The following is a 104,064-nucleotide window of genomic DNA, read 5'->3' on the forward strand; positions in this document are numbered from 1 at the left end:
ACGTGAACATGCCGCGCATGGACGGGCTGACCTTCATCGAGGAGGTGCGCGCCGATCGCTCCAAGCGGGCGATCCCGATCCTGGTGCTGACCACCGAGAGCGATGCCGAGAAAAAGGCCCGCGCACGTCGCGCCGGCGCAACGGGATGGATCGTCAAGCCCTTCGATCCCGTCAAACTCGTCACCGCCATCAACCGCGTCGCAGCCTGAGCGACGCAAAGCCGAGCCTGTAGGCCCTGTACGGCTCCGGACAAGGCTGGAATGCGATAGGGCTATCTCTGACTGCGAGCGCGTATCGAAGGCAGCAGAGGGGGACTGAGGGAAAAGACCATGGACGCAATGGAAGAGATCCGCGCGACGTTCTTCGAGGAATGCACCGAACAGTTGGGCGAACTCGAGGCCGGCTTGCTCGCGATGGAAAACGACGAGGCCGATGCGGATACCATCAACGCGGTGTTCCGTGCCGTCCATTCCATCAAGGGCGGCGCCGGGGCCTTCAACCTCGATGAACTGGTCCACTTCGCGCACATCTTCGAGACCACGCTGGACGAGGTGCGCTCGGACAATTTGGCGCCGACGCTCGACGTGGTGCGGGTGCTTCTGCGTGCGAGCGACGTGCTGGCGGATCTGGTCACGGTATCGCGCGACGGCGGCGTCGCCGATGCCGAACGCATCAGCGCCCTGGTCGGCGAGCTGAAGGCCCTCGTGGCTCAGGCGAGGGGCGAAAGCCCCGACGAGGCCGGCGGCGAGGACGACGAAGAAAACAAGATCGTTTCCGCCGATGCCTATGACGACGGTATGGACGGCCTGGATTTCACGCCCGTATCCGTCGATCTCGACGATCTGATGGGCGACGGCAACCGCTATCGCATCACCTACAAGCCGCGAGCCGATCTCTACGGCAAGGGCAACGACTCGACGCGGCTGCTGCGCGAATGCCTGGCGCTGGGCGAGGGCACCGTCACCTGCGACAGCAGCGAGTTGCCGCCGCTTGCCGAGCTCGAGGCCGAAGGCAGCTATCTGTCGTGGACCATCGATCTCGTCACGGAAGCCGACGAGGACGCGATCCGCGAGATTTTCGACTTCGCCGAATTCGACTGCGATCTGACCATCGAGCGCGTCGAAAGCGAAGGCGGCGAAGAGGAGATCGAGGCCGAGGATCCGGAGATCGCGGCACTCCTGGCCCGCATGCAGTCGAGCGAGCCGGAGGCCGAGGCCGAGACCGAAGCCGCCCCGGCGGCGGCCCCGGAAGCCACTTCCGCCAAGGCCGAGAAGCCCGAGCCTGCAAAGGTCGAGGCCAAGAAATCGGAACCGAAGAAGGCGGCCCCCAAGGCTGCTGAACCCGCCGAAAAGGCCGCTGGCCAGTCCTCGCCGACGGCCACCATTCGCGTCGACCTCGAGCGCGTCGACCGCATGATCGATCTCGTGGGCGAGCTGGTGATCCATCAGGTGATGCTGTCGCAGCGCGTCATGCAGGCGGGCCTCGCGCGCGCCTCGGAAGTCGCCGTCGGCCTCGACGAGCTCGAGCAGCTGACGCGCGAGATCCAGGACAGCGTCATGGCGATCCGCGCGCAGCCGGTGAAGTCGGTGTTCCAGAAGCTGCCGCGTCTGGTGCGCGAAGTCGCCGACGTGACCGGAAAATCGGTGAAGCTGGTCACCGAAGGTGAGTGGACCGAGGTCGACAAGACGGTCATCGAACGCCTGTCGGATCCGCTCACCCACATGATCCGCAATGCCATCGACCACGGCATCGAAAGCCCGGAAAAGCGGGCCGCCGCCGGCAAGTCCGAGGAAGGCACGGTCCACGTCGCGGCCATGCATCGTTCGGGCCGCATCGTCATCGAGATCAGCGACGACGGCGCCGGCATCAATCGTCCGGTGGTGCGCAATATCGCGATCAACAAGGGTCTCATCCCGGCCGAGGCCAATCTCAGCGACGACGAGATCGACAACCTGATCTTCATGCCGGGCTTCTCGACCAAGGAGGAGGTTTCCGAGCTCTCCGGCCGCGGCGTCGGCATGGACGTGGTCAAGCGCTCGATCCAGGCTCTCGGTGGTCGTGTCTCGATCACCTCCAAGCCCGGCGAAGGCTCGATCTTCACCATGAGCCTGCCGCTGACGCTCGCGGTGCTCGACGGCATGATCGTCACGGCCGGCGACCAGACCCTGGTGGTGCCTCTGACGGCGATCATCGAGACCTTGCAGCCCAAGGACAGCGAGGTGAAAGGCTTCGGCAACGACCAGCGCCTGATCGAAGTCCGCGACAGCTTCCTCCCTCTCATCGACGTCGCCCGCCAGCTCGGCTACCGCAGCGATCCGACCGATGCCCTGTCGGGCGTCGCGATCCTCGTCGAGGCCGAAAACGGCACGCGTTCTGCCCTTCTGGTGGACGGTATCCAGGGGCAGCGGCAGGTCGTCATCAAGAGCTTGGAAGCGAACTACGGCCGGGTGCCGGGCGTCGCCGCAGCGACGGTGCTGGGCGACGGCCGGGTCGCTCTGATCCTCGATGTCGACGTGGTCGCCGCCACTTCGCGCTTCGAGCAGAACTATTTCGGCCTGGCCGCGGAGTGACTGGATGAGTGACGAGATCAAATCGGAGAGTGTCGGCGCGCAGGAACTGATCGCCTTCTGCATCGGCGAGCAGGAGTTTTGCGTCGACATCCAGTCCGTGCGTGAAATCCGCGGCTACGCGGCCGCCACCCCGCTGCCGCACGCGCCGCACTACGTGACCGGCGTGATCAATCTGCGCGGCACGGTGCTGCCGATCGTCGATCTCGCGGCCCGCCTCGGCTTCGGCGCCATCGATCCGACGGCGCGTTCGGTCATCATCGTGGTGCGCGTCGGACAGCAGATGGTCGGCCTCCTGGTCGATGCCGTGTCCGACATTCTGAGCGTGACCGAGGATATCCTGCAGCCGACGCCGGACCTGGCATCGGATCTGGCACGCACCTTCGTGCGCGGCGTCATGGCTGTCGAGGGGCGGATGATCTCTCTGATCGCCGTTGACAACATCCTGCCCCAGAAGGTGGACCTTGCCGCTTGAGCGGATAGTGGCGCCGGCGCCTTGCCGCCGGGCGATCGTCTGCGGGCATCGATCCGCAAGTCTTCAGCAATTGGTCGCGACGAAAACACTTTCGGCGTCGCGTTGAGTTCGGTGTATCGAAGGCACGTCTATGGCAAATCCGATGCGTGAGGCTCAAAATTCGGAAATTCAGGGCGGTTCGGGCGAATTCGTCATGACCGAGGCCGATTTCTCGGCCATCGCCCGGCTTCTCTATGAGGACGCGGGCATCGCGCTGTCTCCATCGAAGACGACGCTCGTCTACTCGCGTCTGGCCAAACGGCTGCGCGCGCTGGGCCTGTCCAGCTTCAAGGACTATTGCAGCTACGTCGCCGGTGCCGAGGGCGCCAGCGAGCGGATGACCATGCTGGCGGCGCTGACCACCAACGTCACCCACTTCTTCCGCGAAAATCATCACTTCGAGCATCTGAAGACCCAGTTGCTGCCGCCGCTTCTCGCCGACGTCAAGCGAGGCGGGCGCGTGCGGATCTGGTCGGCGGGCTGCTCCAACGGCCACGAGCCCTATTCCATCGCGCTCACCATCCTGTCGCTGATGCCCGACGCGCCGGCCTACGACGTTCGCGTGCTGGCCTCCGACATAGATCCCAACGTCGTCGCTTTCGGCCGCGCCGGCATCTACGACGCGCAGACGCTGGAGGCGGTGCCCCAAGACCTGCGGCGCCGCTGGTTCTCGCCCGTGCGCGATCCCGATACCAACGCCATGTCGTTCCAGGTCGCCGATGAGATGCGCGAGCTTATCTCCTTCCGAGAACTGAATCTGATCGGCAATTGGCCGATGAAGGGCAAGTTCAACGCGATCTTCTGCCGCAACGTCACTATCTATTTCGACCAACCCACGCGCGAACGCATCTGGGAACGCTTCTGCAACTACCTGCAGCCCGGCGGCTGGTTCTACATGGGCCACTCGGAACGCCTGACCGGTCCCGCGACGACGCATCTCAGCTATGCCGGCACCACGGCCTACCGGAAAGGCGGTGCGGGAGACGGCAAATGACAGCCGTGCGGGTGCTCGTCGTCGATGATTCCGCGACCATGCGAGCTCTTCTGAAGCACTCCCTGGCGGCCTTTTCGGATATCGAGGTCATCGGCGAGGCCTCCGACCCCTATGATGCCCGTCAGAAGATGAAGGCGCTCGACCCCGACGTCGTGACGCTTGACGTCGAAATGCCGAACATGAGCGGGCTGGAGTTTCTCGAGAAGATCATGCGTCTTCGGCCGACGCCGGTGATCATGGTGTCCAACCAGACGGCGCCCGGCGCGGCGGCCACCCTGGAGGCGCTGGAGATCGGCGCCTTCGACTGCATTGCCAAGCCGAGCGGCCTGCAAGGCAACACGTTCGGCGCGCTTCCGGCCCTCATCAAGGAGGCGGCGAAGGCCAAGCCGATGATGGTGGCGCGGCGCAAGCCACCGCAAGTGCAGGCGCCTGCGGGAGGCGCGGCACCGCACGATCGTCACGCGGGCTGGCCCGAACTCATCGGCATCGGCTCGTCGACGGGGGGCGTCGAGGCTTTGATCGCCGTCCTGGCGGACTTTCCGGAAGACTGTCCGCCGACCCTGATCGTCCAGCATTTGCCGGCGGCCTTCACCGGCTCGTTTTCGCAGCGCCTCGATCGGATCTGCCGGGCCCGGGTCAAGGAGGCGGAAAACGGCGATATCATCCGGAAGGGCCACATCTATCTGGCGCCCGGCGGCATGCATCTGACGATCCGCAAGGCTGGCGGCCTGCGCTGCGTCCTGTCCGACGATGCCCTGGTGCAGGGACATCGACCGTCGGTCGACGTGCTGTTTTCCTCCATCGCCCGCAATTTCGACGGTCGGGCCATGGGCGTAATTCTGACCGGCATGGGGCGCGACGGCGCGACGGGGCTGTTGGAGATGCGCGAGAGCGGCGCTCGGACCTTGGCACAGGACGAAGCGACCTCGCTGGTCTATGGCATGCCGCGCGTGGCCTTCGAAATCGGTGCCGCCGAGCGGCGCGTGCCGCTCGATCGGATCGCCAAGGCGGTGTTCGAATGAATCACCGAACAGAATAAATGCCGAAAACTTGTATGTAAGCCGAATTGTTTTGTCCTCTAATCACATGAGAATATTTGAAAATACCTGGCAGGAGAGCGGTTCGTTAACCCGGTTGGTGCAAATAGGAAGAACAAGACATGCGGTGGTCACGGCGACACGGAGGGATAGCGAACGCGTGAGTTTGCGATCGATGGAGAAGGGATCGATCGAGCCAGCGTCGGCAAAACTTGGGCAAGCCACCCGGGCGGGGGAGCTTCCTGAGGTTCGAAAAGGACGAGGACAATGAGCTTCAAGCAACAACTGAAAGTGATGATCGTGGACGATCAGCGCACCAGCCGGATGCTCATCCGCGACGCGCTGCAGCAGGTCGGCATCGAGAACGTGGTCTTCGCCGTCGACGGTGAGGAGGCGCTAAAGACGATGATGACGGCGCCCTGCCACGTCATCATTTCGGACTTCAACATGCCGAAGCTCGACGGGCTGCAGCTTCTGAAGGCGATCCGCTCCTACGGACCGACCAAGAAGGTGCCGTTCATCATTCTGACGGGCAAGGGCGACAGGACGCTGGTGCAGAAGGCGGCGGCGCTCGGGGTCAACAACTTCCTGGTCAAGCCGATCAGCGTGCCCGTCCTCCAGAAGACCATGGAAGCCGTGGTCGGAAAGCTTCAGTAATGAATGCACAAGCTTCGCGTCGCCGCATCACCGTGATCCAGGGAGAGTGGAAGGTGGAGAAGGGCGAGGACGTCGTCCTGACCACGCTGCTCGGCTCGTGCGTGGCCGCTTGCATCCGCGATCCGGATGCGGGGGTCGGAGGCATGAACCACTTCCTGCTGCCCGGTTCGGGAGACGGCGGCGGCAATGGTCGGGCGCAGAGCTACGGCCTCTATCTCATGGAGCTTCTGATCAACGGTCTGCTCAAGCGCGGCGCCCGTCGCCATGCGCTCGAGGCCAAGCTGTTCGGCGGCGCGCGCACCGTCGACGGCCTGTCCGACGTCGGCGCGAAGAACGCTGCGTTCGCGCGGGAGTTTCTCGAGAACGAAGGGATTCCGGTGGTCGGTGGCGATCTGGGCGGCGATCGCGGACGCCGCATCGAATATTGGCCGGCGAGCGGTCGCGCGCGTCAGATCCTGCTCGACCGCACGGCGATGCCGAAGACGCTGCCGGTCGCCAAGAAGCCGGTCGTCCAGGACACCAGCGGCGATCTCGAACTCTTCTAGGCGATGAAGCCGGCAGGATGTCGCACCGCTGCCCGATTGGTCCGTTCGCGGCTAATCTTGAGATTTGGGTAAGGCGTTCGGGAGTATTTTTACAATCGGCCTAAGGCCTTCGACGGAACTGGCAGGAAAGACCTATGACCATCACGCCGCTTTCTGACCTGGTCAAGACACTCGCGGATGAACTCAAGGTCCTGTCGAAGGTCACCGACGACATGCATCACATCGTGTGCGACGACTGCGCCCGGGAAAATCTGCACGACGAGAATTTCGTCAAGGCCGTCCAGAGCATCGACCACACCACGCAGATTCTGGAAAATCTGTCCCAGTTCCTCGCGCTTCTGGCTCATGAGACGCCGGAGGACTGGCATCTCGACGTCGGCAGGCCGCTGGATTCGGTCCGGCTCGGCGCGTTGAAGCACCGGCTCGTGCACAATCATGCGCTGGTCCTCTACGACCCCGGCAGCGCCGGCGAAGTCGATCTGTTCTAGAATTTTCCTTTCGCGCGACCTTAAAAAACGCGGCATCGTGTTCCCGGCGGCATGGCCGTCGTCCGGTCGGATATTGACCGGAGCGCCGACGCTCACCACTTCGTGAGCATCCGGTTCACACGAAAGGTCGAGTCCCATGCGCCGCTCCTTGTCCGCTCTTGCCGGTCTTCTGCTCGTCTCGGCTCTCGCCGTGCCTGCTGCTGCCGAGGAGGTGGGCGAGGTTTCCACCGACTGGCTCGGCAACGACATCAAGATCGATGCCATCCGCGATCCCGACGTCGAGGGCGTCACCTGCCACGTCACCTATTTCGAACGCGGCATCATCGACCGCCTGCAGCAGGGCAATTGGTTCGAGGATCCGTCGAACTCGTCCATCGCCTGTCGCCAGACCGGGCCGATCACCATCGGCGACATCGATCTCGACAAGGATGGCGAGGAGATCTTCAAGGAACGGCGCTCGCTGATCTTCAAGGCGTTGGTGGTCAATCGCATCTACGACAAGGAAAACGACACGCTGATCTATCTCGCGCATTCGCGGGAAGTGCAGCAGGGCAGTGCCAAGATGTCGATTTCTACGGTGCCCTTGTTCAATGCCAATCCAACCTGGACCGAGGGGCGCCCGGAATAAGATCAGTTCGGCCGGAACCATCGGACCCGCGAGTTTCTAAGGCCTTTCGCGACCAGGCATAGGCAATCTTTACGAGTCCAAAACTTTCATCCGCCATCATCATTTCATGCGAGTCATTCCGCAAAGCAGGTGAGGCGCATGTCGATTGCGGAACAGCCGAAGCAGAAGGGCAGGGCGGAAACCATATCCGGCCTGCGCGATATCATGCCCGGCTCTTCGGCCTGCATCGAACGAGCCCTGGAGACGGTGCGCGCGCATCTCGGCATGGACGTCGCCTTCGTCTCCGAGTTCATCGGCGAGGATCGCATCTTCCGCTATGTCGACAGCAAGACGGGTCGCTCGCCGATCAAGGTCGGCGATGTGCTGTCGCTGCAGGACGGCTACTGCCGCAAGGTCGTTGACGGAGAGCTTCCGGCGTTGATCTCCGACACCGCCGTCGTGCCCGGCGCGCTGGCCATCCCGGCGACGCACGCGATTCCCATCGGCGCCCATGTCAGCGTGCCGCTGCGCCTCGCCGACGGGCGGCTCTACGGCACCTTCTGCTGCTTCAGCTTCGAGCCCGACCACTCGCTCAACGAGCGTGATCTGCGGTTTTTCCGGATCTTTGCCGACATCGTCGCCTACCAGCTCGAAGAGAGCCTGCTGGCCGTTCAATCCACTTCCGAAAGGGCGAGCCGGATCCATCGCGCGCTCGAGGCCGGCGAACCGGCCATGCTGTTCCAGCCGGTCGTCATCTGCCCGGACATGGAGATCGCCGCCGCGGAGGCATTGGCCCGCTTTGGCGGCGAGCCCCGGCGCCCGCCCGACCAGTGGTTCGCGGAGGCCGGCGAGGTCCATCTGCGGGTGGAGCTCGAACGCCAGGCGATCCGCAACGCCCTGCGTGCCTTCCGCCCGATATGGGCGCGTCATCCCCTCTATCTCAGCCTGAACAGTTCGCCCGAGACGATCATCCGTGGCGACCTCGCCGCGCTGTTTGCCGATTATCCGACCGAGCGCATCGTGCTCGAAATCACTGAGCATGACTATGTGGAGGATTATGACGGGCTGCGGGCTGCGTTGGCGCCCCTGCGCGCGAGCGGCGTCGGCATCGCGATCGACGATGCCGGATCCGGCTATGCCAGCATGCGCCACATCCTCAACATCGCGCCCGATTATATCAAGCTGGACATCAGCCTGACACGCTCGATCGATACCGATCCGATGCGCCGGGCGCTGGCCAGCGCGCTGATCACGTTTGCTTCGCAGACCGACAGCAAGATCGCTGCCGAGGGCGTCGAGACGGCGGCTGAACTCGAGACTCTGAGGGGCCTCGGCGTCGCCGTGGCCCAGGGCTATCACCTTCACCGGCCGATGCCCGCCGATCGCTTGCTCGACCTGCTGCCGTGAGCCCGCCCTGGCGCGCGTCAGTCCTCTATCGGCCGAGCGCGCCTTCCGCCAGGGCGATCCAGTACGAAGCGCCGAACGCGATCGCCTCGTCGTTGAAGTCGTAGCGCGGATGATGCAGGCCGGCCGAGTCGCCGTTGCCGACGAAGATGAAGGCGCCGGGCCGCTCCTCCAGCATGTAGGCGAAGTCCTCGCCGCCCATCAGGGGAGGCGCGTCGACATCGACATTGTCCGCTCCGGCCACCGCCGCGGCCACCTCGGTGCAGAACGACGTCGCCTGTGGCTCGTTGCGGGTCACCGGATAGTTCCGGTCGTAGTCGACCAAGGCGCGGGCGCCGTGCGCGGCTGCCGTGGACTCGGCGATCTGGCGGATGCGCGCCTCGGCGAGTTCGCGCATTGGCTCGGTCAGCGCTCTGACCGTACCCGACAGCACCGCCTTTTCGGGAATCACGTTGTGGACGAAGCCGGCGTGGAACTGCGTGACCGACACGACGAGCGAGTCGAGCGGATTGGCGCTGCGCGAGACGATCATCTGCAAGCTCTGCACCATGGCCGCGCCGATGGCGATCGGGTCCATCGTCGTATGGGGCATGGCGGCATGGCCGCCGCGACCCTCGATGGTGATGGAGAACTCGTCGGTCGAGGCCATGATCGGTCCCGGACGGATCGCGAACCGGCCGACGGCGAGCCCCGGCAGGTTATGCATCCCATAGAGCTCGGTCATAGGAAAGCGATCGAGCAGGCCGTCGTCGATCATCGCCTTGGCGCCGGCGCCTCCCTCTTCGGCCGGCTGGAATACGACCGCCACGGTGCCGGCGAAGCGCCGCGTCTCGGCCAGCACCCGCGCCGCACCCAGCAACATCGCCATATGGCCGTCATGGCCGCAGGCGTGCATCTTTCCCGCCTGCGTCGAGGCGTAGGACAGGCCGGTCTCCTCCTCGATCGGCAGCGCGTCCATGTCGGCCCGGAGCCCCACCGTGCGACCTTCGCCGCCCTCACGACCATGGATCAGCCCGACGACCCCCGTTCCGCCAATGCCCGTCGCGACAGTGTCGCAGCCGAAGCTCGCCAGTTTGTCGGCGACGAAGGCTGCCGTCTCCGGCACGTCGTAGAGCAATTCCGGGTGTGTATGGAGATGGCGCCGCCAGGCAGCGATCTCCGCTTGGCTCGCGGTGATGTGATCGTTGATCGCCATGTCGACTCCTTTGCTTGGCGGAGACCGCATATTAGGCAGTACCTTTCAAATCGAAAGAGGCGATCTTGCCTGTTCCGCCGGAAGGTCCAATTAGGAGCCTGGCGCTCAGCTTCCTCTGATTCTTGGGATGGAACATTGACGATCAACGCTCTGCGACGGTCAGGCTTGCTGTCGATTCTGGCTCTGCTGCTGGTGCTTCCCGCCACCGCAGCCGCCCGCGCCGAGGTCTCCATCGCGGTGGACGTGGCGACCGGCAAGGTGCTGGAGCAGAAGGACGCGACCGCCCATTGGTATCCGGCTTCAACCACGAAGCTGATGACCGCCTACCTGGCGCTGAAGGCGCTGCGCGACGACCCTGGCGTAGCGCTCGATTCCCCGGTGATCATGACGCGCCGTGCGGCGGCCGAGGCGCCCAGCAAGATGGGGTTCGAGCCGGGCTCCGTGATGCGTCTGGACAACGCGATGCGCATGATGCTGGTGAAGTCCGCCAACGACATCGCCTACGCCATCGGACAGATGCTGGCCGACGGCTCGATGGAAGCCTTCGTCGTGCGGATGAACGATGAGGCGCGGCGGCTGGGCATGAAGGACACCCGTTTCGTCAATCCGAACGGTTTGCCCCAGCCGGGACAATATTCCAGCGCCCGGGATCTGGCTCTCCTGGCAATGGCGATCCGCCGCGACTTTCCCGCCTTTCTGGACTATTTCGGCACCGAGGCGATCTCGCTCAACGGCAAGATCTTCAAGAACGGAAACGGCCTGCTCGGTCGCTTTCCGGGCGCCGACGGCATGAAGACGGGTTATATCTGCGCCTCCGGCTTCAATCTGGTCTCGTCGGCCACGCGCGACGGCCGCACCGTGGTCGCGGTCGTGCTCGGCGCCGTGGGGTCGATCGGTCGCGAGCGCATGAGCGCCGAAATCCTGCACAAGGCCTTCGAGACCGATCCGGCGACCGTCGACGTCACGATCGACCAGCTCCAGGCTTCCACTGGGGAGCCGGTCGATATCAGCAAGGAAGTCTGCTCGGCCGCGGGCCGCACCGCCCGCGCCAACGAGCGCAAGGCGGAAGCAAACCGGAAGGAGCCCTTCGGCTCGCCCTATACCGCGGAAATGGATCGTCCGCCGGTAGCGGTTCAGGTGGCGCTGGGCGGCGCGGCGGGCAATGCGCTGGCCGAGCCGGGCATCACGTTGATCGCCGCCTACGGCATCCCGACGCCGACAGCACGGCCGTTCCGGCCCGAAGACATCATCAACTCGCCGCCGGTCATCGTCGCCGGGACGCCGGAGGACGAACCCGTGGCCGTCGCGAGCGCCATCGCTGAAAAAACGCTGAATGCCGCTGACGCAGCCGGTCCCGTGGCGACGACGGTCAACACCGCGGACAAGTCTGCCCGGCACGGCGAGGTGCCGATCCCGCAATTCGCCGAACGGGCGACCAATTGACGTGACCGAGGATCGTCCCGGACCGGCGTCGCGCAGACCGCCCATTCGTTTGACCGTGCTCACGGGTTTTCTGGGGGCGGGCAAGACGACGCTGCTCAACCGCCTGCTGGCCGATCCGGCGGTGACGGACACGGCCGTCATCGTCAACGAATTCGGTGCTGTCGCCATCGACCATCTGCTGGTGGAGGCGTCGAGTGACGGCGTTATCGAGCTTGCCGACGGATGTCTCTGCTGCACGGTGCGCGGCGAACTGGTCGAGACGCTGCTGGCCCTGGCCGAACGGAACAGGACGGCGGCGGCACCGCTGCGCCGTGTGGTCGTGGAGACGACCGGTCTCGCCGACCCGATCCCTATTCTTGCTGCGGTGATGACCCATCCGGCCCTGCTGCAAGCCTATGCTCTCGACGGCGTCGTGACCGTCGTCGACGCGCTCGACGGGGCGCGCCATCTCCAGGCGCACGACGAGGCCCAGCGCCAGGTGGCCGTCGCCGATCGCATCGTTCTGACCAAGGCCGATCTCGTCGGTCGCGACGTCGTCGCGGCGGCACGACGCGCCATCGGCGCCATCGGCCCTCATGGCCCGGTGCTGCTGGCGGGCACCGACGAAGCCGCACCGGACAAGCTTCTTGGCGAAGGCGCCGGCTCGCTCGCGGCCGCCGCCGACCTCGGGCGCTGGCTGCCGGAGACGGAGCATGATCGGCTGCACCCCGCCCACCATCATGGCCATCACCATGACGAAGCGCACTCTCACCACGGGACGATCCGCTCGTTTTCGCTGACCGAGGCCCGTCCGCTTCCGGAAAGCGCGGTTGCCGCCTTCCTCGACCTCCTGCAGACGACACAAGGCGAACGGCTGCTGCGCATGAAGGCGATCGTGCACACGTCCGAAAGCCCGGAGCGTCCGTTGGTCTTGCATGGCGTGCGCTCCTTCCTGCATCCGCCGGTGCGGTTGCCGGCCTGGCCGGCGGGTGTCGAGCGCGGATCGCGGATGGTGTTGATCGGTGACGGCCTCGACGAGCGCTACGTGCGCGATCTCTTCGCCGCCTTCACCGGCGGGCTGCGCACCGATGCGCCCGACGCCGCTGCGCTGACCGACAATCCGTTGGCGATTCCCGGCGTTACATTCTGATCGGCGAGAGGGGGCGAGATCCGATGACGGGCGCAGCCGAAACCGATGGAAACAGCGCGCTGGTTCTGTTCTCGGGCGGTCAGGATTCGACCACGTGTCTCGCCTGGGCGCTGGAGCGTTTCGAGCGTGTCGAGACGATCGGCTTCGACTACGGCCAACGGCACCGCATCGAGATGGACATCCGGCCGCGCGTCCTCGACAGCCTGCGCAACGCCTTTCCGGCCTGGGCCGAGCGGCTGGGCGACGACCATCGCATCGACATGACGGTGCTCGGCCAGTTGAGCGAGACGGCGCTGACCCAGGACGTCGAGATCGCGATGCAGTCGAGCGGCCTGCCGAACACCTTCGTGCCGGGCCGCAACCTCCTGTTCCTGACCTTCGCCGCGACGGTCGCCTATCGGCGCGGCGTCAAGCATCTGGTCGCCGGTGTCTGCGAGACCGACTATTCCGGCTATCCCGACTGCCGCGACGATACGATCAAGGCGATGCAACTCGCCCTCAATCTCGGCATGGAACAGCGCTTCGTGATCCATACGCCGCTGATGTGGATCGATAAGGCCGAGACCTGGCAGCTTGCCGACGACCTCGGCGGTGAGGCGCTCGTCGACATTATTCGCGACGAAACGCACACCTGCTATCAGGGCGATCGCGAGCACCGCCACCCTTGGGGCTACGGCTGCGGCGAATGTCCGGCCTGCCGATTGCGGGCGCAGGGATGGGAGCGTTTCAGCGAAGACTCGTCCGTCGACCCTGCCGCCGTCATCGGTTTCTGGCGCGAGGCCGGGCCGGATCGCTGGTTCAAGAAGGACGAAGCCTTCGATCGAGCGATCCGGGAGCGCTTCTCAGCGACCTACGGTCGCGCCGCGAAGGGACGGCTCGACGACTGGGCCGGTTCGGCCGACGGAGCGCTCGCCCTCGTCATCCTGCTCGACCAGTTTCCGCGCAACATGTTTCGAGGCGATGCGCGCTCGTTCGCCACGGACCCCAAGGCGCTCGCCATTGCCAAACAGGCGCTCGCGCGTGGCGACGCATCCACCGTCGCGCCGGATCTCGCACCGTTTCTGGCCATGCCGCTGATGCACTCGGAAGACCTCGCCGATCAGCAGGCCTGTGTCGACTGGATGCGCCGGATCGGCCCGAACAATGTTCGCTATGCCGAGGAGCATCGCGATATCATCGCCCGGTTCGGCCGCTTCCCGCACCGCAATCCGATGCTCGGGCGTCAGACCAGCGAGGACGAGCGCCGCTTCCTGGAAGAGGGCGGTTTCGCGGGATAGCAGCCGTCCCGTTTCATCTACGATCGATGGTTCGCGGCGGACGCCGCCGGACATCCAACAGCGTTGACCGTTCGGCGCGCCGCCTCGCGAAGCCGGCAGCCGAGCCGGGTCGCTTCGCGGGCGTCCTCCAGGCCGAGAGGCGAGGGCCCGCCGGAGCGGACCGCTTCGACGAAGGCGTGGGCTTCGAGCAGGAAGGCATCGTTGAATCGGGCGAAGAAATCGGCCTGGCCGTCGATCGCCGTGCGCCCGTCCTGCCGAGCGATCAGCGACCGCCGTGTCTGGCCGGCGCCGACCAAAAGGCTGGCGCGCGTGCCGACGAGGTTCATCGTCGCCTCGTAGCCGTGATGGGAGGTGCGCGAGACGTGGAACGTGGCGACGATGCCGCCGGCGAAGGTGACGGTGGCAAAGCCGTTGTCGACGTCGTCGCACTCGGCGAGCGCCGGATACATGATGTGCGAGCCGGTCGCCGTCAGGTCGACCGCTTCGGTGCCGTCGAGCATCCATCGCACGAGGTCGATGTCGTGGATGCAGCAGTCGAGGAAGATGCCTCCCGACGTCGGCGCGAACTTGACGAAGAACCCGTCCGGATCGACCGGGTCCTGCGAAACGCATCCGATATGAAACAGCGTCCCCAACCGGCCGTCGGCGAGTTGCCGTTTGGCCTCCGCGTAGGCGGGGTCGAACCGCCGCATGAAGCCGACCATGGCCAGCTGTTGCGGACAGGCCTTGGCGACGGCGATGACCCGATCGCAGTCCTCGACGGTCAGAGCCAACGGCTTTTCGCAGAAGACGTGCTTGCCGGCCTTCAGCACGTCGATGGTCTGGTCGGCGTGCAGCGAGGTCGGCGTGACCAGCCAGACCGCGTCCAGACGCTGATGGTCGAGCAGCGGCCCCAACCCGTCATAGGTCCTGACGCCGGGGAGAGCCCCAGCTGCCCAATCGCGCTCCTCGGCGATCGGGCTGGCGGCGGCGACCAGAGCCGCACCGGGAACGTTCAGCGCCAGATTGCGGGCATGGCGTTTGCCGAGGCGGCCAAGGCCGACAATTCCCACCTGTAACGTCTCGCTCATCGCGCACCCACTCTCCCGGCGCCCATCCGGCACCGGTTTTGAGTGGCCGAGACGCCGGCCCGTTCGCAAAGCGGTCGATCGGCGACCGGATTCGCCCACGGGTACGGCACCTTGCGGCCGTCTGCTGTTTGAAAGGTCGCCCCGCCGTGTCCGGCGGGGTCGGCTCTCGCTCGCGGTCCGCCCGGTCACCGTCCCTGACGACGGTTGGCCGCCATCCCTTTATTGGGACATCTTGGCGCGGTCATCGAGCAGCTTCTGCGCGTTGTCCTTCGTGATCATCGTGGCGCCGGAATCGATCCGTTTGTCGATGGTGCCGCCACCGATGACTTCGAGCGCCTTTTCGATGCCCATGTAGCCCATGTCGTAATTGCCCTGGGCGACGGAGCCGTAGAGATCGCCGGCCAGGATCGCCTTCAGGTTCTCTTCGTTCGCATCGACGCCGATGACCGGAACGTCCTCCTTGCCTCTCTGCTGCAACGCGCGCATCGCACCCAGAGCCTCCTCGTCGTTGCCGGCGAAGACGCCGGCGATGTCCGGATCGGACTGCAGGATGTTCTGCATGGCGGTGTAGGCCTTCTCGCGATCGCTGTAGGCGGGCTGCCGTGCCGCGATCACCATTCCGGCCTCCTTCAGAACCTCCGCGGCGCCGTCGCAACGCTCCGTCATCGTCGGATTTCCCGGCGCTCCGTCGAGCAGAACGATCCTGTCGCCCGCTTTGAGCTTCTCGGCCAAGGCCTGACCGCCGGCTTTCCCGGCCGCGAAATTGTCGGTGCCGATATAGGTCTCGTAGTTGGTGTAGCCTTCCGGCATGCCGGTATCGATGAGGAGGACGGGCACCTCCTGCCGCGCGGCGTCGTCCAGAACACCCATCGCGGTGGCCGGCTGTGACGGGCTGAAGACGAGGGCGTCGGGCTCCTGTGCCAGGGCGTCCTGGACCATGTTGATCTGCTGCTCGACCGCGTCTTCGGTCGGCGGGCCGAGCAGGATCAGCTCGACGTCGTGCTTCTTGGCCGCATCCTGCGCGCCCGCCGCGACGATCTTCCAGTATTGGCTGCTGAGCGTCTTCAGGATGACCGCGATCTTGGCATCGGCCGCCTGGGCGCCGGAACACGCCACGCCCATCGAAAGGGCGGTCGCCATCATGGCGATACCGAGTTTCTTGATGATCATGTCTCTCTCCCTGGTTTTCCTTGTTGCCGCGAGCGTCCGTGCGGCTCTCGCGGGCTCCTCCCTTGTCCCCGCCACGCCTTGAGGGCCTGGCCGGCCTTCCATCGTGACGGCGACTATCGCGACGTCATGAAGCGTTGCCGCGCGACGTCGATGGCGACGGCGACGATGATGACGGCCCCGATCGCGAACGTCTGGTAGGCGGAATCGACGTTGAGCAGGTTGAGGCCGTTGCGCAGAACGGCGATCAGCAGAACGCCGATGATCGTGTTGCCGATCGAGCCGATGCCGCCGAAGAAGCTGGCCCCGCCGATGATCACGGCGGCGATGGCGTCGGTCTCGTAGTCGAGCCCGGCCAGCGGATAGACGGCGTTGACGCGGCCGGTCAGAACGAGCCCGGCCAGGGCGGCCATGAAGCCGCTGATCGTGTAGACGAGATTGAGAATGCCGTTGACCCGGATACCGCTGAGACGGCTCGCTTCCTTGTTGCCGCCGACGGCATAGATGTAGCGGCCCGTGGTGGTGCGGGTCAGGAACAGGTACATCAGGATGTAGAGAACCGCCACCAGAATGAAGCTCACGGGTATGCCGAGGGCCTCGGCGCTGCCGAGATATTGGACCGGTGCCGGAAACATGCTGATTGGCGCCGCGCCGGTGATGACCAGGGCGATGCCGCGTGCCATCTTCTGCATGCCCAACGTCGAAATGAAAGGATGCGGCAGCCGCAGCTGGGTCAGCATCAGCCCGTTGCAGAATCCCAGGAGCGAGCCGGTGCCGAGGCAGACGAGGATGGACAGGAAGGGGTTGAGGCCCCAATTGACGCACGCCACGCCCATGACCATGGTCGACAGCGCCAGGATGGCTCCGACCGAAAGGTCGATTCCGGCGGTGAGGATCGCCAGGAACATGCCGATCGAGACGATGGCGCTGACCGCCGCCTGAGAGGCGACGTTCATCAAATTGTACATGGTCAGGAAGCGATCCGACAGCAGGCTCATCACCGCGCACAAGAGCAGCAGGCTCAGAAGCACGCCGAGACTGTAGAGCCTCTGCGCCATCGATGTGCGCCGCAGGATCGTCGGCCGGGCCGATAGGCCCACCGCGGGATTGCTGTCTGCCATCAAGTCCTCCCTCTCACGGCATGCAAACTATGTCTTCGATCGCCCGCCGTGCCTAAGCGGGGCCGTCCCGGCGAGCCCGGATGCCTCCCATCCGCCAACTCGCATGGCCGTCAGATCCTCCCGGAAAGGCACGAACCATCGTTTCGAGCCTCCGCTCAGGCGTATTGAAGGTCGGGCGCGGCCTGGACGTCGGACGCTGCGAACATGATGTTTTCCTGGGTCGCCTCGTCCCGCGTCATTTCGGCCGTGATCCGTCCTTCATGCATGACGATGATGCGATCGCTCATGCCCAGCACTTCATCCATTTCTGAGCAGATGATGATGACGCCGGCGCCGCCGGCGACGAGTTCGTTGATCAGCTTGTAAACCTCGACCTTGGCGCCAACGTCGATGCCGCGCGTCGGCTCGTCGAAGATGAAGATCCGCGCCTTCGACAGCAGCCACTTCGCGATGACGACCTTCTGCTGGTTGCCGCCGGAAAGTTGTCCGACCGGCATGTCGATACTGGCGGCGCGAAGCCGAAGCCCGGTCGCGAGGTCCTGGGTGATCTTGCGCAATGTCTGGAGGTTGAGGACGCCCAGCTTGGCGTAGCGCTCCATCTTGACCATGGTGGAATTGAATTCCACGCTCTGGATCAGGATCAGGCCCTGTTCCTTGCGGTTCTCGGTCAGGAAGGCGATCCCGGCCTCGATCGAATCGCGCGGCTGGCGAATGCGCACCTCCTGGCCGAAGACCTTGATCTGACCGGAGTCCATGGGGTCGGCGCCAGTGATCGCCCGGGCCGTCTCTGTGCGGCCGGAGCCGACCAGCCCGGCGAAGCCCAGCACCTCGCCGGCGCGCAGCGAAAACGAAATATCGTGGAGCACGCCCTTCCGGTTCAGCCCTTCGACGCTGAGCACGACGTCCTTGGGTTCCGCCTTGACCTTCGGATACTTGTTGGCGATGTCGCGCCCGACCATCAACTTGATGATCTCGTCGACCGAGGTCGCTGCCATGTCCACGCAGGCGACGCTCTTGCCGTCGCGCAGCACGGTCACCCGATCGCAGTTCTGCTTCAATTCGTCGAGCCGATGCGAGATGAACAGGACCGCCACGCCGCGCGCCTTCAATTGCGCGATGATGTGGAACAGCTCCTCCGCTTCCTTGTTGCTGAGGCTGGATGTCGGCTCGTCCATGATGATGAGCTTGGCGTCGGCCTGCACGGCGCGGCTGATCTCGATCATCTGCTGCTGGCCCACGCCCAGGGAGCCGAGCCGGGCGTCCGGATCGATGTTCAGCCCCAAGTCCCGGAGCAGCGACGAGACGTTGTTCCGCATCGTCTGGCGATCCAGAATGCCGAGGCGATCGACCCGCTTGATCTCACGGCCGAGATAGATATTTTCGGTCACCGTCAGATGCGGGATGAGGTTCAGTTCCTGATAGATGCAGGCGATGCCGACGTGCATGGCGCGACGGGGATCGAGATGGGCAAGTTCCCGGCCGTTGAAGACGATCGTACCGGCATCGGGCACATGCGCTCCGGTCAGAACCTTGATGAGCGTCGATTTTCCGGCGCCGTTTTCGCCAGCGATGCCGTGAACTTCTCCGACATTGGCTTCCAGGTTGACGCCGTCCAGAGCCACCACCCCGGAGAATCCTTTCGTGATCCCCTGAGCTTTCAGCAGAAGTGTGTCGGTCTCGATGGCAGCCATACGCAATATCCCGATCGTCGGGGATGGATGAGCCTGCCGGCTTCGCCACGCACATTCCGCCACTGGCACTGCGTGGCGTATCGGCCGTAGTCGGCGACCAATTGGATGAACGGTCTTCCAGCCGTCGCTCCGCCAGCCGGGTCTCGGCGGCGGGCGGCGTAGTGCTCCTCCCCGCATTGCATAGGTTCGTCCGCCACCAGAGCGGCCGACGAAGACTACACATGCTCATTCTATCGCCGACGTCTTTCGGCTGGGCGATAATGAAACATGGCTTCTGTAGGTCGTCAATATGGAATTTTTAATCTTCTCTCGGGGGGGGGGGGAGGCAGCCCTGGATCCGCCGCTTCCGGACAGACGGCGACCACGGACACCGTTCGGCCAAACCTCCCGTCCCGTCTTCGCAAATGAGCGCTTGAAGGCTCCCCGCCAGGGCAGTGCCACCATCGCCGGAGATCGGCAATGGTGGGGGCAGATCATCCGATTTCGGCGACCTTGACGGCGCGTCCGGTGCGCTGGCTTTCGGTGGCGGCATCGGCCAGGCGACCGGCTTCATAGCCGTCGAGGCCGGACGGGGAGGGCGCCTTGCCGTTCTCGATGGCGGAGATGAAATGCTCGATCTCCCGGCGATAGGCTTCCGCATAACGCTCCAGGAAGAAGTTCTGCACCGGATCGGCGGCGAAGCCGGACCCGTTGGCGAGCACCACTGTCGTCTCGTAGAGATTGTCCGCCTTCAGGAGTCCCTTGGAGCCGTGCACTTCGATCCGCTGGTCGTAGCCGTAGGTGGCGCGCCGCGAATTCGAGATCTGGCAGATCTTGCCGGAAATCGTCTTGAGCAGAACGGCGGCAGTGTCGACGTCGCCGGCTTCGCCGATGCCCGGATCGACGAGGCAGGACCCGACCGCATGCACCTCCTCGATGGTTTCACCGAGCAGGAAGCGGGCCATGTCGAAGTCGTGGATCATCATGTCTCGGAACAGCCCGCCCGACGACTTGATGTAGGAGACGGGCGGCGCGCCCGGATCGCGCGAGATGATCGAGACCAATTCGACCTCGCCGATCCTGCCCTCGTCGCAGCGCGACTTGAGCGCCGCGAAGTTGGGATCGAAACGCCGGTTGAAGGCGATCATCAGCGGCACCGGGGCCATGCGGTCGAGGACGGCACGGATGCGGGCGCTCGACAGGTCCACCGGCTTTTCGCAGAACACCGCCTTGCCGGCCGCGGCCGCCCGCTCGATCAACTCGGCATGAGTGTCGGTCGGCGTGCAGATCGCGATGGCGTCGATATCGTCCGCGCCGATGATCTCATCGGCCGACCGGACGACAGCCCCGGTCGCGTCGGCCAGTGCCTGCGCCGCAGCGGGCATGGCGTCGGTCAGGGCGACGAGTCGCGCGCGCGGGTGCGACGCGATGTTACGGCCGTGGATCTGGCCGATCCGGCCAGCGCCGAGCAGACCAAAGGACAGCATGGGATTTCCCCTCCAAGATCAAAGCGGGATCAGTGTTAGCGCCATCGGATGGAATATTCAATCCGCATTGACAGTAATTGGAAATTCATATTTCATTTGCTGCGCGAGAGCGATCGCTGTGTGTCGGTCTCGACGCAGACGATGGGAATGGGTTTTATGGTCGCAACCACAGCGAAGGCAGAGCCGCTCGATGTCATCACGATCGGCCGCTCGTCCGTCGACCTTTATGGCCAGCAGATCGGGTCCCGGCTGGAAGACATCACGTCGATGGCGAAGTCCGTCGGCGGCTGCCCGACCAACATCGCCATCGGCACCGCCAGGCTGGGATTGAAGAGCGCGGTCTTGACTCGGGTCGGCGACGAGCAGATGGGGCGTTTCATCCGCGAGCAGTTGGCTCGCGAGGGCGTCGACACCGGCGCGGTGGTCACCGATCCGGAGCGGCTCACGGCGCTGGTCCTGCTCGCGGTCGAGGCCGAGAACCGCTCGCCGATGATCTTCTACCGCGAGAATTGCGCCGACATGGCGCTCACCGAAGAGGATGTCGACGAGGCCTTCTTCGCCCGTGCCCGCGCCATCGTCGTTTCGGGAACGCATTTTTCCAAGCCGAACACCGAAGCCGCTCAGCGCAAGGCCATGGCGATCGCCAAGGCGAACGGCGCCCGAATCTGCTTCGACGTGGATTATCGCCCGAACCTGTGGGGCCTGGCGGGCCACGCCGCCGGCTTCAGCCGTTATGTCGCTTCCGGCGCGGTGACGGAAAAATTGCGGACCGTTCTGCCCGACTGCGATCTGATCGTCGGCACCGAAGAAGAGATCATGATCGCCGGCGGCTCCGACGACGTGCTGTCGGCGCTGAAGGCCATTCGTGGGTTGAGCCCGGCGACGATCGTCCTCAAGCGTGGCCCCATGGGCTGCATCGTCTACGACGGCCCGATCTCCGACGATCTGCAGGCCGGCATTGTCGGTCGGGGTTTTCCGATCGAGGTCTATAATGTACTCGGCGCCGGCGACGCCTTCATGTCAGGTTTCCTGCGCGGCTATCTCGGCGGCGAGGATCTCGCCACCGCCGCGACCTGGGCCAACGCCTGCGGCGCCTTTGCGGTGTCGCGCCTGCTCTGCTCTCCCGAGAGCCCGACCTTTCCGGAGCTCGAGCATTTCCTGGCGCATGGTTCGCCGCATCGGGCGTTGCGCAAGGACGAGACGCTTAATCATATTCATTGGGTGACGACGCGGCGCCGGGAGTGGCCGCGGCTGGCGGCGCTGGCGATCGACCATCGCTCGCAGTTGGAAGATCTGGCGCGCGAGACCGGCGCCGATCCTTCGCGCATTGCCGCCTTCAAGGAACTCGCTGTCGAGGCGGCGGCTCGGGTCGCCGATGGTCGGCCGGGCTTCGGCGTCCTCCTGGACGAGACCTATGGCCGGGATGCGTTCGGGCGTGCTGCCGAGGCGGGGTTCTGGATCGCCCGGCCGATCGAGGCGCCCGGATCGCGTCCCTTGCGCTTCGAGCATGGCCGCGACATCGGGTCGCTGCTGGTCGAATGGCCGGTCGACCACGTCATCAAGTGCCTGTGCTTCTATCATCCCGACGATCCGCAGGCGCTTCAGGACGCGCAGACGGAAACGCTTCTGAGAGCCTATGAGGCGGCACACAGGATCGGCCGCGAGCTGTTGGTCGAGATCATCGCCGGCAAGAACGGACCGCTGTCGGACGATACGGTTGCCACCGTTCTCGACCGGCTTTATCGCGCCGGCGTCAAGCCCGACTGGTGGAAGCTCGAGCCGCAGGCCTCGCCCGAGGCGTGGAATGCGGTGGCCGCTGTCATCGCCCGCCACGATCCATGGTGCCGGGGCATCGTGCTGCTGGGGCTGGAAGCGCCGCAGCCGGAGTTGGAAGCCGCGTTCGCCGCGACCGCCGACACGGCGCTGGTCAAGGGCTTCGCCGTCGGCCGCACGATCTTCGCCGACCCGGCGCGGCGCTGGCTTGCCGGCGCGATCGACGATGAAACGGCGGTGCGGGAGATGGCGGATCGGTTCCGCGATCTCGTCGCCGCCTGGACCCATGCAAGAGAGCCAGTGACCGCCTGACGGGGAAGCCGCAGCAAGACGGTCCTGATTATTCTGGAGGAAACGACGATGATCCGCATCGGTGCCAATCCGATCTGCTGGTCGAATGACGACATGATCGAGATCGGCGGCAACATTCCGCTGGAGCAGTGCTTGTCCGAGGCCGCCGAGATTGGCCTGGAGGGTATGGAGCTCGGCAACAAGTTTCCCAGGACCGGGCCGGATCTGAAGGCGAAGCTGGCCGATTACGGCATGGTGTTCGTCTCGGGCTGGCTGTCGACCTTCCTCCTGGAGCGCGATGCGGAGGCCGAGCTGGAGGCCAATCGAAGCGAGTTGACCTTCCGCCGCGACGCCGGCGCGCAGGTCGTGGTGACCTGTGAATGCACCCGCACCGTCCATGGCAGCAAGGACGTTCCGCTCTCCAGGCGCCCGATCCTCACCGACGAGGAATGGGACCGCTTCCTGCCGCGCATGACGCGCTATGCCGAGCTGGTGAAGCAGGAATACGGGCTGACGGTGGTCTATCACCATCATATGGGCACGGTGGTGCAGACCGAAGCCGATATCGACCGCTTTATGGCTGGCACCGGCGAGGCGGTGAAGCTTCTGCTCGACACCGGCCATGCCCTATGGGGCGGCTCCGATCCGGTGGCGCTCGCCCGGCGTTATCGCGACCGCATTGCCCACGTCCATACCAAGGACGTTCGGCTCGACGTCGCCCAAAAGTCTGGCGAAGAGGACTGGTCGTTCCTCGATTCGGTGCTGGAGGGGGTCTATACCGTGCCCGGTGACGGCACGATCGACTATGTCGCGGTGTTCAAGGAACTGCCGGGCTATTCCGGCTGGGTCGTGATCGAAGCGGAGCAGGACCCGGAGAAGGCCAACCCCAAGACCTACGTGACCATGGGCTACAAGAATCTCGTCGGCTTCCTCGACGAGGCCGGGTTGCGCAAGGCGGCCTGAACCAAGCCTGCGAGCTCTCGGGAGACACCATCTGGACCGGATGCCCGTCCAACTCGACCGAGGCCGCGACGCGGGAAGACGATCCGCGCCTCGGCGGCCGACGGAGCAACGAAGGAAAGGGAGCGTGATGCCCAATCTGCGAGTACGATCCGCGAAGACGAGCGGCCGGTTGATCGACGTGACGCCGGAGAGCGCCGGCTGGACCTATGTGGGGTTTTCCCTGGTCAAGCTCGCCGCCGGCGAGAGCGTCAGCGATGAGACCGGCGACCGCGAGGTCTGTCTAGTGCTGGTCTCCGGCAAGGCGGCGATCTCGGCGGCCGGCGAGAGCTTCGGCACCATCGGCGAACGCTCCGATCCGTTTTCCGGCAAGCCGTGGTCGGTCTATGTCCCGGCCGGTGCCGGCTATACGGTCGAGGCGGCGACCGACGTCGAACTCGCCGTCTGCTCCGCGCCCGGCAAGCCCGGCGCCCATCCGGCCCGCCTGATCGCGCCGGACGGTCTGAGCCAGGAAACGCGCGGCCACGGCACGAACACACGCTACGTCACCAACATCCTGCCCGAGACCGATCCGGGCGCCGATTCGCTGCTGGTGGTGGAGGTGATCACGCCGGGCGGCCACACCTCGTCCTACCCGCCGCATAAGCACGACACCGACGATCTGCCGGCGGAATCCTACCTGGAGGAGACCTACTACCACCGCTTCAACCCGCCGCAGGGCTTCGGCTTTCAGCGCGTCTACACCGACGCCGGGCCGGACGGCCGCCGCGAGTTGGACGAGGCCATGGTGATCGAGGACGGCGACGTGACGATGGTGCCGAAGGGTTATCATCCCTGCGCCGCCACCCACGGCTATGATCTTTACTATCTGAACGTCATGGCCGGGCCGAAGCGCACCTGGAAATTCCACAACGAACCGCAGCACGAATGGCTGCTGAAACAGCCGGGCTGAGCCGCCAGGATGCAGAGGGCCAGCGCGGGCCAAGAACGGGAGCCATGGGGATGAAGACGGTCAGATTGACGGCGGCGCAGGCTCTGGTGCGCTATTTGGCTGCGCAGAAGAACGAAGAGGGCGAGCCGCTCGTCCCGGGCGTCTGGGCGATCTTCGGCCACGGCAACGTGGCGGGTCTCGGCGAGGCGCTGGCGGCGGCAGAGGACGTGCTGCCCACCTGGCGCGGCCACAACGAACAAGCCATGGCGCATGCCGCGATCGCCTATGCCAAGGCCAGGAACCGGCGCCAGGCGATGGCCGTGACCACCTCGATCGGCCCCGGAGCGACCAACATGGTCACCGCCTGCGCCACCGCCCACGTCAACAGGCTGCCGCTGCTGCTCATTCCCGGCGACGTCTTCGCCAGCCGCGAACCGGATCCCGTGCTCCAGCAGATTGAGGATTTCGACGACGCCACCGTCTCGGCCAACGACTGCTTTCGCCCGGTCGCCCGCTATTTCGACCGCATCACCCGGCCGCAGCATCTGCTGACGGCGCTGCCCCGCGCGATGCGCGTGCTCACCGACCCGGCCGACTGCGGTCCGGTCGTTCTCGCCTTCTGCCAGGACGTCCAGGCGGAGGCTTATGACTGGCCCGAGATCTTCTTTGACGAGCGGGTCTGGCGGCGGCGGCGGCCGGAGCCCGATCCGCGCGAACTGGCCGATGCGGTGGCGATGATCCGCGCCGCCAAGGCGCCGCTGATCGTCGCCGGCGGCGGCGTCCTCTATTCCGATGCCTGCGACGAGCTGCGCCGCTTCGCCGAGACCTACGACATCCCGGTCTGCGAGACCCATGCGGGCCGCTCGGCGCTGTCGTGGGAGCATCCGCTCAACTTCGGCGCGCCGGGGGTGTCGGGCAGCGCCGCCGCCAATGCGATTGCCGCCAAGGCTGATCTGGTGATCGGCGTCGGCACCCGCTTCCAGGACTTTACAACCGGCTCCTGGGCGGTGTTCAAGAATCCCGGGCGCAGGATGCTGGCCATCAACGTCTGCTCCTACGACGCGATCAAGCACGATGCCTTGCCGCTGATCGCCGACGCCAAGGCGGCGCTCGCCAAACTCGATGAAGCGCTGGCGGGCCATCGCGCTCCGGCGCCTGATCTCGTATTGCGAGAAGAGTGGCTCGGCGCCGTTGACGCCGCCACCGCCGCGCCCCAGGGGAACGCGTTGCCGACCGACGCCCATGTGATCGGTGCCGTACAACGCAGCCTCGACGAGAACGGGGTGGTCTTCTGCGCGGCCGGCGGCCTGCCCGGCGAGTTGCAGAAGCTGTGGAAGGCGTCGAAGCCCAACGGCTATCACATGGAATACGGCTATTCCTGCATGGGCTACGAGATCGCCGGCGCCGTCGGCGCCAAGATGGCGCTGCCCGATCGCGAGATCTGCGTCATGGTCGGCGACGGCTCCTACATGATGATGAACTCCGAGCTCGCCACCTCCGTGATGCTCGGCATCAAGATCATCGTCGTGCTCCTCGACAATCGCGGCTTCGGCTGCATCAACCGGCTGCAGGTTTCCTGCGGCGGCAAGAGCTTCAACAACCTGCTCGATACCGCGCGCCACGTCGTCCCCTCCGACATCGACTTCGTCGCGCATGCCGGATCCATGGGGGCAATTTCGGAGAAGGTGGATTCCATCGCCGGGCTGGAGGAGGCGCTGGCGCGCGCGCGCCGGTCCGAGCGCAGCCACGTGATCGTCATCGACACCGATCCCTGGCCGTCCACCGAAGCCGGCGGTGCCTGGTGGGAGGTGGCGGTGCCCGAAGTCTCCGATCGCGCCGAGGTTCGCAAGGCGCGCCTCGCCTACGAGGCCCAGATCGAGGAGCGCAAGAGCGTCGATTGACGTCGGGCGCCTGCACCTGGCGGCTTGCCTTTTGCCGTCGCCGGGCCCCGCCCAGGCCGCCACCTGGCTACGGTTTTCCCGGTGAACCTTCCAACGCTTGGCGTGTTTGAAGCACGGTTGGGCGTTGAAGGGGCACGCAGGTGAAAGAGGAGATTGCCTGGGCATTTTCTCCCATCGTTGCGGTGCCGGCGCGCAACGAGTCCCGCCGGTTGCCGGCTCTCTTGAAGGCGCTGTCGTGTCAGGATTGGCTGAGGACGGCACGCCGGCGCCTCCCAGTTGTTCTGGTTCTCAATAATTGCACGGACGATAGCCGGCAGGTGGTCGCCGAAGCTGCCCAAGGGCATGCCGATCTTAAGATCACCGTCATCGACGTGGTCTTTGTCGAAGGCGATGCGCATGTCGGATCGGCGCGGCGGCTGGCCATGGAAACCGCCTCGGCGCTGTGCGAAGAAGCTGAGCGGGCCGTCATCCTGACGACGGATGCCGACGCTCGTCCCGACCGAAGCTGGATCTCCGCCAACCTGCGCCACATCGCGGCCGGCATCGACCTGGTCGGCGGCCGGCTTGTTGGAGACGCGGCTGAAGAGGCATTGCTTGGCCCGGCGTTTATCGAGCGGGCGCATCTGCACCAGACCTATATGACGCTGGCCGATCGACTGGCTTCTCTCGTCGATCCGATCGAACACGATCCGTGGCCGCATCACCATGACCACACCGGTGGCAGCCTCGCGGTCCGCGCCGACGTCTATCGTGCCGTGGGCGGCCTGCCGGCAACATCCTGCCGCGAAGACCTTGCGTTCGTCAGCCGTGTGCGGCAGGCGGGCCATCGCCTTTGCCATCCTCTCGACGTGGTGGTTCATGTCTCGGCGCGCCTAAACGGGCGGGCGCCGGGCGGCATGGCCGACTGCTTGATGGGCTGGATGCGTGACGCTGAGACCGGAGTCCCGTTGATCGTGGAAGATCCCGCCCGGATTTTGGCCCGTTTACGCCGCCGCAGGCGATTTCGCATGCAGACCGTCGATCCGGCGCTCGCCGTGAGTTTGGTCGAGCAATGGGCTCCCGACGAGCCCGACGCGCCGGCTTCTTGTCCGGTCGAGATCGCGATAGCACGGATTTCGACGATGATCGCGGAAGTGACGGAGGGCGTCCGTGCAGCCTGAATTCCACCGCCGTCTGTCGGCCGCGCTCGCCGCAAATTGGGCTGAGGCGGCAGATGAGATGGCATTCCCAGCGGCATCCTTCGATCTCCTGCGTGCTGAAGGGCATGTCGCTGCGCCGCCGATCGAGCCGGGCCGGATCGTCGACCTGATCTGCCTGCTCGCCGCAGTGGGGCGCGGCGATCTCAGCGTCGGCCGGATCTACGAGGGGCACGTGAATGCGCTGTGGCTGATCGAGCGCTTCGGCGACGCCGGCCAACGCCGGCAGTTCGCGGCAATCGCCGAGCGAGGCGGCCTGTTCGGTGTCTGGAACACCGATCTGCCAAGCGACCCGTTGCGCCTGGACGATGCCGTCCTGTCGGGCGCGAAGAATTTCGCATCGGGCATCGACGGCCTCAGTCGCGCCATCGTCACGGTGCCGACGGCCGGCGGCCGGCAGATGATCGTGGTGCCCGTCGACCGACTCGCGGTCGACCGGCGCTGGTGGCGCCCGGTGGGGATGCAGGCGTCGGGAAGCCACATCGCGTCCTTCGGCCAACTCGCGGTCGAGCCGGATTGGATGCTCGGCCCGCCGGACGCCTATATCCGGCAGCCTTGGTTCAGCGGCGGCGCCATCCGCTTCGCGGCGGTTCAGACCGGCGGCGCGCATGCGGTGCTCGACGCGACGGTGAGCCATTTGCGGCAGACAGGTCGGGATGGCGATCCCTATCAGTTGCATCGGATCGGCCGCATCGGCCTGGCGGTTGGGACAGCCTATCGGTGGCTCGATCTTTCGGCCAGGGCCTGGATGGGTGCGCACCAAGAAACGGACGGCGCGTCGGAGCGTCTTCAGGCCACCGCCAATGCCGCGCGCACGGCGGTGGAATGCGCCGCAATGACCGTGCTGGAAGAGGCCGAGCGGGGTGTCGGGGCCGCCGGGTTCATCGCGCCGCATCCGCTGGAGCGGCTGATCCGTGATCTTCGGACCTATCTGCGCCAGCCCAACCCCGATGGCGCCTTGGCGGCGTTCGGCCGGGCCGTGGCCGATGGCGACTGGACGCCGGGGATGCTCGATGGCGACTGATGCGAGGATGATCGATATCGAGGCGCTTTCGACGCGGCGGGTGTTGGTGATCGCGCCCCATCCCGACGACGAGGCACTGGGATGCGGTGGTCTCCTCGCTCGACTCGCGCATCGCGGCGGCCGGGTCCACGTCGTCTTCGTGACCGACGGCGGCGCCTCGCACCCCCGTTCGCAGCATTGGCCGCGAGCCCGCCTGGCCGCGCAACGTGAGCTGGAAGCTGCGGAGGCGCTTCGTCGCCTCGGGCTCGCTGCGCAGGATCGCAGCTTCCTGAGGCTGTCAGATGCGGCAATGCCGCCGCTCGAGACGCCCGATGGCGCCACGGCCCTGAGCACGCTGACCGCGATCGTCCAGTCCTTCGAGCCCGACCTGGTGCTGTTGCCCTGGCGGCGCGATCCGCATTGCGATCACCGCGACGCCTGGGCTCTGACGCAGGCGGCACTGAAGCGAACCGGACTGACGCCGATGCAGCTCGAATATGCCGTCTGGCTGGATGAGTTCGGCGAGCCCGACGATCGGCCGGTGCCCGGCGAGGCTGAAAGGGTCGGCTTCGACATCTCCGATGTCACCCCGATCAAGCGAGCCGCCGTCGCTGCCCATCTGTCGCAGACCACCGACCTCATCAACGACGATCCGGCGGCGTTTCGTCTGACGGCGCAGACCATCGACCGGTTGACGGGCCCGGTCGAACATTATTGGCGGGCGCTCCGGTGAAGGCGATTGATCCCGCCGGCTTCGAGGCGAAGTTCCGGCAGAATGCAGACCCTTGGAACTACGCGGGCTCGCGGTTCGAGGCGTTCAAGCGCGGCGTGCTTCTGCAAGCATGCGGAGCAGGGCAGCGCGGCCGGGTGCTGGAATTGGCCTGCGCCAACGGCGTCACGACCATGGCGCTGCGAACGCGGGTTTTGCGGATCGTCGGCATCGATGCATCGCCGACGGCCATCGAGGCGGCACGGCACCGCACCCACGACTGCGACCGTATCAGGGTGGAGGTCGGCCTTTTGCCGCACGACATGCCGCGCGGTCCGTTCGATCTCATCGTGGTGTCCGAACTGCTCTACTATCTTCCCGAGAGAAATCTCTTCCAAACGCTCGCCCGGCTCCGTACCGCCACGGCGCCAGGGGGGAGGGTGGTTCTCCTGCACCACCTCCTGAACTTCGACGACGCTGCATTCCGCCCCTGGCTCGCCCATGCCGCCGCACGCTCAATCCTTGGCGAAGCGATGTCTCTGTCCCTGGCTCGGCGCTGGGGGCGTTTCGAGGTCCTCGCCTTCGACAATCCAAGTCGAATCCGCCCTGGGACGCCCTGCGATAATCGCCGGAATCGATCCATCTAGCGATGGATGTGTAACGATTTCTTTTGGGATTGCTGCGAGTTTGCCGGTCTGCCGGCGGGGCCGCTGGCGCCTAAACCATCGCACAGGGCCAAAACCGTATGGCGAGCCGATCTTCGAAGATGTCGCTCATACCCCTGGCGCCGCTGCTGCGCACACTGGTCTTGGTCATGTGCGCCGCCATTATCGGCCTGCAGATCTGGGACGGCATAAACGAGCGCGACCGCATCTTTCAGGAGACCGAGACCGATCTGGGCAATCTGTCACGTTCGCTGATGCAGCAGGCCGAGGATTCCTTCGAGATGGCCGATCTCGCCACGAGCGCGGTCGTGCAATCGCTGGACGCGGCATCCGGCACCATGGCGGTTTCGAGTGATGACCTGAAGGCTTTGACCGAACGTTCACCCCGTCTGCAGGCCCTGGCGATTTTCGACGCCGACGGACGCTGGGTCGTGAATTCGTTCGATAGCCAGTCGCCGAACGCCAACAACGGCGATCGCGATTATTTCCTCTATCACAAGACCCATGCGGACAAGACCCTGCACATCGGCAACCCGGTGAAGAGCCGGATGCAGGGGCAATGGATCATTCCCGCGACGCGCCGCTTCGACAAGCCGGACGGTTCGTTCGGCGGGATCGTCGCCGCCACCATCGATGTCGACTATTTCACCGACTTCTTCTCGGAATTCGAGGTCGGAAAAGCCGGCAGCATCGATCTGTTCAACGCCGATGGCACGCTCCTGTCACGCTGGCCTCCCCTGGAGGGGACGATCGGGACGAAGTTGCCGTTCCGCTCGACGTCGGGCGACGTTCCGACAACCGACACCGCCGGGACGAGCCAGATCACGTCGCCCTATGACGGCATAGAGCGGATCATCGCTTATCAGTATGGCGCAAGGTATCCGCTGGCTGTCGTTTGCACGATGGCCGAGGATGAGATCATGGCCATTTGGCGCAACCGCTTTGCGCTGCAGATCGCGGTGGTCATCCTCCTGGCCGCCGTGTTGGGCCATATCGGTTTCAAGCTCGCCGGACAGGTGGCGCGCCGGCAACTCGCCGAGGTGCAACTGGCTGAAATGGCCGCCACCGACGGGCTGACCAACCTCAACAACCGGCGTGAGTTCGATCGGCGTCTGGCGCTCGAATGGGCGCGGGCCGGCCGCGAACAGAAGGCACTGTCCCTGATCCTGCTCGATGTCGACCGGTTCAAGGTCTACAACGACAGCTTCGGGCATCTGGCGGGCGACGATTGCCTGCGGGCGATCGGGGCGACGCTCGGCGGCTTCGTGCGCCGTCCCGGAGATGTGGCGGCCCGCTTCGGCGGCGAGGAATTCGCGCTCGTCCTCTATGATGCCGAGCCGGCGGCCGTGCAAAGCGTTGCCGAGCGGCTTCGCGTAGCGGTCGAGGAACTCGGTCTGCCCCACCAGCGCAACCGGCCGGCCGGCGTCGTGACCGTCAGCCTCGGCTGCGCCACGCTCAATCCGAGCCCCTTCTCGATCCTAACTGAAAGCGTGCTCGTCGCGCTGGCCGACGAGGCCCTCTATGACGCCAAACGGCAGGGCCGCAATCGCACGGCCGTCATGCGCTCGGTGCTCCAGTCGGACAACCGCGCCGATCTCCGGCTGCTCAAGACGGCCTGATCGGCTGCGATTTGAAGAGGCGTGGGGTGGTGCCGCATGCCGGACTCGAACCAGCGACCCCATCATTACGAATGACGTGCTCTACCAACTGAGCTAATGCGGCGTGTCGCGATCCGTGCGGAGCACGGGCGAACGCGGCCCTGATACCGGTTAACGGCTTTGGTTTCAAGCGCCAAAGGCGCGGCGGTGGCGTCGAGGCTTGCGCCGGGATTGTGACGCCGTTTCCCGGCTGCGCAAACACCACGCACCGGCCGGCTTGCGCGTGGGCGCGGAACGCGCGATGGAAGGAGGCGATGCATGGCTTCTTTCCTCCTTCTGCGACAACGCCTTCGCTGTTTGCCGAGCCAGCCAAGCCTCTGGTGCGCGTCATCGATACGGAAACCGCGGGCCATCGTCTCGCGGAGGATGCCGTGATCGAAATCGGGTCGGTCGATCTGGATCTGAACAGCGGCGAAATCGTCAATCCCATGCAGACCTTCTGCGATCCGGCCGGCGTCGTCATCGATCCGCATGCCCGCAAGGTTCACCGGATCAGCGACGATATGCTTGTCGGCGCGCCAACGTTCGGCGAGGCGATCCGCGCATTTTCGGGCGCGCCCGCCTATGCTGCCCAGCGGGCCGATTTCGACCGCCCACGCTTGAAGCTCACCGGCCGCTGGCTGTGTACGCACAAGCTTGCGTTGCGCGCGTTCCCGCAGGCCCGAGCCCACGGGCTGCAGTCGCTGGTCAAATACCTGCCGCTCGACCTGACCGGCGTGCGGCCGCTGTTGTCCGGTCTGGCGCCGCACCGCGCGCTTTACGACGCGGTCTGCACGGCGGTGCTGCTGCGCTCGATCGCGTCCGCTTTGATGCCGAACTGCGCCGATCTCGGCGACTTTCTCGACCGGGCCGAACAGGCCTCACGCGAACCGGCGCTGCTCGCCAAGCTGCGCTTCGGCAAGCACAAGGGCGCGCCCATCGCCGAGGTGCCGGACGACTATCTGGAGTGGCTGATCGCCGAGCCCGGTATGGATGCCGACGCCCGGTTCACCGCGCGTCATCATTTGCGTCAGCGCCGTGCCGGGCTATCTGTTCGCCGCGAGGACGGCCCGTCATCGGCCGCGGCCGCCTGCCCATGAGGCGGTTCGCCGAACTGCTCGACCGTCTGGTGTTGACGCCGTCGCGCAACGGCAAGCTGCGGCTGATGACCGACTTCTTCCGCGCCGCACCCGATCCCGAGCGCGGCTATGCGCTCGCCGCCATCACCGGCGATCTCTCGATCGCCAGCGTCAAGCCGGCGATGCTGCGCGCCTTGATCGCCGAACGCATGGACGAGGTGCTGTTCGGCTACTCCTACGACTATGTCGGCGATCTGGCCGAGACCCTGGCTCTGGTCTGGCCCGCTCCGCAGGACCAGGCGATGCCCGACGGCCGCCAGCCCAGCCTGACGGAAATCGTCGAGGCGCTGGGCAATGCTTCGCGACAGGAGGGGCCGCGGCTCGTCGAGGGATGGCTCGACCGCCTCGATTCGTCCGGCCGCTACGCGCTCCTGAAGCTTGTCACCGGAGCGATGCGCATCGGCGTCTCGGCGCGGCTGGCCAAGCAGGCAGTCGCCGATCTGGGCGGCAAGGACGTGGGCGAGATCGAGGAACTGTGGCACGGACTGGAGGCGCCCTACGAGGCCCTGTTCGCCTGGCTGGAGGGCCGGGGAGAGAAGCCCGTTTCGGCCGCCGCCGCGCCCTTTCGCCCCGTCATGCTGTCGCAGCCGCTGGAAGAGCCGGACTATCCGAAGATCGTCCCCGAGGACTACGCGGCGGAGTGGAAATGGGACGGCATCCGCGTCCAGGCGACGCGCGAGGCCGGCATCTGCCGGCTCTATTCGCGCACCGGCGACGACATTTCGGGCTCGTTTCCCGATCTCGTCGAGCACATGGATTTTGCCGGTACGCTCGATGGCGAGCTGCTCGTCGCGCGTCCGGCGAAGACCGAGGGCATCGTGACCGGCACCTTCTCCGATCTCCAGCAGCGGCTGAACCGCAAGACCGTCAGCGCCGCCGTGATCAAGAAGTACCCGGTCTTCCTGCGCGTCTACGATTTGCTCGTCGAGGAGGAGGACGACACGCGTCCGCTGGCCTTCGCCGAGCGGCGCAAGCGCCTGGAAGCCTTCGTCGCGCATCTCGACCCCTCACGCTTCGACCTGTCGCCGCTGGTGCCGTTCGACACCTTCGCGAAGCTCTCCGAAAAACGGGCGGCCCTGCCTCATCCGGTGATCGAGGGGCTGATGCTGAAGCGCTGGGACAGCCCCTATCTGTCGGGCAGGCCGAAAGGCCCGTGGTTCAAGTGGAAGCAGGATCCGCATCTGATCGACGCCGTGCTGATGTATGCCCAGCGCGGACACGGCAAGCGCTCCAGCTTTTATTCCGACTACACGTTCGGCGTCTGGGCCGGTTCCGAGGACGCGCCCGAACTCGTGCCGGTCGGCAAGGCCTATTTCGGCTTCACCGACGAGGAGTTGAAGTATCTCGACAAATATGTGCGCGACAACACGGTCGAGCGTTTCGGGCCGGTGCGCTCGGTGCGCGCCGAGCTGGGCCATGGGCTCGTGCTGGAGGTGGCGTTCGAGGGCCTTGCGCGATCGAGCCGCCATAAATCGGGCGTCGCCATGCGCTTTCCCCGCATCTCGCGGCTCCGCTGGGACAAGCCCGCCGCGGAAGCCGACCGGCTGGACACGCTCAAAGCGATGCTGCCGGACTGATCGTCCTTTGCAGCTCCCCTCGTCGCTCCACTGCTTGCACCGGCCGCGCCCTTTGCCTACCTCATCCCCCGAAGGGCGAGGTGGAGACCAAGCGCATGGCGACACGCATCAACCATTTTCTGGGCGGATCACCGCTGGCAGTAGCGATCCGGCTGATCCTCATTTCGCTTCTGGTTGGTGTGATCCTGAGCTGGCTCGACTGGACGCCCGTGGACATCGTCGACTGGTTCGTCGACCTGTTCGATTGGATCTGGACCTCGATGTTCGGTTCGCTGCAGCGCGCTGTGGACTATTTCCTCCTCGGCGCGGCAATCGTGGTGCCGATCTTCGTCGTCTCCCGGCTGCTCAAATGGGGTCGCAGCTGATCGCCTAAGCGGCAGCGGTCAGCGCCGTGCGCTGCGCCGCTGCATCCAGCTCAACAGCAGGGCGGCCGGCACTGTGACGGCGAGCGTGCCGATCGAGATCTTCTCGGCGCGGCCGATCCTGTAATCGTTGCCGCGCCCGGAGGTGGGCGCCGGCTGCGTCTTTTCCTGTCCGGGCAATGTCCCCAGACCGGTCTCTCCGTAGGCCTTGCCCACGGTGTCGGCCATCCGGGCGCCCCGCTCGCCCATCGGCTGGTCGCCGCCGACGGTGGTGTCCGCGCTGGTCTGATGCTCCAATTCCGAATTGAGCTCGCCGCCGAGAATGAGCAGAATCAAGGATATCCACATCCACGTCATGAAACCGACGATGGCGCCGAGCGAGCCGTAAGTCGCGTCGTAGGAGCCGAAATTGGCCGTGTACCAGGTGAAAAGGATCGAGATGATCAGCGTGCCGATCAGCGACAGCAGGCTGCCGGGGGTGATCCAGCGCCATTGCGCATCGCGGCGGTTCGGGCCCCACCGGTAGAGCGCTGCGATGCCGAGTGACAACAGGCAGAACAGCAGCAGATAGCTGACGATGCGGATCAGCCATTCCGTGCCCTCGCCGAGCCCGACGAACTGCAGCGCCGCCGGCAGGACGATGACCACGGCCAGCATCACGCCGATGGTGACGATGGCGCCGAGCGTGAAGCACAAAGTGATGGCGGTGAGGCGGATGAAGCTTCGCTCTTCGCGTTCGTCATAGGCGACGTTCATCGCCTCGAACAGCGCTTTCATCCCGGCATTGGCGCTCCATAACGCGATACCGACGGAGATGATCAGGGCAAAGCTGAGCGACGAATCGCCCTGGCTGACGAGCCGCTGCAATTGCTCCTCGATGATCTCCATGCCGCCGCCGGGTACGATGCCCTGCAGCATGCTCACATGTTCGCTGACGGTGCCGGGATCGAGCACGAGGCCGTAGACGGAGATGAAGGCGGTCAGTCCAGGCACGAAAGCCAGAAGGATATAGTAGGTGACGCCGGCGGCCACCAACATGACGCGGTCGTCTGAAACCTCGCCGTAGAGGCGCCAGAGGACGTCCTTCCACCCTGCCAACGGCACCTCGGAGGGAGACTGCGCGTTCCGTCCACGACCGCTTTGCCTGCTGCGCTCGACATCCATGGGACTCGACATCACACGTCCTGTTCTCGATCCTCTGCGTGAATAGAATGCGGCAAGGCGGTCACGGTTGCGGCGACGGCATGTCGAAGAGCGCCGTCAATGTGTCGCCGTGACGCGAATGCGGCGGGTTCGGACTTGCTTTCGCGCGCCGGCAGTGCCACCGGACCACCATGCAGCGCACAAGCGAGCCGTCCGAGGGCGATAATTCAAGTTTCGCGGCCGGCCGCGAGCCCGTCCGGGAGCGCCCGTTCACGGTGGGGCACCGCGACGTCTGGCGCATCACGCTGCCGATGACGCTTGCCTTCCTGACGACACCGCTGCTCGGGCTGACGGATGCGGCCGTCGTCGGCCGCAGCGGCGACGCCGTTGCGCTGGGCGGCCTCATCGTCGGCGCGCAGATTTTCGACATCGTATTCGCCACCTTCAATTCGCTGCGGTCCAGCACCACCGGACTGACGGCGCAGGCCGTCGGCGAGGGCAACGAGCGGGAGATCCAGGCCGTCTTTTTCCGGGCCATTCTCCTGGCGTTGGGCGTCGGTCTCGTGATGGTCCTGGCGGAGCAACTCATCATCGCTCTCGGCCTGCTGGTGATTGCTCCGGGCGATGCAGTGGCCGCGACGACCAGAACCTATGTGTTCGTGCGCATGTTTTCCGCGCCTCTGGCGCTCGCCAACTACGTCATCCTCGGCCACGTGCTCGGCCGTGGTCAGGGCACGCTGGGTCTTGCCCTGCAGGCGGTGATCAACGGCACCAACATCGTCATGTCGGTGGGTCTTGGGCTCGTCCTCGGCTGGGGGATCGTCGGCGTCGCAACCGGCACGATCATCGGCGAAGCCGCCGGCACGGCGCTGGGGCTCTTCATCGCGCTGCGGGGCTTCCGCGGGATGACGCGGCCCTCGCGCGACCAGGTCTTCGAGCGCGGCGCGTTCTTTCAGATGCTCGCGGTCAACCGCGACATCATGATCCGCTCCTTCTGTCTGCTCGGCGCCTTCACCCTGTTCACCCGATGGAGCGCGGGCCAGGGGGCCCTCGTGCTGGCCGCCAACGGCATCCTGATGAACCTCTTCATGATCGGCGGCTTCTTCCTCGACGGCGTCGCCACGGCGGCCGAACAGCTCGTCGGCAAGTCGATCGGAGCGCGCTGGCGGCCGGCCTTCGACCAGACGCTGCGGTTGACGGCGCAATGGAGCTTCCTCTTCGCCGCGTTGCTGTCGCTCGTCTTTCTGGCCGTCGGCAACCACCTGGTGGCCTTCCTGACGACGGATGCGGCGGTCCGCGAAGTCGCGGCGGTCTATGTCGTCTGGGCCGCGCTGACGCCGCTGGCCGGCACGCTCGCCTTCCTGATGGACGGGGTCTATATCGGCGCCACCTGGTCGGGAACGATGCGCAACATGATGCTGGCCTCGCTGGCCGTCTTCGTCGTGGCGGTCTGGCTGTTGATGCCGGTGCTCGACAATCACGGCCTGTGGCTGGCACTGGAGATCTTCCTCGGCATCCGGGGCCTGACCCTGCTCGCCATGCTGCCGTCCCGCCGCCTCGCCGCCTTTCGGAGGACGGCTTGACCGCTTGGCCCTAGCCGGGGCGTCCGCGGCCGAGAACGGCGTCGACCTCGCTGTCCCGCAGTTCCGCCAGATTGTCGATGCCGGTCTCGTCCAGATGGGCGAGCAGCCCTTTCAGGATCTGCACCGGCAGGCCAGGCCCGGCATAGACCATGGCCGTATAGAGCTGCACCAGATCGGCGCCGGCCGCGATCTTCGCGAGTGCGGCTTCGGCGCTGTCGACGCCGCCGACCCCGATTAATGGCATTGCCGGTCCGAGTGCCTTGCGAAAAGCCGCCAGCGCCCAGGTCGACAATGCGAACAACGGCCTGCCCGACAGGCCGCCGGTCTCGCCGGCATGCGTCAGGCCCGCGATGTCGGGCCGTGACAGCGTCGTGTTGGAGACCACCAGGCCATCGACCTTATGGCGCACCGAAGCCTTGGCGATCTCTTCGATCTGCTCTTCGGTGAGGTCCGGTGCCACTTTGAGGAACAGAGGCTTCGGGGTGGTCGCGGCCATCGCCGCGAAGCCGTCCCGGGCCGCCGCCACGGACTCCAGCAGCCGGTCGAGATCGGAGCCCGACTGCAGGTCGCGCAGGCCCGGCGTGTTCGGCGAGGAGATGTTGACGGTCAGATAATCCGCCACCGGTTCGAACAGGCTGATTCCGTCGACATAATCCTGGACGCGGTCGGCCGAGTCCTTGTTGGCGCCGATGTTGACACCGACGATGCCGGCCTTCCTGCGCCGCGCCGTCAGACGCTCCAGCGCCTCGGCGTGGCCCTCGTTATTGAAGCCAAGGCGGTTGATCATCGCGCCGGCCGGGGGCAGGCGGAAGATGCGCGGCTTGGAATTGCCCTCCTGCGGGCGTGGCGTCACGGTGCCGACCTCGACGAAGCCGAAGCCGAGCCCCATGGCGGCATCCGGCACTTCGGCATTCTTGTCGTAGCCGGCGGCGAGCCCCAGAGGGTTGGGAAAGGCGATCCCGGCGACCGTCGTATGCAGACGCGCGTCGACCGGCACGTTCGTTCGCGGCACCAGCCCCTGTTTCAGCGCCAGGATCGACAGCCGGTGGGCGCGTTCGGGATCCAACTGGAAGAGCAGCGGCCGGCCCAGCCGGTAGAGGCGGTCCATCATTCGACCCCGTCGGGAAAGATGTGGCGGCCGTCCGGCCCGAGCGGCAAATCCGCCACCGAAAGCGCCGTCGCCGGATCGAGAGGCGCATAGAGATGCGGAAACAGCGCGCCGCCGCGCGAGACCTCCCATTTCAAGGCTTCGCCGAGCCGGCGCGGATCGACCGCGACGAGGACCAGGTCCGATTGACCCGCAAAGTGCTTGGCTACGGTCTCGCGCGCCTGGGCTCCGGTCGAAAAATGGATGAAGCCGTCGGCGAGGTCCACCGGGGCGCCCTCGAACGCGCCCTTGGCCTCGGCCTCTCGCCACAGCGCGCGGGGCGCGATCTTGTAGATGGGATCATCGTGGGACATGGCGTTCGGTTGCCAGAGCGCGCGGCAAAAATCAATTGGACAGGAAGCCCTTGTTGCGCCGTCTTCGTGGCCCAGTGTTTGGCTCCAGGCAAACCCTATCGAGGAGACGACCATGATGCGATCCTTCCCACTCGCCGCCGTCGTGCTCGGCCTCGGCTGTGGCGCCGCGGCCGCCCAGGCCGGACCGCTGACACCGACGGGCGGCGCCGGGCGCTACGAGATGCAGCCCGTCCAGGGGGGCATCGCCCGGCTCGACACCCAGACCGGCGAGGTGGCCTTCTGCCGGGTCGAAAAGAGAGGCCTGACCTGCGACACCGGAGCCGTTCAGGCCGGAAAAGGGCTTGAAGAGCGCCTGCAGCAGCTGGACCGTCGCGTGCGCCGGCTGGAGGAGCAGGGAACCGCGTCGGCGGAGGCGCGCGATCGTGACGCCGAGGATTTCGACAAGGCCGTCGGCCAGATGAAGGACGTGTTCCGCGCGTTCCGCGACATGGCACGCGAGCTGGAGAACGAGGCCGATGACGAACCGGACGAGGAGGCCCCGCAGCCGGTGCCGAACCGCACGTGACGGCCGGCGGAGATCATCCCGGCCTGTCGCAGGCCATCCGGCTTTTGCGCATTCGCACCGATGGCGGTTCGATGCGCGACGTCACGCGGCCGGTGGCCGACGAACTGGCCGCGATAGGCGCCGGCGATGGCCTGCTCACCGTCTTCATCCGCCACACCTCGGCCTCGCTCACCATCCAGGAGAATGCCGATCCGGACGTTCGCGCCGACCTTGTCGATGCGCTGGATCGGCTGGCGCCGGAGGATGCGCCCTATCGCCATACGATCGAGGGGCCCGACGACATGCCGGCCCACATCAAGACCGTGCTGACCGGCGTCAACCTGTCGATCCCGGTGATCGGCGGTCGCATGGCTCTCGGAACCTGGCAGGGCATCTACGTGGTCGAGCATCGGGCTCGCAGCCACGAACGGGAACTGGTGCTGCATTTCCTAGGCGAGCGGCGCGGCTGACATCGGGCTGCGCCGCATTGTCTCGCAAACCGACGATCCGGCATTTCCCAAGTCGGACAAATCATCTAGCCTCGTGGCCATGATCAACGAGCCGCCGCGTCGGCGCGATGACGGGCGGCGGGCGACCGGTCCCGATGCGCCGACGACGGCGGATGGCAGGAGGTGACGGGTATGCGGGGCATGTTGCAGGAATTCAAGGAATTCGCCCTCAAAGGCAACATGGTCGATCTGGCCATCGGCATCATCATCGGCGCCGCGTTCTCCGGCCTGGTCAATTCGCTGGTCCAGGATATCATCATGCCGCTGGTCGGCGTCGTCACGGGCGGCGTCGATTTCACCAACAAATACGTTCCTCTGGCTCCCGGGGTGACTGCCGACAGCCTGGATGCGGCCCGCGAGCAGGGCGCCGTGCTCGCCTACGGCAACTTCCTCACGCTGGCGATCAATTTCGTCATCGTCGCGCTGGTGCTCTTCATCGTCGTCAAGGTCATGAACGAGATGAAGCGCAAGGAGGAGGCAAAGCCGGTGGTCGAGGAGGAACTGCCGCGCGAGCAGAAGCTGCTCGAGGAAATCCGCGATCTTCTGGCAGCCGGACAGGTGCCGCGTGTCACCGCCGAGCCGGTCGCGGGTTCGGGGCCGGCGACCGTTTAAAGCCGAGGGAGGAGCATCGAGCCTCGGTCGGGCCGCCGGGATTGGCGGTGTCACGTCGATCCCGATGGCCGGCCCTTTCCGCAGAGACTTCCTGCCTGGTCGACGAATGTCGGCCAGGGCCTCTGACCGGCATGTTGCTCTAGATCCCTGAGAAGATCCTCTCCACCAGCACGGCCTCTTGCCGCCCTGCTGCCCCGTCACAGGGATTGGGGGCGCCGTCCAGGAAATGGGCGACGACCCGCTCGATCAGGGGCTGGTGCACGTGCGGCGGATCCGGCAGATCGATCTCCTGTCGGGTTTCGCCGATCTCCAACGTGATCGGCGAGGCGCTGAAGAAATTCATCGACGCGCTGCTGCGGCTGCCGTGGATGATCACGCGTTCTTCGCTCCGGGCGGCGGCGTAGCTGCATAGACCCACCGCCGGAAGGCCGCCGAAATCGAGGATATAGGTGACGAGATCCTCCGCCGAATAGACGCCCGCCTGGTTCTTGCAAAGACCACGCACGGCGCCGGGCGTGCCGAAGACGTAAGTCAGCCAGTCGAGCGTATGGGCCTGGACGTCGGTGAAGAACCCGCCACCGCCGACCTCAGGGTCGAGTTTCCAGGGTTGGGCCGGGCGCGTCTCGGCGGGAAGGAAATGGCGGACCTCCACCATCCTCGGTTCCCCGATCGTGCCGTCCTGTACGATCTCGCGCAGTCGTTCGAACCGCGGCAGCGCGCGGCGATAGAAGGCCACGCAGAGCTTGCGTCCGGTCTCGGACGCCACGGCATTCATGGCCTCGCATTCGGCGATGGTCGGCGCCATCGGCTTTTCGACCAGCACGTTCTTGCCCGCCCTCAGAGCGCGGATCGCATAGTCGGCGTGGCTGTTGGGCGGGGTCGCGATGTAGATGGCGGAGACCTCCGGGTCCGAAATCAGCTGATCGGCATCGTCGGTCGAGCGCGCAATCCCGTGACGGGCCGCATAATCGGCCGCCTTGGCCTTGTCGCGGCGCATCGCCACGACGACCGAGGACCGCGCCGCCTTTTGCAGCGCCGGGCCGCTCTTGATCTCGGTCACGTCGCCGCAACCGAGGATGCCCCAGCGGACATCCTGACTGTCTTGCTCGTTCATCGTCTCCCTATCCTCCAGTCGCCCCGTCGGGGACTCGGCCCGCACGGTATCCCATCCAACGCGCCATGCGAACGCCCAAGCGGCGACTTGTCCTGAAGAGGCGTCTTGGCTAACTCCGCCTCATGCTCGTCCTCGACAACATCATCAGCGATCGCGGTTCGAAATATGCCGTGTCGGGCGCTCCCTGTGCATCGGAGGCCGAGGCGAAAACCTTTGTCGAGACCTTGAAGCGCAGCAGGAAGAAGTTCGCCAAGGCCACGCACAACAGCTGGGGGCTCGTCACCGCCGACGGTCCGGTCAAGAACGACGACGGCGAGGGTGGCGCGGGTATGATCATCCTGCGCATGCTCGAGCGGGAGAACCTGCGCGATCATCTGGTCGTGGTGACGCGGTGGTACGGTGGCAAGCATCTGGGCGGCGATCGGTTTCGCCATGTCCAGGAGGCGGTCCGGATCTATCTCAGCCATCTTTGATCAAGATTCGCAAAGGCGACTGCTCGGAGCTCTTCGCCGCGTCTGCGGACGCGATCGATACCGTAGCCCGTCGTCATGGCCCGGCCACACCGATCCGGCGTCGCAGGCGCTCCGCGCAAGCTCGCCTTCATCGCCGGGATTGACGGCGGTCCATTTCCGGGCGATTCCGGGAGCTCTCCTCTTCGCCTTGCGTCTTCGAAGGCCGTCCCGACCATGACCCATCTCGACCGTTTGCGCCGCGAGGCCATCGCCGCTCCCGAAAGCGGCATCGTCGCCGTCATCGACTACGCACGCGACCACGAAGGCCTGATTCCTCTGTGGGCCGGCGAGGGCGATCTCTCGACGCCGCGTTTCATCGCGGACGCCGCCGCCGAGAGCCTGGCGGCCGGCGAGACCTTCTACACCTACCAGCGCGGCCTGCCGGACCTGCGCGAGGCGATCGCGTCCTATGCCAGCCGGCTCTATGGCCAGACGCTGTCGCCGGATCGCTTCACCGTCACCGGCTCGGGCATGCACGCGATCCAGATCGCCATCGCCTGTGTGGCGGGCGCCGGTGACGAGGTGATCATTCTCGGGCCAGCCTGGCCGAATTTTTCGGCCGCCTCGGGTCTGGCCGGTGCCGCCACGACGGAGGTTCCGCTCGAATGGCAAGCCGATGGCTGGCATCTCGACCTCGACAGGCTGCGCGCGGCCATCGGTCCGCGCACCCGGGCGATCTTCGTCAACACTCCGGCCAATCCCACCGGCTGGACCGCCGATCGCGAGACGCTGGCGGCGATCCTGGCGCTGGCGCGCGAGACCGGCGTCTTCGTCATCGCCGACGAGATCTATTCCCGCTTCTTCTATGCCGGCCGGCGCGCGCCGTCCTTCCACGACGTGATGGCGCCGGAAGAGCCGGTCATCTTCGTCAACTCCTTCTCCAAAAACTGGGCGATGACCGGCTGGCGCATCGGCTGGATCGAGGCGCCGGCCGAGCTCGGTCCGATGATGGCCAACCTCATCCAGTACACGACGTCCGGCGTCGCGGCCTTCATGCAGCGAGGCGCCATTGCCGCGCTGAACCAGGGCGACGCCTTCATCGACGAGCAGGTGGACCGCGCCCACAAGGCGCGCGACATCCTGATCGATACGCTGACGGCCACCAACCGGGTCGAGGCGGTCAAGCCCGCCGGCGCCTTCTATGCCTTCTTCGCCATCGACGGCGTCGAGGATACGGCCCGGGCGGTGTTGCGCATCGCCGACGAGGCCAATGTCGGCCTCGCGCCGGGCACGGCCTTCGGTGCTTCTGGTGCACGGTTCATGCGCGCCTGCTTCCATCGCCGGCTCGACGAGGTCGAAACCGCCGCCCAGCGACTTGCGGATTGGATCGGGCGCCAGGCTTGAAGTCGCTCGGCCCCCGATTCGACGTCGCCGTAACGCTTGCGGTGGCGCTCGCCGGGGGCGCGTTGGGCACGACCCTGAACCTGCCCATCGGCTGGCTGCTCGGCTCGGCGATCGCCGTCACGACGGCAAGCCTCGCCGGACTGAACACGCGTTTGCCGAACGGACTGCGCACCGTCACGTTCTTCGTGCTCGGCGTCCAGGCCGGCGCCGGCGTCACTCCCGATGTCGCCGGCCAACTCGCGGTCTGGCCGTTGTCCTTCGCCATCCAGATGATCGGCGTCGCCGGCGTGGTGGCGGTCACCTACGTCTTCCTGCGCAAAGGCTTCGGGTGGGACAACGAGACGGCGCTCTTTGCCTCGCTGCCCGGCGCCATGGGTTTCGTGCTCGCCGCCGCGTCGCAGACGCGTACGGACATGGCGCGCATCGTCATCGTCCAGAGTGTCCGTCTGCTGCTTCTGCTGGGAGCCCTGACGCCAACCCTTGCCTGGCTGCAAGGCGGCGGTGGTGCTGGGGCGGCGATAGCGCGTGGAGGCCATCCGGGAACGCTCGCCGAGTACGGACTGTTGCTCGGCACCTGCGTGGCCGGGTCGATCCTCGGCGCGTTGGCCAAGGTCCCCGGCGGCATGATGCTGGGCGCGCTGATCGGCAGCGCCGTCATGCATGTGACCGGCCTCGCCGAGGTCGTCATCCCGCTTTGGATATCGACGCCGGCGCTCACCGTGCTCGGCGCGGTGATCGGCAGCCGCATTCGCCCCGAGCATCGTCGTGATCTCGTTCAGATGGCGCCCGCAGCACTCGGCGCCTTCGCCATCGGTCTCCTGATCTCGGGCATCGCCGGCTTCGTCGCCCATCTCCTGTTGGCCATCGATTTCGGCAAGCTGGCGCTCGCCTACGCTCCTGGCGCCCTGGAGGCGCTGACGGTGCTGGCCTTTCAGTTCGACCTCGATCCGGCTTATGTCGCGTCCCACCATGTGGTCCGCTTCGTCTGTATCGCGCTGCTGGTGCCGTTCCTGGCGCGGCGAGTCTCTGCGGTGAAGCTCGAGCCCGAGAAAGTGGTGGATTGGCGCAGCGACGATGCCGGTTCAGGCGTCGATCGCGGCAAAGACGGAGGGCGGTAGGGCAGGAGCTTCTCCGCCGGCCGGTCCCCACAGCACCAGCCAGGCCGAAAAGTCCTCCGACGTCGTTTCGAAGCGATGTTCCGCCCCGGCCCGCACGAAGACGGCGTCACCGGCTTTAAGGGCCGTCGTGTCGTCGGCCTGCATCAACTCGCAGTGCCCGGTCGCGACGAGATAGATCGCATCCTGATCGAGCGTCTGAGGGTGCCCAGCTTTCGGCAAACAGCCACGAAGCGACATCGAGCCATGCGCGAAGGCTTCGGCGCCGTCGGCCGGTTCGGAATCAGGGGATGGCTTGAGAAGCCGGGCGAGGACATCGCTCAGCGACGCTTTCATGAGGCGCGCTCCTTATCGATGGCGGCCCCGGAAAGCAAAGGAAGGGGCCGTCAGCCGCCCGCTTGCGAAACGACGAGCGGCGTGACCTTCTCCGAACGCTCGGCCGGCGTGACGCGTTCCGCCGTGAACGGGATGCCGATTGCGTTCCACGTCTCAACCAGCGCGTCCTTCAGCGTCTCGATCAGCGCATCGTCGTGATAGGGCGTCGGCGTGATCCGCAGCCGCTCGGTGCCGCGCGGCACGGTCGGGTAGTTGATCGGCTGGATATAGATGCCGTGCTTCTGCAGCAGGTGATCGCTCGCCTTCTTGCAGAGGTCCGGATCGCCGACGAGCATCGGCACGATGTGCGTCTCCGACGGCATCACAGGCAGGTTGGCGGCGCGGAACACGTCCTTCGTGCGGGCGGCCTGACGCTGCTGGGCGTCGCGCTCGGCCTGGCTGGCCTTGAGATGGCGGATCGAGGCGGTGGCCGCGGCCGCCAATGCCGGAGGCAGCGCGGTGGTGAAGATGAAACCCGGCGCATAGGAGCGCACGCAGTCGATCAGGCTCTTCGACCCGGTGATATAGCCACCGAGGACGCCGAAAGCCTTGGCGAGGGTGCCCTCGATCACGTCGATCCGGTGGGCCACGCCGTCCCGCTCGGTGATGCCGCCGCCATGGGCGCCGTACATGCCCACCGCATGGACCTCGTCGATATAGGTCATGGCGTTGTAGCGGTCGGCGAGATCGGCGATCGCCTCGATCGGCGCGACATCGCCGTCCATCGAATAGACGCTCTCGAAGACGATCAGCTTCGGCTGGCTGGTGCCCGCCGCCTTGAGCAGTTCCTCGAGATGGGCCAGGTCGTTGTGGCGGAAGATCTGCTTTTTGCAGCCCGAGCGGCGCACGCCCTCGATCATCGAGGCGTGGTTGAGCTCGTCGGAGAGAATGAGGCAGTCCGGCAGCAGCCGGGCGATCGTGGAGATCGACGCTTCGTTCGAAACGAAGCCGGAGGTGAAGACGAGGGCGGCTTCCTTGCCGTGCAGGTCGGCGAGCTCGCGCTCCAGCTCGACGAGCGGATGACTGGTGCCGGAGATGTTGCGGGTGCCGCCGGCGCCGGACCCCATGCCCGAGACCGCCGTCTTCATCGCCTCCAGAACCTGGGAATGCTGTCCCATGCCGAGGTAGTCGTTGGAGCACCAGACCGTGATCTCACGCGCCTCGCCCCCATCGCGCCAGATGGCGGTGGGAAAGCGGCCCGCAATTCGCTCGAGATCGGCAAACACCCGATACCGCTTCTCGGCGTGAAGCGAGTCGATCGCGTTGGCAAAGTGATTTTGGTAGTCGATCATTCGGTACTCCCTCCGAGAATGGTTCTAAGGTTCTTTCCCCTAGAAGTCCACGCTCTGCGGAACCATTCTAACCCTGCGGTGCGATTTCTGGCCGGTGACACTCCGGTTCACATTGACGCAGCTCAATGGAACGATTCCAGAATCAGGTCGCCTATTTACTACACGCCGCTGCTTTCGGAAGCCTTGCTTTGCCGCAATCGTTCACAGAGCGGTGTGCGACGCTCCTCGTCGACCGCTGCACAGACCGTCGAAACCCTTGGCTGGCTCGCTTCGGGGGCGCTAATCGTCCTGCGAACAGGATCGTGTCGCGGCGGGCGGCACCTCGTCTGAACCGCCGTCATCCGGCTGGCGCCGCGCTCGCGCCTGATCCTTGCGACGCCGCAGATTAGCCTTGAGCGCCTCTTCCAGCCGTTGCTGGCGCTTGGATTTGGGAGCTTCGGAAGAAGGCTTGTCGGTCATCTTATCGTGAGTCGGCGTCGGGGTTAGGCCCACCCAGCATAACGGCCAACGCCGCCTCTGTCGTCATCGGCGGGTGCCAGGCGAGGCGCTGGCGGATCGGCTGGTCGTCGACCACGAAGGAGCCGTACAATCTTTCGGCGAGCTCCGTCCCGCCGGCTATGCGTAGCCCCGCTCGCAAAAGCGACACCGGGACCGCATAGAGGCCAGGCCTTCGGCCCGTCGCGGCCCGCACGAGACGAATGATTTCGGCCGTCGAGACGGTCCCGCTATCGGCCAAGAGGAAGGTTTCTCCAGCCGCTTCGGGATGGTGGAGCGCCAGCGCGATCGCATCGACGACGTTCTGGACCGCGAGCACGCTGCGCCGATTGGCGAGTGCGCCGAAGGGCAGGGGCAATGAGCCTTGCGCCAGTCGAACGAGCTGGGCCAAGCCGCCGCGTCCACGCCGGCCGTAGATCGGCGGTGGGCGAAGGATGCAGATCTCCAGCCCCGACGCATCGGCAACTTCCCACAAAGCCTGTTCGGCCGCGAGCTTGGAGGCGGCGTAGGCGTTCTGCGGACGGAGCGGGTCGCCCGCGCGCGCCGGCCCTTCCCCGGCCGGATGCACGTTGGCGGTACTGAGAAAGACGAAGCGCCGCGCGCCAGCCGCTGCTGCGCGTTCGGCCAGAACCCGCGTGGCCTCGACATTCGCGCGCATCAGCGCTGCCTCGTCATGAAAGGCTGTCTCGCCGCGCCCCGGGTTGAGGGCGGCCAGATGAACCACCGCATCGACCGACGGCCATGCATCCCAGCCCTCGTTGGCCGCCAGATCCTCCGGCGCGTCGAGCGCTACCGATGAGGCGAGTGCTCCACCGTGACGGCGCCGCAGGACGATGACCTCATGCCTGCGCCGTCCGAGGTCGGGCACCAGATGGCTGCCGACGAAACCGCTTGCTCCCGTGACGAGGACTCGCACCTGACCTATCGCCTCCGGCGGTCGAGGGGCGCCTGACGCCCCGTTCGCCCCGGTCGTACCGCGCAATTGACGCTCCGGGAACCGACGGACTAGATGGTTCGCCTCTGCCCGCGTGCAACCGGGCGCGTCCAGAAACAGGCCTTTGTATGCCCCTTCCGCCGATTTCGATTGCGACTGGATGGCGATGAAGCGCCTGTTCGATATCGTCGCGAGCCTCGCCGGCCTGGTCGCGTTGGGCTGGCTCGTCCTCCTGCTGGCATGGGCGATCCGACGCGAGACGCAAGGGCCCGGGATCTTCGCCCAGGAGCGCGTCGGTCGCCATCGGCGATCCTTCGTCTGCTACAAGCTGCGCACCATGGCGCGGGACACGGTGTCGGCTCCGTCTCACGAGACACCGGCCACCTCGCTCACGCCCCTGGGCCGGCGGTTGCGCGCCACGAAGCTCGACGAGCTGCCGCAGCTCTGGAACGTGCTCAAGGGCGATATGAGCCTGGTCGGGCCGCGCCCCTGCCTGCCGATTCAGACCGTGCTGATCGAGGAGCGCGACCGGCTCGGTGCTCTTTCCGTGCGGCCGGGCATCACCGGTCTGGCCCAGGTTCAGGGCGTCGACATGTCCGATCCCGTCCGGCTTGCGGCGATCGATGCCGAGTATGTCCGTACCCGCAGCTTTATCGGGGATCTTCGGCTGCTGCTCGCGACCGTGGCGGGCCGCGGGCAGGGCGATCGCGTGCGGCCATGAGCGGTGCGTCGTTGCCCACCAAACCGATCCGGCTTTCAAAACGCCCGGGAAAGGCAGTAGATATCGGCGCCCATCAGGGGAGGCGGCCGGAGCCGGCGGCCTTGAAAGGATAGCATGACCAGAATCGATCGCGTCGGCTTCGCCGCCGAACTTGACGCCCATCAGGAACGACATGGACCGGTGACGATCGGCCTGGCCGGGGCGGGACAGATGGGCACCGACATCGTCGTCCAGGTGGCGCTGATGACGGGGCTGCGGGTGGGCGCCATCGCCGCCCGCCGTCCGACGCGTCCGCGCGAGGCGATTGCCATGGCCGGCTATCCCGACGATCACGGGGTGCTGGCGACCAGGGCCGCCGACATCGACAGCGCCATCGAGGCGGGGCGCATCGCCATCACCGACGACCTGGAGGAGATGTGCAAGGCTGGCCGGATCGACGTGGTGGTCGACGCCACCGGAAGCCCCAATCTCGGCACCGAGCTGGCGCTGACCGCCATCGCCAACGGCAAGCACATCGTCATGCTGAACGTCGAGGCCGATATCACGGTGGGCCGCTGGCTCGCGGCCGCGGCCCGAAAGGCGGGCGTCGTCTATACTGGTTCGGCCGGCGACGAGCCGGCGTCGACCCTGGAGCTGATCGGCTTCGCCCAGGCTCTCGGCATGGAGATCGTCGCGGCCGGCAAGGGCAAGAACAACCCGCTGCGCTTCGATGCCGTCCCCGAGGAATACGAGGTCGAGGCACGCGAGCGCAACATGAACCCGCGCATGCTGGTGGAGTTCATCGACGGCTCGAAGACCATGGTGGAGATGACGGCGATCGCCAACTGCACCGGTCTCGTGCCCGACAAACCCGGCATGCACGGGCCTGAGGTGACGCGCGAGACGCTCGCGCAGGTTCTATGCAGCCAGGAGGATGGCGGCATCCTGTCTGCGCCGGGGCGCGTCGACTACACCATCGGCGGCGGTATCGCGCCGGGCGTGTTCTGTATCGTCAAGCCGCGCCATCCGCGCGCCATCGAGCGCATCGCCGATCTGAAGGTCGGGCCCGGGCCGTGCTTCAGCCTGATCCGGCCGTTCCACCTCACCAGCCTGGAGACGCCGCTGTCGGCGGTGCGCGCTGTCCTCTACGGACGACCGGACATGCAACCGGTCGACCGGCCGGTGGCCGAATGCGGCGCGCTCGCCAAGCGACGGCTCGAGCGGGGCGAGACGCTGGGCCGGATCGGCATGGCGGACTATCGTGGGTTCGCCATGACCTGGCCCGGAGCGAGGGAAGGCCGGGCGCTGCCGCTCGGCTTGGCCGAAGGCTCGCGCGTGACCCGACCCGTCGCCGCCGGCGAATTGCTGACTTATGCGAATTGCGAACCGGACGAGAGCTTCGCCGTCACGCGCATCCGCCGGCAGTTGGACGAGGCAGACCGAGCGTTCTCGGTCTGATCAGCGCGCCAGGCGGCTTTCCGATCGATTTTGGTTATGCTTGCGGAGCGTCGCCGCTGTCGATGGTGGCGCGGATCGCCAACTCGATCCCGCGCACCAACGCCTGGCGCTCGGACGGGTCGAGGACTTCCAGGGCCGAGGCGACCGCGTGCAGAGGATCTTCGGCCAAAACCTCGCGGCCGGCATCCGTAAGGTCCAATTGCTCGGCGCGGCCGCGACCGATCGTTCCCGCCTTTTTCACCAATCCCTTGGAAATCAAGGTGCGGACCGTTCGCGCAACGGCGCCGGACGCCAGTCCCTGAAACCGTGCGAGATCGATCGCCGTGCGGGAATGGGGTGGTGCGGATTCCAGATAGCGCAGGGCTGCCCACTGCGCCGGAAACAGATCCGCTGCATACCCTTGCGAGTGAATTCTTCGTGCCAACTGTTCCATCAGGCTGGCAAGCGCGGAGACGGATGTCGGTTCGTCGTTCAACGGTTCCATTCCTGAAATTGCTAAGTATGCCAAACAAACAATAGCAAAGGCCTTGGTGTTTCGGCATCAGTTTCAAATCATCGCGAGCTTCCTAACTGAAAGTCCTATCACCTGCAAAGAAAGAATCTCCTTAAACCGCGGCAATCTTTCAATGAAATAATTTCATTTCTTGGAAGGACTCACGCGAGTTCGTAAAAAAATGCAATCTTTAGGTGTCGATTTGTAAGCTTGCTAAAGAATATATCGGGCGTTCGGCAAGTCAGGTCGACAACATCAAAGCACAGTGCATCTGATTACAGACGCACGGCGCGGCAAGGCCTGGAGTTATTCGGCGTTTGGCCATCTATCGGAAGGGAATGGCGTCATGGCAGTCGGATATGCGCTCCGGTCCCGCCAAGCAGTAGCGGCACTTCGTGTCATCATATTTCGTTAGCCGGAAGACAATGTGCCGAGACGTGCGGCTCATTCGGACGGTCGATCGGCGCCCGGAACGTTCGTTCAGGCGGACAAGGGCGCGGAAGGCCTGACTGCCGACAGGGTCGGCTCCGCCTCGATCAGCCTTTGCGTATAGGCATGATGCGGCTGGCCCAGCACTCGGTGGGCGGGACCGATTTCCACCAGCCGGCCCTGGTACATCACGCCGATCCGGTCGGAGATCGCCTCGACGGCCGCGAGATCGTGGCTGATGAACAGGATCGCCAGATTTTCCCGTTCCTGCAGATCCATGAGAAGGTTCAACACCTGTGCCTGGACCAACAGGTCGAGAGCCGACACCGCTTCGTCGGCGACCAGAAGCTTCGGGCGCGTGATGAGAGCCCGTGCGATGGCGATGCGCTGGCGCTGGCCGCCGGAGAATTCATGCGGGTATCGATCGGCATCCGTCGGCGCCAGACCGACATTCGTCAGCATTTCGGCGACCCGCTCGCGCCGCGCCGCCCGGTCTGGTTGCGGGTGGAGCAGGTGCAGCGGCTCGGCCACGATGCGCCCGACGCGGTGGCGAGGATCGAGCGAGGCATAGGGGTCCTGGAACACCATCTGGAAGTCGGGCCGCAATCGCGCCAGCTTCGCCGGCGGGAGGGTGGCGAGATCCTGGCCCTCGAACCGGATCCGGCCAGAGGTCGGCCGATCGAGTGCCATCACCAGCCGCGCCAGCGTCGACTTGCCGGACCCGGACCCGCCGACGATGCCGAGCACCTCGCCGTGAGCGATCGTCAGCGAAATATCGTCGAGCGCGCATACCCGCGGGCCCTTGTGCAGCAGTCCGCCACCGCCGAACACGCGCGACAGATGGTCGACCGCGAGGAGGGGAGCGCCCGCGCTCATGCCCCTTGGTCCTGCTCGCCCGCGCGCAGGCAGCGCACGCCGCGCCCGTCGCTCAACTCTCGCCAGGCCGGTTCGCCGTCGTCGCAGGCCGCGATCCGACGCGCGCAGCGGTCGGCAAAACGACAGCCGGGCGGCAACGCTGCATAGGCCGGTACAACTCCGGGGATGGCTGCCAGCCGCGGCCGGGGACGCAGAACCTCGGCCGCCGCGGTGCGGCGGGCCGGCCTCGCGGCGAGGAGGGCCTGCGTATAGGGATTGCGCGGTGTGCCCAGAATCTCCGCTGTCGCGCCGTCCTCGAAGCGCGTGCCGGCATACATGACGAGCGTTCGCCGCGTCGCCCGCGCGATCACGCCGAGGTCATGGCTCACCAGGATCAGCGCCATCCCCAAGTCAGCGACCAGTTCGGCGAGGATGTCGAGGATTTCGGCCTGCACGGTGGTATCGAGCGCCGTGGTCGGCTCGTCGGCGATCAACAGCGCCGGATTTCGGGCGAGTGCGATGGCGATCATCACCCGTTGGCGCTGGCCGCCCGACAGTTCGTGCGGATAGGAAGCCATGCGCTGCCTGGCGTCGGTGATGCGAACGCGATCGAGCAGGTTCAGCGCTCGCTCGCGCGCCGCTTCGCGGTCCATCCCGCCCAGGCGCAGGCCCTCGGCGATCTGATCGCCGACGCGCATGGACGGGTTAAGCGCCGTCATCGGCTCCTGAAAGATCATGGCGATGCGGCTGCCGCGCAGTTGGCAATAGGCGTCCTCGTCGCGGCCGACCAGCTCTTCGCCGTCGAAGCGGATGCTGCCCGACACCTGCGCTCCGCCGGGGAGCAGTCCAATCAGCGCCAGGGCGAGCAGCGACTTGCCGGACCCGGACTCGCCGACCACCCCCAGCGTCTCGCCGGCTTCGAGATCGAAGGCCATGTCGGCGACGATCGGCATCCGCCCTTGCCCGTCGTCGAGCACGATCGACAGGTCGCGGATGGCCAGCAGCGGGCTCACGCGCCGAGGCTCCGGCGCGGATCGAAGAGGTCGCGCAAGGCATCGCCGAGCAGATTGAGCCCGAGCACCGCGAGGGCGATGGTCATTCCGGGCGCGATTGCGATCCAGGGCGCAAGGCCGAAATAGGTCTGCGAATCCGCCAGCATGCGCCCCCAGCTCGGCGACGGCGGCGGCAGGCCGAGGCCGAGAAAGCTCAGGCCCGCCTCGGTGAGGATCGCCAGTCCGAGTTGGAGCGTCGCCTGCACGACGATCTCGCCGCCCATGTTGGGCAGAACATGCTCCAGCGCGATGCGCATCGTTCCTTTGCCGGCGCTGCGAGCGGCCAGGACGTAGTCGCGGGTCAGGATGCGCCGGGCGGTGCCTCGTGCCAGACGGGCGAAAACCGGCACCATGAAGACGGCGATGGCGGTCACCGCCGTCGCCAAACCGGAGCCCAGGGCTGCGCCCAGCATCATCGCCGAGACGATCGGCGGAAAGGCGAAGACGACGTCCATCGCTCGCATGACGATCTCGTCGAGCCAGCCGCGCCGCGCCGCGGCCGCAAGACCCAACCCGGTCCCGACGCCGGCACCCAGCACCACCGCAAGCAAGGCGACGCTCAGCGAATTGCTGGCGCCCGCCATCAGCAGCGAGAGAATATCGCGGCCGAGCTGGTCGGTGCCGAGCAGGCCGGCCTCCAGCGGCGGCCGCAGCTTCTGGGCGATGTTGATCCGGGTCGGGACGGCCGGCGTCCAGAAGGGCGCGAGGCAGGCGACGGCCAGGAATACCGTCATCAGGCCGCCGCCGATCAGCAGCTTCGGCTGGCGCAATGCCATTCGACGGCGTGGCGGCCGGCCGGTTCGGGTTCGCTCGAGCAGCGCCCCCAGCGTCATGGCATCCTCCGCAGTCGCGGATCGAGCGCCAGCTGGAGGAGGTCGACCAGAAAGTTCACCGTGATCACCAGCATGGCGAGCAGCAGCACCACGTCCTGCATCACCACCAGGTCGCGCTGGGTGAGAGCCTGATAGGCAAGGCGGCCGAGGCCGGGCAGGGTGAAGATGTTTTCCACCAGCACGGCACCGGCGATCAGGAAGGTGAACTGGAGGCCGAGGATGGTCACCACCGGGGTCAGCGCGTTCGGCACCGCGTGACGCCACAAAGCCTGACGCCGTGTCAGGCCCTTGGCGCGGGCAGTGCGCACGAAGTCCTCGTTCAGCACCTCCAGAACCGCCGAGCGGGTGACGCGCGTCAGGACGCCCGCCTGCGGCAGGGCCAGCGCGACGGCCGGCAGGAGCAAGGCTTTCAGACTGCCGCTGAGCCCGTCCGCCCATCCGGGAAAGCCGCCGGAGGGGAGCCATCCGAGTCTGCCGGCGAAGATCAGGATCAGGATCAGGCCGATCCAGAAATTCGGAGTGGCGACGCCGAGCTGGGCGAAGATCGACGCGGCCCAGTCGGCGGCGCGGTTCTGGCGCGATGCGGCGAGGATGCCGAGCGGCAGGGCGATCGCGACGGCCAGGCCGATCGCCATCAGCGCCAAGGGCAGGGTGACTGCCAGCCGATCGAGGACGAGCCCGGCCACCGGCACCCCATAGGTGGAGGAAGTGCCCAGATCGCCGGTCAGCGCGCCGCCGATCCAGACCGCGTAGCGCACCGGCAGCGGCCGATCGAGCCCCATCTCGGCCCGTAGCGCCGCCAACGTGTCCTCGCGCGCCGAAGTGCCGAGTTGCACCGCCGCCGGATCGCCGGGCAGCACGTTCATCACCAGGAAGACGATGATCGAGACGGCGGCAAGGGTCGCGGCGAGACTGGCAAGACGTTTGAGAATGGCGATCGGCATCACGCCCGAGCCCGCTTCGTCATGCGATGGTCGGGCGCGGAGCGCCCGGAACTACTCTTCCCAGCGGACATCCGTGAGGTCGTTGGAGGGGATCGGTTCATTGTCCCAGAGGCCGGAAAGATGGATGTTCCATACGCCCAGCTTCGGCATGACGAAAAGATAGAGAGCCGGCACGTCGCGAGCCAGCATCATCTGCGCCTCGCCATAGAGCTCGAACCGCTTTTCCTCGTCCGTCGCCTGTTCGGCCGCCGCGATGGTCTCGTCGAACTTGGGATTGTCGTAGCCGAAATAATAGTCCTTGCGGGCATAGATCCCGATGTCCAACGGCTCGGCATGGGCGACGATCGTCATGTCGAAATCGTGCCCGGTGAACACCTGGTCGATCCAGGTCGCCGGAAACTCTGTGGGAACGATATCGAGCGTCACGCCGATCTCGGCGAACAGCGCCTGCAGGATCTCCGAGGAGCGGGTGGCATAGCTCATCTGCGGCGTCTTGATGGACAGGGTCAGGCCATCGCCGTAGCCCGCCTCTTGCAGCAGAGCGCGCGCCTTGTCCGGGTCGTAGGGATAGACGCCGGTGGCGTCGACATAGCCGGGATCGTTGGGCGTGAAATGGCTGCCGATCGGCTGGCCGTAGCCCGACCATGCTCCCTCGATGACGGTGGCACGGTCGACCGCCATCATCAGCGCCTGGCGCACCTTGGGATTGTCGAAGGGCGCCTTGCGCAGGTTCATGCCGGCCACGACCTTGAGCTCGGTGTCGCCCGCGACCGCCTTGAGTTTCGGATCGCCCTCGAAGCTGCCGAAGAGTTCCGGCGCGCCGAATTCCGGAAAGGCGTCGACGTCACCGCTGCGGATGGCCGCCGCCTGGGCCTGCGGATCGCTGATGAAGCGGAAACTGGCGGAGGCGAGCGCCGGCATGTCCTCGCCGTTCCAATAGTCGTCGTTCCGTACGATCTCGAGGCGATCGCCCTGCCGCCAATCGGCGAACTTGAAAGGCCCCGTGCCGATTGGATCGGTCTTGTTGGTATCGGCCGACTGCGGCTCGACCATGACGGAGGCCGGCCAGCCGAGCCAGTAGAGCAGGTTGCCGGCGGGCTCCGTCAGGTGGACGACCAGGGTCCGCGGATCGGCCGCTTCGACGCGGTCGATCACGCTGAAGAACTGCTTTTGCGGGTTGGTCGACCGGTCGCCGCGAGCGCGATCCAGCGTAAACTTGGCGGTCGACGCGTCGAAAGGCTGGCCGTTGTGGAAGGTGACGCCGGAGCGCAACTGGAACGTATAGGTCTTTCCGTCGTCGGAAATCGTCCAGCCGCTGGCGAGCTGCGGCTGAACCTTGCCGTCGCGGTCGATGCGCGTCAGGCCTTCGAAGATGTTCTGCCAGGTCACCTGGCCGATGGCGGCCGGAGCGGCGATCGTCGGATCGAGGCCCGTCGGCTCGATTCCCATGCCGATGACGACGCTGTCCTTGGCGGCTCGGGCGTCGGGCATTCCGGCAAAGGCGGCGATCAATCCAAACCCGGCGGCTGCGATCCACTGGCGCAGGTGGTAGCCGCTCCGGCGCGGTCCCCGTGCGTTTCGCATTGTGCGTCTCCTCTGCGGCCGCAGCCGCTACGCTCGCTCGATCTCCCGGGGACGTGTCTGCCACAGGCCGTGTGCGGCGCGCAACAGACCGCTGCGTGCCGTGGATCGACGAGGCGCAGAGATAAGAGATATTTGCCCTGGAGCCGGCTAGGATGCGCCGTCGTCGCGTTCCGGCTCGACCATGCCGCGGGTTTCCAGCCAGCGCGCGCAGAGCCACCAGGCCAGCGCCCAGATCGCCCCCATGGTCCAGCCGGCAGCCACGTCGGTCGGCCAATGCACGCCGAGATACACGCGGCTGGCGCCGACCAACACGGCCAACAGGATGGCGACGCCGATCAGGTAGGCCTTAACCTTTCGGTTTGGCTCGACACGGGCCACCAGCGCGGCAAGGGTCAGATAGACGACTGCCGACATCATCGAATGGTTGCTGGGAAAGCTGGCCGTATAGACGACGGCTTCATGCGGTACGAGATCGGGACGCGGCCGGTCGAAGCCCCGCTTGAGGAGATTGCCGACCAGATAGCCACTGCCGGTGGACAGCAGCACCAGCCACATCGACCGTCGATTGCCACGCATCCAGAGCCATCCGGCAACGGCTAAAGTTAGGAATGACAGCACACCCACGCCCCCCAGGGCGGTGAAGTCGCGAGCCGTTTCCTCGAACCACGGCGGCCCGATCGGATCGCCGAGATCGACGGGGTTGCGAAGCGCCGTCAAGATCATCGCGTCGAAGCCGTGAGTGTCGCCTTCCAGCACCTCGCCGGCGAGATTGACGAAGCCCCAAAGGCCCGCCGCCAGGATCACCAGGACGATGAGCGTAGGCACCTCGACCCGCTGCGTGACCTGCGCGACCGCCTTGCCGCCGAGGGCCTTTCCGACCGCGAGATTCCTGCGCCAATGGCGCCGTTGTTCCGATATCGACATGAAATGAAGGATGTGCTGGGCGAGTGCGGAGAAGAAGACCTGGGCCTCCGCCTCCGATGCCATGAGATGGATGGACGAGGGGTTGGTGGCTCAGCCGGCGCCGCCGTCGGCATCGCCGCCGTGCTTCACGTCGGGCAGCGTGCCGGCTCCGGGCGTCGCATCCTCATTGGTCAGCTCGGGTTTGGCGTGCGGACCTTCGGGCGGCGCGTCGGACATCTTAGCAGGCTTCCGGCCCTCCGGGCGGTCGTGAGGCTTGCTCGCAGTCATTGAGATCTCCATCCAGGCATTCCATGTCATGAACGCCGTGATGCGCCGCGAGTTGCGAAGGATTCCGTGTCGATGGCGCCGGTCAGTCCGCCGGCTCGGCCTTCGAACATGCCGGGTGGGGCAGCCACGAAGGAGGAGTTCTCGGCTCCGGATCGCGCCCGCAAGACCGCACGATCCCCAACCTATCCGAGGAAGGCCTTTGCGAAAAGCGATCGCGATCGTCGTCGGGCACGCGGCATCGTCAGGCAGCAGGTCCTGCTCCGATCAACTGATCATCGGCAAGATCGAACATGTAGCGAATTTCTTCGACCGAAAACCCGGCCTCAAGGGCCAATTTCACGTCTTCACCCAAGGCCACCTTGGGCGCGAACCTGAGAATCTGCCGGCGCTCATCCCACCGTGCGGGGTCATCGTTGCGTGTCGTGTCGAAAGCCATTGCCGTCTCCTCTCCGTTAGAAACGCAAGACCATCTGACCAGCCTCTAGAGTGCATTCCCGATGCCTTAAAGTCCACCCGAGAATGGTAAGGCAGGAAAAAGTCCAGGGCGCCAAGGCGACGGTGTGACGGTGCGTTTTCCGGCTTTTGGCATTAGAAATCTACAATTTCATAAGCTGAACCGATTTGAAACCAGAAGAACCGTTATCGGGATCGTCAGGGAACTTTCCGGTAAAAAGTAGGTTACTACCGGATATTCAGCTTTTGTAGCCGGCAATCCAACCGCAACGGACGACCTCGATGGCTCGATTTTTGGATGTGGCGATCGATATCGCTGAGCTCATGAAGCAATGGCCGGATGCCCGACGGGTGCTGGACCTCAACGAGGAAGCCACGCGGCTGGTGGGACGACATGTGTCGTCCGGCGTACCACTTGAAGCCGTGGTCGAAGCGTTGCGCAGTGAATGCGCCGCCTCCGGAATCGTGTGTCGCGGCTGAGCCAGGCTGAAGGCTAAGCAGAGTGTCCGCTGGACCTGGCTATTGAGAGGGTATCACCGACCGGTCCACGAAAGTGTCGGTAGTAAAACGACAGTCGATCGTCCCCCCGCGTTCCAATATTTGCCATCTCGAGCCTAAGTCTGGCGCTCCAGATAGGGCAGGTCGTGCGGCGTTGCGGCCTTCTGGATGAGGTCGATACGCGCCAGGGCGCGACCGCTGGAGACCTGCAGGTGCTCGCGCAGCAGGCTCGCGGCGATGGCGACGTCGCCCCGTTCCAGAGCCGCGATGATCGAGAGATGCTCGGACAGAAAGGGTTCCTGCCCGAACAGGTCGCCGGTCCATCGATACAGAAACCGATGCGCCAGCAGAAGCGACTGCGGCGCGGCGATCGCTTCGATCAGGGGGGCGTTGCCGCAATGGCGCAGCAGATCGACATGCAGCTCCTGTTCGAGCGCGTCGAGCAGCGGAACCCCGACCTCCGGCAGGGCAATCGCATTTTCCAGATGAGCGCGCGCTCCGGCGAGCGTCGCGGGCGATAGGGTGGCTGCGGCCTTGATCAGTGCCGCCGGTTCCAGGATGGCTCTCAGCTCGTAGAGGTCGTCCACCAGCTCGGGCGATAGAGCCGGCGCGCACCAGCGCGATCGATCGTCCTTGTTGAGCAGCCCTCGCTGCTGCAGGCGTGCCACCACGTCACGCGCCACCGTGCGACTGACGTAGTAGCTCAGCGCCAGCTTGGCCTCGTTCAGCCGCCACGCGCCGAAGGCAATGCGCGCGATGATCTCCTCTTCGACCTCGTCGTAGATGGGCTGCCAGCTAGGCTGGGAGAGCAGGCGCACCGGGGGTGGGACCGACGGGCTCGCCGGCGCGTCGACATCCGCAGCGAGGGCGCCGTCCTGCCCGCTATGATCGCTGACGATATAGCCGCGGCCGTCTGATTTTTCGACGAGCCCGGCATGGGACAGTTCGAGGAGCGCCCGCCGAGCAGGCGCGCGACTCACCCCGAAGCGCTCGGCGATACTCGTTTCGGTCAGCTGCTGCCCGGCACCGAGCGCACCCGTTCTGATCTGCTCCGCCAGGATGGCGAAAGCACGCTCGTAGAGGCGCGGCGCCGTGCCCGAAATGCGGCCGTCGCTTTGGTCGATGGGCTGCTCGGAGGGAAAATCCACGATTCGTTTGTTCCCGATCACCGTTGGCCATGACTAAATCCAAACGGACGGTGCTGCAAACGGTCTCAACCGAGGGTGGAATCGGTGGTATGGGATTGCCTCTCGTTCGCGAGATGATGTATAGTGTACACAGTCGACGTTGATCGGAGGAGGACGATGGCAGGACGGCTCGATGGCAAGCGCGCTTTCGTCACGGGTGCCGGTCAGGGCATCGGGCGCGCGATTGCGATCGCCTTCGCCCGGGAGGGAGCCGAAGTCGTCGCGCTCAGCCGCACGCTCGCCAAGATGCAGGACCTCCCCGCGATCGATGAGGCGATCGAGCCGCGCCAACTCGACGTGACCGACGGCGAGGCCGTCCGGCACGCCGTTGCGAATGCCGGCCGTATCGATATTCTGGTGAACTGTGCCGGCTGGGTTCAGAACGGCACGATTCTCGATTGCAGCGAGCAGGATTGGGCCGAGAGCCTCGACCAGAACGTCACGTCCTGTTTCCGGACGATCCGGGCGGTCCTGCCGCAGATGATCGATCGCCGGGGCGGCTCCATCATCAACGTGGCTTCGGTGGCCTCCAGCATCACCGGGGTCGCCAATCGTGCAGCCTATGGGGCCAGCAAGGCCGCCGTCATCGGATTGACCAAGGCCGTTGCCCGCGATGTCGTCCGCACCGGCGTCCGCGTCAACGCGCTCTGTCCGGGCACCACCCATTCACCATCGCTGGAAAGCCGCATCCAGGCGAGCGATGATCCGGAAAAGATGCGGGAAGAATTCGTCGCGCGTCAGCCGATGGGCCGTCTCGGTACGGCGGAGGAGATGGCGGCCGCTGCCATCTACCTGGCCGGCGACGAATCGGCCTTCACCACCGGCCAGATGTTCGTCGTGGACGGAGGGCTGACATTGTGACCGCCTTGGATCAGCCGAACCCGTCCGACGTCGGCCGGGTGGCACTTGCCGACCTCGACCGGTTCTGCCGGGAAGCCCTGGCGGCGGTCGGCGTCGACGCCCCGACCGCCGAGGCCGCGACGCGGGCCATGATGCACGGCACGCGGCTCGGCATCGACAGCCACGGCGTGAGGCTCCTGGGCCACTACCTCACGGTCTTGGCGGCGGGGCGTGTCAATCCGCGGCCCAGCCCGAGGCTGCTGCGTCTGATGGGCGCCACAGCCACTCTCGATGGCGACCACGGCCATGGCGCCCGCTCGGCCTATTTCGCCATGGACCATGCGGTCGACCTCGCGGCCGAATACGGAATCGGTGCTGTCGCGATCCGCAACAGCTCGCACTTCGGGCCGGCGGGCGCCTATGCCGTTCCGGCCGCCGCGGCCGGCATGATCGGCGTCGTGACCTGCAATTCGGACAGCTTCGTGCGTCTGCATGACGGCGCCGCGCGCTTCCACGGCACCAACCCGTTCGCCTGCGCCGTTCCCATGGACGACGAGCATCCCTGGCTGCTGGACATGGCCACGAGTTCGGTGCCGTACAACCGCATCCTGCTCTATCGCAGCCTGGGACGGTCGATGCCTCCCGGCACGGCATCGACGGCCGACGGCCTCGATACGAGCAATCCGGAAGAGACCGAGATGCTGGCCCCGCTGGGCGGCGCCTTCGGCTTCAAGGGAGCCGGGTTCGCGGGCTTCGTCGAGATCCTGAGTGCCGTGCTGACGGGCATGAAGCTCAGCTTCGATATCCTGCCCATGGCCGGACCCGACCTGAGCACGCCGCGCCAGATGGGCGCCTTCGTCATGGCCATCCGTCCTGACGCCTTCGTCGAGCCGGAGGTCTTTGCCGAAGGTATGCGACGGTATGTCGAGACGTTGCGCGCCTCGCCGGCGCGCCCCGATCATGCCGTGATGGCGCCGGGCGATCGCGAATGGGCCGAGGCGGCCCGGCGTGACCGATTGGGCGTGCCGATCGATCCCGAGACGAGCAACGAATTTGCGGAGATTGCAAAGCGCTACGGGCTCAGCCCGCTCAGCGCGAAGACCGTGCCATAGTATCCGGACATACAGCGACTCAGTCACGTCAACAGAGGAGGAGTGTGATGAAGCTGAGCAGTGGTCTTGCCGCCTTGTCGGTGGCGCTCGGATTGGCGGTGCTGGTTGCGGCGCCGGCCGGAGCGCAGGAAACCTATACGTTGCGCTTCAACCACGTTCTCGGGCCGAACGAGCCGTTCCACAAGGGCTTCCTGGCCTGGGCGGACAAGGTGAAGGAGCGCACCGGCGGCGGGTTGACGATCGACGTCTTCCACAGCGCCCAACTGGGCGTCGAGGAGGACATCATCGAGCAGATCCGGCAGGGCGCCAATATCGGCCAGAACACCGATGCGGCCCGGCTGGGCAACTACGTGCCCGGCATCGCGGTGGTGAACGGGCCCTACTTCGTCGGATCCATGGAGGAGGCCTTTGCGCTGGCCGATTCCCCCACCATGCAGGAATGGGAGCAGGAACTCGCCGACGAACACGGCCTCAAGGTCGTCTGCTTCGACTGGGTTCAGGGGTTCCGCAACTTCTACACCAACAAGGAAATCCATACGCCCGACGATCTGAAGGGGCTGCGGATCCGCACGCCACCCGCACCGATCTGGCAGGAATCGATCCGTGCGCTGGGGGCCGAACCGGTCGCCATGGCCTTCGGTGACGTCTATCCCGGCCTGCAGCAGCAGGCGGTCGACGGCGCCGAGCTGGTCTATCCCAATATCACGGCGGCCAATTTGAACGAGGTGCTCGACTACGCCAACGAGACCAAGCACATCCTGCTCGTCAACTTCCAGGTCGTCAGCTCCGCCTGGTTCAACGAACTGCCGGAAGACTATCAGACGGCGCTCGTAGAAGAGTGCCGGGCGACAGGGCAGGAAACCTCCAAGGTCATCCAGCAGGCGTCCGACGAGGCCAAGGCGACGCTCAAGGAGCGCGGCATGACCATCGTCGAGGACGTCGATCTCGAGGCATTCAGGCAGGCCGGCGAGAAGGCCTACGAGGTGCTCGGCCTGGTCGACGCCAAGAACAAGGTTCAGGCGGAAATCGGCAACGCCGCCCCATAAAGGCGGCCCCCGGCGGGGATCGGAATGCGGACTCTCTACCGATACGTTCTCAAGGTCGAGGTCGTCCTCGCCGGCTTTTTCCTGCTCGCCATGGCGGCGCTCATCTTCGTCGGCGGCACGGCGCGCATGATGCATCACCCGATGAACTGGACCATCGACATGGCCACCTGCGCCTTCGCCTGGGCCTGTTTCCTGTGTGCCGACATCGCTTGGCGCAACGACTCGCTGATGGCGATCGAGGTGGTGACGGAGCGGATGCGGCCCTCGGCCCGCCGCATCGTCGGCTACGTCAGCGACGCGATCATCATCGGCTTCCTCTGCTATGTCATCTATGCCGGCGGCTGGCTCGCTTGGGTCAGCCGGGCACGCAGCTTCCAGGGCATTCCCTGGATCAGCTATTCCTGGGTGACGGCGAGCCTGCCGGTGGGGGCGGTGTTGCTCCTGATCTCCACCGTGCTCAAGATCCGCCGGGCGTCCCTGGGCGAGACCACGCCGGCCGACCTGCCCTCCCATCCCGAAGTTTAGGCGTCATGCTGCTCGTCACGGCCGCGTTCGTCGTTTTTCTGATCATCGGCATGCCGGTGGCCTTCGCCATCGCCATCTCGGGCACGCTATTCTTCCTTCTTCACCCGGAACTGCCCTTCACCATTCCGGTGCAGGTGACGGTATCGCAGACCCAGAATTTCGCGCTGCTGGCCGTGCCGCTGTTCATCCTGGCCGGCAACTTCCTGAACCGCTCCGGCATCACCGAACGTCTGCTCGATCTCGCCTCGGTGCTGACGGGCCGCCTCAAGGGGGGCTTGGCACAGGTCTCGATCGCGCTCGCCGCGCTGATGGGCGGCGTCTCGGGTTCGGCCATCGCCGATGCGGCGATGCAGACGCGCATGCTCGGCGACGAGATGGTCAAGCGCGGCTTTACCCGCGGCTTTGCCGGCGGCGCACTGTCCTATGGCGCGGTGCTGACACCGATCGTGCCGCCCGGCATCGGCATGATCCTGTTTGGAACCATCGGGCAGGTCTCGATCGGCCGGCTGTTTGCGGCCGGTATCGTGCCGGCGCTGCTGTTGTGGGCCGGCTTGTCGCTGTCGATCTGGATCACCGCGCATTTTCGCGGCTACGAGCCGGAGCGCCAGACGCGGCCGACGGTGCGCGAGACAGCGAGCGCTCTTCGCGCCGGTCTGTGGGCTCTGCTGTTTCCCGTCTTCCTGCTGGTCGGCCTGCGCATGGGCGTGTTCACGCCGTCCGAGATCGGCGCCTTCGGCGTTCTCTACGCCGTCTTCATCGGTGTGTTCGTCTATCGCCAGATGCGCCTGCAGGGGTTTCTGGCGGGACTGGAAAGCAGTTTGACGGATGTCGGCGCCGTCATGTTCCTGATCGCGCTCTCGGCCATCTTCAGTTACGGCATCGTGCTGGAGCGTGTGCCGGAGGCGGTGGCGGACTGGATCGTCAGCGTCACCGACAGCGTCTACGGCGTCATGACGCTGATCTGCATCGCCGTCGTGATCATCGGCTTCTTCATCGACGCCACCGTCCTCATCATCATGCTGACGCCGATCGTCCTGCCGGTGGTGCGCCAGCTTGGCGCCGATCCGGTGCATTTCGGCATCGTCTTCATCGTCGCCGCGACCATCGGCAACTTCACGCCGCCGGTGGGCGCGGCGATGTATGCGGTCTGCTCGATCCTGCGCTGCCCGATCGGCGAATACACTCGTGAATCGATGCCGTTGTTGGTGGCGGTCATCCTGGTGACGCTGCTTCTGATCTTCATTCCGGGAGTCGTGCTGTTCGTGCCGAACCTCATCTTCGGCTGAGGCTCGCGCCGCCTCGATTCCCGGCGGCGCCGGACGGCCGGAGAGGGGGGCGATTGCCCGACGCTCTAGAACCGACCGATAAAGGTGCTACGGCTGCCTTAGTTTTTCTGACAGGATGGGGTCTGTCCTGGCGGCAAAACGAAGGCTCGTATCCCGCGATCGCGATAAATCGACATTGCGCACCTGCATCTACACAGTGGCGATCGGAGGAAGTCGATGTTGGACAGACGACAAGTCATCAAGGCAAGCTTGGTAACGCTTGCCGCAAGCACAGGCGTCGCACGCCCCACAATGGCAGCCGCGGCGAAATCGAATGCGACTGGAGAGTCTAGCCCCGAGAACTGGGTCGACGACTCAACCGGCCACCGCATCGTTAGGCTATCGAGCGAGCCTGGAACCAAGGCACTCTACTTCAACCAGAATGGCTATACGCCGGAAGGCGATATTCTCATCGTCCATTCGCCCAGCGGCATCTCTGGGATCAATCTTGCGACTCGGGAGCAGAAGCCGATCCTCGAGCGCCCCAATATCAAGCTGCTGTTCACTGGCCGCAAGACACGCCGTGTTTATTTCACCAAGCTCCAACCCGGCGGCACAGACAGCGACGCCGAGGCCACGCCGGACAAGCCGTTGACGATCGAAGCTGTCGACGTCGATAGCGGCGAAGTATCCGACGTTGCCACCATCACCCGCGGCAGCATCGCCTCGATCAACTGCGACGAGACCCTGTTGCTCGGCTCATTTGCCGAGCGCGAATTTTCGTTGCAGCCCGGGAGCAAAGGGCGGGATTCGAAGACCGGGCAAACGAAATATGCTGCTACAGGCCCCGACGGCAAACCGTTAAGCTATGCCGACGCCAAAGAAGTTCGCATGGACGACCGGCTGGAAGCGAAGATCCCGATGGAGATGTTCACCGTGGACGTCGCCAACGGCGAGGTGAAGACGGTTCACCGTGCGACCGATTGGCTCAATCACCTGCAATTCTCGCCAACCGACCCCAATCTCATCATGTTCTGCCATGAGGGGCCGTGGCATAAGGTCGACCGGATCTGGACCATTCGAACCGATGGCTCGGATCTGACGAAGATTCATACCCGTATGATGAATATGGAAATCGCCGGTCACGAGTTCTTTGCTCCGGACGGCAAAAAGATCTGGTACGATTTGCAGACACCACGCGGCGAGGATTTTTGGCTCGCCTCGTACGACCAGGAAACCGGTAAGCGGCAATGGTTTCACCTGCAACGCAACGAATGGTCGGTGCATTTCAACGTTGCACCCGACGAGAGCGTGTTCGCCGGCGATGGCGGCAACGAGGACATGGTGGCGCATGCGCCTGACGGCAAGTGGATTTATCTCTTCAAGCCGATGCCGATCCCCGATGTCGCTGGCATCAAGGCGCGAAACGCGGCCGATCTCGTCAGCCCCGGCTATCTTGACGCGGAAAAGCTGGTGAACATGGAGGGGCACGACTATCGGCTAGAGCCGAATATCACGTTCACGCCGGACATGAAGGGCATCGTGTTCTCATCGAACATGCACGGTGACCCGCACGTCTATATGGTGCTGATCGACAGACCCTGAAGCACTGGCACCGGGGCGGTTCGCTAAGCGCCGCCCCCATGAATTGATAAAGCACATCGCCTCCATCTCGACGGAATCCCCGTGCGATTCAGCCAAAACTCATCCAGACCTACTCCCCGTCGACCGGGACGGTGTAGTTGAGCGCCAGACGGCCGCCGTCGGCATAGATCGTCTCGCCGGTGATGTAGCTGGCATCGTCGGAGGCTAAAAACGCTGCGATCGACGCGATTTCCGCCGGGTCGCCGATGCGCCCGAGCGGCGTGCGCGACAGGATCCGCTGGTTGGCCTCCTCGTCGAGCGCCACAGCGCGCAGGAGGTCGGTCATGATCGACCCGGGGCCGATCGCGTTGACGCGGATGCGATAGGGCGCCAGCGACAGCGCCATCACCTTGGTCAACTGGGCGACGCCGCCTTTCGACGCCGAATAGCCGACCTGATCCGCCAGGCCGAAAATGGCGTTGATCGACGACATGTTGACGATCGAACCGGCCGGGCCGCCTTGCTTCACCTTCTCCACCAGATGCCGCGCCACGGCCTGGCTACACAGGAAGGTGCCCTTGAGGTTGACCCTCAGCACGCGGTCGAAGTCGGCTTCGTCCACCTCCAGAAAATCGGCCTTGTGAACGATGCCGGCATTGTTGACCAGAATGTCGACGTCGCCGAAGCGATCGAGCGTTGCCGCCACCAGGTTGTGCACGTCGAGCCGTTCGGAGATGTTGGTCTGAAAGAAGGCGACATCGCCCAGGTCCGAGAGCTGGTCGACGGCTTCGGTGCCGGCCTTCTCGTCGACGTCGGCGATCGCCACCTTGGCGCCTTCCTGCAGGAACCGGTTGACGACGGCATAGCCGATGCCTTTGGCTCCGCCTGTCACGATCGCCACTCTTCCGTCCAGCGCCATGGATCTTCTCCCGATATCTGCGGTTGCGGAGCAAGCCGTTTGCCGACCATGGCACAGGCCAAGGGGCCGGCGAAAGCGCTGTGCGCGCCGGCAAGGCCGGTTTCCTCCCGCCTTGACTTGTTCTACACAGCCTAAGGGGCTTCCCGTCGATGGAAGCCGATGCCGAATCCGGGCCAGCCCGGCAGTTGAGCGGTGTTCGGGTCCGGGTCGTCAGCCGTCATCCGGAGACCGGAGGGTCGAGCGGGGGAACGGCGGATGAGCGCCATCGAACGGAGCCTGCGGAGCGCCTTGGACAAGGGCGACGCCGCTGATCCGGTCTTCCGCCGGGCGCTCTATGCATCGGCTCGCCAGGCTCTGGACCGGCTCGTCGAGAGCCATCAACCCGGCCCCGAGGCGGAGAGAGCCCATCGCGCCCGGCTCGAGGCGGCGATCGCCGAGATCGAGGCGGATTATGGAGGGCGCGAGACCGACCCGCTTCCGGCGTCGCCGTCGCCGGAGCGACGATTCGCACCGACTCCGACAATGTCGGATCGACCCTCCCGCGCGACCGCCGAGCCTCTCGCCTTGGATGCGGCGCCGGATCGGGCGCGTCGGCCGGCCCCGGCTGCCCACCGTCCGCGCTGGCCGATTGTTGCGGGAGCGGCCCTGGGCATCCTCGCGCTCGCCGTGGCGGCTGTCGTCTTGGTTTCACCTTTGAGCGCTATCGTGCAGGCCCTGGGCGGCGGCAACGGCTCGAACGACCCGGCCTCCGCAGCCTGGATCGCCGTCTTTTCCGGTTCCGAGCTGGAGGCGGTCAGCACGTCGGATGGCGCCTCGGCTGAATTGGTGGCCAGTGGTGCCGGCGGTGCCTTGAAAGTGACGCCGGCAGCGGGCGGTCAGGGCACCGTGTCCATCGAAATCGGGCAGGGCGTGCTGAACCGGATCGCCGGCCGGCACGTCGAGGCGGAACTGACGGTCGGCGCGTCGGCGCAGGGCGCGGGCGCCGCCGAATTGACCTGCCGGTTTGCGGACGCATCGCTCTGCGGGCGGCCAACGCTTCGGACCGCCGACGAGGAGGAGGTTTTCATGGTCGAATTCGACGTGCCGTCGCAGGATCAAGCTCCTGCAAGCTTCGATTTCACCTTCGAGGCCGCCGACACCCCCGATGGGCTTGTCCTGCACGGGATCAGGATGCGGATCGTCGACGACCGCGCGGAGACCGCCGCCCCCGTCGTGCGAAGCGCCTACCTGAGTTGAGTGTTCCGCCACCGCGCTGAGCATTGCTCGATGGATCGACCGAGACACCATGCCCTCTAGTCCGCCGCCCGATACCGAGTCCCCGGCGCAACGGCGCTGGCAGCCGTCGGCAATGCGCGTCGGAGTGGTTGGCGCGCTGGCGCTGCTGAGCGTCGCATTCTTCTTTCCGCAGGCTCGTGTCGTAGCGCTTGGCGGTCTGGCCGTTTTGGCGCTGGCCGCGTTCCTGCCGTCGCGCCGCCGGCCGCCGGCCCAGATGCGCGAGGAGGAACGGCGGCGCCAGATTCCGCTATGGCCGGAGACGCCGATGAAGGCGGTGGTCGAGGCGCTGCCCAGCCCGGCTTTCATCCTCGACCGCAATCTCGCGCTGCGCTATCGCAACGCCTTGTCGGAAAAGGCGTTCGGCGCCATGGCGCTGGGCGATTCGATCTCGCTGCGGCTGCGTTCGCCGGAACTTCTGGCCGCGATCGAGTCGGCGGTCAGGCAGTCGGCGGCCGAACGGACGCAATATGTCGAGCGCGGCCTGGCGGGGCGCTCTTGGAGCGTCGACATCGCGCCTATCCCTGCGCCACAGGGCGAGAACCCCTACTTCTTCCTTCTGCTCTTCTACGACCGCACCGCCGAGCACGGCGTCGAGCGCATGCGCACCGATTTCGTCGCCAATGCCAGCCATGAACTGCGCACGCCGCTCGCTTCCGTGCTCGGCTTCATCGAGACATTGCAGGGGCCTGCCAAGGGCGATGCCGCGGCACGGGACAAGTTCCTCGCCGTCATGCACGACCAGGCGACCCGCATGTCGCGCCTGATCGACGACCTCATGTCGTTGTCGCGCATCGAGATGAAGCGCCATGTGCCGGTGGAAAGCTCGGTCGATCTGAAGCGCCTGCTCGGCGAAGTCTGCGAGATGATGAGCCCGCTGGCCCACGATCTCGGCGTCTCGCTCGAACTGGAACCGTCCTCCGGCGACTACCCGATCGTCGGGGAGCGGGACGAACTGATCCAGGTGTTCTCGAACCTGATCGAGAACGCCTGCAAGTATGGCCAAGCCGGCCAGCGGGTGGTGCTGTCGCTGGCGAGCCGGCGCGATCGCGACATCCGCTATTTCGACGTCGCGGTCCGGGATTTCGGTCCGGGTATCGCCGCCGAGCATGTGCCGCGCCTCACCGAGCGGTTCTACCGCGTCGACATGGCCCACTCCAGCGCGAAGCGTGGAACCGGCCTGGGGCTCTCGATCGTGCGCAACATCCTGGTGCGCCATCGTGCCGAACTGCTGATCGAGTCCGAGGTCGGCCGGGGCTCGACCTTCACGGTTCGCCTGCGGGCTGCCGCAACCGATCGGGTCAATCCGGAGAAAGCTGTTCTGGAACAGTAGGTTATACTGTCATAAAACAGATAACCAACTGTCATATAGACGTAGCCCAAGACCGATAGACGAAATGTCGAACCGCGGTGACGAAAGGTTGCCTGATGATCGGTTCGACAACGAAACTCCTCAAGGAGCCAACCCGTGACGATTCTCAAGACTGCCAGCCTCGCGCTTGGCGCATCGATGATCATGGTCGGTGCAGCCTCCGCGCAGAACGCGGAGCCGATCCAGATTGCCGGCTCTTCGACCGTTCTGCCCTACGCGCAGATCGTCGCCGAGACCTTCGGCGAGACCTTCCCCGAATTTCCGACCCCCGTGGTCGAGTCCGGTGGTTCGTCCGCCGGCCTGAAGCAGTTCTGCCAGGGCGTCGGCCCTGACACCATCGACATCGCCAATGCTTCGCGCGCCATCAAGGACTCGGAGGTCGAGGCCTGCAAGGGCGCTGGCGTGACCGACATCCAGGAAGTCAAATTCGGCTATGACGGCATCGTCTTCGCCAGCGACATCAACGGCCCGGACTTCGCCCTGACGCCCGAGATGGTGTTCACGGCGTTGGCCGCAAAGGTCGTTCAGGACGGCAAGGTCGTCGACAATCCGTACACGAGCTGGGCCGAGGTCGATTCCAGCCTGCCGGACCAGAAGATTCTCGCCTTCATCCCGGCCGAGAACCACGGCACCCGCGAAGTCTTCTCCGAGAAGCTCCTGGCCGCCGGCTGCGAAAGCTCGGGCGCCCAGGAAGCCTTCGTTGCATCCGGCATGGACGAAAAGGCCGCCGGCGCCCAGTGCATGGCGGTCCGCAAGGACGGCGCCGCCACCGAGATCTCCGGCGACTATACCGAGACCCTGTCGCGCATCGATGCCGACAAGCAGGCGATCGGCGTGTTCGGCCTGGCCTTCTACGAGCAGAACCAGGACAAGCTGAAGGTGGCCACCGTGTCCGGCATCACGCCGTCGGTGGAGACCATCGCCAAGGGCGAGTACCCGGTGTCGCGTCCGCTCTACTTCTACGTCAAGAAGGCCCACATCGGCGTCGTCCCGGGTCTGGCCGAGTACGTGAACTTCTTCCTGTCCGATCAGATGATCGGCACGGATGGTCCGCTCGCCGACTACGGCCTGGTCCCGGCTCCGGATGCCGAGCGCGACGAGTTCCGCTCGAAGTTCGAGAACGGCGACACGCTGGGCTGACGTCTTGGCGGTCTGGCGGACGATCGGTCCGTCTGGAACCACGGGTATGGCCGTCAGCTCCTCGGGCTGACGGCCACTGTTGAGTGACGGGTGTGTCCATGGCCTCATCGAATGTCGAGGCAGTGCTGCCGCGGGCGCGTCGGGTGTAGGTAGGAGAAACCGGTGTCGACCTTCACCATCATCCTGATCGTATTGTTGATCGCGGCAGTTGGGTTCGTCCTGGCCCTGCGGCGCGGTCACGAACTGGCGTCCCGTTCGGAGCGCCGGCTGCATTCACGCCCGATCTACCACGCCACTTATGTTCTCTCCTGGACGCTGGTGCCGTCGCTTCTCGTGCTGGCGGCCTGGCTGATCGTCTCGCCGATCGTCATCGGGGCCGACCTGCGCGCCGAGGTGCCCGAACAGGACCTTGCCGAAAGCGGCCTGACCGCGGAACTCGCCCACGAGATGGTCTCGGCCATCGGAAAGGGTCTGCGGCTGCTGCCGTCCGACGAGCGCGACCAGGTTTCCGAAACCACCACGATCGAGGAACTGGTGCCGCTTCTGCAGCGGCGCGGCATGCCCGTCGCCTCCTCCTCGAAAAGCTTCATGATCCCGCTGGCGCTGCGCCAGAACCATCTGGAGGACGTAAGCCGCTGGCTGATGACCGCCGTGGTGATCGTGCTGGCGTTGCTCGGCGCCATCTGGGGCTATCGGCGGCTGGCGGTGCGGCTGAGGGCCCGCAACGGCGTCGAGGCGGTGGTGCGCACCGGCCTGATCGTCTGCTCGTCGATCGCCATTCTCACCACGGTCGGCATCGTCCTGTCGATGATCTTCGAGACCTTCGATTTCTTCTCACGCGTGCCGCCGCAGGACTTCTTCTTCGGAACGGTGTGGGATCCGGGCTTCGCGGGGGCCGGTTCGGGCGGCGTCGCCGGCCGGTTCGGCTTCATCCCGCTGTTCGCCGGCACGCTCTACATCAGCGCCGTCGCCATGGCGCTCGCGGTGCCGGTGGGGCTCTTCGCCGCCATCTTCATGGCCGAATACGCCGACGGCCGGACCCGATCGATCGTCAAGCCGCTGCTCGAGGTGCTGGCCGGCATCCCGACCATCGTCTACGGCTTCTTCGCCCTGATCACGGTCGGCCCTTTCCTGCGTGATCTTTCGGCCGAATTGGCCGGGCTCGTCACCGGCAACTACGCCAGTTTCATCCAGGCCCAGAGCGTGTTCACGGCCGGCCTGGTGATGGGCATCATGCTGATCCCCTTCGTCTCGTCGCTGTCCGATGATGTCATTACCGCCGTGCCCCAAAGCCTGCGCGACGGATCGCTGGGGCTGGGCGCGACGGAGTCTGAGACGATCAAGCGGGTGATCCTGCCCGCCGCGCTTCCGGGCATCGTTTCGGCGCTGCTGCTCACCGCCTCGCGCGCCATCGGTGAAACCATGATCGTGGTGCTGGCCGCCGGCGTTGCAGCCAACCTGACGGCCGATCCGTTCCGCGCGATGACGACGGTGACGGTCAAGATCGTCAATCAGTTGACGGGCGACCTGGAGTTCACCTCGCCGCAGACGCTGGTGGCGTTCGCGCTGGGCATGACGCTCTTCGTCATCACGCTCTGCCTCAACATCTTCGCCCTCTACATCGTGCGCAAATATCGGGAGCAGTACGAATGACGGACGCGACCGCCAACGGCTATCGCGCGGCCAGCGCTGCCCCGGCCCGGCGAGATATCGGCATCAAACGGCGCTATGCCGCCGAGCGGCGCTTCCGCTTCTATGGGATGGCGGCCATCGCGATCGGCATCCTCGCCCTGATCGCACTGCTTTGGAGCGTTTTCTCCAAGGGCTACACAGCCTTCTGGCAGACGGAGATCCATGTCCCGATCACCTTTTCGGAACAGGTGATCGATCCCAAGGGCACTGGCGGCAAGGACCAGATGGCCCTGCGCATGGCGGACTATCCGAAGCTCGCCCGCGAAGGCCTCGTCGCTGCTCTCGGCATCGATCCCGAAGACCGCAGCGCGGTGACGGAAGCCAGCAAGCTGATTTCGACCGGGGTGCGCGTCGATCTGCGCGAGATGGTCATGGCCGATCTCACGCTGATCGGCAAGACGCGGGAGGTCTGGCTCTATGCCAGTTCCGAGCTCGACAGCGCCCTGAAAGGCCAATACGACCTCTCGGTCGACGAAAGCCGGCGGCCGATCAGCGACCGACAGCTTCAGTGGGTCGAAAAGCTGAAGGACGAAAGTCGGCTCGAGCAGCGCTTCAACTGGGGCCTGTTCACCTTCGGAGCATCCAGCCGCGCCGAGACGGCGGGCGTCGGCGTCGCCATCGTCGGCTCGTTCTACATGATGCTGATCGTGCTGGTGCTGGCGCTGCCGATCGGCGTCGCGGCCTCGATCTACCTGGAGGAGTTCGCGCCGAAGAACCGATGGACCGATCTGATCGAGGTTAACATCAACAATCTGGCGGCCGTGCCGTCGATCGTCTTCGGCCTGCTCGGCCTGGCGGTGTTCATCAACTGGTTCGGCCTGCCGCGTTCGGCGGCCATCGTCGGCGGCCTGGTGCTCACCTTGATGACGCTGCCGACGGTGATCATCGCCACGCGCGCGGCGTTGAAGGCCGTCCCGCCCTCGCTGCGCGACGCCGCGCTCGGGGTCGGCGCCTCGAAGATGCAGATGGTCTTTCACCACGTCCTGCCGCTCGCCCTGCCGGGCATCCTGACGGGCACGATCATCGGCCTCGCCCAGGCGCTGGGTGAAACGGCGCCGCTGCTTCTGATCGGCATGGTCGCCTTCGTCGCCGACTATCCGGACACGCCGCTGGATGCTTCGACGGCCCTGCCGGTGCAGATCTACATGTGGGCCAACGAAGCCGAGCGCGCCTTCGTCGAGCGGACGTCGGGCGCCATCATCATCCTGCTTCTCTTCCTCGCCGCCATGAATTTGACGGCCATCTTTCTGCGCCGCCGCTTCGAGCGGCGTTGGTAGCAGCAACGGACCCTTGCCATGGAACAGACAGTGCCGACGCAATTTCAGGAGCCGGTCACCAGGGCCAACTGGCCGGTGAAGATGGACGCCAAGGACGTGTGCGTCTTCTACGGAGAAAAGCAGGCGCTCTACAATGTCGATCTGGAGATCCCCGAAAACCAGGTGACGGCCCTCATCGGGCCGTCCGGTTGCGGCAAGTCGACCTATCTGCGCTGCCTCAACCGCATGAACGACACGATCGACATCGCCAGGGTGACGGGCACCATCACGCTCGACGGCGAGGACATCTACGCGCCCGACCTCGACGTGGTGGAACTGCGCGCGCGTGTCGGCATGGTCTTCCAGAAGCCGAACCCGTTCCCCAAATCGATTTTCGACAATGTCGCCTATGGACCGCGCCTGCACGGACTCGCCCGGTCGAAGGGGGAGCTCGAAGAGATCGTCGCCACAAGCTTGCGGCGCGCCGGCCTGTTCGAGGAGGTCAAGGATCGCCTCAACGAACCGGGCACAGGCCTGTCGGGCGGCCAGCAGCAGCGTCTGTGCATCGCCCGCGCCATCGCCGTCTCGCCCGAGGTGATCCTGATGGACGAGCCGTGCTCGGCGCTCGATCCGATCGCCACCGCCAAGGTCGAGGAACTGATCGACGAGCTGAAGGAGAACTTCACCATCGTCATCGTCACCCACTCGATGCAGCAGGCGGCGCGTGTGTCCCAACGAACCGCCATGTTCCATCTCGGCAATCTGGTCGAGGTCGGCCCGACCGAGAAGATGTTCCAGAACCCGGACGACAAGCGCACCCAGGATTACATCACCGGCCGCTTCGGTTGAGCCGGCAGGAGGCACCATGGAAGAACATACCGTCAGATCGTACGACGAAGAGCTGCGCTATATCGTTCGCCGGATTTGCGAGATGGGCGGCCAGGCCGAGCGGCTGGTCGAGCGCTCGGTGACGGCGATGACGCGCAACGACCTGCCGATGGCGGAATCTGTCGTCGTCGAGGACGCGCTGCTCGACGCCGCCCAGCGCGAGCTCGACGAGCGCGCGATCCTCACCATCGCCAAGCGCCAGCCCATGGCGCAGGATCTGCGCGAGATCGTCGGCGCCATCCGCATCTCCAACGACCTGGAGCGCATCGGCGATCTCGGCAAGAACATCGCCAAGCGGGTGATCGCCGTGCACGACCATCCGCAGCCGCTGCAGCTGGTGCGCGGCATCGAGCACCTGTCCGAGCTGACGCTGGAGCAGCTCAAGGAGGTTCTGGACGCCTACGCCACGCGCGACTATCACCGCGCCGAGATGATCCGCGACAAGGACGAGGCGATCGACGCCATGTATACGTCGATCTTCCGCGAACTCCTCACCTACATGATGGAGGATCCGCGCAACATCTCGGCCTGCACGCATCTGCTCTTCAGCGCCAAGAACATCGAGCGGATCGGCGATCACGCGACCAACATCGCCGAGACGATCTACTACATCCGCACCGGCGCCCAGATGCCGATGGAACGCCCCAAGGGGGACCGCACGGCCTCCATGGTGGTTCCGCCGGAGGAGGGGGCAGCGACGACGGACGTCGAGGGTTAGCCGCATGAACGCACGTATTGTGGTGGTCGAGGACGAGGAGGCTCTGGGCCTCATCCTTCGATACAACCTGGAGGCCGAGGGTTATTCGGTCGACACGATCATGCGCGGCGACGAAGCCGACCTGCGCCTCAAGGAAGACGTTCCCGACCTTCTCATCCTCGATTGGATGCTGCCCGGCCTGTCGGGCGTCGAGTTGTGCCGGCGCCTTCGGACCCGGGCGGAAACCGAGCGCCTGCCGATCATCATGCTGACGGCGCGCGGCGAGGAATCGGAACGCGTCCGGGGCCTGTCGGTGGGGGCCGACGACTATGTCGTCAAACCGTTCTCGACGCCGGAGCTGTTGGCGCGGGTTCGCGGCATGCTGCGGCGCGTCAAGCCGGAGAAGATCGCCAGCCAGCTCGCCGCGGGTGACATCGATCTCGATCGCGAGACGCGCCGGGTTCGCCGGGCGGGGCGCGAGATCAAGCTCGGGCCGACCGAGTTCAAACTCCTGGAATTCCTGATGCAGGCGCCCGGCCGCGTGTTCTCCCGCGAGCAGCTTCTCGACGGGGTCTGGGGCCGCGACATCTATGTCGACGAGCGCACCGTCGACGTCCATGTCGGACGGTTGCGCAAGGCGATCAACCGCGGTCGCCAGCGCGATCCGATCCGCACCGTGCGCGGCGCCGGCTATGCCCTGGACGAGCACTTCGCGGCCAAGATGCCGGCCCGTGTCGACGGGGCCGCCGCGAGCAATTGAGGCTCGGGCACTTCCGCGGCGTTGACGACGGGCAGCGGCGCCGGCAAGTGTCTTTCGATGAATGGCTCGATCCCGACCCTATAGACTGGACGATGGTTCGGCATTGGTCGATCTCTGGCGGCAGACATGGATTGCCACCTATGAAGGGCAACTCGGCCGGCCCGCCACCGACAAGATGCTTGCGCAGCTTCGCGACCAGGGCTGTTCGGCGATGATCTCAGGCAACGACGAAACGGCGCTGTGTGCCGTGTGCGACGGCATGATCGTCGGCAGTGCGATTTTCGCCGAGCGGGGAGGGACGGCCTATCTATGGGGCATGTACGTCCATCCCGCATTTCAGCGTCAGGGGATCGGCGAAAGCCTGCTCGCGGCCGTGTCTGCGGCATGCTCCGGCCGGAGACTGGAAGTCCAGGTGCTGAAGACGAGCCTTGCGGCCCTTCTTTTTTATCGAAAAGCTGGATTTTCCGATCTGGGTGAAGTCGAGGCCGACATCATGCTGTCGGTGAAGGCGCAGGTGGTCGTCATGGGGCGGCGTCTCGACTCGGAAGTCTGAGCCGCCGCCTGGGCGTCCGGCCGCCGTTCCGACCTCAGGCCGAAAGCCGCTTGCTCATGTAGACGGTGGTGCCGCCGCGAAACGGCTCTTCGCGGTCGATCCCATAGCCAAGGCGTTCATAGAAGGCGACGTTCTCGGCGAAGGCCTTGTTAGTGTAGAGCTTGATCAGCCGGTACTGGAGTTCGGCCGCCACCGTCTCTGCGCGCGCCATCAAAAGTCGGCCCAGGCCCTGTTTCTGATGCTCGGGCGACACGGCGACATTCTCGATGAGCAGGGCATCGGGGTGGAGAACCAGCTCGACGAGGCCCAGAAGCACACTCTCCCGCTCGGCGAGATCGATGCGATGGGCGGCGACCGCCATCTCATAGTCGGCGGTCATCGGCAAGGGCTCGCGGCCGATCACCGGGACCCACTTGGCATAGGCGCGGCGGGTCAGCTCGCGGACCGCTGCGGCATCACCCAACCGGGCGGTGCGCCACGCGACGGCGTTGCTCATCGCAGCACCGCAGGGCTACGAGGATTTCGACGGGAGGAAAGACGACGGCTCAGCGAACGCGCCGCCGTTCGGAGGGCGGCTGAAAGGCGAGCTTGGCGTGGTAGGTGCAATAGGGCGAGCCGTCGCCCGCATGGTTGCCGCAAAAGCGGAAATCTTCAGAAAGCGGGTCGCCCAGCGGCCATTTGCAGGTCCGCTCGGTCAGCTGCACGAGGGTCAGGTTGCGCGAGATCGGCACGACTTCGCCGTTGCGGGGCTCCTCGACGGTTTCGGCCACCAGGTCCGTCATGGGCTCGGCCTTGAGCGCCGTCGCGCCGACCGAGCGCGGAACCGCCGCCGGACGCTGCTGCGCGATGCGCACGGTCGCTTCCACGCGCCGGGTATCCTCGACGATGGGCTCCACCACCTTGCCGGAATTGGCGGCCTGGCTGACCGCCGGCGCCTTGGCCCGACCCTCGAGCTTCAGCCGATGGACCTTGCCGATGACGGCATTGCGGCTGACGCCGCCAAGCTGAGCGGCGATCTGACTGGCACTCAGCCCCTCGCTCCAAAGCTGTTTGAGAAGCTCGACCCGCTCGTCAGTCCAACTCATCCAGAAAGCTCCTAAATTGGCTCGCTGGTGCGGCGTTCGGAATCCATTATCGTCCCGAGATCGAGATCCCAGGGGACATGGTACTATATGTACTCGATAACTAAAGTCTGCCGCACCAAATCTTGTGTTAATCTAAATTTAGCCCATCGGCTGACTCGCTGACAAGAGTCGGGCGGCCCTGACGAATCGGTTTATCGGTTTTTCCCCAGCTTGTCGGCTCGGTGGCACGGCTCCGACATGGCGATCGGACGGCCGATCGCGACGAGACATGATCGCGCAGCGGCGGGACTTTCATTGACAATTTGCCACGGGGCCGTGGTATACGCATCTTTCTTTAGATGCATGTACGGTGGTGTCGTCGAAGCCTGCCTTAGCGGCAGGCTTCCGTGTTTCGGAGACGGCCCGCATTTCTTGAAGAAGCTAAGCCCATGGCCCCGACGTCCGCAGAGCATTCGCCGCTTTATTCCACCTACGCCCGGGTGAATCTGCGCTTCGAGCGAGGCGAGGGCGTCTGGATCTACACCGACGACGGTCGCCGTTTCATGGATCTGTCGGGCGGCATCGCGGTGAACGCGCTCGGCCATGCCCATCCGCATCTGGTCGAGGTGCTGAAGAGCCAGGCGGAAAAGCTTTGGCACACCTCGAATCTGTTCGAGATCCCGGGGCAGCGGCGGCTGGCCGAGCGGCTGGTCGAGGCGACCTTCGCCGACCGGGTGTTCTTCACCAATTCCGGCGCCGAGGCGCTGGAGGCCTCGATCAAGACGGCGCGGCGCTATCATTACGTCGAGGGCCGTCCCGAACGCTATCGCCTGATCACCTTCGAAGGCGCCTTCCACGGCCGGACGCTGGCGACGATCGCCGCCGGCGGTCAGGCCAAATACCTGGAAGGCTTCGGCCCCAAGGTCGACGGCTTCGATCAGGTGCCGTTCGGCGACATTGCGGCGGTCGAGGCGGCGGTCACCGAGGCGACGGCCGGTATCCTGATCGAGCCGATCCAGGGCGAGGGGGGCATCCGTGCCGCATCGCCGGAGTTCATGCGGGCACTGCGCGACCTGTGCGATCGTCACGGTCTGCTCATGGTGCTCGACGAGGTGCAGACCGGCATGGGCCGCACCGGCCGGCTGTTCGCGCACGAGGCGTCCGGCGTTACCCCGGACATCATGGCGGTGGCCAAGGGCATCGGAGCGGGCTTCCCGCTCGGCGCCTGTCTGGCCACGGAAGATGCGGCGCGGGGCATGACGCCCGGCACCCACGGAACCACCTATGGCGGCAATCCGCTGGCCATGGCGGTGGGCAACGGCGTGCTCGATGTCGTTCTCGCCGACGGCTTCCTGGAGCATGTCCGGGACGTCTCGCTGCTCTTCAAGCAGTCGCTGGCCTCGCTCAAGGACCGGTATCCCGAAATCATCGAGGATGTCCGGGGCGAGGGGCTGCTGCTCGGCATCAAGCCCAAGCTCGGCAATGCGGCTTTTGCGGCCGCGCTGCGCGACCAGGGCGTCCTGACGGCGCTGGCCGGCGAGAATGTCGTGCGCCTGCTGCCGCCGCTGATCATCAAGGCGGACGAGGTCCGCGAGGCGACGGGCCGGATCGAGGCCGCCGCCGCCTCCCTTTCATCAGAGACAGAGCGGCAAGTTGGATGAGTGAGCCCATGTCCAAGTCCCAACAGCCCCGGCATTTCCTCGATATCGCCGAGACCAGCCAGACCGAGCTCCGCTCTATCCTGAACGATGCCGCCAGGCGCAAGGCGCTCGGCCGCGACGGGCCGAAGCCGCTCGACGGCAAGGTGCTCGCCATGGTGTTCGACAAGCCGTCGACGCGCACGCGCGTCTCCTTCGATGTCGGCATGCGCCAGCTCGGCGGCGAGACGCTGTTTTTGTCCGGTGCTGAGATGCAGCTCGGCCGCTCCGAGACGATCGCCGACACGGCGCGCGTGCTGTCGCGCTATGTCGACGTCATCATGATCCGCACGACCCGGCATCAGCGCCTGCTGGAAATGGCCGAATACGCGACGATCCCGGTGATCAACGGGCTGACCGACGACACGCATCCGTGCCAGATCATGGCCGATCTGCTCACTCTGGAGGAAAAGCGCGGGCCGGTGGCCGGCAAGACGATCGCCTGGTCGGGCGACGGCAACAACGTCCTGAACTCGTTCATCGAGGCCTCGGCCGCCTTCGACTTCAAGCTGAAGATCGCGACGCCCGAGGGGTCCGGCCCCGACATGCGCTATGTCGAGAGCGCGCGGGCCAGGGGCGCCAAGATCGTGCTCACCGACGATCCGGTAGAGGCGGTCACGGATGCCGATTGCGTCGTCACCGACACCTGGGTGTCGATGGGGCGCGAGGCGCAGGCCCGTGGCCACAACGTCTTCATGCCCTATCAGGTCAACGAGTGGCTGATGGGCCATGCCAAGCCGGATGCGCTTTTCATGCATTGCCTGCCGGCGCATCGCGGCGAGGAGGTGACCGACGCCGTGATCGACGGTCCCCAATCGGTTGTCTTCGACGAGGCGGAAAACCGCCTGCATGCGCAGAAGTCGGTGATGGCCTGGTGTTTCGGCAAGGTGCTTGCCGATGATTGACGCGAACGGCTGACGTGATCCTATGACGGACGTGAACCTCAGGCTCGGTGATTTCGGCCATGCCGGCGACGACGCGGTCGTGCCCTTTCAGGTGGAGGCGCTCGATGCGCGCGGCCGCGCCGTGCAACTCGGCACCATGCTCGACCGGATCCTGGCGCGCCACGACGACTATCCCGAGCCGGTGTCGCGCCTGCTCGCCGAGATGATTGTGCTGACGGTGCTGCTCGGCACCTCGCTGAAATTCGAGGGCAAGTTCATCGCCCAGGCGCAGAGCGACGGACCGGTCGATCTTCTGGTGGTCGACTTCTCCACACCGTCGGACGTGCGCGCCTATGCCCGTTTCGACGCCGAGAAGGTGGCCGAGGCCGGCACGCTGGGTACGGCTGCCGAGCTTCTGGGCGACGGCGTGCTGGCGCTCACCGTCGATCAGGGCGCTCATATGCAGCGCTATCAGGGTGTCGTTCCGCTGCACGGCGAGTCGCTCGAAGAGGTGGCGGAGACCTAGTTCCGCCAGTCCGAGCAGATCCCGACCACGGTGCGCCTGGCCGTCGCCAAGATCGCCCGGCGGGAAAAGGAAGGCGGCTTCCGCGAAACATGGCGGGCCGGCGGCCTCATCGCCCAGTTTCTGCCGGATGCGCCGGAGCGCATGCGCCTGCCGGACCTGCCGGGCGGCGATGTCCCCGAGGGCGTCGAGGAGGAGAGCTTCCTGGAGCCCGATGACACCTGGCTGGAGGTCCGCGCGCTGGTCGACACCGTCGACGCCTCGGAACTCACCGACCCGGATGTCGGCGTCGAGCGGTTGCTCTTCCGGCTGTTCCACGAACGTGGTGTGCGGGTGTTCCCGTCCAACGAAGTCCGCGACTTCTGCTCCTGCTCGCGCGAGCGCATCCGCGAGGTGCTCTTGAATTTCTCAGCGGAAGAGATCGAAGAGAGCATCGAGGACGGCAAGATCGAAGTGACCTGCGAATTCTGCGGCGAGGGCTACGAGTTCGATCCGAAGGAATTCGAGAGCGAGGACGGCGAAAGCGACAGCTGAGACCGTTGGCTCGGCGACGCGCCTATAGCGAAGGCGCGCCGCACTCTTTTCGATGGCTATGTCTGCGATCTCAGGCCGGGTTCATGGCCGCGAAAATGCTGTCATAGGTGCCGTCGCGCTCCGACCATCGACGCGCCTGATCCCGTTCCAGCAGAAGCTCGCCTCGGGGATGCTGCCCCTGTTCGAGCATCGCAAACACCTCCGAAATATAGGCGGCGAGAGGCATCGCGCGCGGGTCTGTCGCCTGCGCGTCTCCCGTCAGTTCCGTCTGAACGTAAGGCGGCGACAATTCTAGGACCTCGACCGAAGTGTTGCGCAACTGGTGCCGCAACGATGTCAGCCAGGAATGCAGGAACGCCTTGCTGGCGCAGTAAGTCGGAAAATCCGCGCGCGGCAGGAAGGCCAAGGCGGAACTCGTCGCCATGATGGTCGCGGCGGTCTGCGACTTCATCGCGGGCAGAAAGGCCGCGGCCGCGCGCAGCACGCCCACGATGTTGGTTTGCACGATGGCTTCTGCGTCGGCCGCATTCCAGTTGTCCGCCGTCATATCTTCGGGGCGCGAGATGCCCGCATTGGCGATCAGAACGTTGAGGTGCGGAAATCGCTCGCGGACCATGCCGGCCGCGCCGGCCACCGATTGGGGATCGTTCAGGTCAAGGCAGAGCCCGGTGATGTCCGGGCGTTGACGCGTGATCTCGTCGAGCATCTGCTGCCGTCTTCCGGTGACGACGACGCGATTGCCGCGATCATGAAACGCTTCAGCCAGAGCGCGGCCGATGCCGCTCGTGCCGCCGGTGATCAGGATGGTGTTGTCCGTCATTCGCATTGTCGGATCCTTTCCAGGGTGTTTGAGGAAAGGCTACGGGTTCGTCTTCCGACCCAACGCAAGCTCCACCCGCCGGGACTGGGCGGACGACGGAGCGGCAAATCGAGGGAAGCGAATGTTCCGCCGCGCCTTTAGTCCCGAGATTCCCCCGCTGGGACCTTCTCGGCAAAGGGCGCGTTGGATGACGGTAACGCCTACGGCAGCGTGGCTGCAGGGGCGTGGCTAGCCGAGATCGACTCGGCCGTCAACGTCGTATGAGCGATGTCGGCCCGTGAGGCAAACGGCCGTTCGCAGAGATAGCTCTCGACAACGGCGTTCAGCTCCACGCGTCCTTGGTACGACCGGAGGGAAGCCATGGTCGCCTGAAGCGACGGCCATTCCTTGTCATCGTAGCTGCCCCCTCGAGCTCGGGCGGGCGGCCGGAAAGGCGGTCGCCGCTCCGAGCGGCAGATCGCCATGGCGCGAAAGCCGTATTGAATGGCTCCGATACGTTAGCGGCGCCTGTCGGAAGAGGCTAACTTCGGCCTGCTCTCAATGCCTCGAGACACCAGGGTGGCCGCAGTGACCGACGATCCATTGACGCGGGACGAGGTCCACGACCTCCTTCGACGAATTTTTGCGGCGTTCACCTCGCCAACGGCGACGCCGGCGGACTTTGCCGAACTGCTGACGCCCGACTACGTCCAGCGCGTGGACGGCAAGCAACTCGATTATGCCGGCTTTGTTGAGCATCATCAGGCTCTTCGGAAGAGCATCGTGTCGGGAAGCGTCAGTTTCGACCATGTCGTCACCGACGGCGCTTCCGCGGCAACGGTGCATATTGCCGAGGCCGTCAAGACGACGGGCGAGCGAATTCGCCTCAAGGTGATCGCCTATTACGAGTTTCGCGGCGGCCGCATCAGTCTGATCGACGAACTGACCCATATGCTCGAAGGCGAGCAGGGAGACCGGGACCTGGGATCGCGAACAGTGCACGGCTGAGAGCTGCGATGGGGAAACTGAAGCGGGCCTCCTCGCTCGGTGACGGTGCTGGTCGTTTCTGGTTTGAGGGCCTTGGCCACGGCTTCGATCTCGTTCGTCATGATGCCGCCGGCATAACCTTTGGGCAGCCGTTCGATGTCGTCGGTCGTGTCGATTCCCGTCGAGAATCCGCCACCGTGATAGGGCCCGAAGACGAAGACCTCGCTGCCGGCCGCCGCCATCCTGTTCATGAAGCGATCCGGCCAGCCCCACAGCCAGGGCGCGATGTTGATCGGCACGTAGACCGCCGTGTCGCGACAGGCTTTCGGCACGATGCCGGCCCAGCCGTAGCCCATATAGGAGAAGAGGCAGCTTTTCAGCGTGGCCTTTGTCAGGGTCTTGAGGCGGGGCATGGCGCTGCGCAGAGTTTCGACCGGCTGGTCGGCACCGTACACCATCAGTCGATCCACCTGCTCGGCTGGGCGATCGGCCAGAGCCGCCGCCAGCTTCTCACCCTCCGACGGATCGTTGCTCTTGATGTTGATCAGGAAGGCGCGATCGGGGAAGGTGGAGAGCACCTCGTCCAGCGTCGGCATCAGGCCGACGCCCTGGCCTCTGAACGGATAGGTCTTGCCGCCGTCCGCCGTATAGCCGTAGCCGACGTCCAGAGCCTTGAGTTCGGCCATCGAATGCTCGCGCGTCACGCCGTGTCCCTCGGTGCGGCAATCGACCGTCCAGTCGTGAAAGACGGCGAACTGACCGTCGGTCGTCGGATGGATGTCCAGTTCGACCACGTCCGCGCCCGCCGCAAAACTCGCGCGCATCGAACGGATGGTGTTTTCCAAATAGTCGTGGTGGGGCGGCAGCATGCGCTCCGCGGTGCAGGTGTCCGCCTTGATATCGGTCGTGTCGAACCGCTGTGCGATGCCGCGATGGGCGAGCAGCTTCGGCGTGCTCTCGACCGGAGAGGCCAGGAGATTGGTGTTGGCCAGATAGAGGCCGGCAACTGCCAGCGCGACGGCGCCCCCGACCACCCGCCAAGTCCGCCTCGCCATGCCTTGCCCTCCCAGAGCGCGCCCACCGCTTGGTCGATGGCGCACTTCAAAACGGTCTCAATGCGGCGAAGTCGTGTCCTTAAGTGCAGAGAGCACAAGCGCGCGGGATGGGCGGATGCCGTCTGCGGGCTCGGAGGTCACCGACCGGATGCCGGCGTCGGGCTCCCTTTGCTCTCGTTTTCCCAGGAACGGTGTGTGCGAATTTGTCCGTCCGAGGTCCGCGATCTACCCCTGCCCGTGCAAGCATATCCGCTGGTGTTGCAAGCAAGCTGTCACAATCGCCTGTTCGATTTAATGGGAAGCATGTTACCGGTATAATCCCGTTAGGTCTTGGCCTATGTAATACAAAAAAATAACAATAAAAAGTAGCGCGACAATCCCTCCAATGGCGTTTAAGCGTCGCCTTCGATAATCTGAGAATGCCCGGAATGCTGAGCGAATAGTTCCAATGGTGGTCCCGATATTAATTAATATCCATGCAAGAGACAGAATAACATCCAGAGAATGCATCGGCCATGTATTGGAATAAGCGCCGGCCCACACAACGAAGAGCGTTGAAATGATGTAAATCGCAATTGTAGTGATTAGCGATAACCATGTGCCGATCGATCCTGACCAATGTCGTAAAAAATAATATTTCAAAATAACAACTCCAAGCGTGTGAATATTGAAAATTTTTTAATACATAGTTGATCGTAGGAATATATATTCTCCAATCTCACTCTCACACGTGGGAAGGTTTGCCATGGTCCCCGGATTCATACGTCGAGAAGCTGCGGCCTTCGAACAACAACTTCAAAAGCTGGCCGTTCGAAATGTGACTGATCATGCCAGCGGACAAGGCATCTTCGCCTGTTTGACGAGCAGGTTCCAGCTCGCATGAACGAAAGATGCAAAGACAACGAGAAGCAATGAGGCAAGCGTCGTTGAGGCTCCCTAGATCGCGCCATGCGCCAAATTGACCAAGAGCAAGAAGCAGATGAGGCTATCATGAGCCTCGAGGAAAATCACGATGCCGAAGTGGCAGCCTTATCAAACACAACAAGCAGAATGCGCGGATTCCCCTGGTGGCATCGGTTGGTTGGATAAGTTCAGCTATTGGAACGAGGACGGTTCCTGACGACGCGTGCAAGCGGGGTTTTAATTTGAAACTGAATCACGGTATTCCGCTTTGTCAACAAGTAAGCCGATCGAAATACCGCTCCGAGGGCATGGGCCATTGCCGGCCGGAACGGCCGAGATGCCGCAGCCAATCGTTCCGCTCTTTGTCGCCGCGCAAAACAGACGTCCTCCGATCTCCCTAAGCCCTCTCATCGACCAGGGTTTGAGGGAGATTTTCACTATGTACTGTGTCCAATGCGAGCAGAGCCAGCGTGACGGCTGCCATGCGGCGGTCGGCAATTGCGGCAAGACCGCGCCAGTGTCCGATCTGCAGGATGTGCTGCTACGCGTCATGCTGGGCGTCTCGGTCTTCGCCCATCGCGCGGCGGAACTGGGCGGCCAGGATGCGGAGATCGACCGGTTCACGCCGTTCGCCTGGTTCACCACGCTGACCAACGTCAATTTCGACGAGGCGCGCTTCGTCGGCTGGATCGCCGAGGCGCTTGAGATGCGCGATCGGGCGCGGGCGCTGGCCGAGGCGCACGGCGCTGATCTCGCCGATCTGCCCGAGCCGCCCACATGGCAGCCGGGCCAGACGCTGCAAGCGCTCCTCGCCGCAGCCCCCGATGCCGCGCTCAACCGCTTCATGGACCGCGACGGCCCGACGATCGTGGGCTTGTGCAATCTCGTGCTCTACGGCCTCAAGGGCTGCGCCGCCTATTATGACCACGCCAAGGTGCTGGGTTCCTCGGACGCCGGCATTATGGCGGGCTTTCACGCGCTCGCCGCCTTCCTCGCGACCGACCCGACCGACATCGGCATCCTCCTGTCGCAGGCGCTCGCGGTGGGCGACCTCAACATGCGCTGCATGGAACTGCTCGACGGCGCCAACACCGGCCGCTACGGCCATCCCGAAATCACCCGCGCGCGGGTCACCCCCAAGGCCGGCAAGGCGCTGGTCGTCTCCGGCCATGATCTCGGCGACCTGGAGAAAATCCTGAAGCAGACCGAGGGCACCGGCATCAACGTCTATACCCATGGCGAGATGCTGCCGGCGCTCGCCTATCCGGGCTTGAAGAAATATCCGCATCTGGCCGGCCATTTCGGCGGTGCCTGGTACGAGCAGCAGAAGGAGTTCGCGAGCTTCCCCGGCGCCATCGTGATGACGTCGAACTGCCTGATCGACCCGACGCTCAAGGACTATCAGGATCGCCTCTTTACCCGCGGGCCGGTCGGCTGGCCGGGCGTCTCGCATATCGAGGGGCAGGACTACGGGGCGGCCATCGCCTGCGCGTTGGCCCAGCCCGGCTATGACGAGGACGGCCCGGACGAGACGATCCCGATCGGCTTTGCCCGCAACACGGTGATGAGCGTCGCCGACACGTTGCTCGACATGATCGGCAAGGGCGAGGTGAAGCACATCTTCCTGATCGGCGGCTGCGACGGCGCCCGCCACGGCCGCACCTATTTCCACGATCTCGCGGTGGCGACGCCGCCCGACAGCCTGGTGATGACGCTCGGCTGCGGCAAGTTCCGCTTCAACCGCGAGGACCTCGGCGCCATCAACGGCATCCCGCGCGTCCTCGACGTCGGCCAATGCAACGACGCCTATTCGGCGATCCAGATCGCCGTCGCCGTGGCGGACGCCTTGAAGGTCGGGGTCAACGACCTGCCACTGACGCTCGCCGTCTCCTGGTTCGAGCAGAAGGCGGTGGCCGTGCTCCTGACGCTGCTCCACCTCGGCATCACCAACATCACGCTCGGGCCGACGCTGCCGCAATTCCTGACGGCCGAGGCGCTGGCGGTGCTGATCGAAAAGTTCTCGATCCGCCCGGCCGGCCGCGTCCAGGACGACCTGAAGATGATGCTGGGACAGGCGGCCTGATCGCTCCCAGACAGGAATGGCAGCGATTTCACCCCGGGCGGCGGCTCTCGCCGCCTTGGCTCAATTGAGCACGCGGGTCTCGTCGGGGACGTCGAGCGAGAAGGCCGGCACCTCGACGGTAAAGGTGCTGCCGTCGCTTCCCTCCATGTCGTAGTGGCCCCGCATGATCCCCGACGGCGTGCCCAGCGGGCATCCCGAAGTGTAGGTGAAGCTGTCGCCGGGCGACAGCGTCGGCTGCTCGCCGACGACGCCCTTGCCGCTCACTTCCTCCACGTGGCCGTGGCCGTCGGTGATGTGCCAGTAGCGTGATCGGAGTTGAACGGTGTCCAGGCTGCCATTGGTGATCTCGATCGTGTAGGCCCAGACCCACTGTCCTTCCTCCGGCTCCGACTGGTTTTCGAGGAAGGTCGGGGTCACGGTGACGGTGATCGATCGGGTGGTTGCCTGGTACATCGCCGGCTCGAGGCTTGGACAGAGAGCGGAACGCGGCGATATATCGCGCTCCCCGGCAATCCGGTCAATGTGGGCGTGGGGAGAAGGCGTGGTGGCGTGCTCGACGGAGTTCTGAAGCGGCGGATCGATCCGGTGCTCGATCGGCTCGGCGCCGGGCTCGGCCGCATGGGGGTCGGCGCCGACACGGTGACGATCGCGGGCTTCGGCCTGGGACTGGCCGCAGCCGTCGCCATCGCCACCGGCCATCCCCTAATCGGCCTCGTGCTGATCCTGGTCTCGCGTCTGGCGGACGGCCTCGACGGCGCTTTGGCGCGAAGCTCGGCGCCCACCGATTTCGGCGGCTATCTCGACATCGTCCTGGATTTCGCCTTCTACGGCGCCATCCCGCTTGCCTTCGCGATCCTCGATCCGGAGCAAAACGGCGTCGCGGCCGCCGTGCTGCTGACCAGCTTCTACGTCAACGGCGCGAGCTTCCTCGCCTTCGCCGTCATGGCTGAGAAGCGGCAGCTTTCGACCGACCGGCGCGGCGTAAAATCGCTCTATTTCACCACCGGGCTCGCGGAGGCGACGGAAACCTACGCCGCCTTCGCCCTGTTCTGCCTGTTTCCCGGCGCCTTTCCGGTCCTCGCGTCGATCTTCGCCGCCATGTGCTTCGTCACTTTTGGCGCACGAGTCCTCTTGGCGGCGAAGCTGTTTCGCTGACTGGAAAGTGCCTTCCAGGAGGACGCATTGCCCCTCATAGCGTCATCCTCGGGCTCCGTCCCGAGGATCCCGAAGAAGGGAAGCTGCGGACGGACCCACCGGAGGCTTATCCGGCCCAAAACTTGTATGCTCGGGACGCAGCCCAGGACGACGGCAATCGTGGGCAGGGCGCTCTTCCGGAGGGCTCCCCGAGAAGATGCCCTCGTGATACCGTTCAACCTGAGGCAGAGGCTGGTCGCATGTTCAAGTTGTTTCAAAGCAGGAAGCGCAAAGCCGAACATGAGCAGTTGCTCGTAGATATGATGCGAGCCGCCGCTGAAGGAGAGAATATCGCTCGCTTCCGTTCGGCGGCGTCGATGATCGGCGCCCAGACGTCAGGCTTGGAAGGCTCGCGGTTCGTAGGTGTCGTCTCTGGTCGGCTTGCGAGGCGGCTGATCGACGAAGCGTCCTACTTTTGGGAAGACAAGGACGCTCAATTTGTAGCTGGTCTGTTCGCTTTCGTCGCTTGCAACCACGTCTCCTACAAGACCGGAGACCCTTTCGAAGAGTCTACAGTCATCGCCATCCTTGAGATCGTAACTCCAGAGCTCGAACGAGCAGCGGACCTGCACAGCGAAGTCGTAAAGACTTACAACGGGTTGGGGGAGAACCAGCCGAAGCTGATGCAAGCGATCGGGCAAACAACGGCACGCTGGTTTTCCGAACCGTCCGACGAGAACCTGCGGAGCTTGGCCGACCTTTTCGAAGTCTGCGTAAAGAACCTCGACTAAACCGCCGCCAGCGCGGCCTCGATGTCCTCCAGCAGGTCGTCCACGTCCTCCAGGCCGACCGAGAGGCGCAGCAGGCCATCGCCGATGCCGAGTTCGGCGCGCGTTTCCGGCGTCAGGTTCTTGTGCGTGGTCGTCGCCGGATGGGTGATCAGGCTCTTGGCGTCGCCGAGATTGTTGGAGATCTTGACGATGTCCAGAGCGTTCGAGAAGCGGAAGGCCGCCTCCTTGCCACCCTTCAACTCGAAGGCGATCAGCGTCGAGCCGCCCGTCATCTGCTTGGCGATGACGGCGGCGTCCGGGTGGTCGGCCCGGCCGGGATAGTAGACGCGCGCCACGCCGTCGGCCTCCGCCAGACGGTCGGCGAGCTTCGCCGCGCTCTGCGTCTGCTGGGCCACACGCAGGGGCAGGGTTTCCAGGCCCTTGAGCAGCGTCCAGGCGTTGAAGGGCGAGAGCGACGGCCCGGTGTGACGGAAGAAGTCGTGCAGGTTTTCCGCGATCCAGTCGGCCGAGGACAGGACGATGCCGCCCAGGCACCGCCCCTGGCCATCGATGTGCTTGGTCGCCGAATAGACGACGATGTCGGCGCCGAGTTCGAGCGGCTTCTGAAACATCGGCGTGGCGAACACGTTGTCGACCACCAGCGTGGCCCCGGCGTCATGCGCGATCGCGGCCACCGCCGCGATGTCGATGACGTCGAGCGTCGGGTTGGTGGGCGTCTCCATGAAGAACGCCTTGGTGTTGTCGCGGACGTTCGCCTTCCACTGATCGATGTCGCGGCCGTCGATGAAGGTCGAAGACACGCCGGCACGGCCCAGCACGGTCTCGATGACATAGCGGCAGGAGCCGAACAAGGCGCGCGAGGCGAGAATATGATCGCCCGCCTGCACCTGGCACTGCAGCGCGCTGGTGACGGCGGCCATGCCCGAGGCGGTGGCGCGCGCATCCTCGGCGCCTTCCAGCGCCATCATCCGCTCCTCGAACATGCGTGTGGTGGGGTTGGCGTAGCGCGAATAGATGAAGCCCGGCTCTTCGCCCTTGAAGCGCGCCTCGGCGGCTTCCGCGCTGTCGTAGACGAAGCCCTGCGTCAGAAACAGCGCCTCGGAGGTCTCGCCGAAGCCCGAGCGCGCGGTGCCGCCATGGACCATGGCCGTCGCCGGGCGGAACGGGCGAAGTGTCTTGCTGGAATTGCTCATGACGAAAATCCTCGACGTCTCGATCGCCGGTTGCGAACCCTCGCCAAAGCCGGCCCCACGACACTCACCTGTCCGAGGATCGGCCTGTTTAGCGAGTTGTTTAACGTGGCTGCAAGCCGGCCGGCCAAATCACCACCAATGGAGCGCTGATAGCCCCAAGCTGGACACGCGTCAATTCCGGCAATAAAGGCTGCCGCATGGCCGAGAGGGGACAAATGCCGGAGATGATGAACGGAATCCTGCCCGACCGGGAACTCGAAGCGTTGTTTGAAAGCGGCGCCATCACCGCGCCTCGGCCGCGGGACGCGGATCAGATCCAGCCGGCGAGCCTCGATCTGCGCCTGGGCGCCACGGCCTATCGCGTGCGCGCGAGCTTCCTGCCGGGCAAGGGCCAGACCGTTGCGGCAAAGCTCGATCGCTTCTCGCTGCACGCCATGGATCTGCGCGAAGGGGCGGTGCTGGAGACCGGTTGCGTCTACATCGTGCCGCTGCTCGAAGCCTTGGCTCTGCCGGCCGACGTGATGGCGGCGGCGAACCCGAAATCCTCGACCGGCCGTCTCGACGTCTTCACCCGGCTGATCACCGACGGCGCCCAGTCGTTCGACGAGGTGCCTGCCGGCTATGCCGGGCCGCTCTACATCGAGATCAGCCCGCGCACCTTCCCGATCGTCGTGCGCACCGGATCGCGCCTCAACCAGATCCGCTTCCGCCGCGGCCATGCCGGGCTCTCCGAGCCGGAACTGGTCGCGCTCGACCGCACCGAGCGGTTGGTCGGCCGCGACGACGCCAATATCAGCCACGGCGGCGTGGCGATCACCATCGATCTCGCCGGCGACGCCGATGGCCTCGTCGGCTATCGCGGCAAGCGCCACACCGGCGTCATCGACGTCGATCGGCGGGACGCCTATGCGACGGCGGAATTCTGGGAGCCGATCCATCGCCTCGGCACAGGGGAACTCGTGCTCGACCCGGACGAGTTCTACATCCTCGTTTCCGGGGAGGCGGTCCACGTGCCGCCGGCCTTCGCCGCCGAGATGACGCCGTTCGATCCCTTGGTCGGCGAGTTCCGGGTGCACTATGCCGGCTTCTTCGATCCCGGTTTCGGTCATTCCGGGGCAGGGGGCTCGGGCAGCCGGGCCGTGCTCGAGGTGCGCTCGCGCGAGGTGCCCTTCATCCTGGAACACGGCCAGATGGTCGGCCGCCTCGTCTACGAGCGCATGGCCGCTCAGCCGCAGCACCTCTACGGCGCGGATCTCAAGTCGAACTACCAGGCGCAGGGCCTGAAGCTCTCCAAGCATTTTCGCTGAAGACGCTGGCCAGCGGTGCGGTGGCGCATGTCCCCTTGACTACCTAAGCGCAGCGTTCCCCGCCTTCTCCGCGCGTAGTCGCGATTATTGTTTCCATGCAACAAAAAGAATCTCGATGGGTGCCTTGATAGGTATAAAATGTCGATATTCTAAGATTTGATTCTGAATCTTATTCTAAGACCAAAGTATCGACGTAGATCGGAATTTAAACTCTTAAAGCACCATTCGGTGGTGGTTTTGTCGTTTTTAAGAATATCTACCCATTCCCTTAGAAGCAAATTGATACGAATCGCTAAGTATTGGAATTCATCCTCGTACGAATCATGGATTCGAACTGCAATATCTCCCCAGGGATTGACTAAAGGTGTGCTTATTTGAGAAAGACGATTCCTCATTTCGTTAAATTTATAAACCATATCTCTCAACAGAGAATGTTTGTAATCAATATTAATAATATTATTAGTGAGGTCATCATCTTTTAATTCAAGAAGAGCGTGGAGTTCATCGTATTCTATGGTTATATGCCGTATTTCCCCAATTATAGGCTTGACCGCTAGAAATAGTGGGGCTCCATCATTTGCATCTCGGAATCCGTCATCAAGATATTTCAATACGTTGGAAATGTCCCTGTGGATGTGGATGAGTTTGAGCAGCAGGTGATGGGAAACGCTCGATCGATGCCGGTTGTTCTGCCAATGGCTTGCAAGGAATTGGGCGACAACCGTCATTCCGCCACCGATGATCGCACCAACGATCGCCGCCCAGAATTCGCTATCCATTGCGCGCCCTTTCGCGAGTTGTCGCTAAGGTAGCCCGTTCCGATCAGCAAAGTCGATCAAGGTTTGGGCGAGCAGCCGGATGCCCTCCGCTGGGAGTCAGAGGCCGAAATTGGTGATGATCATGCGGTGAGGTTCTCCCTAACCTAGCCCTAGTTGAGTAGCCCATCGGTGTAATCCAGGTCAGTAGATTGTTCCGTGATTGGAACTGAGCCACATGGCGACGGAGTTGCGGAGGTTAGCTTCGAACACACCGCACCCCCATGCAAATCCGCTTGAAGCCGAGCCGGCCTTGGTGCTAACGGTTCTCCCGCGCGGGTATGATGTAATGGTAGCCTGTCAGCTTCCCAAGCTGAACGCGCGGGTTCGATTCCCGCTACCCGCTCCAACTCCCCCGATCGAGCATGATTGACCGCCGATAGCCATTGGCGCATCGGCGGGCTGGCACGCGAAGGCCGCTGACGGTGGAAGGAAACCGACTGCCTCCCGGATCTGCAAGCCTGCACATCCCCCGTTCGTCGCATGGCACCCCTCAGCCAAAGCAATGCGGTGCAGGCGAAATCTGAACGACGGAAGCAGCCGGCTTCCAGGACATAGGCTCGTCGCCGTCCAGGGGAATAAGCAAAAATGCCTACCCGACTAACGGTTTGCCGCCATTGAGGCTTTTTGCACCGCACAGGGAACGGTTCGCCTGAACGATGGTTAAATGGCCCAAGACGACGAGGAGAATGAGATGCGGGTCGAAACCTTCGTGGCGATCTTCGTGAATACGGTGTTCTTCGGGATGATCCTGGGCGTCAGCGCCGTTGGCGCGGTGATCCTCTTCCCCTGATACCGTTCGCCTATTTCAGGCCGAACGCCGGCAGGCTGATCAGAAGCTCCGCCGTCGACAGATTGAGCGCCATCGGAATGTCGTAGAGCTCGCCGAGCCGCGTTAGGGCCTTGACGTCGACATCGTGCGGCATCGGCGACAGCGGATCGACCAGGAAGATCAGTCCCGCGATCCTTTCCTCCGCGATCATCGCGCCGATCTGCTGGTCGCCACCGAGCGGGCCGCTCTTCAACCGCGTGACCTTCAACTCCGGGCAGGCTTCCAGGATCCGTCCGCCCGTCGTGCCGGTAGCGTAGAGCTGGAAGGCTGACAGCTGCCCGACATGGGTCTTGGCGAAGGTGACCATCTCGTCTTTTTTTGCGTCGTGCGCCACGAGAGCAATGGCGGGCTGGGTCATCGGGCAAGCCTTCGTTCGGGTTGAGCCGACCTCAGTCTGTAGCGCGGCGCCCAGCACATTTCCATAACGAAAGCCGCTTCGGCCGGCACCGTGACAAGCCGCTGCGCTGGATCTGTTCCTGATGGTCCGATCGGCCGGGCGGGTGGAGACTAAAAAGGCCTTGCCATGGTCGACACTGCATCTCGCCGCCGGTCCCCGTTGCCAAAATCCCGCATCATCCTGCGCGGTGCTGTGCAGGAAGCCCCTTGCCAAACGAGGCGAGGTCCGGCATAAGCCGTACCGTAACGTACGGTACAGTCGTTCGGGGTGCGCGGAGTGGTCGTCGCAAGAGGGACACAGGCAGGCGAAGTCGTCATGCAGATTGCTGCGGACAGTTTTGAAGGCGAGTTGAGCGAGCGTCAGCGCGAAGTGCTGGACGCTGCGCTGTCGCTCATCGTCGAGCACGGCGCGGCGCTCACCATGTCGGCACTCGCGGCGCGCGCGAGCTGTTCCAAGGAAACGCTCTACAAGTGGTTCGGCGATCGCGACGGTCTGCTGACGGCGACCGTCCAGTGGCAGGCGTCGAAGGTGAGGGCGGTGCCGCTCGGTCGCGCCGGCCTGGATCGGGCCGCGCTGGCCGCCGGCCTGGAGCGGTTCGCCCGCGATTGGCTGCGGGTGATCTCGTCGGCGACGTCCGTTGCCCTCAACCGCGTGGCCGTCACCCACGCGGGTGCGGCCAAGCACGATCTCGGCGCCATCGTCCTGACCAACGGCCCCTTCGCCATGGCCCGGCGGCTGCGGCCGATGCTCGAAGCGGGGCAGGCTGCGGGGCTGCTGGCCTGCGAGGACCTAGAAGCGGCGTTCCACACCTTCTTTGGTCTGGTCGTGCGCGACATTCAGATTCGGCTGCTGTTGGGCGAGCAGCTGGTGCTCAGCGAGAGTGAGATTGCGCGCGACGCCCGGCGCGCCAGTGAACAGTTTCTAGCCCTGTTCGGCGTAACCGCGCCGGCACCGGCCGAGTAGCCAACCCAACCCACATCAGGAGGAAACCTCGATGCGTGTCTATTACGATCGCGATGCCGATCTCAATCTCATCAAGTCCAAGAAGGTCGCGATCGTCGGCTATGGCAGTCAGGGCCGCGCCCATGCGCTGAACCTGAAGGATTCCGGCGCCAAGGACGTGGCGATTGCGCTGCGTCAGGGCTCGGCGACCGCGAAGAAGGCCGAGGCCGACGGCTTCAAGGTGATGTCGGTGGCCGAGGCGGCGGCCTGGGCCGATCTTCTGATGATGGCGACGCCGGACGAACTGCAAGCCGACATCTACAAGGCCGAGATTGCTCCCAACATCCGCGACGGCGCCGCGATCGCCTTCGCGCATGGTCTCAACGTGCACTTCGCGCTGATCGAGCCGAAGTCGACGGTCGACGTCGTGATGATCGCGCCCAAGGGCCCGGGCCACACGGTGCGCGGCGAGTATCAGAAGGGCGGCGGCGTGCCGTGCCTCGTCGCCGTTGATCAGGACGCTTCGGGCAATGCGCTCGACCTGGCGCTCTCTTATGCCTGCGGCGTCGGCGGCGGCCGGTCGGGCGTCATCGAGACGACCTTCAAGGAAGAGTGCGAGACTGACCTGTTCGGCGAACAGGTGGTGCTCTGCGGCGGCTTGGTCGAGCTCATCCGCGCCGGCTTCGAGACGCTGGTGGAGGCCGGCTACGCGCCGGAGATGGCCTATTTCGAGTGCCTGCACGAGGTGAAGCTGATCGTCGACCTCATCTACGAGGGCGGCATCGCCAACATGAACTACTCGATCTCCAACACCGCGGAGTGGGGCGAATATGTCAGCGGCCCGCGCATCATCACTGCCGACACCAAGGCCGAGATGAAGCGGGTTCTGGCCGACATCCAGTCCGGCAAGTTCACCTCCGAGTGGATGCAGGAATACAAGGCCGGCGCCGCGCGCTTCAAGGGCATCCGCCGCAACAACGACGCCCATCAGATCGAGGAAGTCGGTGAAAAGCTGCGCGGCATGATGCCGTGGATCAAGTCCAATGCCCTGGTGGACAAGGCACGCAACTAGTCTGGGCGCGAGCCCTTGCCGGCCGCATGCGGCCGGTGGTCATGAAATCTGTCGAGGAACAGGCGGTGAAGAGCCGCCTGTTCGCGTTGACGGAGACGATCCCAGGCCTTTGCTCAAGCTCTCAAAAAAAATTGGCGTGAGCGTGCGGCCGTTCGGATTCCGTTAACCTGCCGGGTTCATTCTTCGGTAAGCGGATGATCCGTGGAGGCAGGCATGGCTGTTTTGCCGGATTGGGAACCGGACGACTCCGAACGTCGGGCGGCGCCACGCACGCGCATGCTGAAGCGCGCCAAGATCCTGTTCAATAATCATTTTTCGACCTACGATTGCATCGTTCGCAATATCTCGGCCACCGGCGCGCTGTTGACGCTGGACGAGGCGGTGCATTTGCCGAAGACGTTCGAATTGCGCATCGGCGACGACAAGCAGGCCCGGCCGGCGCAGCTCGTCTATCGGCGCGGCATGTTCGCCGGCATCCGGTTTCTCGACGTCGAGACCCAGAGCGAGCTTCCGATCGATCGCGCTCCGCCGCCGCCGGTCTCCGCTCCCGAGCCGGCCGTTTCCGCCCGCTCCGTTCCGACGTCGGGCAGTGTGCGCCGAATCGTTCCCGACGATCTGCCGTTCGCCATCGCCCGAAATTTCCGCTGGTCCTGATTCGCCTGCCGTGCAGCCCTTGCTGGGGCTGCCGGCCTTGTCGGACGCTTTGCAACGATCCGCTTCGCCTGACGATGTTCGCTTCCTACGCCGCTCGTGCGGCGGGGTGCGACATTTTGTCATGCCTCGGCGCTGGCGGCGCGGCTCGCGTCGGATTGGGTGACCGCCCCAGGTTAACACTCTTCCAATCAGAATGATTCTAACAAGGTCGCTTCGCGTCCGGCCTTTGGCGCAACGGTCGAGGCGCTCGGCCGCCTTCGTACGGCCGGCCGGAAATCCGCTCTAAGCCCTTCCGGCGCTGGACATCCTGGGACGCGCCGACTAAGACACCACGCCGGAGAGTTGCGGCAACGTTACGCACTTGGCGCAATGCCTGTGTGCTTAAGGATCACCAAAGCCCGCGATTCTCGCGCTGCAGTTCAAGAGGAGGCCATCCGTTGAGCGTTGAACATCCCGCAGAGCCAACCCGCAGGGATTTCCTCTACGTCGCGACGGGCGCCGTCGGAGCCGTGGGCGTGGTCTGCGCGGCTTGGCCGTTCATCGACCAGATGAATCCGGATGCGGCCACGCTGGCGCTTGCCTCGATCGAAGTGGACATCAGCCAGGTGGCCGTCGGCCAGTCGATCACCGCCAAGTGGCGCGGCCGCCCGGTGTTCATCCGCCAGCGCACGGAAAAGGAGGTCTCGGACGCCAAGGCCGCTCCCCTTGACGACCTGAAGGATCCGGTCGCGCGCAACGCCAACCTGCCGAGCGATGCTCCCGCCACCGACGAGAATCGAGCCGTAGAGGGCAACGAATCCTGGCTCGTCATGGTCGGCGTGTGCACCCATCTCGGCTGCATCCCGCTGGGTCAGCAGGGCGATTTCGGCGGCTGGTTCTGCCCGTGCCACGGCTCGACCTACGACACCGCCGGTCGTATCCGCTCCGGTCCGGCGCCGGAAAACATGGCGATTCCGCCACACGAGTTCACCTCCGAAACCACCATTCGCATCGGCTGATCAGGGAGAAAGCTGAAACAATGAGCGGTCATTCTTCCTATGAGCCGTCCAACGGCTTCATGCGATGGTTCGACGCCCGGCTGCCGCTGCCGCGTCTCGTCTATGATTCGTTTGTCGCCTTCCCGGTCCCGCGCAATCTGAACTACGCCTATACATTCGGCGGCATCCTGTCGCTGATGCTCGGCATTCAGATCATCACGGGCATCATCCTGGCGATGCATTACGCCGGAAATTCGGCGCTGGCCTTCAACTCGGTCGAGCACATCATGCGCGACGTGAACTGGGGCTGGCTGATGCGCTACATGCATGCCAACGGCGCCTCGTTCTTCTTCGTCGCCGTCTACGTTCACATCTTCCGTGGCATCTATTACGGCTCCTACAAGGCGCCGCGCGAGGTCTTGTGGATCCTCGGCGTGATCATCTTCCTTCTGATGATGGCGACCGGCTTCATGGGCTACGTTCTGCCGTGGGGGCAGATGAGCTTCTGGGGCGCCACCGTGATCACTGGCTTCTTCACGGCCTTCCCGATCGTCGGCGATCCCATCCAGCAGCTGCTGCTCGGCGGCTTCGCGGTCGACAATCCGACGCTCAACCGGTTCTTCTCGCTGCACTACCTGCTGCCCTTCATGATCGCCGGCGTGGTCATCCTTCACATCTGGGCGCTCCACGTCACCGGCCAGACCAATCCGACCGGCGTCGAGATCAAGACCAAGGACGATACGGTGCCGTTCACGCCCCATGCCACGGTGAAGGACGCCCTCGGCATGTCGGTGTTCCTGATCTTCTACGCCTGGTTCGTCTTCTACATGCCGAACTACATGGGCCACCCGGACAACTACATCATGGCCGATCCGCTGAAGACGCCGGCCCATATCGTTCCGGAATGGTACTTCCTGCCCTTCTACGCCATGCTGCGCGCCATCACCTTCAACATCGGCCCGATCGATTCCAAGCTCGGCGGCGTCCTGGTGATGTTCGGTTCGATCCTGGTGCTGTTTTTCCTGCCCTGGCTCGATACCTCGCGGGTGCGCTCTGCCGCGTTCCGCCCGATCTATCGCATCTTCTTCTGGGTGCTGGTCGCCGACACGATCTTTCTTGGCTGGCTGGGATCGCAGCCCGCCGAAGGCATCTATCCGACCTTGGCGCTGATCGGCACGATCTACTACTTCGCCCATTGGCTGATCCTGCTGCCCGTTCTTGGTCTGGTGGAGACGCCGCGCAAGTTGCCGGCATCGATCAGCGAGGCGGTGCTCGGCCCCAATCGCGGCCTTGGAACCGGGACCGGAAGCGGTGCGCCACCCGCGCCGGCGGCTCCGGCGCCCGGGCAACAGGTCTGAGAAGGGCGGGGGACACGATGAACAAGCTTCTTTCAGCCATTCTCGCAGCCGGACTGCTGTTTTCTCCGCTCGCTTACGCCCAGGATGCGGAAGGCGAGGCGGCGAGCCCGCAGCAGGATCAGCAGGCGCCGGCCGGTGGTGACACCGAGGCGGCGCCCCAGGGCGACGAAGGCGCGACCGCCGAGGCGACCGACGAGGAAGACGGGGACGGCGAAGCGGAAGAGCACGCCACGCCGCATTACCCGCTGGAGGAGCCAGCTCAGCTCTCCTGGTCGTTTGCCGGTCCGTTCGGGCATTGGGATCTCGGCCAGCTTCAGCGCGGCTTCAAGGTCTACCACGAGGTGTGCGCGGCCTGTCACTCGATGAAGCTGGTGGCCTTCCGCAATCTGGAGGCGCTCGGCTACAGCGAGGACCAGGTCAAGGCGATCGCCGCCGAGTCGACGGTCCAGGACGGGCCGGACGATGCCGGCGACATGTTCGACCGGCCGGGGATTCCGTCCGATCACTTCCCGTCGCCGTTCCCCAACGATCAGGCCGCGGCTGCTGCCAATGGCGGAGCGGCTCCCCCGGACCTGTCGTTGATGGCCAAGGCGCGGTCGGTGGAGCGCGGTTTCCCGACCTTCGTGTTCGATGTGTTCACGCAGTACCAGGAAGGCGGCCCCGACTATATCCACGCGCTCCTGACCGGCTATGGTGAAGAGCCGCCGGCAGGCACGGAGATCCAGCCGGGCACCTACTTCAATCCGCATTTCGTCAGCGGCCCTGCGCTGAAGATGCCCCCGCCGCTCTCCGACGGTCTCGTCACTTTCGATGACGGCGCGCCGGAGACCACCGACCGGTATGCCCGCGACGTCGCCGCCTTCCTGATGTGGGCTGCGGAGCCGCATCTGGTGGAGCGCAAGGCCACTGGGTTCGTCGTGCTGCTGTTCCTCGTGGTCTTTTCCGGATTGGTGTATCTGGTGAAGAAGCGGGTTTGGGCCGGCACGGCTCACTGAGACAAGCCGAAAGGCTGTATTCGAAGGGGCCTGACGGCCCCTTTCGTCTGTTGAAAAGGACTGCGAGCGGCAAATGGCTGAGGCTACGGTCGACTTCGAACGGGTGATCCGCGCGATCCCGGACTATCCCAAGCCGGGCATCATGTTCCGCGACATCACCACGCTGCTCGCGGACGCCGAGGCCTTTCGCAGGACCGTCGACATGCTGGTCGAGCCCTACAAGGATGCCGGCGTCGACAAGGTGGCGGGCGTCGAGGCGCGCGGCTTCATTCTCGGCGGAGCGCTGGCCCACCAGCTGTCGGCCGGCTTCGTGCCGATCCGCAAGCGCGGCAAGCTGCCGGGCGATATCGTGCGGGTGGCCTACTCTCTGGAATACGGCCTCGACGAGATCGAGATGCACAAGGATGCCGTGACGGCCGGCGAGAAAGTGCTTCTGACCGACGATCTGATCGCCACCGGCGGTACCGCCGAGGGTGCCGTCAAGCTGCTGCGTGAATTGGGCGCGGAGATCGTCGGCGCCTGCTTCGTCATCGACCTGCCGGATCTGGGCGGCAGAAAGAAGCTCGAGGCGCTGGGCGTGCCCGTTCGCACGCTGGTCGAATTCGCCGGAGATTGACGCGGGCGGTTCGCCGTCTAACTCTTGGATGGTCATCCTCCCCGCGTCTCAACGCGGGCGAAACCGTTTCCACCAGGAGTATCCTTGATGAAAAGAACCATTCTGCTTGCCGCTTCGTTCGGCAGCGCCGTCGCTTTCATGCCAGCGCTGGCCGTTGCCCAGGACGCCAAGACCGATGAGGCGGCGATGGAGACGACGCCGCAGAACGATATCCTGAACGCGGCGCTGTGGATGCAGAATTCGGTCGAGTACAAGGCCAATTCGATGGCCGTTTATGCGCTGGCGAAGCTCAAGCTCGACGACGCCCTGGCCGACACCGCCGCCAGCGCTCTCGATCAGACCGATGCGGCAGACCTGCCGACGGCCATCATCATCGATCTCGACGAGACCGCGATCGACAACTCCGCCTATGAATCGGGCCTCGTGACCACCGGCACCGACTACAGCTCCAAGACCTGGGCCGAGTGGACGTCGGCCAAGGAGGCCAAGGCCGTTCCCGGCGCTCTCGACTATCTCCAATATGCCGACTCGAAGGGCGTGAAGGTGTTTTACGTCTCCAACCGCAAGACCGCGGAGGAGGAGGCGACGCGCGCCAACCTGGAAGCGCTCGGCTTCCCGATGGGCGGCAACGTCGACACCGTGCTGACGCGTGATGAGAAGGAAGATTGGGGCTCCGACAAGCAGACCCGCCGCGACTTCGTCTCCAAGGACTATCGCGTGGTGGCGATGCTCGGCGACAACTTCAACGACTTCACCAGCGACGCCGGCGGCTCGCCGGAGGAGCGCCTGGCGGCCTTCGAGAAGATGCAGGACCATTTCACGAAGGACTGGTTCATGCTCGCCAATCCGACCTATGGCTCGTGGGAGTCGGCACCGTTCGGCAGCGACTACAGCCTGTCCGTCGACCAGCGCCGCGCCAAGAAGATCGAAGCGCTCGAGCCGTGGGAGCCGTCGGGCGAAACGGCGCAATAAACGTAGCGAAGTAGCCGGTGCCGGGCTGCCTTGACGGCGGCCCGGCACTGCGCGTCCGTCACACGTTGAACTTGAACAGTACCACGTCGCCGTCCTGGACGACGTATTCCTTGCCCTCGTCCCGAGCCTTGCCGGCTTCGCGCGCCGCCACTTCTCCGCCCAGCGAAACGAAGTCGTCATAGGCGATGGTCTGGGCGCGGATGAAGCCCTTTTCGAAGTCGGTATGGATCACGCCCGCGGCCTGCGGCGCCTTGGCCCCGCCCCGCACCGTCCAGGCACGAGCCTCCTTGGGCCCGACGGTGAAGAAGGTGATGAGGCCGAGCAGTTCGTATCCCGCTCGAATCAACCGGTCGAGGCCGGGCTCGGCGAGGCCCATGGCCTCCAGATAGTCCGGCACTTCCTCGTCCGGCAGCTGGGCGATTTCCGCTTCGATCGCCGCCGAGATGATGACGTGAGCCGCGCCCTGGCGCGTGGCCATCTCCTCCACCGCCTTCGAATGGGCGTTGCCGCTCGCCGCATCGGCCTCGGCGACATTGCAGACGTAGAGCACCGGCTTGGAGGTCAGCAGGTTGAGGGTCTTCAGCTGCTGCCTGGCCTCGGCGTCGAGTCCAGGCAGAAGAACCCGCACAGGCTCACCGTTCTGCAGGCGTTCGAGCGCCGCTTCCATGATCGGAAGCTGCTGCATCGCCTCCTTGTCCTTGCCGGTCGCCTTCTTGCGCGTGGCGGCGACGCGCCGCTCCAGGCTTTCCAGATCGGCCAGCATCAGCTCGGTCTCGACCGTTTCGGCATCGGCCACCGGGTCGATGCGGCCTTCCACATGGGTGATGTCGTCGTCCTCGAAGCAGCGCAGCACGTGGACGATGGCGTCCACCTCGCGGATGTTGGCGAGGAACTGGTTGCCGAGACCCTCACCCTTGGAGGCGCCGCGCACGAGACCGGCAATGTCGACGAAGGTGATGCGCGTCGGTACGATCTGCGCCGACTTGGCGATCCCCGCGATGGTCGAAAGCCGGGGATCGGGCACCGCCACGTCGCCGGTGTTGGGGTCGATGGTGCAGAAGGGATAGTTCGCCGCCTGGGCGGCGGCCGTCTTGGTCAGCGCGTTGAAAAGGGTCGATTTGCCGACGTTCGGCAGCCCGACGATACCGCATCTGAAGCCCATGTTCGCTTCCCTTGTTTTCGCAATTCAATGCCGGCGCAGCCAACGGCGCGCGGCGTCAATCCTTGCCGCCGAACAGCTTCTTCAGCATGTCGGCCATCGGCCCCTTGGTCGGCAGCTTCGGCGCAGCACCGGCGGTGCGCGCCTGGCGGATATGGCTCAGGCCCTTGCCCGCCTTGGACGCGCCGTCCCGTCCGGCGGATGCCGAAGCCGAGCCTCTGGCCGACGCCGGTTCGTCCGAACTCGTCGCGACGCTCACCCGGTTCATGAACAGCCCGTCGTCACCCTTGGTCACGACCTCGAAATGCCGGGCAACGGCGTCGATCAGCGGCTCAAGCCAGGTCCCGTCGGCCTTGGCGAAGTCCGACAGCACATAGGGGCTGACGAGATCCTTGTTGCCGGGATGCCCGATGCCGATTCGAACCCGGCGATAGTCCTTGCCGAGATGGGCGTCGATGGATTTCAGCCCGTTATGGCCGCCGTTGCCGCCACCGGTCTTGACCCGGAGCTTGCCCGGCGCCAGGTCGAGTTCGTCATGGATGACGACGACATCGGCGGGGGTCAGCTTGAAGAAGCGCGCCGCTTCGCCGACCGCCTGGCCGGAATTGTTCATGAAGGTCGTCGGCTTGATCAGCAACACCTTCTCGCCGCCGATCTGGCCCTCGGCAATCTCGCCCTGAAACTTCTTCGTCCACGGGCCGAACCCGTGCATCCGAGCGATCTCGTCGACGGCCATGAAACCGACATTGTGGCGATTGCCGGCATAGCGGGAGCCAGGATTGCCGAGTCCTGCGACAAGCAGCATGTCCCGCTCTCCCGCTGATCATCTGCGCAAATAAGACTGCTGGAGCGATCCGTCCGACGAAGCCGGAGGCCGGATCGCTCCAGCGTTGGTATGAGGCCTATTCGTCCTCGTCCGCCTCTTCGCCGGCGACCGGAACCTCGGCTGCGTCCTCATCGCTCTCGGATTCCTCGGAGAGCAGGGCCGCCGGGGCCGCAATCGTCGCGATGGTGAAGTCGCGGTCGGTGATCGTGAAGCTGACGCCCTTGGGCAGGCTGATCTCCGAAGCGTGCACGGAGTCGCCGATGTCGAGCTTCGAAAGATCGACGGTGAGCGCCTCCGGGATCGCGCCGGCCGGGCAGTGGACCTCGATCTCGTGGCGCACGACGTTCAGCACGCCGCCGCGGGTGATGCCCGGGCAGTCGTCCTCACCCGCGAAGTGCACGGGAATCTCGACGGTGACCCGCGTCGATTCCGACACGCGCAGGTAATCCACGTGCATCAGGAAGTCGCGGACCGGGTCGAGCTGATAGTCCTTCGGCAGCACCTTGATCTGCTGGCCGCCGACGTCGATGGTCGCGATCGTCGTGAGATATCCGCCAGCATGAAGCTTGAGGAACGTCTCCTTGTAGGGGATCGCGATCGGAAGGGGATCCTGTTTGTCGCCGTAGATGACGGCGGGCACCTGGCCCTGGCGGCGGAGATGTCTGGCGGCCCCCTTGCCGACCTTCTCGCGCGCCTCGGCCTTGACCGTGTAGGTCTCGCTCATGGCTGCTATCCTTCTGGTTCTTGAGGTGGTCGCAACCCGCCGCGTCTATCGACCGGAAACGACGAAAAGCGGCCGGATAGGCCGCTTTCCTCCGCGCTGCCTCCAAGGGTGTCTGCGCGGACGCCGGGCTTATAGCCTCAGCGCCCGCGAACTGCAAGCTGCAGCGCCCCTTGCCTGGTGTCGAGCCCCTGGGCGGGCCAAGGACCCGTCTCGGCGCGGCGACGCTCGGTGTGCACAGCGCTCGGTGACCTCAGAACTCCCTGCCGATCAACGCGCGGTCGATCGAAAAGCACCCTGCGCCATAGGCTGCGATCAAGGCAGTCGAGAGCGTCCAGAAGATCTGATTGGTCACCGCCTTGTCCTGCATCATGTGCAGGAAGGCGGTGCCGCCGTCCTTCAGCAACTGATACTGGCCCTGGTCCGTCAGATATTCCGTATGCGCCTTGAGAAACTCGATGCCCTCCGGCGTCAGGAAGGCGTCGCCGTAAGGATGCGTGATACCGCTGAGCCTATGAAGTGACCGCCTTGATCCAGGGATAGTTGCAGAGCGAGATGATGCGCTCAAGATTTTCGGTGGCGCGGTTCCAGGCTTGGCAGCAGGCGTCGATGATGGCGGCCTGATCG

Annotated in this window: 102 protein-coding genes, 2 tRNA genes, 3 pseudogenes and 1 riboswitch; of the genes and pseudogenes, 69 read left to right on the forward strand and 38 right to left on the reverse strand. The window is 65.1% G+C overall.

The window, feature by feature from the left end; genetic code table 11:
- The 10 genes from SMD10_RS10980 to SMD10_RS11025 form a co-directional block, all read left to right on the forward strand.
- A partial coding sequence (locus SMD10_RS10980) for a response regulator (protein ID WP_331685736.1) occupies nt 1-209 on the forward strand: 209 nt, incomplete at its 5' end.
- A gap of 120 nt (nt 210-329) precedes the next feature.
- Nucleotides 330-2,570 carry a chemotaxis protein CheA gene (locus tag SMD10_RS10985; protein WP_331685737.1) on the forward strand — a complete coding sequence of 747 codons (2,241 nt, stop codon included), beginning with the start codon at nt 330-332 and terminating at the stop codon, nt 2,568-2,570.
- Nucleotides 2,571-2,574: 4 nt separating this feature from the next.
- Nucleotides 2,575-3,042: a chemotaxis protein CheW gene (locus SMD10_RS10990; RefSeq protein WP_331685738.1), complete on the forward strand. Its 468-nt coding sequence runs from the start codon at nt 2,575-2,577 to the stop codon at nt 3,040-3,042.
- Between the two features lie 142 nt (nt 3,043-3,184).
- Nucleotides 3,185-4,075, forward strand: coding sequence for a CheR family methyltransferase (locus SMD10_RS10995; protein WP_331685739.1), 891 nt, complete (start codon nt 3,185-3,187; stop codon nt 4,073-4,075).
- Nucleotides 4,072-5,097 (forward strand): protein-glutamate methylesterase/protein-glutamine glutaminase, encoded by a 1,026-nt coding sequence (locus SMD10_RS11000; protein ID WP_331685740.1) that lies wholly within the window; start codon nt 4,072-4,074, stop codon nt 5,095-5,097. The genes SMD10_RS10995 and SMD10_RS11000 overlap by 4 nt, the downstream gene beginning before the upstream one ends.
- Nucleotides 5,098-5,379: 282 nt before the next feature.
- A complete protein-coding gene (locus tag SMD10_RS11005; protein ID WP_331685741.1) occupies nt 5,380-5,769 on the forward strand; it encodes a response regulator in 390 nt (129 codons plus the stop codon).
- Nucleotides 5,769-6,314, forward strand: coding sequence for a chemotaxis protein CheD (locus SMD10_RS11010; protein WP_331685742.1), 546 nt, complete (start codon nt 5,769-5,771; stop codon nt 6,312-6,314). The genes SMD10_RS11005 and SMD10_RS11010 overlap by 1 nt, the downstream gene beginning before the upstream one ends.
- Before the next feature lie 134 nt (nt 6,315-6,448).
- On the forward strand, nt 6,449-6,802 hold the full coding sequence (locus tag SMD10_RS11015) for a DUF8776 family protein (protein ID WP_331685743.1): 354 nt from the start codon (nt 6,449-6,451) through the stop codon (nt 6,800-6,802).
- A 136-nt stretch (nt 6,803-6,938) separates the two neighbouring features.
- Nucleotides 6,939-7,430 carry a CreA family protein gene (locus SMD10_RS11020; RefSeq protein ID WP_331685744.1) on the forward strand — a complete coding sequence of 164 codons (492 nt, stop codon included), beginning with the start codon at nt 6,939-6,941 and terminating at the stop codon, nt 7,428-7,430.
- 138 nt (nt 7,431-7,568) lie between these two features.
- Nucleotides 7,569-8,816, forward strand: a complete 1,248-nt coding sequence (locus tag SMD10_RS11025) for a sensor domain-containing phosphodiesterase (RefSeq protein WP_331685745.1) — start codon at nt 7,569-7,571, stop codon at nt 8,814-8,816.
- Nucleotides 8,817-8,841: 25 nt separating this feature from the next.
- Here the strand turns inward: SMD10_RS11025 and SMD10_RS11030 are convergent, their stop codons facing one another.
- Entirely contained in the window at nt 8,842-10,008 is a 1,167-nt protein-coding gene (locus SMD10_RS11030) for a M20 aminoacylase family protein (protein ID WP_331685746.1), read from the reverse strand.
- Nucleotides 10,009-10,143: 135 nt separating this feature from the next.
- On the opposite strand from SMD10_RS11030, the gene SMD10_RS11035 reads away from it, so the two are divergent.
- From SMD10_RS11035 to SMD10_RS11050, 4 genes and pseudogenes are all read left to right on the forward strand, one after another.
- Nucleotides 10,144-11,451 carry a D-alanyl-D-alanine carboxypeptidase family protein gene (locus SMD10_RS11035; protein ID WP_331685747.1) on the forward strand — a complete coding sequence of 436 codons (1,308 nt, stop codon included), beginning with the start codon at nt 10,144-10,146 and terminating at the stop codon, nt 11,449-11,451.
- A gap of 43 nt (nt 11,452-11,494) precedes the next feature.
- Nucleotides 11,495-12,580 (forward strand): CobW family GTP-binding protein, encoded by a 1,086-nt coding sequence (locus SMD10_RS11040; RefSeq protein WP_331685828.1) that lies wholly within the window; start codon nt 11,495-11,497, stop codon nt 12,578-12,580.
- A gap of 23 nt (nt 12,581-12,603) precedes the next feature.
- A pseudogene (queC, locus tag SMD10_RS11045) lies at nt 12,604-13,308 on the forward strand (7-cyano-7-deazaguanine synthase QueC); the annotation flags it as partial.
- Nucleotides 13,282-13,857 (forward strand): DUF924 family protein, encoded by a 576-nt coding sequence (locus SMD10_RS11050; protein ID WP_331685829.1) that lies wholly within the window; start codon nt 13,282-13,284, stop codon nt 13,855-13,857. The pseudogene queC and the gene SMD10_RS11050, both read left to right, overlap by 27 nt.
- A 17-nt stretch (nt 13,858-13,874) precedes the next feature.
- Here SMD10_RS11050 and SMD10_RS11055 read toward each other — a convergent pair whose 3' ends face one another.
- The 5 genes from SMD10_RS11055 to iolG form a co-directional block, all read right to left on the reverse strand.
- Nucleotides 13,875-14,927: a Gfo/Idh/MocA family oxidoreductase gene (locus tag SMD10_RS11055; protein WP_331685748.1), complete on the reverse strand. Its 1,053-nt coding sequence runs from the start codon at nt 14,925-14,927 to the stop codon at nt 13,875-13,877.
- Nucleotides 14,928-15,146: 219 nt separating this feature from the next.
- Nucleotides 15,147-16,097: a sugar ABC transporter substrate-binding protein gene (locus SMD10_RS11060; RefSeq protein ID WP_331685749.1), complete on the reverse strand. Its 951-nt coding sequence runs from the start codon at nt 16,095-16,097 to the stop codon at nt 15,147-15,149.
- 113 nt (nt 16,098-16,210) lie between these two features.
- Nucleotides 16,211-17,215: an ABC transporter permease gene (locus SMD10_RS11065; RefSeq protein WP_331685750.1), complete on the reverse strand. Its 1,005-nt coding sequence runs from the start codon at nt 17,213-17,215 to the stop codon at nt 16,211-16,213.
- Between the two features lie 155 nt (nt 17,216-17,370).
- A complete protein-coding gene (locus SMD10_RS11070) occupies nt 17,371-18,906 on the reverse strand; it encodes a sugar ABC transporter ATP-binding protein (RefSeq protein WP_331685751.1) in 1,536 nt (511 codons plus the stop codon).
- A 473-nt stretch (nt 18,907-19,379) separates the two neighbouring features.
- On the reverse strand, nt 19,380-20,372 hold the full coding sequence (gene iolG, locus SMD10_RS11075) for an inositol 2-dehydrogenase (RefSeq protein WP_331685752.1): 993 nt from the start codon (nt 20,370-20,372) through the stop codon (nt 19,380-19,382).
- Nucleotides 20,373-20,528: 156 nt separating this feature from the next.
- Between iolG and SMD10_RS11080 the strand changes: the two genes are divergently transcribed.
- The 9 genes from SMD10_RS11080 (at nt 20,529) to SMD10_RS11120 (ending at nt 31,420) form a co-directional block, all read left to right on the forward strand.
- Nucleotides 20,529-22,457, forward strand: coding sequence for a bifunctional 5-dehydro-2-deoxygluconokinase/5-dehydro-2-deoxyphosphogluconate aldolase (locus SMD10_RS11080; protein WP_331685753.1), 1,929 nt, complete (start codon nt 20,529-20,531; stop codon nt 22,455-22,457).
- 48 nt (nt 22,458-22,505) lie between these two features.
- Nucleotides 22,506-23,399, forward strand: a complete 894-nt coding sequence (iolE, locus tag SMD10_RS11085) for a myo-inosose-2 dehydratase (RefSeq protein WP_331685754.1) — start codon at nt 22,506-22,508, stop codon at nt 23,397-23,399.
- Nucleotides 23,400-23,526: 127 nt separating this feature from the next.
- Nucleotides 23,527-24,348 (forward strand): 5-deoxy-glucuronate isomerase, encoded by an 822-nt coding sequence (gene iolB / locus SMD10_RS11090; RefSeq protein ID WP_331685755.1) that lies wholly within the window; start codon nt 23,527-23,529, stop codon nt 24,346-24,348.
- Nucleotides 24,349-24,398: 50 nt separating this feature from the next.
- The gene (iolD, locus tag SMD10_RS11095) at nt 24,399-26,228 is read left to right on the forward strand and encodes a 3D-(3,5/4)-trihydroxycyclohexane-1,2-dione acylhydrolase (decyclizing) (protein WP_331685756.1); all 1,830 of its coding nucleotides are present in this window, start codon (nt 24,399-24,401) and stop codon (nt 26,226-26,228) included.
- A 140-nt stretch (nt 26,229-26,368) separates the two neighbouring features.
- Nucleotides 26,369-27,388: a glycosyltransferase family 2 protein gene (locus SMD10_RS11100; RefSeq protein ID WP_331685757.1), complete on the forward strand. Its 1,020-nt coding sequence runs from the start codon at nt 26,369-26,371 to the stop codon at nt 27,386-27,388.
- 58 nt (nt 27,389-27,446) lie between these two features.
- Nucleotides 27,447-28,448 carry an acyl-CoA dehydrogenase family protein gene (locus SMD10_RS11105; protein ID WP_331685758.1) on the forward strand — a complete coding sequence of 334 codons (1,002 nt, stop codon included), beginning with the start codon at nt 27,447-27,449 and terminating at the stop codon, nt 28,446-28,448.
- The gene (locus tag SMD10_RS11110) at nt 28,438-29,160 is read left to right on the forward strand and encodes a PIG-L deacetylase family protein (RefSeq protein ID WP_331685759.1); all 723 of its coding nucleotides are present in this window, start codon (nt 28,438-28,440) and stop codon (nt 29,158-29,160) included. The genes SMD10_RS11105 and SMD10_RS11110 overlap by 11 nt, the downstream gene beginning before the upstream one ends.
- Nucleotides 29,157-29,783, forward strand: a complete 627-nt coding sequence (locus SMD10_RS11115) for a class I SAM-dependent methyltransferase (protein WP_331685760.1) — start codon at nt 29,157-29,159, stop codon at nt 29,781-29,783. Before SMD10_RS11110 ends, SMD10_RS11115 begins: the two co-directional genes overlap by 4 nt.
- Nucleotides 29,784-29,902: 119 nt before the next feature.
- A complete protein-coding gene (locus tag SMD10_RS11120) occupies nt 29,903-31,420 on the forward strand; it encodes a sensor domain-containing diguanylate cyclase (RefSeq protein ID WP_331685761.1) in 1,518 nt (505 codons plus the stop codon).
- 27 nt (nt 31,421-31,447) lie between these two features.
- Here the strand turns inward: SMD10_RS11120 and SMD10_RS11125 are convergent.
- Nucleotides 31,448-31,523, reverse strand: a tRNA-Thr gene (locus SMD10_RS11125).
- Nucleotides 31,524-31,713: 190 nt separating this feature from the next.
- Here SMD10_RS11125 and SMD10_RS11130 point away from each other — a divergent pair.
- The 3 genes from SMD10_RS11130 to SMD10_RS11140 all read left to right on the forward strand — a co-directional run bounded on the left by SMD10_RS11130 (nt 31,714) and on the right by SMD10_RS11140 (nt 34,519).
- Nucleotides 31,714-32,538 carry an exonuclease domain-containing protein gene (locus tag SMD10_RS11130; protein WP_331685762.1) on the forward strand — a complete coding sequence of 275 codons (825 nt, stop codon included), beginning with the start codon at nt 31,714-31,716 and terminating at the stop codon, nt 32,536-32,538.
- Nucleotides 32,535-34,154 (forward strand): cisplatin damage response ATP-dependent DNA ligase, encoded by a 1,620-nt coding sequence (locus SMD10_RS11135; RefSeq protein WP_331685763.1) that lies wholly within the window; start codon nt 32,535-32,537, stop codon nt 34,152-34,154. The genes SMD10_RS11130 and SMD10_RS11135 overlap by 4 nt, the downstream gene beginning before the upstream one ends.
- A 95-nt stretch (nt 34,155-34,249) precedes the next feature.
- On the forward strand, nt 34,250-34,519 hold the full coding sequence (locus SMD10_RS11140) for a DUF6460 domain-containing protein (protein WP_331685764.1): 270 nt from the start codon (nt 34,250-34,252) through the stop codon (nt 34,517-34,519).
- Nucleotides 34,520-34,537: 18 nt separating this feature from the next.
- On the opposite strand, the gene SMD10_RS11145 is transcribed toward SMD10_RS11140, so the two are convergent.
- Entirely contained in the window at nt 34,538-35,692 is a 1,155-nt protein-coding gene (locus SMD10_RS11145) for a YihY/virulence factor BrkB family protein (RefSeq protein ID WP_331685765.1), read from the reverse strand.
- A 158-nt stretch (nt 35,693-35,850) separates the two neighbouring features.
- Between SMD10_RS11145 and SMD10_RS11150 the strand changes: the two genes are divergently transcribed.
- Nucleotides 35,851-37,242, forward strand: a complete 1,392-nt coding sequence (locus SMD10_RS11150) for an MATE family efflux transporter (RefSeq protein WP_331685766.1) — start codon at nt 35,851-35,853, stop codon at nt 37,240-37,242.
- 10 nt (nt 37,243-37,252) lie between these two features.
- Here the strand turns inward: SMD10_RS11150 and SMD10_RS11155 are convergent, their stop codons facing one another.
- Both SMD10_RS11155 and SMD10_RS11160 read right to left on the reverse strand, forming a co-directional pair.
- The gene (locus SMD10_RS11155; protein ID WP_331685767.1) at nt 37,253-38,353 is read right to left on the reverse strand and encodes a quinone-dependent dihydroorotate dehydrogenase; all 1,101 of its coding nucleotides are present in this window, start codon (nt 38,351-38,353) and stop codon (nt 37,253-37,255) included.
- Nucleotides 38,350-38,703, reverse strand: coding sequence for a DUF952 domain-containing protein (locus SMD10_RS11160; protein ID WP_331685768.1), 354 nt, complete (start codon nt 38,701-38,703; stop codon nt 38,350-38,352). Before SMD10_RS11160 ends, SMD10_RS11155 begins: the two co-directional genes overlap by 4 nt.
- 112 nt (nt 38,704-38,815) lie before the next feature.
- Here SMD10_RS11160 and SMD10_RS11165 point away from each other — a divergent pair, with 112 nt between their 5' ends.
- The 3 genes from SMD10_RS11165 (at nt 38,816) to mscL (ending at nt 40,368) form a co-directional block, all read left to right on the forward strand.
- The gene (locus tag SMD10_RS11165) at nt 38,816-39,268 is read left to right on the forward strand and encodes a hypothetical protein (RefSeq protein WP_331685769.1); all 453 of its coding nucleotides are present in this window, start codon (nt 38,816-38,818) and stop codon (nt 39,266-39,268) included.
- A 23-nt stretch (nt 39,269-39,291) separates the two neighbouring features.
- Entirely contained in the window at nt 39,292-39,717 is a 426-nt protein-coding gene (locus SMD10_RS11170; protein ID WP_490338291.1) for a secondary thiamine-phosphate synthase enzyme YjbQ, read from the forward strand.
- A gap of 180 nt (nt 39,718-39,897) precedes the next feature.
- Nucleotides 39,898-40,368: a large conductance mechanosensitive channel protein MscL gene (mscL, locus tag SMD10_RS11175; RefSeq protein WP_331685831.1), complete on the forward strand. Its 471-nt coding sequence runs from the start codon at nt 39,898-39,900 to the stop codon at nt 40,366-40,368.
- A gap of 139 nt (nt 40,369-40,507) precedes the next feature.
- Here mscL and SMD10_RS11180 read toward each other — a convergent pair whose 3' ends face one another.
- A complete protein-coding gene (locus SMD10_RS11180) occupies nt 40,508-41,482 on the reverse strand; it encodes a Gfo/Idh/MocA family protein (RefSeq protein WP_331685770.1) in 975 nt (324 codons plus the stop codon).
- A gap of 122 nt (nt 41,483-41,604) precedes the next feature.
- On the opposite strand from SMD10_RS11180, the gene SMD10_RS11185 reads away from it, so the two are divergent.
- The 3 genes from SMD10_RS11185 to SMD10_RS11195 all read left to right on the forward strand — a co-directional run bounded on the left by SMD10_RS11185 (nt 41,605) and on the right by SMD10_RS11195 (nt 44,456).
- Nucleotides 41,605-41,955, forward strand: a complete 351-nt coding sequence (locus SMD10_RS11185; RefSeq protein ID WP_331685771.1) for a YigZ family protein — start codon at nt 41,605-41,607, stop codon at nt 41,953-41,955.
- A gap of 213 nt (nt 41,956-42,168) precedes the next feature.
- Nucleotides 42,169-43,338, forward strand: coding sequence for a pyridoxal phosphate-dependent aminotransferase (locus tag SMD10_RS11190; RefSeq protein ID WP_331685772.1), 1,170 nt, complete (start codon nt 42,169-42,171; stop codon nt 43,336-43,338).
- Nucleotides 43,335-44,456, forward strand: coding sequence for an AbrB family transcriptional regulator (locus SMD10_RS11195; protein WP_331685773.1), 1,122 nt, complete (start codon nt 43,335-43,337; stop codon nt 44,454-44,456). The genes SMD10_RS11190 and SMD10_RS11195 overlap by 4 nt, the downstream gene beginning before the upstream one ends.
- Here the strand turns inward: SMD10_RS11195 and SMD10_RS11200 are convergent.
- The 4 genes from SMD10_RS11200 to SMD10_RS11215 all read right to left on the reverse strand — a co-directional run bounded on the left by SMD10_RS11200 (nt 44,421) and on the right by SMD10_RS11215 (nt 47,531).
- Nucleotides 44,421-44,789, reverse strand: coding sequence for a cupin domain-containing protein (locus SMD10_RS11200; RefSeq protein WP_331685774.1), 369 nt, complete (start codon nt 44,787-44,789; stop codon nt 44,421-44,423). The genes SMD10_RS11195 and SMD10_RS11200 overlap by 36 nt on opposite strands.
- 50 nt (nt 44,790-44,839) lie before the next feature.
- On the reverse strand, nt 44,840-46,120 hold the full coding sequence (gene hemA / locus SMD10_RS11205) for a 5-aminolevulinate synthase (RefSeq protein WP_432757225.1): 1,281 nt from the start codon (nt 46,118-46,120) through the stop codon (nt 44,840-44,842).
- A gap of 279 nt (nt 46,121-46,399) precedes the next feature.
- A complete protein-coding gene (locus SMD10_RS11210; protein ID WP_331685775.1) occupies nt 46,400-46,579 on the reverse strand; it encodes a hypothetical protein in 180 nt (59 codons plus the stop codon).
- A gap of 1 nt (nt 46,580) precedes the next feature.
- A complete protein-coding gene (locus tag SMD10_RS11215; protein WP_331685776.1) occupies nt 46,581-47,531 on the reverse strand; it encodes an NAD-dependent epimerase/dehydratase family protein in 951 nt (316 codons plus the stop codon).
- A 178-nt stretch (nt 47,532-47,709) separates the two neighbouring features.
- On the opposite strand from SMD10_RS11215, the gene SMD10_RS11220 reads away from it, so the two are divergent.
- Nucleotides 47,710-48,270, forward strand: a complete 561-nt coding sequence (locus SMD10_RS11220; RefSeq protein ID WP_331685777.1) for a sugar transferase — start codon at nt 47,710-47,712, stop codon at nt 48,268-48,270.
- 114 nt (nt 48,271-48,384) lie between these two features.
- Nucleotides 48,385-49,707 (forward strand): NAD(P)H-dependent oxidoreductase, encoded by a 1,323-nt coding sequence (locus SMD10_RS11225; RefSeq protein ID WP_331685778.1) that lies wholly within the window; start codon nt 48,385-48,387, stop codon nt 49,705-49,707.
- A 34-nt stretch (nt 49,708-49,741) separates the two neighbouring features.
- On the opposite strand, the gene SMD10_RS11230 is transcribed toward SMD10_RS11225, so the two are convergent.
- The 9 genes from SMD10_RS11230 to SMD10_RS11270 all read right to left on the reverse strand — a co-directional run bounded on the left by SMD10_RS11230 (nt 49,742) and on the right by SMD10_RS11270 (nt 57,524).
- Entirely contained in the window at nt 49,742-50,182 is a 441-nt protein-coding gene (locus SMD10_RS11230) for a MarR family winged helix-turn-helix transcriptional regulator (RefSeq protein ID WP_331685779.1), read from the reverse strand.
- 498 nt (nt 50,183-50,680) lie between these two features.
- Nucleotides 50,681-51,505: an ATP-binding cassette domain-containing protein gene (locus SMD10_RS11235; protein WP_331685780.1), complete on the reverse strand. Its 825-nt coding sequence runs from the start codon at nt 51,503-51,505 to the stop codon at nt 50,681-50,683.
- Complete coding sequence (locus SMD10_RS11240) at nt 51,502-52,497, reverse strand: ABC transporter ATP-binding protein (RefSeq protein WP_331685781.1); 996 nt, start codon at nt 52,495-52,497, stop codon at nt 51,502-51,504. The genes SMD10_RS11235 and SMD10_RS11240 overlap by 4 nt, the downstream gene beginning before the upstream one ends.
- Entirely contained in the window at nt 52,494-53,369 is an 876-nt protein-coding gene (locus tag SMD10_RS11245) for an ABC transporter permease (protein ID WP_432757226.1), read from the reverse strand. The genes SMD10_RS11240 and SMD10_RS11245 overlap by 4 nt, the downstream gene beginning before the upstream one ends.
- The gene (locus SMD10_RS11250; RefSeq protein ID WP_331685782.1) at nt 53,366-54,313 is read right to left on the reverse strand and encodes an ABC transporter permease; all 948 of its coding nucleotides are present in this window, start codon (nt 54,311-54,313) and stop codon (nt 53,366-53,368) included. The genes SMD10_RS11245 and SMD10_RS11250 overlap by 4 nt, the downstream gene beginning before the upstream one ends.
- Before the next feature lie 51 nt (nt 54,314-54,364).
- Complete coding sequence (locus SMD10_RS11255; protein ID WP_331685834.1) at nt 54,365-55,804, reverse strand: ABC transporter substrate-binding protein; 1,440 nt, start codon at nt 55,802-55,804, stop codon at nt 54,365-54,367.
- Nucleotides 55,805-56,044: 240 nt separating this feature from the next.
- Entirely contained in the window at nt 56,045-56,884 is an 840-nt protein-coding gene (locus tag SMD10_RS11260; protein ID WP_331685783.1) for a phosphatase PAP2 family protein, read from the reverse strand.
- 27 nt (nt 56,885-56,911) lie between these two features.
- Nucleotides 56,912-57,088 (reverse strand): hypothetical protein, encoded by a 177-nt coding sequence (locus tag SMD10_RS11265; protein WP_331685784.1) that lies wholly within the window; start codon nt 57,086-57,088, stop codon nt 56,912-56,914.
- Between the two features lie 241 nt (nt 57,089-57,329).
- Nucleotides 57,330-57,524 carry a hypothetical protein gene (locus SMD10_RS11270; RefSeq protein WP_331685785.1) on the reverse strand — a complete coding sequence of 65 codons (195 nt, stop codon included), beginning with the start codon at nt 57,522-57,524 and terminating at the stop codon, nt 57,330-57,332.
- Nucleotides 57,525-57,823: 299 nt separating this feature from the next.
- On the opposite strand from SMD10_RS11270, the gene SMD10_RS11275 reads away from it, so the two are divergent.
- On the forward strand, nt 57,824-58,021 hold the full coding sequence (locus tag SMD10_RS11275) for a hypothetical protein (RefSeq protein WP_331685786.1): 198 nt from the start codon (nt 57,824-57,826) through the stop codon (nt 58,019-58,021).
- A gap of 134 nt (nt 58,022-58,155) precedes the next feature.
- On the opposite strand, the gene SMD10_RS11280 is transcribed toward SMD10_RS11275, so the two are convergent.
- Complete coding sequence (locus SMD10_RS11280) at nt 58,156-59,187, reverse strand: GntR family transcriptional regulator (protein WP_331685787.1); 1,032 nt, start codon at nt 59,185-59,187, stop codon at nt 58,156-58,158.
- Nucleotides 59,188-59,343: 156 nt separating this feature from the next.
- Between SMD10_RS11280 and SMD10_RS11285 the strand changes: the two genes are divergently transcribed.
- The 6 genes from SMD10_RS11285 (at nt 59,344) to SMD10_RS11310 (ending at nt 65,619) form a co-directional block, all read left to right on the forward strand.
- Nucleotides 59,344-60,087, forward strand: a complete 744-nt coding sequence (locus tag SMD10_RS11285; RefSeq protein WP_331685788.1) for an SDR family oxidoreductase — start codon at nt 59,344-59,346, stop codon at nt 60,085-60,087.
- Nucleotides 60,088-60,092: 5 nt separating this feature from the next.
- On the forward strand, nt 60,093-61,178 hold the full coding sequence (locus SMD10_RS11290) for an Ldh family oxidoreductase (RefSeq protein WP_331685835.1): 1,086 nt from the start codon (nt 60,093-60,095) through the stop codon (nt 61,176-61,178).
- Between the two features lie 47 nt (nt 61,179-61,225).
- The gene (locus SMD10_RS11295; protein ID WP_331685789.1) at nt 61,226-62,224 is read left to right on the forward strand and encodes a C4-dicarboxylate TRAP transporter substrate-binding protein; all 999 of its coding nucleotides are present in this window, start codon (nt 61,226-61,228) and stop codon (nt 62,222-62,224) included.
- A gap of 24 nt (nt 62,225-62,248) precedes the next feature.
- Nucleotides 62,249-62,749: a TRAP transporter small permease gene (locus SMD10_RS11300; RefSeq protein ID WP_331685790.1), complete on the forward strand. Its 501-nt coding sequence runs from the start codon at nt 62,249-62,251 to the stop codon at nt 62,747-62,749.
- 5 nt (nt 62,750-62,754) lie between these two features.
- The gene (locus tag SMD10_RS11305; protein ID WP_331685791.1) at nt 62,755-64,035 is read left to right on the forward strand and encodes a TRAP transporter large permease; all 1,281 of its coding nucleotides are present in this window, start codon (nt 62,755-62,757) and stop codon (nt 64,033-64,035) included.
- A 216-nt stretch (nt 64,036-64,251) separates the two neighbouring features.
- Complete coding sequence (locus SMD10_RS11310; RefSeq protein ID WP_331685792.1) at nt 64,252-65,619, forward strand: oligogalacturonate lyase family protein; 1,368 nt, start codon at nt 64,252-64,254, stop codon at nt 65,617-65,619.
- A gap of 109 nt (nt 65,620-65,728) precedes the next feature.
- Here SMD10_RS11310 and SMD10_RS11315 read toward each other — a convergent pair whose 3' ends face one another.
- Nucleotides 65,729-66,517, reverse strand: a complete 789-nt coding sequence (locus tag SMD10_RS11315) for an SDR family NAD(P)-dependent oxidoreductase (protein WP_331685793.1) — start codon at nt 66,515-66,517, stop codon at nt 65,729-65,731.
- A 255-nt stretch (nt 66,518-66,772) separates the two neighbouring features.
- Here SMD10_RS11315 and SMD10_RS11320 point away from each other — a divergent pair, with 255 nt between their 5' ends.
- From SMD10_RS11320 to SMD10_RS11360, 9 genes are all read left to right on the forward strand, one after another.
- Nucleotides 66,773-67,753 (forward strand): hypothetical protein, encoded by a 981-nt coding sequence (locus tag SMD10_RS11320; protein WP_331685794.1) that lies wholly within the window; start codon nt 66,773-66,775, stop codon nt 67,751-67,753.
- A 49-nt stretch (nt 67,754-67,802) separates the two neighbouring features.
- Nucleotides 67,803-69,122, forward strand: coding sequence for an ATP-binding protein (locus tag SMD10_RS11325; protein WP_331685795.1), 1,320 nt, complete (start codon nt 67,803-67,805; stop codon nt 69,120-69,122).
- Nucleotides 69,123-69,257: 135 nt separating this feature from the next.
- Nucleotides 69,258-70,301, forward strand: coding sequence for a PstS family phosphate ABC transporter substrate-binding protein (locus SMD10_RS11330; RefSeq protein WP_432757227.1), 1,044 nt, complete (start codon nt 69,258-69,260; stop codon nt 70,299-70,301).
- Nucleotides 70,302-70,463: 162 nt separating this feature from the next.
- Nucleotides 70,464-71,954 (forward strand): phosphate ABC transporter permease subunit PstC, encoded by a 1,491-nt coding sequence (gene pstC / locus SMD10_RS11335; protein WP_331685796.1) that lies wholly within the window; start codon nt 70,464-70,466, stop codon nt 71,952-71,954.
- Nucleotides 71,951-73,270: a phosphate ABC transporter permease PstA gene (pstA, locus tag SMD10_RS11340; protein WP_331685797.1), complete on the forward strand. Its 1,320-nt coding sequence runs from the start codon at nt 71,951-71,953 to the stop codon at nt 73,268-73,270. Before pstC ends, pstA begins: the two co-directional genes overlap by 4 nt.
- Nucleotides 73,271-73,351: 81 nt before the next feature.
- Entirely contained in the window at nt 73,352-74,098 is a 747-nt protein-coding gene (gene pstB, locus SMD10_RS11345) for a phosphate ABC transporter ATP-binding protein PstB (protein WP_331685837.1), read from the forward strand.
- Nucleotides 74,099-74,114: 16 nt separating this feature from the next.
- Nucleotides 74,115-74,855 (forward strand): phosphate signaling complex protein PhoU, encoded by a 741-nt coding sequence (gene phoU, locus SMD10_RS11350; RefSeq protein ID WP_331685798.1) that lies wholly within the window; start codon nt 74,115-74,117, stop codon nt 74,853-74,855.
- Nucleotides 74,856-74,859: 4 nt separating this feature from the next.
- On the forward strand, nt 74,860-75,594 hold the full coding sequence (phoB, locus tag SMD10_RS11355) for a phosphate regulon transcriptional regulator PhoB (RefSeq protein ID WP_331685799.1): 735 nt from the start codon (nt 74,860-74,862) through the stop codon (nt 75,592-75,594).
- 61 nt (nt 75,595-75,655) lie between these two features.
- Nucleotides 75,656-76,147 carry a GNAT family N-acetyltransferase gene (locus SMD10_RS11360; protein WP_331685800.1) on the forward strand — a complete coding sequence of 164 codons (492 nt, stop codon included), beginning with the start codon at nt 75,656-75,658 and terminating at the stop codon, nt 76,145-76,147.
- Nucleotides 76,148-76,181: 34 nt separating this feature from the next.
- Here SMD10_RS11360 and SMD10_RS11365 read toward each other — a convergent pair whose 3' ends face one another.
- Together SMD10_RS11365 and SMD10_RS11370 are read right to left on the reverse strand one after the other, a co-directional pair.
- Nucleotides 76,182-76,643: a GNAT family N-acetyltransferase gene (locus tag SMD10_RS11365; RefSeq protein WP_331685801.1), complete on the reverse strand. Its 462-nt coding sequence runs from the start codon at nt 76,641-76,643 to the stop codon at nt 76,182-76,184.
- A gap of 49 nt (nt 76,644-76,692) precedes the next feature.
- Nucleotides 76,693-77,232 carry a GcrA family cell cycle regulator gene (locus SMD10_RS11370; protein ID WP_331685802.1) on the reverse strand — a complete coding sequence of 180 codons (540 nt, stop codon included), beginning with the start codon at nt 77,230-77,232 and terminating at the stop codon, nt 76,693-76,695.
- Nucleotides 77,233-77,660: 428 nt separating this feature from the next.
- On the opposite strand from SMD10_RS11370, the gene SMD10_RS11375 reads away from it, so the two are divergent.
- The 3 genes and pseudogenes from SMD10_RS11375 (at nt 77,661) to SMD10_RS11385 (ending at nt 80,849) form a co-directional block, all read left to right on the forward strand.
- Complete coding sequence (locus SMD10_RS11375) at nt 77,661-78,872, forward strand: aspartate aminotransferase family protein (protein ID WP_331685803.1); 1,212 nt, start codon at nt 77,661-77,663, stop codon at nt 78,870-78,872.
- Nucleotides 78,873-78,880: 8 nt separating this feature from the next.
- Nucleotides 78,881-79,813: an ornithine carbamoyltransferase gene (gene argF, locus SMD10_RS11380; RefSeq protein ID WP_331685804.1), complete on the forward strand. Its 933-nt coding sequence runs from the start codon at nt 78,881-78,883 to the stop codon at nt 79,811-79,813.
- A 22-nt stretch (nt 79,814-79,835) separates the two neighbouring features.
- Nucleotides 79,836-80,849 (forward strand): annotated as a pseudogene (locus tag SMD10_RS11385) (Hsp33 family molecular chaperone).
- A gap of 70 nt (nt 80,850-80,919) precedes the next feature.
- Here SMD10_RS11385 and SMD10_RS11390 read toward each other — a convergent pair.
- Nucleotides 80,920-81,675: an SDR family oxidoreductase gene (locus tag SMD10_RS11390; RefSeq protein WP_331685805.1), complete on the reverse strand. Its 756-nt coding sequence runs from the start codon at nt 81,673-81,675 to the stop codon at nt 80,920-80,922.
- Between the two features lie 561 nt (nt 81,676-82,236).
- Here SMD10_RS11390 and SMD10_RS11395 point away from each other — a divergent pair.
- Complete coding sequence (locus SMD10_RS11395; RefSeq protein ID WP_331685806.1) at nt 82,237-82,656, forward strand: nuclear transport factor 2 family protein; 420 nt, start codon at nt 82,237-82,239, stop codon at nt 82,654-82,656.
- A 62-nt stretch (nt 82,657-82,718) separates the two neighbouring features.
- Here SMD10_RS11395 and SMD10_RS11400 read toward each other — a convergent pair.
- Nucleotides 82,719-83,690, reverse strand: a pseudogene (locus SMD10_RS11400) (glycerophosphodiester phosphodiesterase family protein); the annotation flags it as partial.
- Nucleotides 83,691-85,032: 1,342 nt separating this feature from the next.
- Between SMD10_RS11400 and hcp the strand changes: the two are divergent.
- Nucleotides 85,033-86,676, forward strand: a complete 1,644-nt coding sequence (gene hcp / locus SMD10_RS11405) for a hydroxylamine reductase (RefSeq protein WP_331685807.1) — start codon at nt 85,033-85,035, stop codon at nt 86,674-86,676.
- Nucleotides 86,677-86,736: 60 nt separating this feature from the next.
- Here the strand turns inward: hcp and apaG are convergent, their stop codons facing one another.
- Nucleotides 86,737-87,129, reverse strand: coding sequence for a Co2+/Mg2+ efflux protein ApaG (gene apaG, locus SMD10_RS11410; protein ID WP_331685808.1), 393 nt, complete (start codon nt 87,127-87,129; stop codon nt 86,737-86,739).
- A 96-nt stretch (nt 87,130-87,225) separates the two neighbouring features.
- Here apaG and SMD10_RS11415 point away from each other — a divergent pair, with 96 nt between their 5' ends.
- Together SMD10_RS11415 and SMD10_RS11420 are read left to right on the forward strand one after the other, a co-directional pair.
- The gene (locus SMD10_RS11415) at nt 87,226-87,831 is read left to right on the forward strand and encodes a CDP-alcohol phosphatidyltransferase family protein (RefSeq protein ID WP_331685809.1); all 606 of its coding nucleotides are present in this window, start codon (nt 87,226-87,228) and stop codon (nt 87,829-87,831) included.
- A gap of 239 nt (nt 87,832-88,070) precedes the next feature.
- Complete coding sequence (locus SMD10_RS11420; protein ID WP_331685810.1) at nt 88,071-88,601, forward strand: hypothetical protein; 531 nt, start codon at nt 88,071-88,073, stop codon at nt 88,599-88,601.
- Here the strand turns inward: SMD10_RS11420 and SMD10_RS11425 are convergent.
- Nucleotides 88,598-89,794, reverse strand: a complete 1,197-nt coding sequence (locus SMD10_RS11425) for an O-succinylhomoserine sulfhydrylase (protein WP_331685811.1) — start codon at nt 89,792-89,794, stop codon at nt 88,598-88,600. The two genes, SMD10_RS11420 and SMD10_RS11425, sit on opposite strands and share 4 nt — an antisense overlap.
- 67 nt (nt 89,795-89,861) lie before the next feature.
- Nucleotides 89,862-89,940, reverse strand: a riboswitch (SAM riboswitch).
- Nucleotides 89,941-89,991: 51 nt separating this feature from the next.
- On the opposite strand from SMD10_RS11425, the gene SMD10_RS11430 reads away from it, so the two are divergent.
- A complete protein-coding gene (locus tag SMD10_RS11430; protein ID WP_331685812.1) occupies nt 89,992-91,101 on the forward strand; it encodes a 2'-deoxycytidine 5'-triphosphate deaminase in 1,110 nt (369 codons plus the stop codon).
- Between the two features lie 149 nt (nt 91,102-91,250).
- On the opposite strand, the gene SMD10_RS11435 is transcribed toward SMD10_RS11430, so the two are convergent.
- Nucleotides 91,251-91,880, reverse strand: a complete 630-nt coding sequence (locus SMD10_RS11435) for a hypothetical protein (RefSeq protein ID WP_331685813.1) — start codon at nt 91,878-91,880, stop codon at nt 91,251-91,253.
- Between the two features lie 311 nt (nt 91,881-92,191).
- On the opposite strand from SMD10_RS11435, the gene SMD10_RS11440 reads away from it, so the two are divergent.
- Both SMD10_RS11440 and SMD10_RS11445 read left to right on the forward strand, forming a co-directional pair.
- A tRNA-Gly gene (locus tag SMD10_RS11440) sits at nt 92,192-92,265 on the forward strand.
- A 318-nt stretch (nt 92,266-92,583) separates the two neighbouring features.
- Nucleotides 92,584-92,709 (forward strand): hypothetical protein, encoded by a 126-nt coding sequence (locus tag SMD10_RS11445; protein ID WP_331685814.1) that lies wholly within the window; start codon nt 92,584-92,586, stop codon nt 92,707-92,709.
- A gap of 10 nt (nt 92,710-92,719) precedes the next feature.
- Here SMD10_RS11445 and SMD10_RS11450 read toward each other — a convergent pair whose 3' ends face one another.
- Nucleotides 92,720-93,106 (reverse strand): methylglyoxal synthase, encoded by a 387-nt coding sequence (locus SMD10_RS11450; protein ID WP_331685815.1) that lies wholly within the window; start codon nt 93,104-93,106, stop codon nt 92,720-92,722.
- Between the two features lie 354 nt (nt 93,107-93,460).
- On the opposite strand from SMD10_RS11450, the gene SMD10_RS11455 reads away from it, so the two are divergent.
- The 8 genes from SMD10_RS11455 to SMD10_RS11490 all read left to right on the forward strand — a co-directional run bounded on the left by SMD10_RS11455 (nt 93,461) and on the right by SMD10_RS11490 (nt 100,731).
- Nucleotides 93,461-94,108, forward strand: a complete 648-nt coding sequence (locus SMD10_RS11455) for a TetR/AcrR family transcriptional regulator (protein WP_331685816.1) — start codon at nt 93,461-93,463, stop codon at nt 94,106-94,108.
- A 31-nt stretch (nt 94,109-94,139) separates the two neighbouring features.
- A complete protein-coding gene (gene ilvC / locus SMD10_RS11460; protein ID WP_331685817.1) occupies nt 94,140-95,159 on the forward strand; it encodes a ketol-acid reductoisomerase in 1,020 nt (339 codons plus the stop codon).
- Nucleotides 95,160-95,372: 213 nt separating this feature from the next.
- Nucleotides 95,373-95,813 (forward strand): PilZ domain-containing protein, encoded by a 441-nt coding sequence (locus SMD10_RS11465; protein WP_331685818.1) that lies wholly within the window; start codon nt 95,373-95,375, stop codon nt 95,811-95,813.
- A gap of 437 nt (nt 95,814-96,250) precedes the next feature.
- Entirely contained in the window at nt 96,251-96,811 is a 561-nt protein-coding gene (petA, locus tag SMD10_RS11470) for a ubiquinol-cytochrome c reductase iron-sulfur subunit (RefSeq protein ID WP_331685819.1), read from the forward strand.
- A gap of 20 nt (nt 96,812-96,831) precedes the next feature.
- Nucleotides 96,832-98,148 carry a cytochrome b gene (locus SMD10_RS11475; protein WP_331685820.1) on the forward strand — a complete coding sequence of 439 codons (1,317 nt, stop codon included), beginning with the start codon at nt 96,832-96,834 and terminating at the stop codon, nt 98,146-98,148.
- Between the two features lie 17 nt (nt 98,149-98,165).
- Nucleotides 98,166-99,143 (forward strand): cytochrome c1, encoded by a 978-nt coding sequence (locus SMD10_RS11480; protein ID WP_331685821.1) that lies wholly within the window; start codon nt 98,166-98,168, stop codon nt 99,141-99,143.
- A 73-nt stretch (nt 99,144-99,216) separates the two neighbouring features.
- The gene (locus SMD10_RS11485) at nt 99,217-99,759 is read left to right on the forward strand and encodes an adenine phosphoribosyltransferase (protein ID WP_331685822.1); all 543 of its coding nucleotides are present in this window, start codon (nt 99,217-99,219) and stop codon (nt 99,757-99,759) included.
- A gap of 87 nt (nt 99,760-99,846) precedes the next feature.
- Nucleotides 99,847-100,731 (forward strand): 5'-nucleotidase, lipoprotein e(P4) family, encoded by an 885-nt coding sequence (locus tag SMD10_RS11490; protein ID WP_331685823.1) that lies wholly within the window; start codon nt 99,847-99,849, stop codon nt 100,729-100,731.
- A 58-nt stretch (nt 100,732-100,789) separates the two neighbouring features.
- On the opposite strand, the gene ychF is transcribed toward SMD10_RS11490, so the two are convergent.
- The 4 genes from ychF to SMD10_RS11510 form a co-directional block, all read right to left on the reverse strand.
- Entirely contained in the window at nt 100,790-101,893 is a 1,104-nt protein-coding gene (gene ychF, locus SMD10_RS11495; RefSeq protein WP_331685824.1) for a redox-regulated ATPase YchF, read from the reverse strand.
- 55 nt (nt 101,894-101,948) lie between these two features.
- A complete protein-coding gene (pth, locus tag SMD10_RS11500; protein WP_331685825.1) occupies nt 101,949-102,695 on the reverse strand; it encodes an aminoacyl-tRNA hydrolase in 747 nt (248 codons plus the stop codon).
- 97 nt (nt 102,696-102,792) lie between these two features.
- A complete protein-coding gene (locus SMD10_RS11505; RefSeq protein ID WP_331685826.1) occupies nt 102,793-103,440 on the reverse strand; it encodes a 50S ribosomal protein L25/general stress protein Ctc in 648 nt (215 codons plus the stop codon).
- 250 nt (nt 103,441-103,690) lie between these two features.
- Entirely contained in the window at nt 103,691-104,005 is a 315-nt protein-coding gene (locus SMD10_RS11510; RefSeq protein ID WP_331685827.1) for a hypothetical protein, read from the reverse strand.
- Between the last annotated feature and the right edge of the window lie 59 nt (nt 104,006-104,064).

Source organism: Consotaella aegiceratis (assembly GCF_036541425.1).
Classification (GTDB): domain Bacteria; phylum Pseudomonadota; class Alphaproteobacteria; order Rhizobiales; family Rhizobiaceae; genus Consotaella; species Consotaella aegiceratis.

What these genes read in the sequence shown, in the direction of transcription:
- SMD10_RS11275 (WP_331685786.1), top strand. Translation starts at nt 57,824, where the DNA reads ATGGCTCGATTTTTGGATGTGGCGATCGATATCGCTGAGCTCATGAAG.
- pth (WP_331685825.1), bottom strand. Translation starts at nt 102,695, where the DNA reads ATGCTGCTTGTCGCAGGACTCGGCAATCCTGGCTCCCGCTATGCCGGC.
- mscL (WP_331685831.1), top strand. Translation starts at nt 39,898, where the DNA reads ATGTTGCAGGAATTCAAGGAATTCGCCCTCAAAGGCAACATGGTCGAT.
- SMD10_RS11010 (WP_331685742.1), top strand. Translation starts at nt 5,769, where the DNA reads ATGAATGCACAAGCTTCGCGTCGCCGCATCACCGTGATCCAGGGAGAG.
- SMD10_RS11165 (WP_331685769.1), top strand. Translation starts at nt 38,816, where the DNA reads ATGATGCGATCCTTCCCACTCGCCGCCGTCGTGCTCGGCCTCGGCTGT.
- SMD10_RS11455 (WP_331685816.1), top strand. Translation starts at nt 93,461, where the DNA reads ATGCAGATTGCTGCGGACAGTTTTGAAGGCGAGTTGAGCGAGCGTCAG.
- SMD10_RS11235 (WP_331685780.1), bottom strand. Translation starts at nt 51,505, where the DNA reads ATGAGCGCGGGCGCTCCCCTCCTCGCGGTCGACCATCTGTCGCGCGTG.
- hemA (WP_432757225.1), bottom strand. Translation starts at nt 46,120, where the DNA reads ATGATCGACTACCAAAATCACTTTGCCAACGCGATCGACTCGCTTCAC.
- SMD10_RS11130 (WP_331685762.1), top strand. Translation starts at nt 31,714, where the DNA reads ATGCATGGCTTCTTTCCTCCTTCTGCGACAACGCCTTCGCTGTTTGCC.
- SMD10_RS11270 (WP_331685785.1), bottom strand. Translation starts at nt 57,524, where the DNA reads ATGGCTTTCGACACGACACGCAACGATGACCCCGCACGGTGGGATGAG.
- SMD10_RS11105 (WP_331685758.1), top strand. Translation starts at nt 27,447, where the DNA reads ATGGCATTCCCAGCGGCATCCTTCGATCTCCTGCGTGCTGAAGGGCAT.
- SMD10_RS11030 (WP_331685746.1), bottom strand. Translation starts at nt 10,008, where the DNA reads ATGGCGATCAACGATCACATCACCGCGAGCCAAGCGGAGATCGCTGCC.
- SMD10_RS11015 (WP_331685743.1), top strand. Translation starts at nt 6,449, where the DNA reads ATGACCATCACGCCGCTTTCTGACCTGGTCAAGACACTCGCGGATGAA.
- SMD10_RS11300 (WP_331685790.1), top strand. Translation starts at nt 62,249, where the DNA reads ATGCGGACTCTCTACCGATACGTTCTCAAGGTCGAGGTCGTCCTCGCC.
- SMD10_RS11295 (WP_331685789.1), top strand. Translation starts at nt 61,226, where the DNA reads ATGAAGCTGAGCAGTGGTCTTGCCGCCTTGTCGGTGGCGCTCGGATTG.
- SMD10_RS11140 (WP_331685764.1), top strand. Translation starts at nt 34,250, where the DNA reads ATGGCGACACGCATCAACCATTTTCTGGGCGGATCACCGCTGGCAGTA.
- SMD10_RS11430 (WP_331685812.1), top strand. Translation starts at nt 89,992, where the DNA reads ATGGCCGAGAGGGGACAAATGCCGGAGATGATGAACGGAATCCTGCCC.
- hcp (WP_331685807.1), top strand. Translation starts at nt 85,033, where the DNA reads ATGTACTGTGTCCAATGCGAGCAGAGCCAGCGTGACGGCTGCCATGCG.
- SMD10_RS11210 (WP_331685775.1), bottom strand. Translation starts at nt 46,579, where the DNA reads ATGACCGACAAGCCTTCTTCCGAAGCTCCCAAATCCAAGCGCCAGCAA.
- SMD10_RS11315 (WP_331685793.1), bottom strand. Translation starts at nt 66,517, where the DNA reads ATGGCGCTGGACGGAAGAGTGGCGATCGTGACAGGCGGAGCCAAAGGC.
- SMD10_RS11055 (WP_331685748.1), bottom strand. Translation starts at nt 14,927, where the DNA reads ATGAGCGAGACGTTACAGGTGGGAATTGTCGGCCTTGGCCGCCTCGGC.
- SMD10_RS11025 (WP_331685745.1), top strand. Translation starts at nt 7,569, where the DNA reads ATGTCGATTGCGGAACAGCCGAAGCAGAAGGGCAGGGCGGAAACCATA.
- SMD10_RS11310 (WP_331685792.1), top strand. Translation starts at nt 64,252, where the DNA reads ATGTTGGACAGACGACAAGTCATCAAGGCAAGCTTGGTAACGCTTGCC.
- SMD10_RS11245 (WP_432757226.1), bottom strand. Translation starts at nt 53,369, where the DNA reads ATGACGCTGGGGGCGCTGCTCGAGCGAACCCGAACCGGCCGGCCGCCA.
- phoB (WP_331685799.1), top strand. Translation starts at nt 74,860, where the DNA reads ATGAACGCACGTATTGTGGTGGTCGAGGACGAGGAGGCTCTGGGCCTC.
- iolD (WP_331685756.1), top strand. Translation starts at nt 24,399, where the DNA reads ATGAAGACGGTCAGATTGACGGCGGCGCAGGCTCTGGTGCGCTATTTG.
- SMD10_RS10995 (WP_331685739.1), top strand. Translation starts at nt 3,185, where the DNA reads ATGCGTGAGGCTCAAAATTCGGAAATTCAGGGCGGTTCGGGCGAATTC.
- SMD10_RS11070 (WP_331685751.1), bottom strand. Translation starts at nt 18,906, where the DNA reads ATGGCTGCCATCGAGACCGACACACTTCTGCTGAAAGCTCAGGGGATC.
- SMD10_RS11220 (WP_331685777.1), top strand. Translation starts at nt 47,710, where the DNA reads ATGGCGATGAAGCGCCTGTTCGATATCGTCGCGAGCCTCGCCGGCCTG.
- iolB (WP_331685755.1), top strand. Translation starts at nt 23,527, where the DNA reads ATGCCCAATCTGCGAGTACGATCCGCGAAGACGAGCGGCCGGTTGATC.
- SMD10_RS11505 (WP_331685826.1), bottom strand. Translation starts at nt 103,440, where the DNA reads ATGAGCGAGACCTACACGGTCAAGGCCGAGGCGCGCGAGAAGGTCGGC.
- ilvC (WP_331685817.1), top strand. Translation starts at nt 94,140, where the DNA reads ATGCGTGTCTATTACGATCGCGATGCCGATCTCAATCTCATCAAGTCC.
- SMD10_RS11000 (WP_331685740.1), top strand. Translation starts at nt 4,072, where the DNA reads ATGACAGCCGTGCGGGTGCTCGTCGTCGATGATTCCGCGACCATGCGA.
- SMD10_RS11005 (WP_331685741.1), top strand. Translation starts at nt 5,380, where the DNA reads ATGAGCTTCAAGCAACAACTGAAAGTGATGATCGTGGACGATCAGCGC.
- SMD10_RS11285 (WP_331685788.1), top strand. Translation starts at nt 59,344, where the DNA reads ATGGCAGGACGGCTCGATGGCAAGCGCGCTTTCGTCACGGGTGCCGGT.
- SMD10_RS11465 (WP_331685818.1), top strand. Translation starts at nt 95,373, where the DNA reads ATGGCTGTTTTGCCGGATTGGGAACCGGACGACTCCGAACGTCGGGCG.
- SMD10_RS11435 (WP_331685813.1), bottom strand. Translation starts at nt 91,880, where the DNA reads ATGGATAGCGAATTCTGGGCGGCGATCGTTGGTGCGATCATCGGTGGC.
- SMD10_RS10985 (WP_331685737.1), top strand. Translation starts at nt 330, where the DNA reads ATGGACGCAATGGAAGAGATCCGCGCGACGTTCTTCGAGGAATGCACC.
- pstA (WP_331685797.1), top strand. Translation starts at nt 71,951, where the DNA reads ATGACGGACGCGACCGCCAACGGCTATCGCGCGGCCAGCGCTGCCCCG.
- SMD10_RS11185 (WP_331685771.1), top strand. Translation starts at nt 41,605, where the DNA reads ATGCTCGTCCTCGACAACATCATCAGCGATCGCGGTTCGAAATATGCC.
- SMD10_RS11160 (WP_331685768.1), bottom strand. Translation starts at nt 38,703, where the DNA reads ATGTCCCACGATGATCCCATCTACAAGATCGCGCCCCGCGCGCTGTGG.
- SMD10_RS11265 (WP_331685784.1), bottom strand. Translation starts at nt 57,088, where the DNA reads ATGACTGCGAGCAAGCCTCACGACCGCCCGGAGGGCCGGAAGCCTGCT.
- SMD10_RS11305 (WP_331685791.1), top strand. Translation starts at nt 62,755, where the DNA reads ATGCTGCTCGTCACGGCCGCGTTCGTCGTTTTTCTGATCATCGGCATG.
- SMD10_RS11250 (WP_331685782.1), bottom strand. Translation starts at nt 54,313, where the DNA reads ATGCCGATCGCCATTCTCAAACGTCTTGCCAGTCTCGCCGCGACCCTT.
- phoU (WP_331685798.1), top strand. Translation starts at nt 74,115, where the DNA reads ATGGAAGAACATACCGTCAGATCGTACGACGAAGAGCTGCGCTATATC.
- SMD10_RS11145 (WP_331685765.1), bottom strand. Translation starts at nt 35,692, where the DNA reads ATGTCGAGTCCCATGGATGTCGAGCGCAGCAGGCAAAGCGGTCGTGGA.
- SMD10_RS11370 (WP_331685802.1), bottom strand. Translation starts at nt 77,232, where the DNA reads ATGAGTTGGACTGACGAGCGGGTCGAGCTTCTCAAACAGCTTTGGAGC.
- SMD10_RS11120 (WP_331685761.1), top strand. Translation starts at nt 29,903, where the DNA reads ATGTCGCTCATACCCCTGGCGCCGCTGCTGCGCACACTGGTCTTGGTC.
- SMD10_RS11390 (WP_331685805.1), bottom strand. Translation starts at nt 81,675, where the DNA reads ATGCGAATGACGGACAACACCATCCTGATCACCGGCGGCACGAGCGGC.
- SMD10_RS11060 (WP_331685749.1), bottom strand. Translation starts at nt 16,097, where the DNA reads ATGATCATCAAGAAACTCGGTATCGCCATGATGGCGACCGCCCTTTCG.
- ychF (WP_331685824.1), bottom strand. Translation starts at nt 101,893, where the DNA reads ATGGGCTTCAGATGCGGTATCGTCGGGCTGCCGAACGTCGGCAAATCG.
- pstB (WP_331685837.1), top strand. Translation starts at nt 73,352, where the DNA reads ATGGACGCCAAGGACGTGTGCGTCTTCTACGGAGAAAAGCAGGCGCTC.
- SMD10_RS11110 (WP_331685759.1), top strand. Translation starts at nt 28,438, where the DNA reads ATGGCGACTGATGCGAGGATGATCGATATCGAGGCGCTTTCGACGCGG.
- apaG (WP_331685808.1), bottom strand. Translation starts at nt 87,129, where the DNA reads ATGTACCAGGCAACCACCCGATCGATCACCGTCACCGTGACCCCGACC.
- SMD10_RS11135 (WP_331685763.1), top strand. Translation starts at nt 32,535, where the DNA reads ATGAGGCGGTTCGCCGAACTGCTCGACCGTCTGGTGTTGACGCCGTCG.
- SMD10_RS11420 (WP_331685810.1), top strand. Translation starts at nt 88,071, where the DNA reads ATGTTCAAGTTGTTTCAAAGCAGGAAGCGCAAAGCCGAACATGAGCAG.
- argF (WP_331685804.1), top strand. Translation starts at nt 78,881, where the DNA reads ATGTCCAAGTCCCAACAGCCCCGGCATTTCCTCGATATCGCCGAGACC.
- SMD10_RS11450 (WP_331685815.1), bottom strand. Translation starts at nt 93,106, where the DNA reads ATGACCCAGCCCGCCATTGCTCTCGTGGCGCACGACGCAAAAAAAGAC.
- SMD10_RS11375 (WP_331685803.1), top strand. Translation starts at nt 77,661, where the DNA reads ATGGCCCCGACGTCCGCAGAGCATTCGCCGCTTTATTCCACCTACGCC.
- SMD10_RS11490 (WP_331685823.1), top strand. Translation starts at nt 99,847, where the DNA reads ATGAAAAGAACCATTCTGCTTGCCGCTTCGTTCGGCAGCGCCGTCGCT.
- SMD10_RS11320 (WP_331685794.1), top strand. Translation starts at nt 66,773, where the DNA reads ATGAGCGCCATCGAACGGAGCCTGCGGAGCGCCTTGGACAAGGGCGAC.
- iolE (WP_331685754.1), top strand. Translation starts at nt 22,506, where the DNA reads ATGATCCGCATCGGTGCCAATCCGATCTGCTGGTCGAATGACGACATG.
- SMD10_RS11155 (WP_331685767.1), bottom strand. Translation starts at nt 38,353, where the DNA reads ATGATGGACCGCCTCTACCGGCTGGGCCGGCCGCTGCTCTTCCAGTTG.
- SMD10_RS11260 (WP_331685783.1), bottom strand. Translation starts at nt 56,884, where the DNA reads ATGGCATCGGAGGCGGAGGCCCAGGTCTTCTTCTCCGCACTCGCCCAG.
- SMD10_RS11255 (WP_331685834.1), bottom strand. Translation starts at nt 55,804, where the DNA reads ATGCCCGACGCCCGAGCCGCCAAGGACAGCGTCGTCATCGGCATGGGA.
- SMD10_RS11080 (WP_331685753.1), top strand. Translation starts at nt 20,529, where the DNA reads ATGGTCGCAACCACAGCGAAGGCAGAGCCGCTCGATGTCATCACGATC.
- SMD10_RS11180 (WP_331685770.1), bottom strand. Translation starts at nt 41,482, where the DNA reads ATGAACGAGCAAGACAGTCAGGATGTCCGCTGGGGCATCCTCGGTTGC.
- SMD10_RS11480 (WP_331685821.1), top strand. Translation starts at nt 98,166, where the DNA reads ATGAACAAGCTTCTTTCAGCCATTCTCGCAGCCGGACTGCTGTTTTCT.
- SMD10_RS11065 (WP_331685750.1), bottom strand. Translation starts at nt 17,215, where the DNA reads ATGGCAGACAGCAATCCCGCGGTGGGCCTATCGGCCCGGCCGACGATC.
- SMD10_RS11485 (WP_331685822.1), top strand. Translation starts at nt 99,217, where the DNA reads ATGGCTGAGGCTACGGTCGACTTCGAACGGGTGATCCGCGCGATCCCG.
- SMD10_RS10990 (WP_331685738.1), top strand. Translation starts at nt 2,575, where the DNA reads ATGAGTGACGAGATCAAATCGGAGAGTGTCGGCGCGCAGGAACTGATC.
- SMD10_RS11020 (WP_331685744.1), top strand. Translation starts at nt 6,939, where the DNA reads ATGCGCCGCTCCTTGTCCGCTCTTGCCGGTCTTCTGCTCGTCTCGGCT.
- SMD10_RS11425 (WP_331685811.1), bottom strand. Translation starts at nt 89,794, where the DNA reads ATGAGCAATTCCAGCAAGACACTTCGCCCGTTCCGCCCGGCGACGGCC.
- SMD10_RS11225 (WP_331685778.1), top strand. Translation starts at nt 48,385, where the DNA reads ATGACCAGAATCGATCGCGTCGGCTTCGCCGCCGAACTTGACGCCCAT.
- SMD10_RS11445 (WP_331685814.1), top strand. Translation starts at nt 92,584, where the DNA reads ATGGCCCAAGACGACGAGGAGAATGAGATGCGGGTCGAAACCTTCGTG.
- SMD10_RS11365 (WP_331685801.1), bottom strand. Translation starts at nt 76,643, where the DNA reads ATGAGCAACGCCGTCGCGTGGCGCACCGCCCGGTTGGGTGATGCCGCA.
- SMD10_RS11200 (WP_331685774.1), bottom strand. Translation starts at nt 44,789, where the DNA reads ATGAAAGCGTCGCTGAGCGATGTCCTCGCCCGGCTTCTCAAGCCATCC.
- SMD10_RS11325 (WP_331685795.1), top strand. Translation starts at nt 67,803, where the DNA reads ATGCCCTCTAGTCCGCCGCCCGATACCGAGTCCCCGGCGCAACGGCGC.
- SMD10_RS11190 (WP_331685772.1), top strand. Translation starts at nt 42,169, where the DNA reads ATGACCCATCTCGACCGTTTGCGCCGCGAGGCCATCGCCGCTCCCGAA.
- SMD10_RS11150 (WP_331685766.1), top strand. Translation starts at nt 35,851, where the DNA reads ATGCAGCGCACAAGCGAGCCGTCCGAGGGCGATAATTCAAGTTTCGCG.
- SMD10_RS11360 (WP_331685800.1), top strand. Translation starts at nt 75,656, where the DNA reads ATGGCTCGATCCCGACCCTATAGACTGGACGATGGTTCGGCATTGGTC.
- iolG (WP_331685752.1), bottom strand. Translation starts at nt 20,372, where the DNA reads ATGCTGTCCTTTGGTCTGCTCGGCGCTGGCCGGATCGGCCAGATCCAC.
- SMD10_RS11475 (WP_331685820.1), top strand. Translation starts at nt 96,832, where the DNA reads ATGAGCGGTCATTCTTCCTATGAGCCGTCCAACGGCTTCATGCGATGG.